Source organism: Pantoea sp. FN0305, assembly GCF_050113845.1.
Taxonomy (GTDB): domain Bacteria; phylum Pseudomonadota; class Gammaproteobacteria; order Enterobacterales; family Enterobacteriaceae; genus Mixta; species Mixta alhagi.
In genome coordinates, this window is sequence record NZ_JBNJSN010000003.1 from 287231 (window position 1) to 402573 (window position 115343).

At 52.4% G+C, this 115343-nt stretch carries 108 protein-coding genes and 1 pseudogene (2 of these 109 running past the window's edge); 42 read left to right on the plus strand and 67 right to left on the minus strand.

Annotated elements, in window-relative coordinates; all coding sequences use genetic code 11:
* On the minus strand, positions 1 to 1180 hold the 5' portion of the coding sequence (gene glyS / locus ACQE3Y_RS08320; protein WP_426973881.1) for a glycine--tRNA ligase subunit beta. 890 nt of this gene lie to the left of the window's left edge; the window shows 1180 of its 2070 coding nt (coding positions 1-1180); the start codon lies at positions 1178 to 1180; its stop codon lies off the left edge, out of view.
* A 9-nt stretch (positions 1181 to 1189) separates the two neighbouring features.
* Positions 1190 to 2101, minus strand: a complete 912-nt coding sequence (glyQ, locus tag ACQE3Y_RS08325) for a glycine--tRNA ligase subunit alpha (protein ID WP_085068944.1) — start codon at positions 2099 to 2101, stop codon at positions 1190 to 1192.
* A gap of 224 nt (positions 2102 to 2325) precedes the next feature.
* On the opposite strand from glyQ, the gene ACQE3Y_RS08330 reads away from it, so the two are divergent.
* Complete coding sequence (locus ACQE3Y_RS08330; RefSeq protein ID WP_426974073.1) at positions 2326 to 3321, plus strand: acyltransferase; 996 nt, start codon at positions 2326 to 2328, stop codon at positions 3319 to 3321.
* 3 nt (positions 3322 to 3324) lie between these two features.
* On the opposite strand, the gene xylB is transcribed toward ACQE3Y_RS08330, so the two are convergent.
* Positions 3325 to 4794, minus strand: coding sequence for a xylulokinase (gene xylB, locus ACQE3Y_RS08335; RefSeq protein WP_426981405.1), 1470 nt, complete (start codon positions 4792 to 4794; stop codon positions 3325 to 3327).
* Between the two features lie 21 nt (positions 4795 to 4815).
* Entirely contained in the window at positions 4816 to 6135 is a 1320-nt protein-coding gene (gene xylA, locus ACQE3Y_RS08340) for a xylose isomerase (protein WP_426981407.1), read from the minus strand.
* 362 nt (positions 6136 to 6497) lie between these two features.
* On the opposite strand from xylA, the gene xylF reads away from it, so the two are divergent.
* The 7 genes from xylF to ACQE3Y_RS08375 all read left to right on the plus strand — a co-directional run bounded on the left by xylF (position 6498) and on the right by ACQE3Y_RS08375 (position 17479).
* Positions 6498 to 7490 (plus strand): D-xylose ABC transporter substrate-binding protein, encoded by a 993-nt coding sequence (xylF, locus tag ACQE3Y_RS08345; protein WP_426981408.1) that lies wholly within the window; start codon positions 6498 to 6500, stop codon positions 7488 to 7490.
* Positions 7491 to 7535: 45 nt separating this feature from the next.
* A complete protein-coding gene (locus ACQE3Y_RS08350) occupies positions 7536 to 9068 on the plus strand; it encodes a xylose ABC transporter ATP-binding protein (RefSeq protein WP_426981409.1) in 1533 nt (510 codons plus the stop codon).
* Positions 9061 to 10236 carry a xylose ABC transporter permease XylH gene (gene xylH / locus ACQE3Y_RS08355; RefSeq protein WP_426981411.1) on the plus strand — a complete coding sequence of 392 codons (1176 nt, stop codon included), beginning with the start codon at positions 9061 to 9063 and terminating at the stop codon, positions 10234 to 10236. The genes ACQE3Y_RS08350 and xylH overlap by 8 nt, the downstream gene beginning before the upstream one ends.
* Positions 10237 to 10327: 91 nt before the next feature.
* Positions 10328 to 11506: a D-xylose utilization transcriptional activator XylR gene (gene xylR / locus ACQE3Y_RS08360; protein ID WP_426981413.1), complete on the plus strand. Its 1179-nt coding sequence runs from the start codon at positions 10328 to 10330 to the stop codon at positions 11504 to 11506.
* A gap of 170 nt (positions 11507 to 11676) precedes the next feature.
* Positions 11677 to 12759, plus strand: a complete 1083-nt coding sequence (locus ACQE3Y_RS08365) for a LacI family DNA-binding transcriptional regulator (RefSeq protein WP_426973856.1) — start codon at positions 11677 to 11679, stop codon at positions 12757 to 12759.
* A gap of 290 nt (positions 12760 to 13049) precedes the next feature.
* Positions 13050 to 16148: a beta-galactosidase gene (locus ACQE3Y_RS08370; RefSeq protein ID WP_426981415.1), complete on the plus strand. Its 3099-nt coding sequence runs from the start codon at positions 13050 to 13052 to the stop codon at positions 16146 to 16148.
* A 68-nt stretch (positions 16149 to 16216) separates the two neighbouring features.
* Positions 16217 to 17479, plus strand: coding sequence for an MFS transporter (locus tag ACQE3Y_RS08375; RefSeq protein WP_250651345.1), 1263 nt, complete (start codon positions 16217 to 16219; stop codon positions 17477 to 17479).
* Between the two features lie 64 nt (positions 17480 to 17543).
* Here ACQE3Y_RS08375 and fliR read toward each other — a convergent pair whose 3' ends face one another.
* From fliR to fliF, 13 genes are all read right to left on the minus strand, one after another.
* Complete coding sequence (fliR, locus tag ACQE3Y_RS08380) at positions 17544 to 18329, minus strand: flagellar biosynthetic protein FliR (RefSeq protein WP_426981417.1); 786 nt, start codon at positions 18327 to 18329, stop codon at positions 17544 to 17546.
* A 1-nt stretch (position 18330) separates the two neighbouring features.
* The gene (gene fliQ / locus ACQE3Y_RS08385; protein WP_426973853.1) at positions 18331 to 18600 is read right to left on the minus strand and encodes a flagellar biosynthesis protein FliQ; all 270 of its coding nucleotides are present in this window, start codon (positions 18598 to 18600) and stop codon (positions 18331 to 18333) included.
* An 11-nt stretch (positions 18601 to 18611) separates the two neighbouring features.
* Positions 18612 to 19370: a flagellar type III secretion system pore protein FliP gene (gene fliP, locus ACQE3Y_RS08390; RefSeq protein ID WP_426981419.1), complete on the minus strand. Its 759-nt coding sequence runs from the start codon at positions 19368 to 19370 to the stop codon at positions 18612 to 18614.
* On the minus strand, positions 19367 to 19723 hold the full coding sequence (fliO, locus tag ACQE3Y_RS08395) for a flagellar biosynthetic protein FliO (RefSeq protein WP_426981421.1): 357 nt from the start codon (positions 19721 to 19723) through the stop codon (positions 19367 to 19369). The genes fliP and fliO overlap by 4 nt, the downstream gene beginning before the upstream one ends.
* Before the next feature lie 25 nt (positions 19724 to 19748).
* The gene (gene fliN, locus ACQE3Y_RS08400; protein ID WP_426981423.1) at positions 19749 to 20153 is read right to left on the minus strand and encodes a flagellar motor switch protein FliN; all 405 of its coding nucleotides are present in this window, start codon (positions 20151 to 20153) and stop codon (positions 19749 to 19751) included.
* Positions 20146 to 21159 (minus strand): flagellar motor switch protein FliM, encoded by a 1014-nt coding sequence (fliM, locus tag ACQE3Y_RS08405; protein ID WP_426973849.1) that lies wholly within the window; start codon positions 21157 to 21159, stop codon positions 20146 to 20148. The genes fliN and fliM overlap by 8 nt, the downstream gene beginning before the upstream one ends.
* 5 nt (positions 21160 to 21164) lie before the next feature.
* Positions 21165 to 21674: a flagellar basal body-associated protein FliL gene (fliL, locus tag ACQE3Y_RS08410; RefSeq protein WP_426973848.1), complete on the minus strand. Its 510-nt coding sequence runs from the start codon at positions 21672 to 21674 to the stop codon at positions 21165 to 21167.
* Positions 21675 to 21813: 139 nt separating this feature from the next.
* Positions 21814 to 22962, minus strand: a complete 1149-nt coding sequence (locus ACQE3Y_RS08415) for a flagellar hook-length control protein FliK (RefSeq protein ID WP_426981425.1) — start codon at positions 22960 to 22962, stop codon at positions 21814 to 21816.
* Entirely contained in the window at positions 22959 to 23408 is a 450-nt protein-coding gene (gene fliJ, locus ACQE3Y_RS08420; protein ID WP_426973846.1) for a flagellar export protein FliJ, read from the minus strand. Before fliJ ends, ACQE3Y_RS08415 begins: the two co-directional genes overlap by 4 nt.
* On the minus strand, positions 23405 to 24793 hold the full coding sequence (fliI, locus tag ACQE3Y_RS08425; RefSeq protein WP_426981426.1) for a flagellar protein export ATPase FliI: 1389 nt from the start codon (positions 24791 to 24793) through the stop codon (positions 23405 to 23407). Before fliI ends, fliJ begins: the two co-directional genes overlap by 4 nt.
* Complete coding sequence (locus ACQE3Y_RS08430; protein ID WP_426981427.1) at positions 24790 to 25491, minus strand: flagellar assembly protein FliH; 702 nt, start codon at positions 25489 to 25491, stop codon at positions 24790 to 24792. The genes fliI and ACQE3Y_RS08430 overlap by 4 nt, the downstream gene beginning before the upstream one ends.
* Positions 25484 to 26470 (minus strand): flagellar motor switch protein FliG, encoded by a 987-nt coding sequence (gene fliG, locus ACQE3Y_RS08435; RefSeq protein WP_426973843.1) that lies wholly within the window; start codon positions 26468 to 26470, stop codon positions 25484 to 25486. The genes ACQE3Y_RS08430 and fliG overlap by 8 nt, the downstream gene beginning before the upstream one ends.
* Positions 26467 to 28131, minus strand: a complete 1665-nt coding sequence (gene fliF / locus ACQE3Y_RS08440; protein WP_426981428.1) for a flagellar basal-body MS-ring/collar protein FliF — start codon at positions 28129 to 28131, stop codon at positions 26467 to 26469. The genes fliG and fliF overlap by 4 nt, the downstream gene beginning before the upstream one ends.
* Positions 28132 to 28428: 297 nt before the next feature.
* Between fliF and fliE the strand changes: the two genes are divergently transcribed.
* The 8 genes from fliE to ACQE3Y_RS08480 all read left to right on the plus strand — a co-directional run bounded on the left by fliE (position 28429) and on the right by ACQE3Y_RS08480 (position 35613).
* Complete coding sequence (fliE, locus tag ACQE3Y_RS08445) at positions 28429 to 28758, plus strand: flagellar hook-basal body complex protein FliE (protein WP_426973841.1); 330 nt, start codon at positions 28429 to 28431, stop codon at positions 28756 to 28758.
* A gap of 132 nt (positions 28759 to 28890) precedes the next feature.
* Positions 28891 to 29796, plus strand: coding sequence for a CheR family methyltransferase (locus ACQE3Y_RS08450; RefSeq protein ID WP_426981429.1), 906 nt, complete (start codon positions 28891 to 28893; stop codon positions 29794 to 29796).
* The gene (locus ACQE3Y_RS08455) at positions 29793 to 30842 is read left to right on the plus strand and encodes a protein-glutamate methylesterase/protein-glutamine glutaminase (protein ID WP_426973840.1); all 1050 of its coding nucleotides are present in this window, start codon (positions 29793 to 29795) and stop codon (positions 30840 to 30842) included. The genes ACQE3Y_RS08450 and ACQE3Y_RS08455 overlap by 4 nt, the downstream gene beginning before the upstream one ends.
* A gap of 59 nt (positions 30843 to 30901) precedes the next feature.
* Positions 30902 to 31291: a chemotaxis response regulator CheY gene (cheY, locus tag ACQE3Y_RS08460; protein WP_426973839.1), complete on the plus strand. Its 390-nt coding sequence runs from the start codon at positions 30902 to 30904 to the stop codon at positions 31289 to 31291.
* Between the two features lie 5 nt (positions 31292 to 31296).
* The gene (gene cheZ, locus ACQE3Y_RS08465) at positions 31297 to 31944 is read left to right on the plus strand and encodes a protein phosphatase CheZ (protein ID WP_426973838.1); all 648 of its coding nucleotides are present in this window, start codon (positions 31297 to 31299) and stop codon (positions 31942 to 31944) included.
* Positions 31945 to 31946: 2 nt separating this feature from the next.
* On the plus strand, positions 31947 to 33092 hold the full coding sequence (gene flhB / locus ACQE3Y_RS08470; RefSeq protein ID WP_426981430.1) for a flagellar biosynthesis protein FlhB: 1146 nt from the start codon (positions 31947 to 31949) through the stop codon (positions 33090 to 33092).
* Positions 33092 to 35200, plus strand: coding sequence for a flagellar biosynthesis protein FlhA (gene flhA / locus ACQE3Y_RS08475; RefSeq protein WP_426973836.1), 2109 nt, complete (start codon positions 33092 to 33094; stop codon positions 35198 to 35200). Before flhB ends, flhA begins: the two co-directional genes overlap by 1 nt.
* Before the next feature lie 56 nt (positions 35201 to 35256).
* Positions 35257 to 35613 (plus strand): flagellar protein FlhE, encoded by a 357-nt coding sequence (locus ACQE3Y_RS08480; protein WP_426981431.1) that lies wholly within the window; start codon positions 35257 to 35259, stop codon positions 35611 to 35613.
* A 53-nt stretch (positions 35614 to 35666) separates the two neighbouring features.
* Here the strand turns inward: ACQE3Y_RS08480 and ACQE3Y_RS08485 are convergent, their stop codons facing one another.
* From ACQE3Y_RS08485 to fliD, 3 genes are read right to left on the minus strand one after another with little or no spacing between them, the layout of a single operon-like run.
* The gene (locus ACQE3Y_RS08485; protein WP_426973834.1) at positions 35667 to 36005 is read right to left on the minus strand and encodes a flagellar protein FliT; all 339 of its coding nucleotides are present in this window, start codon (positions 36003 to 36005) and stop codon (positions 35667 to 35669) included.
* A gap of 13 nt (positions 36006 to 36018) precedes the next feature.
* Positions 36019 to 36405 carry a flagellar export chaperone FliS gene (fliS, locus tag ACQE3Y_RS08490; protein WP_426981432.1) on the minus strand — a complete coding sequence of 129 codons (387 nt, stop codon included), beginning with the start codon at positions 36403 to 36405 and terminating at the stop codon, positions 36019 to 36021.
* A 58-nt stretch (positions 36406 to 36463) separates the two neighbouring features.
* Complete coding sequence (gene fliD / locus ACQE3Y_RS08495) at positions 36464 to 37933, minus strand: flagellar filament capping protein FliD (protein WP_426981433.1); 1470 nt, start codon at positions 37931 to 37933, stop codon at positions 36464 to 36466.
* Between the two features lie 441 nt (positions 37934 to 38374).
* On the opposite strand from fliD, the gene ACQE3Y_RS08500 reads away from it, so the two are divergent.
* Together ACQE3Y_RS08500 and ACQE3Y_RS08505 are read left to right on the plus strand one after the other, a co-directional pair.
* Entirely contained in the window at positions 38375 to 39466 is a 1092-nt protein-coding gene (locus tag ACQE3Y_RS08500; RefSeq protein WP_426981434.1) for a FliC/FljB family flagellin, read from the plus strand.
* A 74-nt stretch (positions 39467 to 39540) separates the two neighbouring features.
* Positions 39541 to 39783, plus strand: coding sequence for a hypothetical protein (locus ACQE3Y_RS08505; RefSeq protein ID WP_426981435.1), 243 nt, complete (start codon positions 39541 to 39543; stop codon positions 39781 to 39783).
* Positions 39784 to 39864: 81 nt separating this feature from the next.
* On the opposite strand, the gene cheW is transcribed toward ACQE3Y_RS08505, so the two are convergent.
* From cheW to flgB, 19 genes are all read right to left on the minus strand, one after another.
* Positions 39865 to 40368: a chemotaxis protein CheW gene (gene cheW, locus ACQE3Y_RS08510; protein WP_085069041.1), complete on the minus strand. Its 504-nt coding sequence runs from the start codon at positions 40366 to 40368 to the stop codon at positions 39865 to 39867.
* An 11-nt stretch (positions 40369 to 40379) separates the two neighbouring features.
* Positions 40380 to 42350 carry a chemotaxis protein CheA gene (gene cheA, locus ACQE3Y_RS08515; RefSeq protein ID WP_426981468.1) on the minus strand — a complete coding sequence of 657 codons (1971 nt, stop codon included), beginning with the start codon at positions 42348 to 42350 and terminating at the stop codon, positions 40380 to 40382.
* A 21-nt stretch (positions 42351 to 42371) separates the two neighbouring features.
* A complete protein-coding gene (motB, locus tag ACQE3Y_RS08520) occupies positions 42372 to 43295 on the minus strand; it encodes a flagellar motor protein MotB (RefSeq protein WP_426981436.1) in 924 nt (307 codons plus the stop codon).
* Positions 43292 to 44179 (minus strand): flagellar motor stator protein MotA, encoded by an 888-nt coding sequence (gene motA / locus ACQE3Y_RS08525; protein WP_426973828.1) that lies wholly within the window; start codon positions 44177 to 44179, stop codon positions 43292 to 43294. The genes motB and motA overlap by 4 nt, the downstream gene beginning before the upstream one ends.
* A gap of 142 nt (positions 44180 to 44321) precedes the next feature.
* Positions 44322 to 44858, minus strand: coding sequence for a flagellar transcriptional regulator FlhC (gene flhC / locus ACQE3Y_RS08530; protein WP_426973827.1), 537 nt, complete (start codon positions 44856 to 44858; stop codon positions 44322 to 44324).
* A gap of 14 nt (positions 44859 to 44872) precedes the next feature.
* Positions 44873 to 45220: a flagellar transcriptional regulator FlhD gene (gene flhD, locus ACQE3Y_RS08535; RefSeq protein ID WP_426973826.1), complete on the minus strand. Its 348-nt coding sequence runs from the start codon at positions 45218 to 45220 to the stop codon at positions 44873 to 44875.
* A gap of 487 nt (positions 45221 to 45707) precedes the next feature.
* Positions 45708 to 46421: an RNA polymerase sigma factor FliA gene (locus tag ACQE3Y_RS08540; RefSeq protein WP_426974071.1), complete on the minus strand. Its 714-nt coding sequence runs from the start codon at positions 46419 to 46421 to the stop codon at positions 45708 to 45710.
* Positions 46422 to 46587: 166 nt separating this feature from the next.
* Complete coding sequence (locus ACQE3Y_RS08545) at positions 46588 to 48249, minus strand: methyl-accepting chemotaxis protein (RefSeq protein ID WP_426981437.1); 1662 nt, start codon at positions 48247 to 48249, stop codon at positions 46588 to 46590.
* An 80-nt stretch (positions 48250 to 48329) separates the two neighbouring features.
* A complete protein-coding gene (gene flgL / locus ACQE3Y_RS08550; RefSeq protein ID WP_426973824.1) occupies positions 48330 to 49253 on the minus strand; it encodes a flagellar hook-associated protein FlgL in 924 nt (307 codons plus the stop codon).
* A gap of 45 nt (positions 49254 to 49298) precedes the next feature.
* Positions 49299 to 50942, minus strand: coding sequence for a flagellar hook-associated protein FlgK (gene flgK / locus ACQE3Y_RS08555; RefSeq protein ID WP_426981438.1), 1644 nt, complete (start codon positions 50940 to 50942; stop codon positions 49299 to 49301).
* A 102-nt stretch (positions 50943 to 51044) separates the two neighbouring features.
* Positions 51045 to 51971 (minus strand): flagellar assembly peptidoglycan hydrolase FlgJ, encoded by a 927-nt coding sequence (gene flgJ, locus ACQE3Y_RS08560; RefSeq protein WP_426973822.1) that lies wholly within the window; start codon positions 51969 to 51971, stop codon positions 51045 to 51047.
* Positions 51971 to 53092, minus strand: coding sequence for a flagellar basal body P-ring protein FlgI (locus ACQE3Y_RS08565; RefSeq protein WP_426973821.1), 1122 nt, complete (start codon positions 53090 to 53092; stop codon positions 51971 to 51973). Before ACQE3Y_RS08565 ends, flgJ begins: the two co-directional genes overlap by 1 nt.
* A gap of 10 nt (positions 53093 to 53102) precedes the next feature.
* Positions 53103 to 53858, minus strand: coding sequence for a flagellar basal body L-ring protein FlgH (locus tag ACQE3Y_RS08570; RefSeq protein WP_426973820.1), 756 nt, complete (start codon positions 53856 to 53858; stop codon positions 53103 to 53105).
* A gap of 69 nt (positions 53859 to 53927) precedes the next feature.
* Positions 53928 to 54710, minus strand: coding sequence for a flagellar basal-body rod protein FlgG (flgG, locus tag ACQE3Y_RS08575; RefSeq protein ID WP_426973819.1), 783 nt, complete (start codon positions 54708 to 54710; stop codon positions 53928 to 53930).
* Between the two features lie 22 nt (positions 54711 to 54732).
* Entirely contained in the window at positions 54733 to 55482 is a 750-nt protein-coding gene (locus ACQE3Y_RS08580; protein WP_426981439.1) for a flagellar basal body rod protein FlgF, read from the minus strand.
* A gap of 12 nt (positions 55483 to 55494) precedes the next feature.
* A complete protein-coding gene (gene flgE, locus ACQE3Y_RS08585) occupies positions 55495 to 56718 on the minus strand; it encodes a flagellar hook protein FlgE (RefSeq protein WP_426973817.1) in 1224 nt (407 codons plus the stop codon).
* A gap of 43 nt (positions 56719 to 56761) precedes the next feature.
* A complete protein-coding gene (locus tag ACQE3Y_RS08590; protein ID WP_426981440.1) occupies positions 56762 to 57421 on the minus strand; it encodes a flagellar hook assembly protein FlgD in 660 nt (219 codons plus the stop codon).
* 11 nt (positions 57422 to 57432) lie between these two features.
* On the minus strand, positions 57433 to 57837 hold the full coding sequence (flgC, locus tag ACQE3Y_RS08595) for a flagellar basal body rod protein FlgC (RefSeq protein ID WP_250651311.1): 405 nt from the start codon (positions 57835 to 57837) through the stop codon (positions 57433 to 57435).
* 5 nt (positions 57838 to 57842) lie between these two features.
* Entirely contained in the window at positions 57843 to 58256 is a 414-nt protein-coding gene (gene flgB, locus ACQE3Y_RS08600; RefSeq protein WP_426973815.1) for a flagellar basal body rod protein FlgB, read from the minus strand.
* 254 nt (positions 58257 to 58510) lie between these two features.
* Between flgB and flgA the strand changes: the two genes are divergently transcribed.
* The 6 genes from flgA to lldD all read left to right on the plus strand — a co-directional run bounded on the left by flgA (position 58511) and on the right by lldD (position 63977).
* On the plus strand, positions 58511 to 59200 hold the full coding sequence (gene flgA / locus ACQE3Y_RS08605; RefSeq protein WP_426973814.1) for a flagellar basal body P-ring formation chaperone FlgA: 690 nt from the start codon (positions 58511 to 58513) through the stop codon (positions 59198 to 59200).
* 79 nt (positions 59201 to 59279) lie between these two features.
* Positions 59280 to 59576 (plus strand): flagellar biosynthesis anti-sigma factor FlgM, encoded by a 297-nt coding sequence (gene flgM / locus ACQE3Y_RS08610; RefSeq protein WP_426981441.1) that lies wholly within the window; start codon positions 59280 to 59282, stop codon positions 59574 to 59576.
* Positions 59577 to 59587: 11 nt separating this feature from the next.
* On the plus strand, positions 59588 to 60031 hold the full coding sequence (locus tag ACQE3Y_RS08615; RefSeq protein ID WP_426973812.1) for a flagella synthesis protein FlgN: 444 nt from the start codon (positions 59588 to 59590) through the stop codon (positions 60029 to 60031).
* 343 nt (positions 60032 to 60374) lie between these two features.
* Positions 60375 to 62036 carry an L-lactate permease gene (gene lldP / locus ACQE3Y_RS08620; protein ID WP_426981442.1) on the plus strand — a complete coding sequence of 554 codons (1662 nt, stop codon included), beginning with the start codon at positions 60375 to 60377 and terminating at the stop codon, positions 62034 to 62036.
* Positions 62026 to 62796, plus strand: coding sequence for a transcriptional regulator LldR (gene lldR / locus ACQE3Y_RS08625; RefSeq protein WP_426973810.1), 771 nt, complete (start codon positions 62026 to 62028; stop codon positions 62794 to 62796). The genes lldP and lldR overlap by 11 nt, the downstream gene beginning before the upstream one ends.
* Complete coding sequence (gene lldD / locus ACQE3Y_RS08630; RefSeq protein ID WP_250651304.1) at positions 62793 to 63977, plus strand: FMN-dependent L-lactate dehydrogenase LldD; 1185 nt, start codon at positions 62793 to 62795, stop codon at positions 63975 to 63977. The genes lldR and lldD overlap by 4 nt, the downstream gene beginning before the upstream one ends.
* 63 nt (positions 63978 to 64040) lie before the next feature.
* Here lldD and ACQE3Y_RS08635 read toward each other — a convergent pair whose 3' ends face one another.
* From ACQE3Y_RS08635 to ACQE3Y_RS08655, 5 genes and pseudogenes are all read right to left on the minus strand, one after another.
* The gene (locus ACQE3Y_RS08635; protein ID WP_426981443.1) at positions 64041 to 65984 is read right to left on the minus strand and encodes a methyl-accepting chemotaxis protein; all 1944 of its coding nucleotides are present in this window, start codon (positions 65982 to 65984) and stop codon (positions 64041 to 64043) included.
* Positions 65985 to 66285: 301 nt separating this feature from the next.
* Positions 66286 to 66500: pseudogene (locus tag ACQE3Y_RS08640) on the minus strand (bestrophin family ion channel); the annotation flags it as partial.
* Between the two features lie 113 nt (positions 66501 to 66613).
* Positions 66614 to 67354 (minus strand): DNA replication protein DnaC, encoded by a 741-nt coding sequence (gene dnaC / locus ACQE3Y_RS08645; protein ID WP_085069096.1) that lies wholly within the window; start codon positions 67352 to 67354, stop codon positions 66614 to 66616.
* The gene (gene dnaT, locus ACQE3Y_RS08650; protein ID WP_426973808.1) at positions 67354 to 67896 is read right to left on the minus strand and encodes a primosomal protein DnaT; all 543 of its coding nucleotides are present in this window, start codon (positions 67894 to 67896) and stop codon (positions 67354 to 67356) included. The genes dnaC and dnaT overlap by 1 nt, the downstream gene beginning before the upstream one ends.
* A gap of 101 nt (positions 67897 to 67997) precedes the next feature.
* On the minus strand, positions 67998 to 68645 hold the full coding sequence (locus ACQE3Y_RS08655; RefSeq protein WP_426973807.1) for a hypothetical protein: 648 nt from the start codon (positions 68643 to 68645) through the stop codon (positions 67998 to 68000).
* Positions 68646 to 68785: 140 nt separating this feature from the next.
* On the opposite strand from ACQE3Y_RS08655, the gene ACQE3Y_RS08660 reads away from it, so the two are divergent.
* The 7 genes from ACQE3Y_RS08660 (at position 68786) to ghrB (ending at position 75603) form a co-directional block, all read left to right on the plus strand.
* Complete coding sequence (locus ACQE3Y_RS08660) at positions 68786 to 69352, plus strand: DNA-3-methyladenine glycosylase I (protein ID WP_426973806.1); 567 nt, start codon at positions 68786 to 68788, stop codon at positions 69350 to 69352.
* A gap of 106 nt (positions 69353 to 69458) precedes the next feature.
* Positions 69459 to 70121, plus strand: a complete 663-nt coding sequence (locus tag ACQE3Y_RS08665) for an OmpA family lipoprotein (protein ID WP_426973805.1) — start codon at positions 69459 to 69461, stop codon at positions 70119 to 70121.
* 138 nt (positions 70122 to 70259) lie between these two features.
* Positions 70260 to 71285 carry a LacI family DNA-binding transcriptional regulator gene (locus tag ACQE3Y_RS08670; protein ID WP_426981444.1) on the plus strand — a complete coding sequence of 342 codons (1026 nt, stop codon included), beginning with the start codon at positions 70260 to 70262 and terminating at the stop codon, positions 71283 to 71285.
* Positions 71286 to 71479: 194 nt separating this feature from the next.
* On the plus strand, positions 71480 to 72205 hold the full coding sequence (locus ACQE3Y_RS08675) for a sugar phosphate isomerase/epimerase family protein (protein WP_426973803.1): 726 nt from the start codon (positions 71480 to 71482) through the stop codon (positions 72203 to 72205).
* A gap of 3 nt (positions 72206 to 72208) precedes the next feature.
* Positions 72209 to 73168: a sugar kinase gene (locus ACQE3Y_RS08680; RefSeq protein WP_426981445.1), complete on the plus strand. Its 960-nt coding sequence runs from the start codon at positions 72209 to 72211 to the stop codon at positions 73166 to 73168.
* Positions 73169 to 73250: 82 nt separating this feature from the next.
* The gene (locus tag ACQE3Y_RS08685; protein ID WP_426973801.1) at positions 73251 to 74537 is read left to right on the plus strand and encodes an MFS transporter; all 1287 of its coding nucleotides are present in this window, start codon (positions 73251 to 73253) and stop codon (positions 74535 to 74537) included.
* A gap of 91 nt (positions 74538 to 74628) precedes the next feature.
* Positions 74629 to 75603 (plus strand): glyoxylate/hydroxypyruvate reductase GhrB, encoded by a 975-nt coding sequence (gene ghrB, locus ACQE3Y_RS08690; RefSeq protein WP_426981446.1) that lies wholly within the window; start codon positions 74629 to 74631, stop codon positions 75601 to 75603.
* Positions 75604 to 75654: 51 nt separating this feature from the next.
* Here ghrB and ACQE3Y_RS08695 read toward each other — a convergent pair whose 3' ends face one another.
* Positions 75655 to 76863, minus strand: coding sequence for an aldose 1-epimerase family protein (locus tag ACQE3Y_RS08695; RefSeq protein ID WP_426981447.1), 1209 nt, complete (start codon positions 76861 to 76863; stop codon positions 75655 to 75657).
* 314 nt (positions 76864 to 77177) lie between these two features.
* Here ACQE3Y_RS08695 and ACQE3Y_RS08700 point away from each other — a divergent pair, with 314 nt between their 5' ends.
* Positions 77178 to 78434 (plus strand): valine--pyruvate transaminase, encoded by a 1257-nt coding sequence (locus ACQE3Y_RS08700; protein ID WP_426973798.1) that lies wholly within the window; start codon positions 77178 to 77180, stop codon positions 78432 to 78434.
* Between the two features lie 128 nt (positions 78435 to 78562).
* Positions 78563 to 79477, plus strand: coding sequence for an EamA family transporter (locus tag ACQE3Y_RS08705; protein ID WP_426973797.1), 915 nt, complete (start codon positions 78563 to 78565; stop codon positions 79475 to 79477).
* Positions 79478 to 79534: 57 nt separating this feature from the next.
* Here the strand turns inward: ACQE3Y_RS08705 and ibpA are convergent, their stop codons facing one another.
* Positions 79535 to 79951: a small heat shock chaperone IbpA gene (ibpA, locus tag ACQE3Y_RS08710; RefSeq protein ID WP_085069121.1), complete on the minus strand. Its 417-nt coding sequence runs from the start codon at positions 79949 to 79951 to the stop codon at positions 79535 to 79537.
* A 308-nt stretch (positions 79952 to 80259) separates the two neighbouring features.
* On the opposite strand from ibpA, the gene ACQE3Y_RS08715 reads away from it, so the two are divergent.
* A complete protein-coding gene (locus ACQE3Y_RS08715; protein WP_426973796.1) occupies positions 80260 to 80628 on the plus strand; it encodes a YceK/YidQ family lipoprotein in 369 nt (122 codons plus the stop codon).
* On the opposite strand, the gene ACQE3Y_RS08720 is transcribed toward ACQE3Y_RS08715, so the two are convergent.
* The 6 genes from ACQE3Y_RS08720 to dnaA all read right to left on the minus strand — a co-directional run bounded on the left by ACQE3Y_RS08720 (position 80609) and on the right by dnaA (position 89098).
* Complete coding sequence (locus tag ACQE3Y_RS08720) at positions 80609 to 81874, minus strand: DUF3748 domain-containing protein (protein WP_426981448.1); 1266 nt, start codon at positions 81872 to 81874, stop codon at positions 80609 to 80611. The two genes, ACQE3Y_RS08715 and ACQE3Y_RS08720, sit on opposite strands and share 20 nt — an antisense overlap.
* Positions 81875 to 81877: 3 nt before the next feature.
* Entirely contained in the window at positions 81878 to 82687 is an 810-nt protein-coding gene (gene yidA, locus ACQE3Y_RS08725; protein WP_426973794.1) for a sugar-phosphatase, read from the minus strand.
* 145 nt (positions 82688 to 82832) lie between these two features.
* Positions 82833 to 85241: a DNA topoisomerase (ATP-hydrolyzing) subunit B gene (gene gyrB / locus ACQE3Y_RS08730; RefSeq protein ID WP_426973793.1), complete on the minus strand. Its 2409-nt coding sequence runs from the start codon at positions 85239 to 85241 to the stop codon at positions 82833 to 82835.
* Between the two features lie 17 nt (positions 85242 to 85258).
* The gene (gene recF / locus ACQE3Y_RS08735) at positions 85259 to 86344 is read right to left on the minus strand and encodes a DNA replication/repair protein RecF (protein ID WP_085069131.1); all 1086 of its coding nucleotides are present in this window, start codon (positions 86342 to 86344) and stop codon (positions 85259 to 85261) included.
* Between the two features lie 248 nt (positions 86345 to 86592).
* Positions 86593 to 87693 (minus strand): DNA polymerase III subunit beta, encoded by a 1101-nt coding sequence (gene dnaN, locus ACQE3Y_RS08740; protein ID WP_085069133.1) that lies wholly within the window; start codon positions 87691 to 87693, stop codon positions 86593 to 86595.
* Between the two features lie 4 nt (positions 87694 to 87697).
* Positions 87698 to 89098, minus strand: coding sequence for a chromosomal replication initiator protein DnaA (dnaA, locus tag ACQE3Y_RS08745; RefSeq protein WP_249892761.1), 1401 nt, complete (start codon positions 89096 to 89098; stop codon positions 87698 to 87700).
* Positions 89099 to 89694: 596 nt separating this feature from the next.
* On the opposite strand from dnaA, the gene rpmH reads away from it, so the two are divergent.
* The 5 genes from rpmH (at position 89695) to mnmE (ending at position 93561) form a co-directional block, all read left to right on the plus strand.
* Positions 89695 to 89835 (plus strand): 50S ribosomal protein L34, encoded by a 141-nt coding sequence (rpmH, locus tag ACQE3Y_RS08750; RefSeq protein WP_003849659.1) that lies wholly within the window; start codon positions 89695 to 89697, stop codon positions 89833 to 89835.
* 16 nt (positions 89836 to 89851) lie between these two features.
* Positions 89852 to 90211, plus strand: coding sequence for a ribonuclease P protein component (gene rnpA / locus ACQE3Y_RS08755; protein WP_038629327.1), 360 nt, complete (start codon positions 89852 to 89854; stop codon positions 90209 to 90211).
* A complete protein-coding gene (yidD, locus tag ACQE3Y_RS08760) occupies positions 90175 to 90432 on the plus strand; it encodes a membrane protein insertion efficiency factor YidD (protein WP_085069137.1) in 258 nt (85 codons plus the stop codon). Before rnpA ends, yidD begins: the two co-directional genes overlap by 37 nt.
* Positions 90433 to 90434: 2 nt before the next feature.
* A complete protein-coding gene (gene yidC, locus ACQE3Y_RS08765) occupies positions 90435 to 92078 on the plus strand; it encodes a membrane protein insertase YidC (protein ID WP_426973791.1) in 1644 nt (547 codons plus the stop codon).
* A 118-nt stretch (positions 92079 to 92196) separates the two neighbouring features.
* Positions 92197 to 93561, plus strand: coding sequence for a tRNA uridine-5-carboxymethylaminomethyl(34) synthesis GTPase MnmE (mnmE, locus tag ACQE3Y_RS08770; protein ID WP_426981449.1), 1365 nt, complete (start codon positions 92197 to 92199; stop codon positions 93559 to 93561).
* A gap of 85 nt (positions 93562 to 93646) precedes the next feature.
* Here mnmE and ACQE3Y_RS08775 read toward each other — a convergent pair whose 3' ends face one another.
* The 10 genes from ACQE3Y_RS08775 to ACQE3Y_RS08820 form a co-directional block, all read right to left on the minus strand.
* Positions 93647 to 96757, minus strand: a complete 3111-nt coding sequence (locus ACQE3Y_RS08775; RefSeq protein WP_426981450.1) for an autotransporter outer membrane beta-barrel domain-containing protein — start codon at positions 96755 to 96757, stop codon at positions 93647 to 93649.
* A 115-nt stretch (positions 96758 to 96872) separates the two neighbouring features.
* Entirely contained in the window at positions 96873 to 97925 is a 1053-nt protein-coding gene (locus ACQE3Y_RS08780; protein WP_426981451.1) for a fimbrial protein, read from the minus strand.
* Positions 97926 to 97952: 27 nt separating this feature from the next.
* Positions 97953 to 100520: a fimbria/pilus outer membrane usher protein gene (locus tag ACQE3Y_RS08785; protein ID WP_426981452.1), complete on the minus strand. Its 2568-nt coding sequence runs from the start codon at positions 100518 to 100520 to the stop codon at positions 97953 to 97955.
* 32 nt (positions 100521 to 100552) lie between these two features.
* On the minus strand, positions 100553 to 101278 hold the full coding sequence (locus tag ACQE3Y_RS08790; RefSeq protein ID WP_426981453.1) for a fimbria/pilus periplasmic chaperone: 726 nt from the start codon (positions 101276 to 101278) through the stop codon (positions 100553 to 100555).
* Positions 101279 to 101367: 89 nt separating this feature from the next.
* Entirely contained in the window at positions 101368 to 101907 is a 540-nt protein-coding gene (locus ACQE3Y_RS08795; protein WP_426973785.1) for a fimbrial protein, read from the minus strand.
* Positions 101908 to 102280: 373 nt separating this feature from the next.
* Entirely contained in the window at positions 102281 to 102595 is a 315-nt protein-coding gene (locus ACQE3Y_RS08800; protein ID WP_426973784.1) for a hypothetical protein, read from the minus strand.
* A gap of 205 nt (positions 102596 to 102800) precedes the next feature.
* Positions 102801 to 104954, minus strand: a complete 2154-nt coding sequence (locus ACQE3Y_RS08805; RefSeq protein ID WP_426973783.1) for a peptidase domain-containing ABC transporter — start codon at positions 104952 to 104954, stop codon at positions 102801 to 102803.
* A gap of 41 nt (positions 104955 to 104995) precedes the next feature.
* Positions 104996 to 106255 (minus strand): HlyD family secretion protein, encoded by a 1260-nt coding sequence (locus ACQE3Y_RS08810; RefSeq protein WP_426973782.1) that lies wholly within the window; start codon positions 106253 to 106255, stop codon positions 104996 to 104998.
* Between the two features lie 17 nt (positions 106256 to 106272).
* Positions 106273 to 107604: a TolC family outer membrane protein gene (locus tag ACQE3Y_RS08815; RefSeq protein WP_426981469.1), complete on the minus strand. Its 1332-nt coding sequence runs from the start codon at positions 107602 to 107604 to the stop codon at positions 106273 to 106275.
* A gap of 71 nt (positions 107605 to 107675) precedes the next feature.
* On the minus strand, positions 107676 to 108317 hold the full coding sequence (locus ACQE3Y_RS08820) for a LuxR C-terminal-related transcriptional regulator (RefSeq protein ID WP_426973781.1): 642 nt from the start codon (positions 108315 to 108317) through the stop codon (positions 107676 to 107678).
* 568 nt (positions 108318 to 108885) lie between these two features.
* Here ACQE3Y_RS08820 and ACQE3Y_RS08825 point away from each other — a divergent pair.
* Complete coding sequence (locus tag ACQE3Y_RS08825) at positions 108886 to 109476, plus strand: malonic semialdehyde reductase (RefSeq protein ID WP_426973780.1); 591 nt, start codon at positions 108886 to 108888, stop codon at positions 109474 to 109476.
* A gap of 162 nt (positions 109477 to 109638) precedes the next feature.
* Positions 109639 to 110379, plus strand: a complete 741-nt coding sequence (locus ACQE3Y_RS08830; protein WP_426973779.1) for a 4'-phosphopantetheinyl transferase family protein — start codon at positions 109639 to 109641, stop codon at positions 110377 to 110379.
* 17 nt (positions 110380 to 110396) lie between these two features.
* On the opposite strand, the gene ACQE3Y_RS08835 is transcribed toward ACQE3Y_RS08830, so the two are convergent.
* On the minus strand, positions 110397 to 111710 hold the full coding sequence (locus tag ACQE3Y_RS08835) for an NCS2 family permease (RefSeq protein WP_426981454.1): 1314 nt from the start codon (positions 111708 to 111710) through the stop codon (positions 110397 to 110399).
* Between the two features lie 164 nt (positions 111711 to 111874).
* On the opposite strand from ACQE3Y_RS08835, the gene yieH reads away from it, so the two are divergent.
* Positions 111875 to 112537 (plus strand): 6-phosphogluconate phosphatase, encoded by a 663-nt coding sequence (gene yieH, locus ACQE3Y_RS08840; RefSeq protein ID WP_426981455.1) that lies wholly within the window; start codon positions 111875 to 111877, stop codon positions 112535 to 112537.
* A gap of 332 nt (positions 112538 to 112869) precedes the next feature.
* Here the strand turns inward: yieH and phoU are convergent, their stop codons facing one another.
* The 4 genes in view from phoU to pstC are tightly spaced (at most 46 nt apart) and all read right to left on the minus strand, a layout consistent with a single transcriptional unit that may run on beyond the window.
* Complete coding sequence (gene phoU, locus ACQE3Y_RS08845) at positions 112870 to 113604, minus strand: phosphate signaling complex protein PhoU (RefSeq protein ID WP_085069149.1); 735 nt, start codon at positions 113602 to 113604, stop codon at positions 112870 to 112872.
* Between the two features lie 12 nt (positions 113605 to 113616).
* Positions 113617 to 114384: a phosphate ABC transporter ATP-binding protein PstB gene (pstB, locus tag ACQE3Y_RS08850; RefSeq protein ID WP_250651272.1), complete on the minus strand. Its 768-nt coding sequence runs from the start codon at positions 114382 to 114384 to the stop codon at positions 113617 to 113619.
* Positions 114385 to 114430: 46 nt separating this feature from the next.
* Complete coding sequence (gene pstA / locus ACQE3Y_RS08855) at positions 114431 to 115318, minus strand: phosphate ABC transporter permease PstA (protein ID WP_426973776.1); 888 nt, start codon at positions 115316 to 115318, stop codon at positions 114431 to 114433.
* On the minus strand, positions 115315 to 115343 hold the end of the coding sequence (pstC, locus tag ACQE3Y_RS08860) for a phosphate ABC transporter permease PstC (RefSeq protein WP_085069155.1). 934 nt of this gene lie beyond the right edge of the window; only the last 29 of its 963 coding nucleotides appear in the window; its start codon lies off the right edge, out of view; it ends in the stop codon at positions 115315 to 115317. Before pstC ends, pstA begins: the two co-directional genes overlap by 4 nt.

Here is a 115343-nt window from a genome sequence, read left to right on the forward strand (position 1 = left end):
TGGAAAGCAGACCGGCGCGGGTCGCCATATTGACGTCCGCACCAGTCTGGGCGGCAATCCAGCCCGCCAGCGCCTGAATACGGTCAGTTTTGTCACGCAGCGTGCCCAGCTGCTGCTGGAACAGCACGGTCTCCAGACGCGGCAGATTATCTTCCAGGCGTTTTTTACGGTCGGTATTAAAGAAGAATTCGGCATCGGCCAGACGCGGACGCACCACTTTCTCGTTACCGGCGATAATCTGCTGCGGGTCGCTCGATTCAACGTTAGCGACAAAGATAAAGTGCGGCAGCAGTTTGCCGTCATTGCCGTAAACCGGGAAATATTTCTGGTCGCCTTTCATGGTGTAGACCAGCGCTTCCGCCGGCACCGCGAGGAATTTTTCCTCAAAGGTCGCCGTCAGTACGACTGGCCACTCAACCAGCGAAGCCACCTCTTCCAGCAGGCTGTCGCTCAGATCCGGGTTGCCGCCGATCCCACGCGCCGCCGCTTCGGCGTCCGCTTTGATTTTGGCTTTACGCGCTTCGTAATCCGCCATCACTTTACCGCGCGTTTCCAGAATCTCCGGATACTGGTCAGCGTGATCGATGGTGAACTCCGGCTCACCCATAAAGCGATGTCCGCGCAGCGTGCGGCCTGACTCAATGCCCAGAATGGTAGCCGGGATCAACTCGTCGCCCAGCAGCAGCGTAACGGTATGTACCGGACGCACAAACTGCACGTCGCTGTCGCCCCAACGCATCAGCTTCGGTACCGGCAGCTTCGCCAGCGCCGTGGCGATCATGCCCGGCAACAGCTTCTGTGCGCTCTCGCCCTGCACCTGGGCGCGATACATCAGCCACTCGCCCTTATCGGTTTTCAGACGCTCGGCCTGATCCACGGTAATGCCGCAGCCGCGTGCCCAGCCTTCAGCCGCTTTGGTCGGCGCACCGCTGGCGTCAAAGGCCGCAGCGATAGCCGGGCCGCGTTTTTCAATTTCGCGATCCGGTTGGGCCGCGCTCAGGTTGGCCACTTTCAGCGCCAGACGACGCGGTGCGGCATACCATTTCACCTCGCCGTGGGCGAGGCCCGCGCTATCCAGTTCGGCGGTTAGCTGAGCGGCAAAAGATTCCGCCAGGTTACGTAGCGCTTTTGGTGGCAGCTCTTCGGTGCCGATTTCCACCAGAAAAGTTTTGTCAGTCATGGCTGCCTCTTATTTGTTGTTATTGCACATCGGGAAGCCCAGCGCCTCACGGGAGGCGTAGTAGGCTTCAGCCACGGCTTTGGTCAGGGTGCGAATACGCAGAATATAGCGCTGACGCTCGGTAACCGAGATCGCTTTGCGGGCATCCAGCAGGTTAAAGCTGTGCGCCGCTTTCAGAATGCGCTCGTAGGCCGGTAACGGCAGCGGTTTTTCCAGCGCCAGCAGCATCTGCGCCTCTTTTTCATACTGCTCAAAGCAGGTGAAAAGGAAATCCACGTCGGCATATTCGAAGTTATAAGTGGACTGCTCAACTTCGTTCTGATGGAACACGTCGCCGTAGGTGGTTTTACCCAGCGGACCATCGCTCCAGACCAGATCGTAAACGCTGTCGACGCCCTGGATATACATCGCCAGGCGCTCCAGGCCGTAAGTGATTTCACCGGTAACCGGTTTGCACTCCAGGCCGCCAACCTGCTGGAAGTAAGTGAACTGCGTGACTTCCATGCCGTTCAGCCAGACTTCCCAACCGAGCCCCCAGGCGCCCAGCGTCGGGTTTTCCCAGTTGTCTTCCACAAAGCGGATGTCATGAACGCCAGGATCGATGCCCAGCTCTTTCAGCGAGCCAAGATAGAGTTCCTGGATGTTGTCTGGTGACGGCTTAATGATCACCTGGAACTGATAATAGTGTTGCAGACGGTTCGGGTTTTCCCCGTAGCGCCCGTCGGTAGGACGGCGAGAAGGCTGCACATAGGCAGCGGCGATAGGCTCCGGGCCCAGCGCTCGCAGGCAGGTCATCGGGTGAGAAGTGCCAGCGCCTACTTCCATGTCCAGCGGTTGAACAATGGTGCAGCCCTGACGCGCCCAGTAATCCTGCAAGGTCAGGATCAGGCCCTGAAAGGTCTTGGTATCAAACTTTTGCATGTTGAATTCGCACGCGATACGGGTGAGTTAAAAAAGTGTGCGTCAGTATACCCTTTGACCGGGCGTTATGCAGCCTGTGATCTCGTCTGGCCGCCGCTTTGTTTCATTAAGGTTCAACCGCAGGCGACGGCGGGATGGAATCTGATTCCTGCTGGCGGAAAGTTGTTGAAGCGCGGCGGCCTGGCTACGCTCATAAACGTAAGTGCTCGCTTTATGAGGAAAAAATGTCGGCGCAAAAGATCAGTTGGATAGATAATTTACGTGCGGTGGCCTGCCTGATGGTCATCATGATCCATACCACTACCTGGTATATCACCAACAGCGGCCAGGTGGCGGAATCTGCCTGGGATAGCGCAAATCTGCTGAACTCCGCTTCGCGCGTCTGCGTACCGCTGTTCTTTATGATTTCCGGCTACCTGTTTTTCGGCGAGCGCAGCGCGCAGCCGCGTCATTTTCTGCGCATTGTGCTCTGTTTGCTGTTTTACAGCGCCGTCGCGCTGATCTATATCAGCTGGCTGACGCCGATCAGCGAAAAGCTTTCACTGCTGCATCTGCTACAGAAACCGGTGTTTTATCACCTGTGGTTTTTCTTTGCGATTATCACTATCTACCTGTTTTCGCCGCTGATTCAGGTGAAACCGGCCACGGCGCGCTACGTTATCTTGATGGTTCTGGTGGTAGCAGTACTGGCGAATCCAAACACCGCCGAGCAGGCTGCAGGCCGCTTTCAGTGGCTGCCGGTAAACCTCTATATCAGCGGGGACAGCATCTACTATCTGCTCTATGCCCTACTGGGCCGTGCGCTTGGCACCATGCAGTGTGACAGGCGCGGCGTGAGTTGGCTGATGGCGCTGCTGTTTATCGTGTGCGTGGCGGGCATCTCGGTCGGCACCAAAAAAGAGCTGCATGTTAACGGCGCATTTTCCGATCTCTGGTATCTCTACTGCGGGCCGTTGGTATTTATCGGCGCGCTGAGCCTGTTTGTCCTGTTTAAAAACTGCCTTAACCGACCCCTGCCGGGACTGGCGCTGATTTCGCGCAATTCCCTGCCGATCTACGGCTTTCATGCGCTGTTCATCCACTTTATGCGTACGCACTATCTGGACCATAAACAGTGGCCGCTGTTGGATATTGCGCTGGTTTTCACCACTACGCTGGCGGGCAGCCTGCTGCTCGCGCTGGCGCTGCGTCGCCTCGACCGGCGTCACCTGGTGAGTTAAGCGCTAGCTGAACGACTCAGTCTCCATCAGCATGCTAAGCTGCTGATAAATTTTGGCAAAATGCGCACGCCGCGCCTGATAACGTTGATGGCGTTGCGCATCGGGCTGATGACGCTGCGCTAAAGGCAGCATGGGCAACAGCGTTTCTGGCGGCTGCTGCGGATGCAGCGCCAGCTGCGCCAGACGCGCGGCCCCCAGCGCCGGACCAACATCGCCGCCCTGGCAATAATCCAGCGTCTGTCCGCAGATATCCGCCAGCATCTGTCGCCAGTAAGCGCTGCGCGCGCCGCCACCGATCAGCATAATGCTGGATGGCTTGATGCCGCAGGCATGTACCGCATCCATCCCCTCCGCCAGCGCATAGCCCACGCCTTCCAGCACCGCCTGCGCCAGCTCCGGCCTGCCATGCTGATGGGTCATCCCAAAAAACACGCCTTTCGCCTGCGGATTATTGTGTGGCGTGCGCTCGCCTGAAAGATAAGGCAGGAAAAACAGCGGCGGCACATCGGATCGCGCCCGTTCGGCTTCCGCCAGCAATGTCGGCACATCGGCGCAGCCGGTCAGCGCGGCAGTCCACTCCAGACAGGCGGCGGCGCTGAGCATCACTGACATTAAATGCCAACGATCCGGCAGCGCATGACAGAAGCTGTGTACCGCGCTTTCCGGATTCGCCAGAAAACCCTCGCTTACCACAAAGTAAACGCCGGAGGTGCCCAGCGACAACATGCCCTGCCCGGCGTTAATCATCCCGCTACCGATGGCACCTGCGGCATTATCGCCGCCGCCCGCCACTACCGGTACGCTTTCCATTCCCCATTGCTGCGCCAGCTGCGCATGCAAATAGCCGGTGATCTGGTTGCCTTCAAACAGCGTCGGCATTTGCGTCAGGGTCAGCCCGCAGGCGTTAAGCAGCGTTTCGCTCCAGCAGCGCTGCGCCACATCCAGCCACATGGTGCCTGCCGCATCGGACATATCGCTGGCGAAAACACCGGTCAGCCGCCAGCGCAGATAATCTTTCGGCAGCAGTACCTTAGCGATACGCGTAAAAATCTCTGGCTCATGCTGCTTTATCCACAGCAGTTTGGGCGCGGTAAAGCCCGGCATCATCAGGTTACCGGTGATCCTGCGCGCTTCAGGCAGCGCCTCTTCCAGCTGCTGACACTGTGCCAGGCTGCGGCCATCGTTCCATAAAATCGCCGGACGCAGCGGTTGATGCTGCGCATCCAGCAACGTTGCGCCATGCATCTGCCCGCTCAGACCAATGGCCCGAACCTGGCTCAGCGGGTGCTGCTGAGCCAGTGCCCGCATCGCCTTATCGGTCGCCTTCCACCAGCTATCGGCATCCTGCTCGCTCCACAGCGGCTGCGGACGAGAAACCGTTAGCTTTTCCGTCTGGCTTGCAACCACCTCGCCCGCGTCGTTCAGCAATACTACCTTCACGCCGGAGGTGCCTAAATCGATGCCGATAACCATGCTGCGATTCCCTTTGATTGATTAACGATACAGCCAGCCGTTCACCAGGTTTTCCAGTTGCTCCTGGCGGCCGCTCTGATGCTGTGGATTAAACTGATGCGCTAACGCATGCGAGGCCAGCGCCGCCAGCGACATTTCGCCCTGCAAAATCTGCTGGCCCAGTTCGCCATTCCAGCCGCTGTAGCGCTGTGCCACACGGCGATCCAGCTCGCCCGCTTCAATCATGCGCACCGCCACTTTTAACGCCAGCGCCATGGTATCCATCGCACCAATATGACCATAGAAAAGATCGTACTTATCGGTGCTTTGACGTCGCACTTTGGCATCAAAGTTCAGCCCGCCAGTAGAGAAACCACCCGCCTTGATAATTTCATACATTACCAGCGCATTTTCTTCGACGCTGTTAGGGAACTGATCGGTATCCCAACCCAGCTGCGGATCGCCACGGTTGGCATCTACCGAACCGAAAATGCCCAGCGCAATCGCGGTGGCGATTTCATGATGAAAACTGTGCCCGGCCAGCGTGGCGTGGTTCGCTTCCACGTTGACTTTAATCTCTTTCTCCAGGCCAAACTGCTTCAGGAAACCATAAACCGTGCCTACATCGTAGTCATACTGGTGTTTGGTCGGCTCCTGCGGTTTCGGTTCGATCAGCAGCGTGCCCTGGAAGCCAGTTTTATGCTTGTGCTCTACCACCATCTGCATAAAGCGGCCCAGCTGTTCGCGCTCCTGACGCAAATCGGTATTCAGCAGGGTTTCATAACCTTCGCGTCCGCCCCACAGCACGTAGTTCTCTCCGCCGAGCTGGTGCGTCGCCTGCATGGCGCTGCACACCTGGCTGGCGGCCCAGGCGAACACTTCCGGGTCAGGATTTGATGCGGCGCCCGCACCGTAGCGCGGATGGGTAAAGCAGTTGGCGGTGCCCCACAGCAGCTTAACGCCGGTTTGCTGCTGTTTTTCCTGTAGCACGTCAGTCATCAGCGCCAGATTATGCTGATAGCTTTTCAGCGAATCGCCTTCCGGCGAGACATCCACATCGTGAAAACAGTAAAAAGGGACATTCAGCTTATAAAAAAACTCAAAGGCGACCTCTGCCTTACGCTTCGCCATCTCCAGCGCATCGCCCGATTTTTGCCATGGGCGATCGAACGCGCCGACGCCGAACATATCTACGCCTGTCCAGCAGAAGGTGTGCCAGTAGCAGGCGGCAAAGCGCAGATGTTCCGCCATGGTTTTACCCAGCAGGATCTCCCCAGGATTATAGTGACGAAACGCCAGCGGATCGCTGCTGTCCGGCCCCTGATAGCTAACGCGTTCAATCTGATCGAAATAAGCCTGCATCGTTTACTCCTTAACAAGTTGACCGGAAATGGTCAGCGAAGATGGCTCTATTCTGGTAAGCGTCAGCCTCTCTCTCAATTACGTTATTTCACACCGCAATTAAGATAATTATTAACTGTGCGTCACGTCGCAAAATAGGGCTGGCGGCGGCTTTTACTTCGCGTCAACGCGCAAAAAATAACGTCACCGAATCTCTTTCACGCTAAAACATCGATCGCCATCATAAAACCAGCAATAAACCAAAAAACGTAATGCCGGGATAAAAATCTGTAATTGAAGAAAGCATGCGGTCAGGTCAAGAATCCAACAGCCTGTTCAGGAACCTTCTGATAAAAAACACCTCAACCTACAGGGTAATGATGATGAAAATGAAACAGACTTTACTGGCCGTTTGCGCCGCGCTGGCTCTGTTTAGCCAGGCCGGCAACGCGAAAGAGGTCAAGATCGGCATGGCTATTGACGATCTGCGCCTTGAACGCTGGCAAAAAGATCGCGATATTTTCGTCAAAAAGGCTGAAGCGCTGGGCGCCAGCGTATTTGTCCAGTCAGCCAACGGCAATGAAGAAATCCAGATGGCGCAAATTGAAAATATGATTAATCGCGGCGTTGATGTGCTGGTGATTATTCCTTACAACGGCCAGGTATTAAGCAATGTGATTGCCGAAGCGAAGCAGGAAGGCATTAAAGTACTGGCTTACGATCGCATGATTAATAATGCCGATATCGATTTCTATATCTCTTTTGATAATGAAAAAGTAGGCGAACTTCAGGCGCAGAGTATTGTTAAGCAGGTGCCGCAGGGGAATTATTTCTTAATGGGCGGCTCGCCGGTGGATAATAATGCCCGTCTGTTCCGCGCAGGCCAAATGAAAGTGCTTAAGCCGCTGATTGATGAGGGCAAAATAAAAGTCGTCGGCGATCAGTGGGTGGACGCCTGGCTACCGGAAAATGCGCTGAAAATCATGGAGAACGCCCTAACCGCCAATAATAACCAGATCGATGCGGTGGTTGCCTCTAATGATGCTACCGCTGGCGGCGCAATTCAGGCGCTTTCCGCGCAGGGGCTGGCGGGGAAAGTGGCTATCTCCGGTCAGGATGCGGATTTGGCGGCGATCAAACGCATTATGAACGGCACGCAAACCATGACGGTATATAAACCGATCAGCAAACTGGCCGATGAAGCGGCAAAAATCGCCGTTGAGCTGGGGAATGATAAACAACCACAGTCCAACGCCACGCTCAATAACGGCAAGAAAGCGGTTCCCGCCTGGCTGTTAACGCCGATCCCGGTTGATAAAAGCAATATTGACAGCACCATCGTCGCTGACGGCTTCCATAAAAAGAGCGATCTCTAAGCCCGCTGCCGCCGCCCGGCGGCTATTCCATTGCTGGAGAAAGTCATGACCACGCTACTGGAAATGAAAAACATTACCAAGCGCTTCGGTGCCGTAAAGGCCGTGGACGATATTTCTTTGCGCCTTGAGCCGGGCGAAGTGGTGTCGCTGTGTGGCGAAAACGGCTCAGGTAAATCGACGCTGATGAAGGTGCTGTGCGGCCTCTATCCGGCGGGCGACTACGAAGGGGAGATCCTGTTTTCTGGCGAACCGCTGCGCCCTGCCAATATTCGCGATACCGAACGCAAGGGCATTGTGATTATTCATCAGGAGCTGGCGCTGGTCCGGCAGCTTACCGTGCTGGAAAACATCTTTCTCGGCAGCGAGATCGGCCGGGGCGGCGTGGTGGATGACGAAACCATGGCGCTACGCTGTCAGCGGCTGCTGAAGCAGGTAAAGCTGGATATCTCGCCGCATACGCGCGTCGGCGATTTGGGGATTGGTCAACAGCAGCTGGTGGAAATCGCCCGTGCGTTGAACAAACAGGTGCGCCTGCTGATTCTGGATGAGCCAACCTCTTCCCTTACCGAACAGGAGACCAGCGTACTGCTGGGGATCGTTAAGGATCTGCGCGATCACGGCATCGCCTGCGTTTATATCTCGCACAAGCTCAACGAGGTTAAGGCGATATCCGACACCATCTGCGTGATTCGCGACGGCAAGCATATCGCCACCTGTGCGGCAGAGGGCCTGAGCGAGGACGATATTATTACCATGATGGTCGGGCGCGAGCTGACGGCGCTCTATCCACGTGAGCCGCATGAACAGGGCGAGGCGATCCTGCGCGTGGAAAATCTTACCGCCTGGCATCCGGTTAACCGTCATCTGCGGCGGGTAAATAATGTCTCCTTTACGCTGCGACGCGGGGAGATCCTCGGTATCGCCGGGCTGGTCGGGGCCGGACGCACAGAGACCGTTCAGTGTCTGACCGGTCTCTGGCCTGGGCGCTGGGAAGGCCAGATCACCATCAAAGAACATCGGGTTAATCCGCGCCGCTGGGACTGCCAGCAGGCCATTCAGCACGGCATCGCCATGGTGCCGGAAGATCGTAAAAAAGATGGCATCGTGCCGCTGCTGGGCGTAGGGAAAAACATCACCCTGGCGGCGCTGGGGCAGTTCAGCAACACATTCTCTGTTCTGGATGAGGCGCGCGAGCAGGTTGCTATTAATACGTCTATTCGCCAGCTACGGGTGAAAACCTCTTCCGCAGAGTTGGCGGTAGGTCGCCTGAGCGGCGGCAATCAGCAGAAGGCGGTGATCGCGAAATGCCTGCTGCTTAACCCGCAAATTTTGATCCTCGACGAACCCACGCGCGGCATCGATATCGGTGCCCGCGTCGAAATTTACAAGCTGATCCATCAGCTGGTGCAACAGGGCATCGCCATTATTGTGATCTCATCCGAGCTGCCGGAAGTACTGGGATTAAGCGATCGCGTACTGGTAATGCACGAAGGACAAATCAAAGCTGACTTGCCGAACCATAACCTGACGCAGGAACAGGTGATGGAAGCGGCCCTGCGGAGTGAACATTATGCTTAAAACCAATACCGCTATGCTGCCCACCAGCGGCGGCGGCGCGCCAGGCAAGCTGCGCCTGCTTAATCTGCAGGTGCTGGTAATGCTGGCCGCGATTATTGTGATTATGCTGTTTTTTACCTGGATGACCGACGGCGCTTATCTCAGCGCGCGCAACGTCTCTAACCTGCTGCGCCAGACAGCGATCACCGGCATTCTCGCGGTGGGGATGGTGTTTGTGATTATCTCTGCGGAAATCGACCTGTCGGTTGGCTCAATGATGGGGCTGCTGGGCGGCGCGGCGGCGATTTTTGATGTCTGGCTGGGCTGGCCGCTGCCGTTGACCATTGTGGTTACGCTGGCGCTCGGCCTGCTGCTGGGCGCCTGGAACGGCTGGTGGGTCGCCTATCGTAAAGTCCCCTCGTTTATCGTCACGCTGGCCGGGATGCTGGCCTTTCGCGGCGTGCTGGTCGGGATCACTAACGGCACTACCGTCGCGCCCACCAGCCCGGCGATGTCGCAAATCGGGCAAAGCTATCTGCCGGACGGCATTGGCTTCGGTTTCGGCGTTATCGGCCTTGGTCTGTTTATCGCCTGGCAGTGGCGGCTGCGGCTGCGGCGTCAGCAGATGGGGCTGGAGCAATCGCCAGCCCGCAACGCAGTGACACGTCAGACGATGACCGCGCTGCTGGTGCTGGGCGCGATTTGGCTGCTGAACGACTATCGCGGCGTGCCTACGCCGGTGCTGATTCTGGCATTGCTGATGCTGGCCGGGATGTTTATGGCGACCCGCACCGCTTTTGGTCGCCGTATTTATGCGATTGGCGGCAACCTTGATGCGGCCCGCCTTTCTGGCATCAACGTTGCGCGCAACAAAATGGCGGTTTTCGCGATTAACGGCCTGCTGGTAGCCGTGGCGGGATTGATCCTGAGTTCACGTCTGGGCGCGGGTTCACCTTCCGCCGGTAATATTGCAGAACTGGATGCTATCGCCGCCTGCGTTATCGGCGGCACCAGCCTGGCGGGCGGCATCGGCTCGGTAGCGGGCGCGGTGATGGGCGCGTTTATTATGGCCTCGCTGGATAACGGCATGAGCATGATGGATGTGCCGGCGTTTTGGCAGTACATCGTTAAGGGCGCCATCCTGCTGTTAGCGGTATGGATGGACTCCGCCACCCGGCGGCGCGTGTAATCGTCGAAGCAGATCACAGGGCTCACCAATTTTTTTCTGCGGCTGGTTTCACTGTGGTAATCAAGATGCAGAATAAAAAACAGGAGTGATCATGTTTGAGAAACGTTTTCGCATCAGCCTGCTGTTTAATGCCAATAAAATCTATGACCGCCAGGTTGTGGAAGGTGTCGGTGAATATCTGCAAGCCTCGCAAACCGACTGGGATATTTTTATTGAAGAGGATTTTCGCTGCCGTATCGATAACATGCATGAGTGCCTCGGCGACGGCGTGATCGCGGACTATGACGATAAAGATATCGAGGCGCTGCTGCAGAATGTGGATGTGCCGATCGTGGGCGTGGGCGGCTCTTATCATCGGCCAGAAGATTATCCGCCCGTGCACTATATCGCGACCGATAACGCCGCGCTGGTAGAGAGCGCTTTTTTGCACCTGAAAGAGAAAGGCATTAACCGCTTTGCTTTTTATGGCCTGCCCGCCTCCTGTGGCAAACGCTGGGCGCAGGAGCGGGAATATGCCTTTCGGCGGCTGGTAGCGAAAGAGCGCTACCAGGGCGTGGTTTACCAGGGCATGGCGACCGCGCCCGCCTACTGGCAGCACGCGCAAAACCGGCTTGCCGACTGGCTGCAAACGCTGCCGCAGCAAACCGGTATTATCGCCGTTACCGATGCGCGTGCCCGCCATCTGTTGCAGGTATGCGAGCATCTGAAAATTCCGGTTCCGGAAAAGCTGTGCGTGATTGGCATTGATAACGAAGAGCTGACGCGCTATCTGTCGCGCGTGGCGCTCTCCTCAGTGGCGCAGGGTACCCGACAGATGGGCTATCAGGCGGCCAAGCTGTTGCATCGGCTGCTGGATCGGCAAACCTTGCCGTTACAACGCATTCTGGTGCCGCCGGTGAAGGTTATCGCCCGGCGCTCAACAGATTTTCGCTCGCTGCACGATCCGGCAGTGATTCAGGCGATGCACTATATCCGCTTTAACGCCTGTAAAGGGATCAAGGTTGAGCAGGTGCTGGATGCAGTAGGCATGTCGCGTTCCAACCTTGAAAAACGCTTTAAAGATGAAACCGGCGAGACCATTCACACCATCATCCACAGCGAGAAGCTGGAACGGGCACGGGCGCTGCTGGTCTCCTCTTCCGTGCCGATTAATGAGATTTCACAGATGTGCGGCTACCCTTCACTGCAATATTTCTATTCGGTGTTTAAGAAAAGCTACGCCAGCACGCCGAAAGAGTACCGGCAGCAAAATGCGGAGGTGATAACCTGATGCAGTCAGTACGTTTTCACGGATAAAACCTTTCTCTGCCGCCATTCAGGCAACACGGCCAGGTGTTGCCTCTGTTTTCTTTTCCCCTGTTTTTACTTTATTCGCCGCCCGGCATACTATTCCGCTATTAGCGACCAACTGGTCCGCGCGGATAGCCTAAGGAAGCTGGGATGAAAGCGAAGTCGACAACCCTTTATGATGTGGCACAGTATGCCGGCGTCTCTTACCAGACCGTTTCGCGGGTAATAAACCAGGCGGAAAACGTATCAGAGAAGACCCGACAAAAAGTTGAAGCAGCGATGCTGGCGCTGAACTATGTGCCTAACCGCGTGGCACAGCAGCTGGCGGGCAAAATTGGTCACACTATCGGGCTTGCGACCTCTGATCTTTCACTGCACGCGCCTTCGCAAATTGCCGCCGCCATTAAATCCCGGGCTGGGGAAAAACGTTTTAACGTCGTGATTTCAATGACCGAGCAGAGCGGCGCGGCAGCGGCCAGAGCGGCAATTAATAATCTGCTGGCACAGCGCGTGGACGGCCTGATCGTGAATATTCCGCTACAGGATGAAGAGGCGCAAAGCCTGGTGGCGCTATGTCGGGAGGTGCCGGTGCTGTTTCTGGATGTCTCGCCGCAGCTGGACGCCAACAGCGTCATTTTCGATCCTGACCAGGGCGCACGTTTGGGCGTGGCGCATCTGCTGGAACTGGGTCATCGGGAAATTGCGCTGTTAGCCGGGCCGCAAAGTTCAGTTTCGGCGCGTCTACGCTTTGAAGGCTGGCAGCAGACGCTGGCGCAGCATCAGCTACAGGCAACGGCGATCATGGAAGGTGACTGGAGCGCGCTTTCCGGCTATCAGCAGGTGACGCGGCTGTTGAATGAAGGCCCACAGCCTGGTGCGATTCTGGTAGCGAACGATCAGATGGCATTAGGCGCGCTACGGGCCATTACTGAAGCGGGCCTGAAAGTGCCCGGTGACATCTCGGTTATCGGTTATGACGATACCGCTGACAGCGCCTGCTTTATTCCACCGCTGACCACCATCAAGCAGGATTTCAGAATGTTAGGGAAAAACAGCGTGGAGCGGCTGGTGGAGATGATCTGTCAGCCCGATGCGCCGACGCGTTCTGAGCTGCTGCCGGTTAGCCTGGTAATACGTAAAACCACCGCAGCGCCGGGAAGTGAGACGCTTTCTCCGCAGGCGCTGTCAGATGCGCTGATGCAGCTGGCGCGTCAGGCGGCACGTCTGAAATAGTCGCCCCGAGGCGTTGCTTTCCCGACGAATCAGAAGCGTATCATTAAATATTTCAGAAGGTTAGACAAGCCGTCCCCATTATACATTTACTTGCGGGTCAGGCCACGGCCTCGCCCGTTTGCGGCAGGCTGATGCCAGCAAAGCCGCCCACTACCCCCTTTTCGGCTACTCCTTCCCAGATTATTTGTGAATCCCATCACCGATTCCGGCTACGCGCCTTTACATCCCTGTGAGTCAAAACCATATTGCTATTAAATGTGAGCGCATCACAAAAGCATAAGGAAAAGCACATGACTGTAACAGCAGGCACATCAGCCGCCACGCTAAGCGCCATCCTGGCACGTCGCGACTGGGAAAATCCGGCGGTAACCCAACTCAATCAGCTCCCTGCCCATCCGCCCTTCTGCAGCTGGCGATCGCCGGAGGCGGCGCGAAATGATACGCCTTCCACCAGCCTGCAGAGCCTGAACGGGCACTGGGCATTCAGCTATTTTTCCCGACCGGAAGCGGTGCCGGAAAGCTGGCTGCAACAGGATCTGACTGACGCGGATGATATCAAGGTGCCCTCAAACTGGCAGATGCTGGGTTACGATGCGCCAGTTTATACCAATGTGACCTACCCGATTCCGGTTAACCCACCTTTTGTTCCGGCAGATAACCCAACAGGTTGTTACTCGCTCACATTTCATGTGGATGAAAGCTGGCTCGCCTCTGGTCAGACACGTATTGTTTTTGACGGCGTGAATTCCGCCTTTCATTTATGGTGCAACGGCCACTGGATCGGCTATGCCCAGGATAGTCGTCTGCCCTCCGAGTTTGATCTGAGCGCAGTGCTGCAGCCGGGCGCTAATCGTCTGGCAGTTATGGTGCTGCGCTGGAGCGACGGCAGCTATCTGGAAGATCAGGATATGTGGCGCATGAGCGGCATCTTCCGCGATGTCTCACTGCTGCATAAGCCCCACACCCGCATTAGCGATCTGCAGGTGGTCACCCAGCTTAATGAAAGTTTTAGCCATGCCGAGCTTAAGGCGCAGGTAGTGGTTAACGGCGCGTCGCTGTCGGACGTGCAGGTTACGATGCAGCTCTGGTTCGGCGAAGAGATGCTGGGCGAGCGTCAGCAACCGCTCGGCAGCGAGATCGTTGATGAGCGCGGCGCCTGGAAAGATCGCACCACGCTGCGCCTGCCGGTTGCCGCGCCGCAGCTCTGGAGCGCCGAAACGCCCACGCTTTATCGTCTGGTGGTGCTGCTGCATGACCGTAGCGGTATGTTACTGGAGGCGGAGGCCTGTGATGTTGGCTTCCGTAAGGTAGAAATCTCGCAGGGTCTGCTGAAGCTGAACGGCAAACCCCTGCTGATCCGCGGCACCAACCGCCATGAGCATCATCCAGAGAACGGTCAGGTGATGGATGAAGAGACCATGCGCCGCGATATTCTGTTGATGAAACAGCATAATTTTAATGCGGTGCGCTGCTCGCATTATCCGAATCATCCGCTCTGGTACCGACTGTGCGATCGCTACGGACTGTATGTGGTAGACGAAGCCAATATCGAAACGCACGGCATGGAGCCGATGAACCGCCTCTCCAGCGATCCCGTCTGGCTGCCCGCGATGAGCGAGCGCGTGACGCGCATGGTGCAACGCGACCGCAATCATCCCTCAATCATCATCTGGTCGCTGGGCAATGAGTCGGGACACGGCGACAATCATGACGCGCTTTACCGCTGGATTAAATCTAACGACCCGACGCGACCGGTGCAGTACGAAGGCGGCGGCGCTAACAGCGCGGCCACCGATATTATTTGCCCGATGTATGCGCGCGTCGATCAGGATCAGCCTTTCCCGCAGGTGCCGAAGTGGTCGATAAAAAAATGGATCGGCATGCCGGATGAGCATCGTCCGCTGATTCTGTGCGAATACGCACACGCCATGGGCAACAGCTTTGGCGGCTTTCATAAATACTGGCAGGCGTTTCGTCAGTATCCGCGTTTGCAGGGCGGTTTTGTCTGGGACTGGGTCGATCAATCGCTGACCCGCTATGACGATAACGGCAAACCCTATGCCGCTTACGGCGGCGACTTCGGCGATAAGCCGAACGATCGTCAGTTTTGTATGAATGGCCTGGTCTTTGCCGATCGCACGCCGCACCCGGCGCTATTTGAAGCGCAGCAGGCGCAGCAATTTTTCCGCTTTACGCTGAACAGCACGCAGCCGGTTGAGCTGGAGATCGCCAGCGAATATCTGTTCCGCCGCTGCGATAACGAACAGCTGATCTGGACGCTGGCGCAGGAAGGCTGCACTCTGGCCAGCGGCACGGTTCATCTGGATATCGCGCCTGAAGGCACGCAGCTGATTACCCTCAGCGATCTGCCTGCGATTACCGCCAGCGGTCAGGTATGGCTGACGGTGCAGGTGCAGCAAATTGCCGCCACCGCCTGGTCTGAGGCAGGACATATCTGCGCCTGGCAGCAGTGGCCGTTGGCCTCGCCATTAACATTGCCCGCCGCGCCGCACGGTACAGGCGAAGCTCCTGAGCTTCGCGTCAGCGAGCACGCCTTTGATATTCAGCTTGGTGCACAGCGCTGGCAGTTCAGCAGGAAAAGTGGCCTGCTGACTCAGTGGTGGAAAGGCGGGGAAGCGGCGTTGCTACAGCCATTACAGGATCAGTTTACGCGTGCGCCACTGGATAATGATATCGGCGTTAGCGAAGCCGCACGCATCGATCCCAACGCCTGGGTAGAGCGCTGGAAAGCGGCAGGCTTCTATGAGATGGAGCCGCAGCTGGAACGGTGCGAAGCAGAGCGTCTTAGCCGTGAAGTACAACTGCATACGGTGCACAGCTGGCGCTATCAGAACCAAATTCTGTTTATCAGCCGTAAAACGTATCGCATCGACCACACCGGTGAACTGCATATCAGCGTGGATGTGGATGTCGCGCCAGGCATCCCGGCGCCGGCACGTATTGGACTCACCTGCCAGCTGGCGCAGGTGCAGCCGCAGGTAAGTTGGCTCGGCCTCGGCCCGCATGAAAACTATCCGGATCGCAAACAGTCTGCCCGCTACGATCGCTGGCAGCTGCCGCTGGCGGCGCTCTATACCCCATATGTTTTCCCCAGCGAAAACGGCCTGCGCTGCGACAGCGAATGGTTGCAGTATGGCGACAACGAATGGCGCGGTCGCTTCCACTTTAATCTCAGCCGCTACAGCCAGGCGCAGTTGCGCGACGTTACGCACCGCCATCTGTTACAGGAGGAGCCGGGAAGCTGGCTGAATCTGGATGGGTTCCATATGGGCGTAGGCGGCGATGACTCCTGGAGTCCCAGCGTCTCGCCGGAATATCTGCTACAGGACAACCATTATCACTATGAAGTGAGCTGGGTGCGTGTTTAACACGCGCTGAGCGTTAGCCGGGGCAGGTTTGGCCTCTCTGCCCCGCGATAACCTTAAGGAAAAACGTTATGTATTACCTGAAAAATACCAACTTCTGGATGTTCGGGCTGTTCTTCTTCTTTTACTTTTTCATCATGGGAGCCTATTTTCCGTTTTTCCCGATCTGGTTGCATGACATCAACCACCTCAGTAAAAGCGATACCGGTATTGTTTTCGCCTGCATCTCGCTGTTCTCCCTGCTGTTTCAACCTGTGTTCGGCCTGCTTTCCGATAAGCTGGGATTAAGAAAACATCTGCTGTGGATTATTACCGGCATGCTGGTGATGTTTGCGCCCTTCTTTATCTACGTGCTTGGCCCGCTATTGCAGACCCACATTCTGCTCGGCGCGATTGTCGGCGGCATCTACCTTGGCTTTATTTACAACGGCGGCGCGCCCGCTATTGAAGCCTATATTGAAAAAGTCAGCCGCCGTAGCCAGTTTGAATTTGGTCGCGCGCGTATGTTCGGCTGCGTGGGCTGGGCGCTGTGCGCCTCGATTGTCGGCATTATGTTCACCATCAATAACCAGTTTGTGTTCTGGCTCGGATCGGGCTGTGCGGTGATTCTGGCGATCCTGCTGTTTATCGCTAAACCGCAGGCGCAGCCTTCCGCCACGGTTGCCGACTCGCTGGGCGCTAACCCCTCGCCCTTTAATCTGCGTCTGGCGCTGGAGCTGTTTAAAAATCCTAAGCTCTGGTACCTGTCGCTGTATGTTGTCGGCGTTTCCTGTACCTATGATGTGTTCGACCAGCAGTTCGCCAATTTCTTTACTTCGTTTTTTGCTTCCGGCGAACAGGGCACGCGCGTCTTCGGCTACGTCACCACGATGGGCGAGCTGCTGAATGCCAGCATCATGTTCTTTGCGCCGTTGATTGTGAACCGCATTGGCGGGAAGAATGCGCTGCTGCTGGCGGGCACCATTATGTCAGTACGCATTATCGGCTCCTCTTTTGCCACTTCAGCGCTGGAGGTGGTGATCCTGAAAACCCTGCATATGTTTGAGGTGCCGTTCCTGATTGTCGGCTGCTTTAAATATATTACCAGCCAGTTTGAGGTGCGTTTCTCTGCCACTATCTATCTGGTCTGCTTCTGCTTCTTTAAGCAGCTGTCGATGATTTTTATGTCGCTGTTTGCGGGCTATATGTACGACAGCCTGGGCTTCCACGGCGCTTATCTGGTGCTGGGTCTGGTGGCGCTCACCTTTACCCTGATCTCTGTTTTCACCCTGAGTGGAGAAGGCCCGCTCACGGCGCTACGCGCACGTGGCAAAAAAGAGGCGAAACCCGCCTGATGGCACTGGCTGAAGGTGAGTAAATGCATTATCAGTGCCGCAGCGATCGGGCTGCGGCCTTTTTTTAGCCCAATCTGAACAGCAGCATAATCTGCGAGAGCCGGGTAAACACCACTTCCATTAGATGATAAAAGTAAGGTGCGAAATGATTCATTAACGGCAACATCACCAGCATTCCTATGCCGAGCGTCAGCGGAAACCCCACCACAAAAATGGATAGCTGCGGCGTCAGGCGGTTCAGTAAGCCAAGCGTCAGGTTGATTGCCAGCAACAGCGTGATCACCGGCAGTCCCAGCGCAATGCCGAACTGAAAAATCAGGCTGCCGGAAGACGCGATGGCACTAAATGCGTCGCGGTTCAGCGGCGCGGTGCTTACCGGCAGCAACTGAAAACTTTCCGCCAGCACTTCCAGCATCAGCAAATGACCGTTAAACAGCAGAAACAGCAGGATGGCCAGCAGATTCAGCAGGCGGGAAACCACCGGCATATTATCGCCGCCGTTAGGATCGTAAAACATGGCGAAAGAGAGGCCCATTTGCAGCCCGATGATTTCACCGGCATAGCGTACGGCAACAAACAGTAACTGGATAGTCAGGCCCATCGCCGCCCCGATCAGCAACTGCTGGCAGCCGACCCAAAGCCCCATAATGGAGATCAGTGGAATGGCATTATCAGGCAGATTTTGCCCCAGCAGCAGGGCGATAATCGCCGCCAGCCCCACCTTAACCCGAGCGCTGATCGACTTGTCATTAAATACCGGCGCGGTGCTAAACAGCGCCAGCACACGCATCAGCGGCCAAAAGTAGTGGCTCACCAGCAGTGGCAGCGCATCCAGCGACAGACTCTGCATATCAGCCAATCATCTGAGGAAGAGTAGTATAGAGCGCCCGCATATAATCCAGCATCGTTGAGAGCATGCTCGGTCCAAGCGCGACCACCACCGCGACAATCATCAGAATTTTGGGAATAAAACTCAGCGTCATTTCATTGATTTGCGTGGAAGCCTGTAAAATACTGACGATCAGGCCGGTGACCAGTGCCGCCAGCAGCAGCGGCGCGGCCAGCATGAGTCCTACCCGGATGGCTTGAAACCCCATCGCCATTACGCTTTCTGGCGTCATCTGTTATCCCGTCAGTTGATAAAAGTCTGAGCCAGCGAGCCCATAATGAGCTGCCAGCCATCCACCAGCACAAACAGAATCAGCTTGAACGGCAGAGAAATGGTGGCGGGCGGCAACATCATCATCCCCAGCGCCATCAGCACGCTGGCGATCACCAGATCGATAATCAGAAATGGAATGAATACCGCGAAGCCGATTTGGAAACCGGTTTTTAGTTCGCTGGTAACAAAAGCGGGCAGCAAAATACGCAGCGGCACCTCATCCTGACTGGCGTAGTTATCTACCTTCGCCATGCGGGTATAAAGCGCCAGATCGGCTTCGCGCGTATGGCTCAGCATAAATTCACGCATCGGCTTCGCCGCGCGCGGCAGCGCCTCTTCCATGGTGATCTTATCCTGCGACAGCGGCAGCCAGGCATTCTCATACACCTGATTAAACACCGGCGACATCACAAAAAAGGTAATAAACAACGCCAGCCCCAGCAACACCTGATTAGGCGGCGTGGAGGGCGTACCCAACGCATTACGCAGCAGGCCCAGCACAATAATGATGCGGGTAAACCCCGTCATCATCAGCAGAATGGCAGGTAAAAACGTCAGAGAAGTGAGCAGAACCAGCGTCTGGATCGGCAAAGACCAGCTTTCGCCGCCGCCGCCCCGCGTCAGCAGAATATCGCCGTTGGCGGCCAGGGCCGCATGCGGCAGCAGCAGTAAAGACAACAACGCCAGCGCCAGCCGGCAACGCGTTACGGTAGAGATTAAAGAACTCATTGTTCAGGTTCCGCTTTGCCGCGTTTCAGCAAGCGCCTCAGGGTAAGCTGAAAATCTGCCGCCGCCGCAGTCTGTGCCTCAGCAGGGTGAGCAAGGCGGCTAAGGCGGGTAATCGCGCCCGGCGTAACGCCCAGCAGCAATCGTTGACCATCCACCTCTACCACCACCAGACGCTCGCGCTGGCCGAGCGAATGGCTGCTTTTCACCACGATCGCCGTCCCCTGCGCGCGGCCATGGCTGACAAAGCCACAGCGACGTGCCAGCCAGGCACAAAAAATAATCAGCAGGACGACAATCGCCAACGCGCCGCTCACCTGAGTGATCAGCGAGAGGGTGGTAGAAGCATCATTCATAACAGATCTGCATTCTGGTTAACCGTCACCTGCTTAAACGCTGCATACGTTCAGAAGGCGTAATAATATCGGTGATACGAATACCGAATTTATCGGAAACCACGACCACTTCGCCCTGGGCGATAAGATAGCCGTTAATCAGAATATCCAGCGGTTCACCAGCCAACCCATCGAGTGTGACCACTGAGCCCTGGCTCAGACGCAACAACTCTTTGATTGTCATTTTGGTACGGCCCAGTTCCACGGTCATTTTTACCGGGATATCAAGGATAAGCTTGAGATCTTCGCTAAATGCAGCAACCTGTGTGTCTTTCGTTATAACCGGTGCGTTAGCCTGACTTTCCGTAGTCTGCTGCTCGGCTAACGCTTCCCCCCAAAGGCTGTCTGTAGACTGATCCTCAGTCTCAGACGGTTGTTTTGCGTCACTCATGGGGATATTGCTCCTTATTTAATGACGGTAAATTAGGCTTTAATAATTTCTCGATTTTGAGAGCATATTGACCGTTAACACAGCCATAGCTGCCCGAAAGAACCGGGAAACCATCAACACATGCTTCAATGTATTCCGGCTTGTCCAACGGAATAACATCGCCCTTTTGCAGCGCGAGAATTTTTGACAGGCGTGTTTGCATGTCGGTGAAGTTCGCCACCAGCTCCAGTTCGGTATCTTTTACCTGCGAAGCCAGTACTGTGCGCCACTGAGCATCTTCCTGTTGCGAATTTTCCAGTGGCGGATTACTTAACAGCTCACGTAGCGGTTCAATGATGCTGAAGGGAATACAGATATCAAATTCGCCGCTTTGCGAACCTATTTCCACATAGAAGGGCGTGGTCACCACAATATCGTTAGGCGACGAGGTGATATTAGTGAATTTAACCTGGATCTCAGCGCGCACATATTCAGTTTCTAATTTGAAAATAGAGCTCCAGGCGTAATCATACGCCTCCAGCGCCATCGACAGCATACGCTTGATAATACGCTGCTCGGTTGGCGTGAATTCACGTCCTTCCGCTTTGGTGAGAAAACGCCCGTCGCCGCCAAACAGGTTATCAACCGCCATAAAAACCAGGCTGGGCGAGAAAACAAACAGTGCCGTTCCGCGTAGCGGATTCATATGCACTAAATTGAGGTTGGTCGGCACCGGGAGATTACGGGCAAAGTCATGGTAGGGCTGGATTTTTATATTGCCAGCGGTGATATCCGGACTGCGTCGTAACAGATTAAACAGCCCCATCCGAAACTGCCGGGCAAAGCGTTCATTAATAATCTCAAGCGAGTGCAGCCGTTCACGTACCACGCGGCGCTGAGTGTTGGGATCGTAAGGCTTGATGTTTTCATCGCCAATCAGCTCTTTCTCAACCTGTTCAGGTTCACTGCTGCCGCCGCCGTTGAGCAAGCGATCAATTTCAGCCTGCGATAATATGCTGTCAGACATAAGCGTTACCGTAATATAAAGGCGTTAAACAAAACATCCGTAACAGTCACTCCTGGGGTTTCATCAAGAGGCATGTTTAATATTTTTTTAATATCCTGGATTAATTGCGACTTGCCTTCGTTAACCGATAACTCTTCCGCGCTGCGTCCGGAAAATAGCACTAATAAACGGCTGCGTACTTCCGGCAAATATTTTTCTATCTTGGTTTTATCTTCTTCATTACTTACGCGCAGCGTTAAGCCAATATAAAGAACGCGATCGTACTCTTCACCGCCAGGCTTCAGGCTAACGGTAAAGGTATCCAGCGGGACATAAATGGGCGCTATCGGCTCGACAACTTCAATGACCTCAGGAGGTGTATCATCTGACAGCAGGCGCGCCTGCATGTTTTTCATTTCGTACATAGTCCAGGCGGCAATGGCGCAGGCAGCTATCGCCAAAAGTAAAATGACAAAAATAAATAACGATCTTGCTTTACTTTTCCCTGTCTTCGTCGACTTTTTTTTATTTGACATCGAATTAACAATTCCTGTTATAAACTACCTGACGTTCAATTATACAGATCCATTGAATAGCCAATTCTATTACAAGCAAGCCCCTGAACAATTCGTCAAAAAGAAGAAATTACTGATGGTAAATCATTGACTCTATTCTTCATGCAAAAATGCTTATGCCCGTGGGAGAATAAATTCGCTGAGGCGTAATTTCCTCTTCCACATCAATTAGCGGTTCTGCACCGGTCTCTTTTTGAGAAAGCGAAGATTGCCCTGAATCAGCATCAGCTGAAGAACCCCATGCTGCAGCGCCATCATGGCCAACGCTACCCTGACCCAGCTGAATTCCCGCTTCGGCCAGCGAGGTACGCAGATGAGACATAGCGGCCTCCAGCGCAGCGCGCACCGGCTGATGATCGGTAACGAAGTGCAACTGAACCTGATCCTGATCCAGACGCAGCTTGATCTGTAACGGCCCTAAATGTTCCGGATGTAAACGCAGCTCGGCATGATGAACGCCATTACGGGTAAAGGCGCTAAGTTTCTGGCTAAGCGCCTGCTGCCAGGCTGGCGATCCTACTTCCGGTTCCAGCACGCCATACGCGACCGGTAGCAGGGTGCTGGACGTTGAGGATGTAGCAGCGGGTGTCGCCAGCGATGCCGGGGAGGTAGCGGGTGCGGCGGTAAGAGGCATTGTCTGCGCGCGATTATCAACGGACAGAACAGCCTTGTCACCTTCACCTTCCAGACCCTGCGCTACGCCGATAGCTTGCTTAATTAAGGCGTCAGGAGCGGGGCTTTGCTGCGTGTTCGGCTCGGCAGGCTTTCCGCTGTGATGAGCGGCCCGCGGGCTGGCGATCATGCGCAGCATCTCATCGGCGGAATTTTGATGTGCCGTTTGCAACGTGCCTTTTTCTGTTGTGGCCTGAAGCGCATCGGTGTCATTGATTAATGCATGTAGCGCATTGCCAGGCTGCCCGATTTGCGGCGCAGCGACAGCTTTAGCCAGGCTGGCCATAGCGGGTTGCGCAGCGGCAGTGGTTTCTGCCACGGCCGCAGACGGCAGCGAGGCACATATGGCATCAGGCAGAACAGCCGGCAGCAGCCAGGCCGCAACCGCATCAAGATCCTCTTCGTTCAGTTTGTCGCTGGCTGGTCGTTGCTCTTTTCCCTGTATAAGAGGCATACGCCTGTCCGTAACAGCGGCGAGTTCACTATCCAGCACACTGGCGAAACCGGTATCGATACTATTGCCTGCCGCCGCTGCGGGGGCCACGCCCGGCAGGGAGGCGATGGTATTAATCATCATAAACCGCTGTTCCTTAAGCTTGCGCGCTGCGCGAATTCATCCATTAACTTCTGATCCAGGCGATTTTCTTTCGCCTGCTTTACACTATCGGCCCGGCTAACCAGGGTTTCAAAAGCGTTCAACCGTCGCTTGTCTTTTTTCCAGCGATCCAGTGCCTGATCGACCGACTGCTGGCAAGCAGCAACATGACCGGCATGCTGTTTAACAACCCGACCAAGCGACGAGATAAAAAATTGATGGCTGAGCAGGTTGATCACCGGCATGCCGGTAGCTGACATCGTCGTCTGTAACTGTTGTCCATATTCCTGCTCATAGCGGGTTAGCTGCTCAAGCTGTGCGGCGGCATTGGCGTGAACCTGGCGCACCTTGCCAAGCTGGCTCGTGGTATCGCTTAAAGTCTGTTCCGCCAGCTCGCACAACACCTTCATTGGGGAACGCTGTGTCATTCGCTACTCTCCTTGTGGTGATCAGGTAAATCGGGAAACAGCGCAGAGAGCGCGGCGAACGAGGCTTCATATTCGCTGCGGTCATAGATTCCCTGCTGCAAAAAACGCTCCATTTGTGGATAGAGCTCAATCGCCCGATCCAGCAAGGGGTCGCTGCCGGCAGCGTAGGCGCCGACGCTAATCAAATCGCGGTTACGCTGCCAGGCAGAAAGCAGCTGTTTGAAACGTTGTACTTTTTTGTAGTGTTGGGGTGGGATCAGCTCGGTCATGGCGCGGCTGATAGAGGCTTCAATATCGATGGCGGGATAGTGTCCCGCCTCCGCCAGTCGACGCGACAGCACCACGTGACCATCCAGAATCGCACGCGCCGAGTCGGCAATCGGGTCCTGCTGATCGTCCCCTTCGGTAAGTACGGTATAAAATGCGGTAATCGAGCCGCCTCCCTGCACGCCATTGCCGGCGCGCTCCACCAGCGCAGGCAAACGAGCAAAAACCGAAGGCGGATAGCCTTTGGTGGCCGGAGGTTCGCCAATTGCCAGCGCAATTTCACGCTGCGCCATCGCATAGCGGGTTAACGAGTCCATAATCAGCAAGACGTTTAACCCCTGGTCACGGAAGTCTTCTGCGATGCGCGTCGCGTAGTCGGCGCCCTGCATCCGCAAGATAGGTGAAACGTCGGCCGGTGCGGCGATCACGACAGCGCGGCTTAGCCCTTCTTTTCCCAGGATATTCTCAATAAAATCTTTAACTTCGCGGCCACGCTCGCCAATCAGCCCAACCACAATAACATCCGCTTTGGTATAGCGCGCCATCATGCCGAGCAGCACCGATTTCCCCACGCCGGAGCCGGCAAAAAGCCCCATTCGCTGCCCACGCCCGACGGTTAACAGGCCATTAATAGCGCATACGCCCACGTCCAGCACAGACTTGATCGGCTCACGCAGCAAAGGGTTAAAAGGCGTGGAAAAAAGCGCGCCGCGCTGGCGCGTTTCGGGGGCAGACAGGTTGTCCAGCGGTCGGGCGCGCGCATCCAGCACCCGACCCAGTAATGCCTGTCCCAGCGGTAACATTTTGCCTTTAGTCGTACCGGTATCCGGGGCATAAATTCGCGCGCCCGGCAGAATGCCATCCGTATTCTCCAGCGGCATCAGATAAAGCAACTGTCCGTTAAAGCCGACAACTTCGCTTTCCATGCTGTCGCCGCCGTGCGCGCTGTCACGCTCTACCCGACACAATGTGCCGATCGGCAGCGTTAAGCCCACGGCTTCTAATATCAGGCCGGTAGCTCGCGTTAATCTGCCGTAGCGGCGTATGCCGGATAAGCTCACCATCCGCTGTTCTTTGTCATCAATGGCTTGCAGCCATCGTGCAAGTCGCTGACTCATGCGCCATAATCCTCACGGCTGAGCTGACACAGCGCCTGCCAGCTGCTGGAAACGGTGGCATCCAGTTCGCATTCTGCCGAGGTGATGCGGCAGCCGCCGGGCAACATAGCGTCATCGGCGCGCAGCTCCCAGCCCTGTTGCGCCAGTACAGTACCCAGCTGCTCCTGCACCGTGGAAAACTCGTCGGCATTTACCCAGAGCTGAACAGGCCCCTGGAACAGCGGCTCCTGCTGCAACAGCGACTGGATTTTCTCCAGCAGCAAATTGTTGTCGAAAGCCAGGTTTTTACCCAGGGTGGCACGGGCTGCTGTCAGCGCCAGCTGCACCAGACGCGACGGAATGACCTTCTCAAGGTTATCAATCGCCGCCTGGAACGAGTGCAACAGCTCGGTAAATTGCGCCGTGGTTTGTTGCTGGCGTTCTCTGGCTTCTGCCAGGCCCTGCTCAATACCGGCCTGATGCCCCTGTTGAAAACCCTCCTGGTGCCCCTGTTTACGACCTTCTTCAAGGCCCTGCGCCAGCCCCTGCGCCAGACCTTTTTGTTCTGCCTGGCGTCGCAGCCGTTGCAGCTCTGCCTGCTGCTGCTCTGGCGTCGATTCGCTGTTCATGATCTGCACATCGTCAGACAGCATATCTGCTTTACAAAGATCTTCCGGCTGCCAGATCTGCCAGCCGGTTAACTGCTGAAGATCAGACATAGACATCCTCACTGCCGCCAATGTTAATTTCACCGCTTTCCGCTAAGCGGCGCACAATCTGCAGAATGGTTTTCTGTTCGGCTTCCACCTGCGACATACGTACCGGCCCGCGTGCACTGAGATCCTCGCGCATAATATCGGCCTGACGCTTCGACATATTGCGGAAGAACTTATCGCGCAGCGGCGCCTCTGCGCCTTTCAGGGCAATAATCAACGTTTCGTTATCCACATCCTGCAGGATGCGCTGGATACTGCGATCGTCGGTATCCAGCAGATTTTCGAACAGGAACATCTCGTCGATAATTTTCTGTGCCAGCTCATGGTCAAATTCACGTACCGCCTCAATCGCTGCCTCTTCCTGCTGCGATTTCATCAGGTTAAGAATTTCGGCAGCCGGACGAATACCACCCATTTTGCTGCGTTTGAGGTTCTGGCCATGTAGCAAATTATTCAGTACTTCTGTCAGTTCCTGCAGCGCCGCAGGCTGTACGCCGCCGAAGGTGGCAATACGCAGCATGATGTCGTTACGATCGCGCTCATCAAAGCGCGTCAGCACGTCCGCCGCCTGGGCACGTTTCAGATGCACAAGAATGGTGGCGATGATTTGCGGATGTTCTTCATGAATCAGTTCAAATACCGCCAGCGGCTCCATGAAGTTCAGCGTTTCAATGCCGCTATTATTGCCCTGGGTATCCAGCAGATCTTCCAGCAGGCTGGAAGCGCGCTCTTCACCCAGCGCCTGTATCAGCACATTGCGCAGATAATCATTGGTATTAACGGTAAGCGCGGCGAAATCGCCCGCATCTTGCTGGAACTCTTTTAGCACTTCAGCCAGTTGCTCATGGGTAAAGCCACTCATGCTGACCATCGCGCTACTGATTTGCGTTACTTCATGGGTATTGAGATGACGAAAGACCTCCGCAGCACGCTCTTCGCCGAGCGTTAGCATGATGATCGCGCTTTTGTCGCATGCATTCATGATGACTGTTCCTTATTCATCCACTGACGGAGTACCAGAGCGATAACCTGCGGGTCCTGCTCAGCCATACTGCGCAACTGCTGCACGTTGACTTCAGTTTCCACACGCTGCTGCGCTTTCGCCTGCTCACGCATTTCTGCTTTACGTAGCTGTGCATCCAGCTTGGCCTGACGCGCTTCCTTTTCCAGTTCGAGACGCTGTAGCGCCAGCTCCTGATGCTTAATCCAGAAAGGCTGCAGCATCTTGCGCCATAGCACCAATGCCACCAGCAGCACCAGCAAATAGCGACCCGCCATCAACATCGAATCGATAAAGACAGGACGCAGCCAGAACGGCGTTTCAGGCTCGGCCGGCTCATCAGTAAACAGGGAGTTGACTACGTTTAAGCTATCGCCGCGCTCGCTGGAGTAGCCCATCGCCTCTTTAACCAGCGCCTGGATCTTCTCCATTTGTTCTTTATCCAACGCGACCGGCTTGCCTTCCTTATCCAGCTGATAGTTCACCACGACCGCCACCGAGAGGCGTTCGATCGTGCCGGGGCTGCGTTTGGTATGGGTAAGCGTACGGTTCAGTTCGTAGTTGGTGGTTTCATCTTTTTGGCGGCTATAAGGCTGAGTTGATACGGCCTCGCTATTAGCGCCCTTCTGTGAATTATTTGCCGTAGCGGGTTGCTCAATCGGCGCGGTGGTGGGAGCGGAGGGCTGATTGCTTAGCGCGCCCGGCACGCCGCCCGGCCCTGCTTTATTCCCCTGCTCGCTGCTGTTGATTTGGCGGCTACGTACGGCCATGTTTTCCGGCGCGCTGTTCGGCTGATATTGCTCTGCCGTTTGCTCATGCGTAGTGAAATCGATCTGCGCGGTGACCTGTGTTTTGACGTTGGCCGCGCCTACCACCGGAGCCAAAATAGCCTGAATACGTTGGCGATAATCCGCTTCGATCTCATTGATATATTTAAGCTGATTGGTCTGGAGCGCCTGATCGCCGCGCTGAGTCAGCAAATTACCACGCTGATCGACCAGCGTGACATTATCGACATTCAGGCCGGGCACCGCACTGGAGATAAGCCAGCTAATCGCATTAACCTGCCCTGCACCCAGTGAGCGGCCCGCATTTAAATCCAGCGTTACCGAGGCGGAAGGTAACTTTTGCTCGCGTACAAACAGCGTTTGCTTAGGGATCGCCAGGTGCACGCGCGCGCTGCGTACCGGGCCCAGTTTCTCAATAGTGCGCGCCAGTTCGCCTTCAAGCGCGCGCTGGTAGTTAATCTGCTCGTTAAACTGGCTAAGACCAAATTTTTCCTGGTCGAGCAGCTCGAAACCCACCTGTCCGCCTTTTGGCAATCCCTGCTGGGCCAGTCTCAGGCGGGCCTCATATACCCGATCGGCGGGCACCATAATGGCACCGCCATGCTCCTGAAAACGGTAGGGCACGTTCATCTGTGTCAGCTGCGTGACAATGGCTCCGCCATCTTCATCGCTGATATTGCTATACAGAACACGGTAATCGGGAGATTTCGCCCAAAATAACAGCGCAATAATCACTGATATAAATGCAGCGGCAAGAATAATAAACAGAAAGCGAGGATTCGCACGAAATCGCTCTACCATCGAGGTAAAGTTTAATTGGGTGTTAGGTTTACTACTGTTATCACTGGCATCCATGCGGTCATCCTACCTGAATAAAAGATGATGCAATCTGCACCATAAGCCATTAGTCTGCGCGCCAGCTCCGATACCAATATTAACAGGCGGAATGCCTTTTACCGGCAACGCGCCTTTAAGGATTATCCTCCATTTGATAAAAATATTAAGCGCTAATAAATGCGAGCTTATGTCGGCTATTTGCATTATCTACCACATTCAGAAACATGTTATTCTCACTATTAATCAGAAGTTAATAAAAGGAAAAAAGCTGGCATGACGTTTGCGTCTGTCAGCGTTTATTTATAAGGGAATGCTATGTCAATCCAATCTACAGGTGTGCTGGAACAGATTCAATTTCTGGCGAATAAGATTTCAATGTCAGGAAATAGCCTGTCTGTTCATGATACAAAAAATAGCGAACCAGTATCTTTTTCCGGCCTTTTACTTAACAGCCTTAACAATATTAGCCAGTTACAAAACCATTCCAAAAGCCTGTCAGAGAATTACATGACTGGCACCCCGGGCATTGGTCTCAATGACGTCATGGTTTCCATGCAAAAATCTTCTATTGCGCTCAACCTGGGCATCCAGGTTCGTAACAAATTAGTCAGTGCTTATCAGGAAATAATGAACATGTCCGTGTAACGAGAAAGGTTCATTATTTATTTCAGGTATTTCTTATCTAACTGACATCGCAATCGGCAGCCTTCCCTGCGGTATTTATTATCTGTCATCAGAAGGTTACTTGCTGCCACAGGCTACGCGTTGGTTTCGGATATGGCTGCTCTTTATAGAAATCAGTGCGGTAAGAAAAGTGAAATCATCCCATTGAATAATACAACTGTGAATATCCAGAGCGACTTTGTTTTAACCGGAGCGGAACTGCAAAAAATCACTGCGCTGATTTATCAGCGTGCGGGCATCGTATTGACGCATCAAAAACATGACATGGTTTATAACCGCCTTACGCGCCGCTTACGTCAGCTGGGCATGAAAACCTTTACCGCTTACTTAAATTCACTGGAGTCAGATCCATTCAGCGATGAATGGCAACAGTTTATTAATGCCCTGACAACCAATCTGACCTCCTTTTTCCGGGAGGCCTACCATTTTCCCATTCTGGCTGAACATGCTCGCTCAAGGCAAAGCAACTATAGCGTTTGGTGTACCGCCGCTGCGACAGGCGAAGAGCCCTGCTCTATCGCTATGACGCTGCATGAAGCGCTGGGTCCCCATCTCAATGGTCCGCGTATCTGGGCAACGGATATTGATACCGAAGTGCTGGCAAAGGCTGAAACCGGCGTTTACCGACATGCGGATATTCAAAATCTGACGCCGGAACAAAAGCGCACCTGGTTTTTACGCGGTACCGGCGCGCAGCGGGAGCAGGTTAAAGTGAAGCCCGCGCTGCTCTCTAACATTCATTATCAGCAGCTCAATTTATTGTCGCCTGAGTGGCGGGTCCCCGCCCCCTTTGATACCCGCTTCGACGCCATATTTTGCCGTAATGTCATGATCTATTTTGATAAACCAACCCAACTTCGCATTCTGCAACGCTTTGAGAACATGCTAAAGCCGGGCGGCCTGCTGTTTGTCGGACATTCAGAAAACTTCAGCAATATAAACGGGCCGTTTCGTCTGCGCGGACAGTCGGTTTACTGCCTGGCTCAGGAGCGAACATGAATAAAATCAAGGTACTTTGCGTTGATGACTCGGCGCTAATACGCAGCATTATGAGCAAAATCGTCAACGAACAGCCCGATATGGAAATGGTGGCAACGGCCCCCGACCCGCTTATCGCCCGCGATCTGATCAAGCGCCATTCGCCTGACGTCCTCACGCTGGATGTAGAGATGCCGCGCATGGATGGCCTGGACTTTCTGGAACGCCTGATGCGCCTGCGTCCGATGCCGGTGATCATGGTCTCATCCCTGACGCAGAAAGGGTCAGAAATTACCCTCAATGCGCTGGAGCTGGGCGCCATTGATTTTGTTACCAAGCCTCAGATGGGGCTGCAGGACGGTATGCTGAAATATAGCGAACTGATCGCCGATAAAATTCGCGTGGCTGCCCGGGTACGTAATTTTCAGCGCTATAGCGAAACTTCTGCGCCGGCACGCCTGCCAACCGGCCCCTTAATCGGCAGTGAGAAAATCATTGCGATCGGCTCATCGACCGGCGGTACGGAAGCATTGCGCCAGGTATTAACCGCCATGCCGCTTAACTGCCCCGGGATCATGATCACTCAGCATATGCCTGCCGGTTTTACCCGCTCCTTTGCTGAACGGCTAAATAAGTTATGCCGTATTACGGTGAAAGAGGCGGAAAACGGTGACCGGATTTTGCCCGGTCATGCTTATCTGGCTCCTGGCGGCATTCATCTTGGACTGACCCGTAGCGGGGCGAACTATCACGCCCAACTGCAGGATCTCCCGCCGGTAAACCGCCACTGTCCTTCCGTGGATCTGCTTTTTCATTCTGTCGCGAAATATGCCGGGAAGAATGCGGTCGGCGCGATTTTAACCGGTATGGGTCATGACGGTGCGCAGGGAATGCAGGCGATGCACCAGGCAGGCGCCCGTACCCTGGCGCAAAGCGAGAGAACCTGCGTGGTGTACGGCATGCCGCGCGAAGCCGTCGCGCTCGGCTGTGTGGATGAGATTGTCGATATCGATCAGATGTGTCAGCACATCCTGAGCAATGTGGTCGGGCAGGCGCGCCGTATATAGCGGTTTATCAGCATGACCAACCCCTGTTATTTCACTTTCACTATGGACAGATAATAAAAATGGCAGACAAGAATTTACGTTTTTTAGTGGTAGACGATTTCGCAACCATGCGTCGTATTGTGCGTAATCTTCTAAAAGATTTGGGCTACCACAACGTAGAAGAAGCAGAAGACGGCAACGATGCGATGGGCAAGCTACAGCTTTCGCCGTTCGATTTTGTCATCAGCGACTGGAATATGCCCAATATGGATGGCCTGGAACTGCTCAATGAAATCCGCAAAGACGAACGCCTCAAAACCTTACCGGTGCTGATGGTGACGGCGGAAGCCAAAAAAGAAAACATCATTGCGGCGGCGCAGGCGGGTGCCAGCGGTTACGTGGTTAAGCCTTTTACCGCCGCCATACTGGAAGAAAAACTGACGAAAATCTTCGAAAAACTGGGATGGTAGGAAGCATGGAAGCAGAGCAGAATGCGCAATCCGCTGAAAATCTAAGGATTATTTTTTCACAAATTGGACATCTGACGCGTCAGCTACGTGACAGCCTGAATAATTTGAGCCTCGATCGCGCCATTATGGATGTGGCAGAGGTCATGCCAGACGCCCGTGATCGCCTGAATTATGTGGTCAATAAAACCTCTCAGGCCGCCGATCGCGTACTCACCTGCGTGGAAATCGCCCGTCCTTTACAGGACAACCTTAACAGCACGGCGGACAGCCTGGCGGCGCGCTGGGATGAGTGGTTTGAAAATCCGATTGAGTTGACCACCGCTCGTGCGCTGGTGATCGACACACGGCAGTTTTTAAAACAGACGCCGGACGTTGCTCAGCAGACCAATCAGCAGCTAATGGAAATCATGATGGCGCAGGATTTTCAGGATCTTACCGGTCAGGTGATCAAGAAAATGATGGATATGATCGCCCATATTGAGCAGGGTCTGATACAGATGCTGGTGGACAATATGCCGGAGAAACCACAGGCCGCCGTCGCCGCCGACCACCCGGGTAACCTGAAAAATGGCCCGCAGCTTGATCATACCAAAGCAGGCGTCGTCGCCTCGCAGGATCAGGTTGATGATCTGCTGGAAAGCCTTGGCTTTTAGCGATGTCTGAAGAAAGTGATGTAGAAAAAACGGAAGACCCCACGCCCCACAGACGACAAAAGGCACGGGAAGAGGGACAGATCCCACGATCCAAAGAGCTGACCTCTTTGATGATGCTACTGGTGGGATGGTCGCTGATGCTGGCAGGCGGTGAGAATGTGGTCGGCCACCTTACCCATCTGTTAAAAGGCGGGCTGACATTCGACGCGCTGCTGGCACGCGATCCGGCACAACTCTGGCTTCATCTGCGCAATCTGGGCGATCTCGCCATAAGTGCGCTGCTGCTGCTGCTGCCGGGGCTGTTCCTGACCGGGTTAATGACGCCCATGCTGCTGGGTGGTCTGCAGCTCGGCGGTAAATCTTTTAAGCTGGATCTGAAGCGGCTTTCACTGCTCTCCGGTCTTAAGCGCATGCTTTCCGCGCAGTTCGTCTCTGAACTGTTAAAGGGTTTGCTGAAGGTCACGCTGGTCGGCTGCGTTTGCGGTTTTTACCTGTTTATGCATAAGCAGCAACTGATTCACCTGATGAATCAGCCGCTGAACGATGCGCTGCGTCATTTTAGCCAGTTGATTATGGACTGTCTGCTGATGGTGATCCTGGCGCTGATCCCAATGGTGGGTTATGACGTTTTCTACCAGCTCTTCAGCAATATGAAAAAGCTGCGTATGAGCCGACAGGAAATACGTGACGAGCATAAGCAGCATGAAGGCGATCCCCATATTAAAGCGCGTATCAAGCAGCTACAGCGTGCTGCGGCAACGCGCCGCATGATGGCGGAGCTGCCAACGGCCGACGTGGTCATCAATAACCCCACGCACTACTCCGTTGCGTTGCGTTACAAAGAGGGCGCGATGGCTGCGCCTGTTTTAATCGCTAAAGGCGCAGGTGAAACGGCAATGCGTATTCGCGCCGTGGCTGAAGAGCACAATATTCCAATGCTGCAGGCAGCGCCGCTGGCGCGTGCGCTGTATCGCCACTGCGAACTGAATGCGCCGATTCCCACCACCCTGTATAGCGCAGTGGCGGAAGTTCTCGCCTGGGTTTATGGCCTGCGCCGCTGGCGTAACGCAGGCGGCATACGTCCGAAAAAACCCGTCAATCTTCCGGTGCCTGAAGCGCTGGATTTCAAACCTAAGAGCCAAGAGTGATGTCAAATTTAGCGAGCAAACTACGCTTGCCGCAGTTTAAACAGACGCAGTGGCAAATTCTGGCCGGCCCGGTATTGATCATGCTGATTCTGGCTATGATGATTTTGCCGCTGCCGGCGTTCTTACTGGATATGTTGTTCACCTTCAATATCGTGCTGTCGCTGATGATATTGCTGGTGGCGATGTTTACACAGAAAACACTGGAATTTTCCGCCTTCCCTACCGTGCTGCTGTTTTCAACGCTGCTGCGGCTGGCACTGAATATTGCCTCCACGCGTGTGATCCTGCTGGAGGGTCATACCGGCGGAGCGGCGGCTGGCCGGGTGGTCGAAGCTTTTGGTCACTTTCTGGTTGGCGGTAATTTCGCTATCGGCATAATCGTGTTCGCCATTCTGATCATTATTAACTTTATGGTCATCACCAAGGGTGCCGGACGTATTGCGGAAGTCGGCGCGCGCTTTGTGCTGGACGGCATGCCAGGCAAACAGATGGCGATTGATGCCGATTTGAATGCCGGGTTAATTGGCGAAGATGAAGCAAAACGCCGTCGTAACGAAGTGACCCAGGAATCTGACTTTTATGGTTCCATGGATGGTGCCAGTAAGTTTGTGCGCGGTGATGCGATTGCCGGTCTGCTGATTATGGCCATCAATATCATTGGCGGCCTGACGATCGGCATGCTGCAACACGATATGTCATTTGCCCAGGCTGGTGAGACCTACACGCTGCTGACTATTGGCGACGGGCTGGTCGGTCAGATCCCCGCGTTGATTATCTCTACCGCTGCTGGCGTCATCGTGACGCGGGTTGCCACCGAGCAGGACGTAGGCGAACAGATGGTCAGTCAGCTGATGACGAATCCACGCGTCATGCTGCTCTCCGCCGGCGTAATCGGCCTGCTGGGTATTATTCCGGGCATGCCTAATCTGGTGTTTTTACTTTTTACCTCTGCTCTACTCGGCACCGCCTGGTGGCTGCGCGGGCGTGAACAACAGGCCGCGCTCAGCGGTACGCCTTTGCAGGGCAACAAGGATCGTGAAACGGCAAAAGGCAAAGCGGAAGCGGCCCAGGTGGCAGAGGCTTCCTGGGAGGACGTACAGCTGGAAGATGTACTCTGTCTGGAGGTAGGCTATCGTCTGATTCCGCTGGTGGATACTGCGCAAAGCGGGCAGTTGCTGGCACGCATTCGTGGTATCCGCAAGAAATTTGCGCAGGATATGGGCTTTCTGCCGCCGCCGGTTCACATTCGCGATAATCTTGATTTAGCGCCCGGCGACTACCGCATTCTGTTAAAAGGCGTTGAAATTGGCCGTGGCACCATTCAACCTGAACGCTCAATGGCGATCGACCCAGGCTGTGCGGAAGGCGAGCTGCCGGGCGTAGCTTGCCAGGAACCCGCGTTTGGTCTGCCTGCGGTATGGATTGATGAGATATTGCGCGAGCAGGCAACGATTCAGGGCTATACCGTGGTTGATCCCAGCTCGGTGGTCGCCACGCACCTTAATCACCTGATTGGTCTGCATACCGATGAGCTGTTCAGCCGCCAGGAAACGCAGCTGCTGTTGGATCAGGTCGGTAAAGAGATGCCTAAGCTGGTGGAAGATTTCATTCCAGCCGTGCTGCCGCTGAACACCTTTCATAAAGTACTGCAGAACCTGCTGGCGGAGCGCGTCTCTATCCGTGATATGCGAACCATCATCGATACACTGGCCGAGTTCGCCCCAGGGCAAAATGATGCCGACGAGCTGACGGCGCAGGTACGAATTCGACTTGGCCGTGCCATTACCCAGCAATGGTTCCAGAATAATCAGGAGATTCAGGTTATTGGGCTGGATACCGAGCTGGAGCGCTTACTGACGCAGGCGATTCAGAACGGCAGCGCCATTGAGCCCGGCATTGCGGAAAACCTGATTGCACAAACCGAACGCGCCATTCAGCAGCAGGAAGCGATCGATGCGCCGCTGGTCCTGCTGGTTAATCAGCCACTCAGGCTGATGCTATCTCGCTTTCTGCGGCGCGTTTTTCCACAGCTGGCCGTGCTTTCTAACCTTGAGCTGACCCATAACTGTACGGTACGCATGACCTGGGTGATTGGTGGCAAAAAGTGAGGACAAGATCTGTCTTAACCCTTCTGCTGGCGGTTGCATCGCTGCCAGCTTTGGCTATGCATGGTTCGTGGAGCGGCGCGGCGGCCGGACCTTTGCTCAGCGTGGGTAAGCAGACCTATGTGGGAGAGCCGCTGCGTCCGGCTGTGCCGATACCCGCTAATGCGGCGCTGCGTCGCATTAGCTGGCGCATAAGTTTGCTTTCGCCATCGCCGACAGGGCTGGAGATCAAGCTTTGTAGCGTGACGGCCTGTATCCTGCTGGATCGGTTAACAGGCCAGAAAGCGACGCCGTTACCCTTTTCGCCGGGAGAGGCGTTACGTTTTATCTATGTGATTAACACGAACGGGCAGCTGAAGCCGCCCGTTCGTGTGGTCAGTCATCAGGTAACCATCAATTATCAGGCGGGTCGTTAGTCAGATAGTAAGCGCGCGGAGACGGCAAAATTATCAATAATGATGTGCTGGCATTACCGGAAGGGCGAGATAACTTGTGCAAGATATGCCTTGTTACCCTTTTTACTTTGATGCAATGAAGACATCTCTTTTTTTAATAGCGCCATGCGACCTTCCAGTGCCCGGTTTATCTCTTCTTCATTACTTTGTAGCGTTATTAAAAAATTATAAAATTGTTCTTTTTCATCGCTGGACAGCGTATCGGGAACCTGTTCCAGCACAGCACGCAGGGTAATAATATAGCGCTCCGCCATTGTGACGAAATTACCCCATTCTCCCTGTTGCGCCATAACCAGCATAGCCTGATTCATTTTATAAATATTATTGTGTTCTTCAATAAGGAATGTAGCCATAGCCTGCCTGTTTTCAACGTGGTTCGATTTCTTTCCATGCCTCAGCGATATTGGTTAATATCTCATCAACATGTGCTAACTGAGAAGGATCGTTATTTAAATTAGCCTGTAATAGCGTGCGCGACATATAGTGATAAAGTGCATCCAGATCGCCTGCGATCTGTTTTCCCTTTTCATGATCGAGGGCGGATCGTAATCCATTATCAATAATGTTAATTGCTTTTGAAATCATTTCACCGCGTTTAGCGATGTTGCCGTTTTCAAAATAAAGGCGCGCGCGCATAATGGCGCTGTGCGCGCCATCGAACAGCATAGTAATCAACTGATGCGGCGTCGCACCTGCCACCTTGCTGTGAAGATCGACCTGCGCGTAGGCCTGGGTTCCTTGCTTTGCGTACATGTTAGTCTCCATAAAAATAAGCAGGTATACGCCTGCTTATTTTGGCGGTTTGCGCACATTATTTATTAAGGCTGGATAACATTGAGATCAGCTGGTTACTCAGGCTAGTTAACTGCGACATGGTCGAGTCCAGATTCTGGAACTGAACGCGATAGCGCTCTACCTGCGCATCGATCAGCTTTTGGGTTTTATCTATCTGCTCTTTTACCAGCTTGACCTGCTCATCAAGGCTATCGGTGGTGTTTTTGATGATGCCGTCGGTTTTGCTCTCTTCGTCACCGGCATATTTGGTAATAATATCAGTCAGCGTGGAGGCCAGGCCCTGATTTCCGGCATGGTCTTTAAACATCTGGCCAATTTGATCGGGATTATCGGCAATCGCTTCGTCCAGCGTTTTCTCACTTAGCGTCATCTGACCTGTGCCGGCATCGAAGGTGATGCCCAGCGAAGCCAGGGCGTTATAGTCGCTGTTTTTATCGCCATAGACACCGTTAACCGCAGCGCGCAGTTCACCCACCATACTGCGCAACGTACCATCGCCCATCAGCGCGCCGTTCTCCTTGTTGGGTTTGGCCACCTCGTCGTCTTTCAGGCCAGAGGCGTCGTTCGGCACATATTTACTGGAAGCGGTGGTTTGCTTTAGCAATGCATTGTAGTTTTTGACAAAATCCTGCAGCGTACTTTTGATGGCGGAGTTATCTATGCTGAGTGTGAGCTGCTCCGACATAAGCTGCCCCGATGCTCCCTTTTCAGAGGTGGCTTTCAGATTTAGGGTAACGCCTTCGATGATGTCGGTAATATTATTACTGGATCGCGTGTACGTGATGCCATCAACCTTCAGTTGTGCATCCTGTGCTTTGGAAACGGCAATCATGCCATTCGTCCCGTCCTCAGCCTCTCGTCCGCCCCCCTGGGTATTCAACAGCGCGCCCAGCGTATCGTCACCCTCGACGCTTACCGACATTTCGCCGTCGGTACCGGCGGTGCGTGAACTGAGCACCAGCTGATAACCATCATCGGTACGCTGCACCGAGGCGCGTACATCGCCCTCTTGCTTATTGATCGCTTTCGCCATCTGGTTAAGAGAGGTTTCATCATCTGCCAGTTTGACTTTCAGCTCTTTGCCATTTTTTTGCGTAATGGTAATAGTACGGGTTGTTCCGGTGGTTTCACCCAGGTTTTCAGCGGCGTCTTCGTAACCCGTGGTGCGCAGCTTATGGGAAACCGCCAGCTGCATTACGGTGACATCATGCGCATCGGCGTTGGCCTCCACCGTGGCGGTAGCCGTAAAGGCCTTGTTGTCACTGACCTTCAGCGTATTAAACGCTTCACCGCTGAGCTTCTTAACGCTGCCATGCAAGGCATCGAGCGCGCTGGAGATTTTCCCCCATGCGGAAATTTTGTTTTCGTAACCGCTTTTTAAATTGGTGTAGGGCGTCAGACGGGTTTGCTCTGCAACTTTCATCTGCGCCAGCATGGCGGCCGTATCAAGGCCGGAACCAATACCGAGGGAAGACATGGTTGGCATTATCTACTCCTTTAGGGATTATTATTTAAACCTGGTCTCTTTTAGCTATCGGTTTAAACGGCGCGAAGATAAGTTTTTATTTTCAAACCCCATCATTATAAGCGTAACGCTTTCATTATTATGCAACGGACATTCTATTATTAACGCCGTGTAAAAGCCTTAATTATTACATCTTCCCTTAAAATTTTAAACGTCTATAACCCGCCAGAATTGCTGGCTTTTATACGCTTTGATGTTTATTTAAAAAATAACCCAGGGATTTAAATATTCCTCTTACCAAATCTTTATCTTTGCCTGAAATTTGCGCAAAAGGCATTTTTTTTGAATTTATTTTTTAGAGAATTTATCTGAGGCCGATATTTTTAATATGCGCTTGTTAACGCATCAACAAATTGCAGAGAACTGCAATAAAAGAACTCAACCTATATATAAGGGAACAATATGTCACAGGTGATTAATACTAACGCCCTGAGTTTGATGGCTCAAAATAACCTGAATAAATCACAGAACTCTCTGGGTTCTGCTATTCAGCGCCTTTCTTCCGGCCTGCGCATTAACAGCGCAAAAGATGACGCGGCAGGTCAGGCAATCAGTAACCGTTTCACCTCTAACATTACCGGCCTGACTCAGGCTTCACGTAATGCGAACGACGGTATTTCTCTGGCTCAGACCACAGAAGGCGCGCTGAACGAAATCAATGACAACCTGCAGAACATTCGTCGTTTGACCGTACAGGCTTCCAACGGCACCAATTCCGCTTCTGACCGCCAGTCAATTCAGGACGAAATCACCCAGCGCCTGTCTGAGATCGACCGTATCTCTGAACAAACTGACTTCAACGGCGTAAAAGTGCTGAAGACCGATCAGAGCCTGACGATTCAGGTTGGCGCGAATGACAGCGAAACCATTAGCCTGAACCTGAAGCAGATCAACTCCGAGACGCTGAACATGGCGAAATTCGATGTCAACGCCTATGCCACCCGTCCTGATTTAGGTACCAAAGCTGCCAAAGATATGACTATTACCATCGGTACTGGCGCATCCGCCAAGTCGCATAAGCTGACTGATGCTGACTTGCAGAAAATGAAAGAGGTGGCCTTCGAGGCGAACGGTACCGGTGATATCTATATTGGTGGTGATGGCACAATCAGGGCGATAGGCACTAAAGCCGACAAGACTGAAGTCGCTGTAGAACTCACCCCATCACTGAACGGTAACAATGTGACTTTTGCCAAAGGCAATGCAGTCGAAGATCCGAGCGCCAAGCTGATGGAAACGGTGGATGCGGCCCTGAAACAGGTCGACAGCCTGCGCTCAAGCCTGGGTGCCGCGCAGAACCGTTTTGCTTCAGTGATCAGCAACCTGGACAGCGCAGTAAACAACCTGTCTGAGTCACGCTCGCGTATCCTGGATGCGGACTTCGCTTCTGAAGTTTCCAACATGAGCCGTGCTAACATCCTGCAGTCTGCCGGTACCACCGTGCTGGCCCAGGCTAACCAGGTTCCGCAGAACGTGCTGTCCCTGCTGCGCTAAGTTTAACGCGGCGAGCGTAACGCTCCTTTAGCTTAATAAGCTGACGCCCTGCTTTTATCGGTAGGGCGTTTTTTATGTCTGTGACTTACCGCCTGACTGCAGCCGGCCATCACGTCGGCAATAGAAACGACACCGCGTCGGCTGTAGGTAAGCAACATCACGCAGCAGCAGACGGCATCACGTCAGCAGCAGATAAGCAACATCACGCAGCAGCAGACAACATCGCGTCAGCAGCAGATAAGCAACATCATGACAGGCTAAGCGGGCTGGCAAAGAGCCAGAGCCAGAGCCAGAGCCAGAGCCGGAAAAAAATATAAAGGAGGACAACAGAAGGATAAAACGCGGAAATAAAAAAGGGCAGCCGCGGCGCATCTGTTGCCGCTGCTGCCCAGAAAAAATTACAGCGTCTCGTTGACGCTCTTCTCAACCAGTTCCATCTCTTCGCTGGTGAGTAATTTCTCGATATCTACCAGGATAATCATTCTTTCATCCACTGAGCCCAGGCCCAGCAGATAATCCGTGGAGAGCGTAACGGAAAAGTCCGGCGCCGGCTTGATCTCTTCAGCATTCAGCGATAGCACATCAGAAACGCCATCCACGACAATGCCCACTACCCGCTGCGCCAGGCTCAATACAATCACCACTGTTTTTTCATTAATCTCTGTGCCAGCCAAATCGAATTTAATACGCAAATCAACGATCGGTACAATCACGCCGCGCAGGTTGGTGACGCCGGTAATAAATTCCGGCGTATTGGCGAGGCGGGTTACCCGTTCGCAGCCACGTATCTCCTGCACCTTTAATATTTCGATGCCGTATTCTTCATTACCCAGCGTAAAGACCAGGTATTCGTTGCCGTGATTGTCGGTTGCTGTTTTCTTTTCAGTTGCGGAAGCTGTCATTTTGTTTGTCCTTAAACAGGGAGCGCTTGCCCGGCTTTCGTCGCGACGCGCTTGGATTTACACAGTTTCGCCAGCGCAGCGACGTCAAGAATCAACGCCACGCTGCCATCGCCTAAAATGGTTGCGGCAGAGATACCGGGCACTTTGCGATAGTTAAGCTCAAGATTTTTTACCACTACCTGATGCTGGCCAATGAGCTGATCGACCATCAGGGCGTAACGCACGCCAGCACTTTGTAAAATCACCGCAACGCTGTCATTAATCGCGGCAGGCTCCTCTGTCATATCAAATATGTAGTGCAGCGTAATGAGTGGAATATATTCGCCCCGCACCTGCAGCATCAGCTCATCGCCTGCCATACGATAGAGAGAATCTTCGGTGAGTTTCAGCGACTCCATAACGGCGCCAAGCGGCAGTACATAGGTTTCATCGGCAACGCGGACCGACATACCATCAAGTATCGCCAGGGTTAACGGCAGAATAATGCGGATCGTCGAGCCTTTATTTTGCTCAGAGGTAATCTCTACATGGCCGCCCATTTCCTGAATATTGCGTCTCACCACATCCATGCCGACGCCGCGCCCGGAGACATCGGTTACCTTTTCCGCAGTGGAGAAGCCAGCCGCAAAAATCAGCATCCAGACATCTTCATTACTGATATTTTCGTTAATTGCCATCCCCTGAGCGTGCGCACGCGCAAGGATCTTTTCACGGTTCAGGCCTGCGCCATCATCACTGACTTCAATAACAATATTTCCGCCCTGATGCTCCGCTGACAGCGTCAGGTTGCCCATCGGGGATTTGCCTTTCGCGATGCGTTCCTCACGGCTTTCAATACCGTGATCGAGGCTGTTACGAACCAAATGCGTCAGGGGATCGATGATACGTTCAATCAGGCTTTTATCCAGTTCGGCGGACCCGCCTACCAGCGTCAATTCAACCTCTTTGCCCAACTTGCCGGCTAAGTCATGTACCAGCCGTGGGAAGCGGCTAAATACATACTCCATCGGCATCATGCGAATGGACATCACCGATTCCTGTAGATCGCGCGCGTTGCGCTCCAGCTGAACGATGCTGTTTAACAGCACGTCATTTGCTGATGGCTCCAGAGTGGCGGAAAGCTGTGACAGCATCGACTGGGTGATAATAAGTTCGCCGACCAGGTTAATGATCTGATCAACCTTTTCTACCGCAACGCGAATGCTATTGGACTCGGCGGCCTGCGCACGAGCGGCGGGCCTGACGGGCGCGCTTTTCGCCGCTGCCGGAGGGCTTTCAACAGCTGCGACTGACGTTACGCAGCTGTCTGTTTCTGCCGGCGCGCTGCCCGCTGTAATAGCTACCTGTTCCGCTTCAACGATAAAGCAGAGCACAGCTTCGATTTCATCGGCGCTGGACGTGGTTTCTAACTGAACCTGTAGCCGATCTTCTTGCTGTTGCTGGCTAAGCACTTTCCCCAGATTAGAGAGCTCATCAACCAGCAGACGCCCCTCATCTTGTTTCACATTTAACAGGGTAATATTCAGGAAAGCGCGTTCTGCTGGTGCATTTACCGGCGCTGCTGCGGCCGTGGTTGCCTGATCTGCCGAGCCATCTTTACTTTGTTGCGCAATTTGCCGTAGCGCCTCGCAAATATAGTTAAATGTTTCTTGGTCTGGTTCCTGAGAAGATTTATAGGCATCAAGCTGATCTTGCATAATATCCTTGCTCTCCAGAAACAGATTAATGATTTCGCCGGTTAGCCGCAGGACACCGCAGCGCGCATCATCCAGAAGGTTTTCCATTAAATGGGTGGTTTCTTGCAATATTTTAAAACCGAACGTTCCAGCACCGCCTTTAATGGAATGCGCTGCGCGGAAAATAGCATCTAACATTTCCTTGTCGGGCGAAATGACATCAAGCTGTAGCAGATATTTTTCCATATCAGCTAACAGCTCATCGGCTTCATCAAAAAAAGTCTGATAAAAATCGCTTACATCCATATTGTTCAACCCTATCCTGATTTAATTCGCAAGCGCGGCGGCATCTTCATTGGTTTGCGGCGTAATTTTTAACTCATCTTTTATCGCATCAATATTTTCATGGCCGGTAACACTCTGGATTAAGCTATCGTCCCTGATCAGCGATTTTTCTTTATCCTGGCTTAAAACCAGAATACTAATACGGCGGTTGATGGGGTTGTGTGGCTGCGTGTTGTCCAGCACCATTGAATCTGCCGTTCCCACTACCCGCAGAAATTTATTGGCCGCCAGGCCGGCGGCTATCAATGCGCGGCGCGAAGCGTTTGCGCGATCGGCGGAAAGTTCCCAGTTGCTGTAGCCAGTATCGCCATGCGCATAAGGAAGCGAGTCAGTATGTCCCGTCAGGCTAATACGATTGGGTAGCTGGTTGATAACCGGTACCAGCGTTTCGAAAATGCCCCTTAAATATCCCTCCAGTTCTTTGCTGCCCAACTTAAACATCGGGCGGTCCTGGCTATCAATAATTTGAATGAGCAATCCATTTTCGGTGAGCTGCATGCGCAGGTTTGATTGAAAGTTGTTGAGCCGGGGATCGGTTTTAATCATGTTTTGCAGCCGATCGCGGGCTCTTTTTAACCGTTGCAGATCGGCGTTATCGCGTGGTGTGGATCGGTTAACTTCACCCGTCTTATGCACCACATCGCTACCGCCGCCCGGTATAACGCTTTCACTCAGGCTGGGCTGGTTACCCTGTGAGAGCGCAACCTTTAAGGGCATTTGAAAATATTCTGCAATTTGGTGTCTCTGCTGCGGAGAAGTACTGGTGATCAGCCACATCACAAGGAAAAAAGCCATCATCGCCGTCATAAAATCGGCGTAGGCAATTTTCCATGAGCCTCCATGATGACCGTGGCCCTGCTTTTTCCGCTTGCGGACGATAATCACAGGATGCTTATTTTTACTCATGGTACGCTTCCCGAATCACTGCTTGTATTCGATTTCACCTGGCGCACATGCTCTTCAAGCTCAATAAAGGTAGGACGTTCAGTGGAATAGAGAATTTTACGTCCGAACTCGATCGCTATCTGTGGCGCATAACCGCTCATGCTGGAAAGCAACGTTACTTTGATGCATTGCAGCATCTTCACTTTCTCGCTGCTTTTTTGACGCAGCAGCGCTGCCAGCGGCAGGATAAACCCATACGCCAGCAGAATCCCCAGGAAGGTACCTACCATGGCGTGCGCGATCAGTTCGCCCAGCTCAGCGGCGGGTCGATCGGCCGCAGCCAGCGCGTTAACTACCCCCATTACGGCCGCCACGATGCCGAAAGCAGGAAAAGCGTCACCCACCGAGTTCAGGCTGCCAGCAGGTACCTCAAGCTCATGCTCACAGGTCTCAATTTCTTCATCCATCAATGCTTCAACTTCATGCGGACTCATATTGCCGCTGATCATCAAACGCAAATAATCCACCAGAAAATTCATTAGTAATTTATCGGCGATAAGACGCGGATAGTTGGAAAAAAGCGTGCTGTTCTGCGGATCTTCTATATCATTTTCCAGCGCCATCATTCCGTTTTGCCTTGCTTTTGACAGCAATAAAAACATCAGCGCCATTAATTCCATATAAATGGCTTTATTATATTGAGATCCTTTAAACAACAGAGGAAAGGACCTCATGGTGGCAGAAATGGCTTTACCATTGTTACCCACAATAAAGGCACCGACGCCTGCTCCACCGATAATGAGCAGTTCAGTGGGTTGATAAAGCGCACCAAGATGTCCGCCAGATAAAACAAAGCCACCAAAAACAGTGGCAAAAACAACTACATAACCAATAATAACCAGCATGCTGTCTCCTTATTATAAACACGCCTGTTTTTTATATTTATTAATGGTGACTAACGTTTCAGGCGTTAACGTACCTGGATATACAGATACGTTATTCACGATCCTGGTTTCTTACCATCAACGTTATAGTGCAGCGCGCTGGTTAACCGGCAATATCATAAGCTTCACATTTTTTCGCCGCACGTGAAGGCGGACTGCATAAGCTACAGGTAAAAGGATCTTTTGCATGCTCATGGGTAATCACAAAAGCGCCGTGACAGGCAATACATTCCGTACGTCCTATCATGCCACACTCAATAAAACGTAATAATGTCCATGCCCGGGTTAATCCCAGTACCGGTTTTTCCGGGGCTTTAACCGGACACTGTTCCAGATATAAACGGTATGCTTTGATTAATGCTTCAATAGGGCGACAATTTTCAATTTTTTTTATAAAGAGGTAAATATTATAAAACATCGATGAGTGGATATTCTGCTCCCACGACATGAACCACTCCGCAGAAAAAGGCAACATGCCTTTCGGCGGAGGACATCCGCGCAGTTCCTTGTAAAGCCTTAAAAGCCTTCTGCGGCTTAGGCTGATCTCACTTTCCAGCACCTGCATTCTGGCACCGAAAGTAATAAGCTCCATTGCCATCTGAACTTCTTTAATTTCGTCCAGGATACTTTTTTCACTCATGATTGCTAGCTCCGTCAGCAAGTAGAATGGTTTTGCTCGGGAAGTGAGTTGAGCAACTCCGTTGATAAAATAATTCCAGTATGAATTTGTTGTAGCGCATCAATACGCGATGCTTTCGTCAGGCAGTCAATCATCTCTTTATCATCCACGCGCAAACGGCATATCAGTTGGCTGGTTGAAGCCATCTTGATAAGTTGCGGCAGGGTAAGTTCGCTTAGCGTATCAAGAATGGTACTGTCTAATCCCAGACGAAATCCTGCAGCGAACTTATCTTCGCGTATAAGCCTTTGCGCCAAGACTAAATAAGTAAGGTTCAAATCATGTATAGATTGAAGCAGATCGTTAGTATCGGAGCTATGCATATTTATATTCCACATTGGTTTCGTGTTAAATAATCCTGCCAATATTTCAAATATCGGCATTAGAGGAAGGCCAAACAATATGGAATGTCCACTTACTATTTTGCGCAAATCTCAGTGTAAATAAATGGTCTACGCAGCAGGCTAAGTCAAACCAATATCACTAATAAAATTAAAATTATAACTATAAAAGCGTCACTGCTTCTTTAGCATCCGGCAGGCTATTTCCCTGATATTAGCACTTTCAAGACAATTCCTATTTGGATCCCGATTATCATATAATAAATCAACCTTTTTCAAGAACTTTTTAATGTATATTTATTTATAGTGACAATGTTAAACGCAATCAATGCGATAAAGATATCTGCCTCTCGTATTAACGAATCAGTCTAAACCAATCAGCAACAATGAGAGATTTGAATGTTATCACTCGCTTAAAGAAGATAATTAAAATCACTAAAATACTTATCTAATTTAACAATCAAAGCCATCATTGCAAGCGTGCACGTATTCTTTTTATTGCCTGGCTGTGCAACTGGCTTACCCGTGTTTCCGTTATTTCAAGTATTTTCCCGATTTCTTTCATATTTAACTCTTGTTGGTAGTAGAGATTCAACAATACCTGCTCCCTTTCGGGTAGTTTCTTAATCTCATCAGCAATCTTTTTAAGTAGTTTTTGCTGAGTGATTTTATTGAGCGGATTAAACTTTTCATGTTGTATATCAGGTTGTTCGAACCTGTCCGCCAGCTCTTCTTGCAGCTCATCAAGTGAACAGATTTGGCTGACATTAGTATCTGCCAGCATCTGCCTGTAATCACTAAGGGTTATATTCATCTCAGCCGCAATATCCGCTTCTTTAGCGGCTTTGCCAGTGGCTTGCTCAATGCGATGAATCACCCCGGCAATTTCTCTGGCGTTAGTGCGAATACGGCGCGGTACCCAATCACGTTCGCGCAGTTCATCTATTAAAGCCCAACGTATACGCTGTGTAATGTAAGTGCTAAAAACAATGCCTTTTTTAGGATCAAAATGATCGATGGCGTTGAGAAGAGCGATTGCGCCCACCTGAATCAAATCATCCAGTTCCACGGAGGTAGGTAAACGCACCTGCAACCTTAGCGCTTCATGGCGCACCAGGAAAGCATACTTTTTCCATAATGCATTTTTGTCTACCATACCTTCAGGGGTATATAATTCATTCACAATGACATTGTCCATCCTGCCACGGGTATAGTTTAATTATCTTTCATTGGCCAGGGTATATATAGTTCAATAAGGCCGCACAAATTCCACTAATTCCCTACATAAAAACGATTTCCGCACGGCTTATTGGAAAATTATATTACCCTTAACGTTAAAAGTAATTAATTCAAAAGCTTTCCCATTCCTCTACAGGATTAATGTGATCCAGCTCGTTTTTTTTGCGCTGTGTTTCAGGTAAAAGCACAGTGGGTGTTAATAATGGCTGATAGTCTATAGCCGTATAACTTGTTTCATCTTTTAACTTGATATGCGCAACCATACTGCCCAACTGCCCCGCATGCTCTTCCATACTGATTGCCGCCGCTGCCGCCTGCTCGACCATCGTGGCATTTTGTTGGGTAACCGAATCGAGTTCGTTCACCGCCTGAGCAATTTGATTAATGCCAGAACTCTGTTCGTCGGAAGCGGAAGCAATCTCCGCCATAATATCCGCCACCTGCGAAACTGACTGAATAATATGCTGTATTGCCTTTCCCGCCTGCTCAACTTCCTGCGACCCGGAATGCATATCCGCCACACAGGTATTAATCAGCGAGCGAATCTCCTTCGCCGCATCGGCGCTGCGCTTCGCCAGGTTACGTACTTCCCCTGCCACTACAGCAAATCCACGCCCCTGCTCGCCAGCTCGTGCCGCTTCCACCGCCGCATTCAGCGCCAGGATATTCGTTTGATTGGCGATGCTGTCAATCACGCTATTGATATCGTCAATTTGACGTGAGCTGATAATGATCCGATGCATAATGGCATCAAGGCTCTCCATGACCTCACCGCCGTTACGTGCACTGCCGCTGGCACTTTCAGCTAATTGACGCGCCGTATGCGCATTATCCGCATTCTGTCGCACCGTAATTTTCAGCTCTTCCATACTGGCTGCGGTCTGCTGCAAAGAAGATGCCTGTTGTTCCGTTCGCGAGGAGAGCTCGTTATTGCCGCTAACAATTTCCTGCGCTGAAGCGTTAATGCGGCTTACACCATTTCGAATAGACGAGACGGTCATCGTCACCCACTGACGCAATTTCTCCAGTTCAATAAACATCAAGCCGATTTCATTCATCTTACCCGCAGGGATCTCTTCGTCCAGCTTACCGGTCGCCATAGACTGAAAGGTTTTTACTGTCTCATCCAGACGTCGAAACAGCTCGCGTTTAAGCCACAGGCGCATGCCAATCACCAACCCCAACGCAATAATCCCGGCGCTAATCGCCAGCGTATTGAAGCGGCTGTTGTTGGCGTTCGCTTCCACTTCTATCGTAGTGATTAATGCTTCGAAGCGGGCCCTGTACTGCTTCACTTCGTTTTCAAAAAGGTTGCGAGCGGCGGAAATTTTATTCATTTCGCGAACAGCATTATCGGCCTGGTTGATATTTTCCAGTCGCGATATAAGCAGCGCCATTAACGTATCTGCCTGCAGTTTAATTTTATCAACAATTACAAGAGCATCTTGTTGATACGGCTGTGAATAGAAACGCTTTAATTGCTCCTGAGCCAAAGCAAGCGACCGTCGGGCTTCACTAAGCTGCTGTGTCGTTGCCTTTTCTCCTTTGCTGGTGGTCAGACTTAACGCGTAAATTTTCTCTAGCAGTCTATTTATTGCCTCATCCGCATCATTCAGAACCGATGCGTTTTCACTGACCTCCATAAAATGTGAAAATTGTTGGCCTGATGTATTGGCGCTGTAATAACCTAAACCCACTATGCCTAATAATAAAAATATCAGGCTAAAGATAGCAATATGAATTCCGGTGGCGATTTTTAAATTATTTAGCATTGATTATCCTTAACCATTCTGCCTGAATTTGTCGTTTTACAGAAAAAAGCCATTATTCCATTAATTTTTCTGTTAAGAGATCACCTTATCATGTTGAATATCGACATTTGTTGCATCGTCTGAAATACCATATATGAGGAGTTTAAGGCGAATTCGGCCATTTTTGATTGACCAATCAGAGTGGTAAAAGTATCGACATCTGCGCCTAACGTTTCCTGCAGAGTGCTTTCAACTTCTATTTTATGCGTGTCAGCGCTGGATCCCAGTATATCTAACTGCTGAAGATTAGTGCCGACCGTAGCCTGTATTTTACCCAGGTTATCGATGTTCTTTTTAATCGAAACGTTAACCTTATCCAGCGTAAGCTGTAATGTTTCACGTCCTGTATCATCTGTTATCGGGGCTTTTAACGCTTCGATCGCGCTGTCCAGGGCGACGAAAAGGTCATCCGACGTGCCGGAGAGAAAAAGATCCTTACCGGTATGGCTAACCTGCATTTCCGTACTGTCGGCCACCACCTGTACAATCGGCGTTGTGCCGCCAACATAGGTGCCATCTTTTGCGAAGGGTTCACTACCGGTGTTATAACCCGCGAAGATATAACGCCCGTTGCTGCTGCGGCTATTGGCCAGGCCCATCAGGTTATTACGAATACCTTCCAGTTCTTTTGCCAGCGCGGCCCGATCTTCCGCTGAATACGTTCCGTTACCACCAGCAACGATTTTCTCTGACAAATTTTTCGTCAACAGCGAGCCAATCGAATTCAGTACTGTGTCCTGTTGCCCCAGCGTATCCTGTGCGTACTGACGCGCGGTTTCATAGTGTTCGATTTTTGCCAGTGTGTTTTGATAAATCACCGCCTGTGATGCGCCGGCAGGATCGTCCGAAGGTTTGAGTAAGGTTTGTCCATATGCCAGCCTGGTAGCAATATTATTAAATTTCGTATTGCTTGTAGACATATTATTTATCTGTTGTTGAAACATATAGAGTGAGCTAATTCGCATCTTTTTCCCTTTTTTCTCGCGGCTTCTGGTGGCCAGAAAAATGTTTTATCGGATATTTAAAATCGTATCAAAGATAGTGGTTGCAGTTTGTAACACCTGAGCATTGGCCTGGTAATACTGGGTATACATCTGCATATAAATAACTTCGTCTGTGGAATTAACGCCCGATATGTCCTGACGCTGCAGAGCAAGCTGATCTTGAACATATCCCGCAACTTGCTGATCGCCTTTCAGGGAATTAACTGAAGAACCCACTGAACTCACCAGGCTGGCATACGCTTCAATTAACGTTGCCTTGCCAATCAGCGCCTCATTTTTAATAGCGATCATATCTTTGATATTTTCGTTATTGCTCTCTGCTTCAGTTTCATCGGAGCTGGAGGCAGCAATTTTATCGCCAGCACCGATCGCTACCGCAATATTTCCAGCTACGCCGCCTGCGGAATTAAAAATAAAGCTGTCGCCTGCCTCAGGCGAGCCCTGTGGCTGAATAGTCATGCCATCAAAAGAGAGTTCGCCCTGCTCGCCGATTTCTGGTGTAATTTTCATGCCGCTGCTGTCGGTGATTAACCAGTCGCTGGCACCCGGCCCTTCATATACCAGAGTGTAATCCTGTACCTTAACCTGTGAAATTTCGTTGAAGCTGATATCAAGCGTGGCATCACCCTGGTTATTACGATTTACCAGGGCTGTTGGATCGACAATAGTGAAAATATCTGTACCAGCTTCGCCATTACTGTCAAAACCGGCTTTATTCACTTCGTTAAAACGATTCGCCATCTGCAACGCCAGCTGATTAAGCTGATCGCGAGCATCAACCAGATCCTCGTTGCGGAATTTGAACAGGCCGCCCAGCTTTCCGCTGCTGATCTTCTCTTCATCCAGCTTGATAGTATTGCCCGACGCGTCGATATAAGACACTTCCAGCTGCGCAGGATTGGCTGCGGAAGGCGCAGCTTCAAACAGGCAGGTACGATCGCCGCTTACCAATGGCAGCCCATTGGAAAGCGCAACATTGACTTCGCCGGTCAGCTGATTTTCATCTACTTTGACGCCGACCAGTTTGCTTAACTCACTCAGCAGCACATCGCGCTTATCAAGCAGGTCTGCGGGCTGTCCGCCGGTTTGAGCATGAGATTTATAGAGCGCCTCATTAACCGTCGCCAGTGCTTTGGCACAGGAGTTAATATCGGTCACGGTCTGGTTAATTTGGGTGTTAGTACTTTTTTCCAGCCCGTTAAGCGTGCGCGAGTTGCTTTGAAACTGATAGGCAGTTGATTTGAATTGCGACATGGCTTCCTGACGCGCGGCCATACTTACCGGGTCGCTACTTATTTTTTCCAGTGCGCCAAAGATATTATTAAGAGAAACGGAAACATTGTTGCTTTTGTCGCCCAGCATATTATCTATTTGACTAAGCTGTTCATAACGGCTGGATAAAGTGCTATACGATGTTTGCGCGCCGCGCAACTGATTATTAATAAAACCATCATAAGCACGTTTCACACCGTTAACCTGAACGCCATAGCCAAAGAAGCCGTTTGCTGTTGTTTTCCCCCCTGCCTCGCCCAGAATGATATTCCGACGGCTATATCCCTCTGTAGAAACATTATTCATGTTACTACCCACAACGTTTAATGCTGCCTGGGCGGCACTCAGGCCGCTTTGTGCCAGATACAAGAGATTCATAAATTACCCGCATTCCATGTGTGAGAAATTTCTGAGAAAATCAGAATAAATAGAGCCTATTATATTTATCGGCGTAAATTAAAATCTCTAAAATTTCCACTACTAAAATATCGAGGTCAGATCGACTTTATAAGCATTTGCCGCCTGCGTTAGGTTACTTTTAATTTGTTGAATGATGTCGATCAATTTTTTCGCATATTGTGGATCGGTTGCATATCCGCCATCCTGTAGCGCTTGCGCTGCCTGTTCCGGCGTTTTAGCCAGCGTAACATTTTGGTAGCGTGAATTATTGATGAGCAATTTGCTATAATCGTGCAACGCATCGGTATAAGAATGGTAAACACGAAATGCCGCCTTCACTTTTTTCGCCACGCCATTGATATATTCTGTTGTGGTTATTTCCGTGGTTTCACCTTTCCAGCCCGGTGTCGCTTTTATCCCAAACAAGTTATAGCTTGGCTGACCATTCTCCCGGGGTATTTCCTTATTTCCCCAGCCCGATTCAAGCGCAGCCTGCGCAAGGATTAATTGATGCGGAATACCCGTCTGACGAGAAACTTCTACCGCAGGCGCTAACAGGCGTGAAATAAATCCGCCGCCTGGCGCGGTCAGCTTCGCTTGCCCGACAGGAACTGCCATGCTGGCGGCAGGCGGTGGGAAGAATATCCGCCCGGCAGGAAGCTGGCGTGAGGAAAATTCAGCTGGCGTACCGCCTGTGGTTGCCGTTGGAACGCCGCCAAGCTGTTGCACCATGACCTCAGCCAGTCCAATTTTCCCGAGAGCCGCCATATCCTGGGACAGCTGCTGATCGTACATAGCGGTAAACATTTCTGACTGCTGCGAGTTAAACAAGCCATCTTTGAAGCTGGCCGCCCGCATGCTCTTCAGCATCATTTGAACAAACAGTCCTTCCATTTGCTGCGCTGCGGCCTGTAAGCCGCGTTGCGCATCCTGTTTGGCCAGATGCTTTAGTGAATCCAGAGATGCGGTGTCAAAAGCGGCACCCTGCATGAAAGCGGTACTTTTCATTAGTTCATCTCCAACTGCGCACGCAAGCAACCCGCGCTTTTCATTGATTGCAGGATCGACATCAGGTCGTTTGGCGTGGCGCCCAGGCCGTTCAGCGCCCTGATAACCGCGTTCAAATCGGCACTGGTATTCACTTTCTGCAAAGCGCCATTCTGCTCACGTAATGAGATTTGCGTATCCGGTACCACAGCCGTTTCGCCTCCGGCCAGCGGCGTATCCGGCTGGCTGACCTGATTGCTGCGGGAAATCTCTACCGTAAGATCGCCCTGCGCTACAGCGCATGCTTCCAGCGTAACGTGGCGGTTGATCACCACAGAACCGGTGCGTGAGTTAACCACCACGCGCGCTTCCCGGGGGCCGGTTTTGACGGAAAGGTTCTGAATACGCGCGATAAAGCGCACTTTTTCCGTATTGTCGCTGGGAGCGAATAACTTGATGACGCGGGCGTTTTCCGCCATTGCGGTGCCTGCGCCGTAGCGATGGTTGATTTCATCACTGATGCGCTGGGCCAGCGCAAAGTCCTCTTCTTTTAGCTGCAGCCTCAGCACATTTTCCAGACCAAACTGCGTCGGCACTTCGCGCTCAACGGTAGCGCCGCCGCTAATGCGCGCGCCGTTGAGCTGGTTAACCTGCACCCGACTGCCGCCGCTTTGCGCGCCTGCGCCGGAAACTAACAGATTGCCCTGAGCAAGTGCATAAATCTGGTTATCCACGCCCTTAAGCGGCGTCATTAACAGCGTGCCGCCGCGTAGACTTTTCGCATTACCCATCGAGGAAACCACCACGTCGATTTTTTCACCGGCGCGGGCAAATGGTGGCAGATCGGCGGTTACCATCACCGCCGCCACGTTTTTTAGCTGCATATTGGTGCCGCTCGGCACGGTAATCCCCAGCTGCGACAACATATTGTTCAAACTTTGCGTGGTAAACGGCGTTTGCATGGTCTGATCGCCGGTGCCATCCAGCCCTACCACCAGCCCATAGCCGAGCAGTGAGTTACTGCGTACGCCCTGTAGCGTCGTCAAATCCTGAATTCGCTCGGCGTAGCCTGGCGGTATCAGCAGCAGGGCCAGGCTAAGACAGAGCCCATGCAGACAAAAGAGGGAAAATGAAATTCTCATAGTCAGCCTGCTAAAAAGGAGAGAAGTTAAGGAACAGGCGCTGCAACCAGCCCATTTGTTGAGCCTCGTTGATGTAGCCGCTGCCGACATATTCAATCCGCGCATCAGCAACCTGCGAAGAGACCACCGTATTGCTGCCGCTGATAGTGCGGGGGTTCACTACGCCTGAAAAACGAATGAATTCAGTACCCTGATTAATGGCGATCTGTTTTTCGCCCACCACTCTCAGGTTGCCGTTTTCCAGCACCTGCTGCACGGTAACGGTAATGGTGCCGCTAAAGGTGTTTCTGGCGGCGGCTCCGCCTTTGCCTTTGAATTCGTTGCTGCCTTTAATAGCCGTTTCTGCACGGTCGCCGCCAAACAGGCCGCTCATAAAGCGCGGCATGGCGCTAAAGCCCAGTCCGGTAGAGCCATCTTTTGAGGCATTAGCAGAAGAGCTTTTGCTGGCACTCACGTTTTCTTTCAGCAAGATGGTTAGGGTATCGCCGATGTTACGCGGTCGACGATCTTCAAACAGGGGCTGGTAGCCGTAATTCATCGCCTGCCCAGCCTGAAATATCGATCCATTGACCGGTCCCGGCATCGTCTGCATCGGGCTGGCGCTGGTTATCCCATCAACCAAAGGTTTATGTGTTATATCCGCGCAGCCTGCCAGCAACGCGCCGGCGATAAACAGCGTTGGCAAGCGAGCTAAGCAGAGAAAGGCAGCACGGTGAGCGGCATCTTGCTGCGCCCCGGACGGCGAAAAGTCAGGCGGATTTATCATGATATTCACTACGTAAGAGCAGATAAAAAGGGCAGCGGCGGTAATGGCTGCAGCCCTGGTCCTTTATCGTCAGAGCTGCGCCAGGCGCTGTAGCATTTGATCGGAAGTGGTCACCGCCTTGCTGTTGATTTCATACGCGCGCTGCGTCTGGATCATATTGACCAGCTCTTCCGCTACGTTGACGTTTGAGGTTTCCACATAGCCCTGTTTCAGTGCGCCCGCACCGTTCATGCCCGGTGTGGTTTCATTCGGCGCGCCGGAAGACTGGGTTTCGCGATACAGATTTTCACCAATGCTCTCCAGTCCGGAATCATTGATAAAAGTTGCCAGCGTCAGCTGACCTACCTGCTGCGGCGCCGTTTGTCCTGCCTGGGTTACGCTGACCAGGCCATCACTGCCTATGGTTAGCGTGCCTGCATCCTGCGGCAAGGTAATCGCTGGCTGAATGGGGTAACCATTTGAGGTGACCAGTTGCCCGTTCTGATCGATCTGAAACGCACCGTCGCGGGTATAAGCCGTGGTGCCATCTGGCATCAACACCTGAAAGAAACCCTGTCCGCTGATAGCGACATCTTTCGCATTACTGGTTTGCGTCATTCCGCCCTGGCTATGAATTCGTTCCGTCGCCACCGGGCGTACGCCGGTGCCAATTTGCAAACCAGAAGGGATGGTAGTCTGCTCTGAAGACTGAGCACCCGGCTGACGCAGGGTCTGATAAAGTAAATCTTCAAATACCGCACGCTGGCGTTTAAAGCCGTTGGTGCTCACGTTGGCCAGGTTGTTGGTAATCACATCCATATTGGTCTGCTGCGCTTCCAGACCGGTTTTGGCAATCCATAAGGCGTGCATCATGACGGGCTTCTCCTTGCCTTTATTAACTTACACTAAGCAGTTGGTTGGCATTTTTTTCGTTATCGTCGACGGCTGAGATCACTTTCATCTGCATATCAAAACCGCGTGCCGTGGCGATCATATCCACCATCGCTTTTACCGGGCTGACATTGCTGCTCTCAAGCGCGCCGGGCATCAGCCTCAGCGCCGGGTCGGCAGGCAATATCGGGTTTTCATCCACGGTGGGATCGACATGAAACAGGCTGTCATCGCCGTGGCGTAGCAGATAAGGCTGCGCCGTAACCATTTTCAGACGCCCAATCTGGGCCAGTGCGGTTGGCTCATCACCTGCCCCTAAGGCGGTGACAGAACCGTCCGGCGCAATAGTGACCTGTGCCTGCGGCGGAATTTCGAGCGGCCCGCCGTCGCCCATCAACGGGTAGCCTTTAACGCGCAGCTGCCCTTCGCTGTCGACTTCAATATTACCGTCGCGCGTATAGGCTTCGCTGCCGTCCGGAAGCTGAACCGCCAGCCAGCCGTTTTGCGGCATCGCTACGTCCAGGCTGCGACCGGTCTGATTAATCGATCCCATGGTGTAGTCGTTATAGGGCGTGGATTCAGTGGAGAGTACGCGCGTCGCATCCCCAGGACCGTTAACCGGTACCGCACGATAAGCCGTTAGCTGAGCACGAAAGCCGTTAGTAGAGACATTCGCCAGGTTATTGGCCGTTACCGCCTGACGATTTAACGCGGCGTTCGCCGCGCCCATTGCGGTGTAAATTGCACGATCCATGTCAGTCCGCCATTAGCCAAGATTAACCAACGTCTGTAACAATTCAGACTGCGTTTTAATCGTCTGCGAGTTAGACTGATAGTTGCGCTGGAAAATGATCATATTGACCATCTCCTGGCTCAGATCGACATTGGATGCCTCGACCTTATTGCCATACAGGTTGCCCAGGTTGCCGCTTCCGGCGATGCCCACAACCGGCTGGCCTGAGGCCGGCGTTTCGGTCCAGGCGTTATTGCCGCTTGAGGCCAGGCCTCCAGCATTGGTAAAGTTCGCCAGCACTACCTGTCCTAACAGCTGCTGTTGACCATTGCTGTAAGAGGCGATGATTTGACCGCTGTCGCCCACGATAAAGCCATTCATCATGCCCGGCGCATAGCCGGTGGTGCTCGGACTTTCCATGGCCGTCTCGGTGGCCTGCTGGGTCATGCCGGTCATATCCAGCTCGAATTCCAGGGCTTCCGCACCGTTATAGGCTGCACCGGCAATCGGTACCCTCGCCGGATTGGTCGTCAGCTGGCCGGCACTGTCAAAGGCGATATCCATCTGCTGATACTGTGCTTTGCCCGCTTCATCAACCACCGGCGCGGTGGTATCACTGGTATAAATTTTCCATTGATTATTAGCTGTTTTAACGAAGTAAACGTTAATGGTATGGCGGTTACCCAGGCTGTCGTAGGCGTCAACCTGACTGACTGAGTTGTAACTGTTGCTGTCTTTTGGATCGAACGCGATTTCCGGGTCGATAATTTTCGCGCCAGAATCAAGATTCCCTTTCATCGCGCCGCTGTCAGAGGCGCGCGCTGGCATCTGACCGGTTGGGATCTGGATCGGGCCAATCGCCGCGCCCGGCTGGATGGTCGGCGGCGTTCCGCTGGCCTGATAACCGGTTAACTGCATGCCCGTATCATTGACGATGTAACCATTTTCATTGGTTTTGAACTGGCCGTTGCGGCTATAAAACACCTGACCGGCCTCGCTCACCAAACGAAAGAAACCGTTTCCCTGAATACCCATATCCAGACTGCCGGTGCCCTGTCCCAGCACACCGTCGCTAAAATTCTGCCTGACGCCGGAAACCTGCACGCCCATACCGATTTGCGAACCGGCAAAAACATCGGCAAATGAGATAGAACCCGATTTAAAGCCGATGGTCTGGGAGTTGGCAATATTATTACCAACAACATCTAAAGCTTGTGAAGCCGCATTCAGTCCGCTAAGACCCTGTGAAAAACTCATACTTAACCTTCCTGGTCGCTAACATTCAACGCTGAAATAGTCATTACTCAATCAAATAAACTTCGCCCAAAGTGGCGCTGCCGCCCAGTCCCAGCTGCAATACCGCACCGGACAAGGTAAAGGAGACGCTTTCTACTTTGGCGTGTTTTAATGAGATAATTTTTGGAGTAGAACCATCCTGATTGGCGGCGGTATAGGAGACTTTATAGATCTCTTTGCCATCAAATCCCGGCTCAGACGGCTGGAAACCGCTTAAATCTTCAAGGGTAAATTTATGCACACCCGCTTCGACATCTTTTAAGTCGGCGGTGTAGACGTTGCCGGACTGGTCGGTTAAGACCACGCTAACTTTATCGACATCATTGTTGACGGAAAAAGCAAAAGTATCGTCCTTAGAGGCAACGCTACTGTCCCCTTCAACATAGATGCCGCGTCCTACCCACTGAGCCGCGTTCATCTGCTGCATACTGTTTACCAGCGTACCGACATTACCGAGCGTACTGTTCAACTGTTGAACGCCTGCAGCGGTATTAAACTGCGCCATCAGCGAAGTAAGCTGATTGTTATCCATCGGATTGGTAGGATCCTGGTTCTGCATCTGCGCAACGAGAAGATTCATAAAATTATTAGTAATATCCTCGATGCTTGAACCATTGCTACTGCTGGGGGCGTCATAGGTACTGGTTACCGGCGAAACGGCCATTTCAACTCTCCTTATTGACCTAACGTCAGCGTTTTAAGCATCATCGCCTTGGCCGTATTCATGACTTCCACGTTGGCCTGATAACTGCGCGAAGCAGAAATGGTATTCACCATTTCGCCCACTACGTTGACATTCGGCATATGCACATAGCCTTTGGCATCTGCCAGCGGATTGCCCGGCTCATAGACCAGACGATCCGGCGCATCGCTTTCAATCACGTCGCTCACCTTTACACCGCCAATTTCCTGGCCTGGCGCCTGATTAACGTGAAAAACAACCTGACGCGCGCGATAAGGCTGACCATCCGGGCCGGCCAGACTATCGGCATTCGCCATATTACTGGCACTGACATTTAGCCTTTTTGACTGTGCCGTCATTGCAGAACCTGAAATATCAAATATGCTGAATAAAGACATAACAATTACCCCTGTGAGATAACACTCATCATCCCTTTAATTTGAGATCCGAGAAGGGTTAAACTGGTTTGATATTTGATGTTGTTATCCACGAAGTTAACGCGTTCACGATCCATATCAACGGTATTGCCATCGGCGCCAGGCTGATCGGGAATGCGATATAATAATTCGTTCCGATTATGCACAGGCGCAGCTGCTGGAATATGTCCTTTTTCCGTCAGGCTAAGGGTTAAAGCGTGCGCCTGATGGCGTTCTTGTACCACAGCCTTTTTAAGCTGCTGAGAAAAATCGATATCCCTGGCTAAATAACCCGGCGTATCGGCGTTAGCGATATTTGATGCTAAAATATCCTGCCTGCGGGTCAGTAAATTCAATGCTTCCTGCTGAAAATATAATGCCTTATCGAGTTTATCCATCATGGAAAGAGTGCCCTTATTTGCTACATAGGGATTAACGCAGAGACTATAAGGTGAATCAGAAATAATCTATACTGCGAAAACAAGACAAATCTCTATCCATTTTATGAAATGATATAAATATCGCCTCAATATTTTTAATAAGCCACAAAAGCGACATTATTTAGCGCATTAACTTACTTCAGGATAGCGTTACACTGCCTTTCCGTAAAACAAGTAAATCACTTTAATCTGATTTCTTTCCCTGCTGGTTGCGTATGAAAAAAACACGTCATATTTGGCGAAGCATAGTATTAACTTTATTTTGTATATTATTTACGTTTGCAGCACAGGCTGATAATAATACGCTAACAGAGAAAATTAATGCATTAGTGAATGACGCATCAAAAAATATAGCAGCCAATGTCACGCGCCATGTAATTTTATTAACCTCTTCTGAAAAATTAGCTGCGCTGTGTGCCGATCCATATCTTTCTTTGAGCGGTAATCAGCGTCTGACCGGCCAGAGAACGGTCATTGCCCGCTGCGGCAATAAAAAGCATTTTCTTCAGGTGCGGATAGAAGCAGAAGGCAGCTGGTGGGTTGCGGCAAGGGATTTAAAAAAAGGCAGTATGCTTGGCCCTGAAGATATCATTCAGCGCAGCGGATCGTTGACGAATTTACCCGCAGATCTCGTTATGCAGCCCAGCGCTCTTCAGGGCGCGGTCTTAACCCGCCCTGTGCGTACCGGCCAGCCGTTAACGAAAAATCAGCTGCGTAAAAGCTGGCGTATCAATCGCGGCGAAGAAACAGACGTGATCGCTTATGGCAACGGCTTTCATATTATGGCCAGAGGAAAAGCGCTGGATAATGCCGCAGTTAACGATCCTGTGCGGGTGCGTATGAAAAGTGGTCAACTGGTAACGGGTAGCGTTAATCACGACGGTAGCGTACGGATAAATTTGTAATTTCATCTTTAGGTATCCGTAAAAACACCGATATTATTAGTAACGCAAAAGGTAAACATCCAGGTTTCGGAGAAAAAATATGAGCATTAACCATACGCTGAAAACGCAACCTGTTACGCCAACCCATGTTCAGCAGGAAGTAAAGCTCGCTCAACGGAATCCGGCTAACAGCGCACCAAAAGAAAATGTCCCGTCTGAAAAAGGCACTGATGTCAAACTCAGCGCCTTAACACAGCAGATCAAAGTCGATGACTCGCGCGATATCAATCTGGATCGCGTCGAAAAAATTAAAGATGCGATTCGTAACGGCGAACTAAAAATGGATTACGAAAAAATTGCTCAGGCGCTGATGCAAAATATTCTCGACGATCGATAAAAGAAACAACGATGCAAACCTTACAGACGACGCTGATTAAACTGCAGGATACGCTTAATGAACTGGACGCAGTGCTGACCGAGGAAATTAAGCAGTTAAGCCACGCTCAGGTTAATGCTGTTGCGCTGCAACAGCTCTCTGATATCAAAAGCAGCCTGTTGGCTACGCTGGCGTGGCATGATGAACAAAGAAAGCAGACAGAAAAAGATCTACAGCTGCAGGCGCCCTATGAGCAACAGCCGACGCTGATGGGCCACTGGAACAGGATATTGCAGTCAACCCAAAAAGCACGAGACATGAATCTGCAAGCCAGCCATTTGCTTGATATTCACATGAAGAAAGTGCAAAGCGTCAGCAAAATTTTGAATAAATCCGCCGCGTCGCCCGGGCTGTATACCGCAGGTGGACAGTCCGAAAATAACGGAAAAGCGCGCGCTTACAATATTACTATATAAAAACAATATGACTCTCTTGTGTGACTTGCCAGCTTTCTGACCAGAAAGCTTTTTTTTTTGCTATCAAAAATTCAGCGGATCCTAACGGCGGCAGGAAAACTTTCCTTGCCGCTTTTTTATGCCTGCAAATTGGTCCTACCAAAACCAGCTGTTTGTGACTTTTCTTCCATCATTAAATTAAAGCGTTAAGCAAAGATTGCATTCTGTTCACCGCGAGATAAACAATAATTTAACATCTCTATCCCTTTTGGTCAGACCAGCAGCGGGTTATGCCCTGTCTGACGGCGGTATCGCTTTCCGCCGTATCGGATAACAAGGCGTAACGCTCAGGAGAACCGTAAGCATGCAAACATGGCAGCAACTTTACGATCCGCTGGATAATATTTGGCTATCAAGCCTGATTGCCGCGCTTCCCATTCTGTTTTTCTTTTTCGCCCTAACGCAGCTGCGGCTAAAAGGCTATATCGCCGGCACCATTACCGTATTGATCGCGCTGGCTGTTGCCCTGCTGTTTTATCGTATGCCGCTCGATCGGGCGCTGGCTTCCGCCGTTTACGGCTTTCTCTACGGTCTCTGGCCTATCGCCTGGATTATTGTTGCTGCCGTTTTTGTTTATAAAATCACGGTGAAAACCGGCCAATTTGAAGTTATTCGTAACTCCATTCTTTCTATTACCGAAGATCAACGGTTGCAGATGCTGATCGTCGGCTTTGCTTTTGGATCTTTTCTGGAAGGGGCCGCAGGCTTCGGCGCGCCGGTGGCGATTACCGCCGCGCTGCTGGTCGGGCTGGGTTTTAAACCGGTTTATGCCGCCGGGCTGTGCCTGATTGTCAATACGGCACCGGTTGCCTTTGGCGCGATGGGTATTCCGATTATTGTCGCCGGGCAGGTCACTGGCATAGATGCGATGGCCATCAGCCAAATGGCCGGACGCCAGCTGCCGCTCCTGACGATGATTGTGCTGTTTTGGGTGATGGCAATTATGGATGGCTGGCGCGGCGTAAAAGAGACCTGGCCTGCGGTAATGGTCTCCGGCGGTTCTTTTGCTATCGCCCAGTATCTGACCTCTAACTTTCTGGGGCCGGAGCTGCCGGATGTGATTTCCGCTCTGGTCTCCCTGCTCTGTTTGACGCTGTTTTTGCGCGTCTGGAAGCCGGTACGCATTTTCCGCTTCGATAATCAGGAAAACGCGGCCGCTTCCGCACGCAGCGCTACCCGATACAGCGCGGCGCAGATTACCCGTGCCTGGATGCCGTTCCTGTTTTTAACCATTACCGTCACGTTGTGGAGTATCCCGCCGTTTAAGGCATTGTTTGCCTCCGGCGGTGCGTTTTACCACTGGGTTTTTACCTTCGCCGTGCCGTTCCTGGATCAACTGGTAATTAAGGTGCCGCCGGTGGTCGACGCCGCCACGCCTTATGCCGCCATCTACAAATTCGACTGGTTCTCCGCTACCGGCACCGCAATCTTTATCGCTGCGCTGCTGTCGATTATCTGGTTAAAAATGCGTCCCGCTCAGGCGGTGAGCGCCTTTACCGAGACGCTGCGCGAGCTGGCATTGCCAATTTATTCTATCGGCGCGGTGCTGGCCTTTGCTTTTGTCTCCAACTATTCGGGCCTCTCCACCACCCTGGCGCTGGCGCTGGCGCATACCGGCAACGCGTTTACCTTTTTTTCACCTTTCCTTGGCTGGCTGGGGGTTTTTCTTACCGGTTCTGATACCTCTTCCAATGCACTGTTTGCCGCGCTACAGGCCACGACCGCCCAACAAATTGGCGTGCCTGAAGTGCTGCTGGTCGCTGCCAATACCACCGGCGGCGTTACCGGCAAAATGATTTCGCCGCAGTCGATCGCTATCGCCTGCGCGGCGGTTGGGCTGGTTGGTAAGGAGGCCGATCTCTTCCGCTTTACCGTCAAACACAGCCTGATTTTCACCTGTATTATCGGGGTGATAACTTCGCTACAGGCCTGGGTTTTCCCGTGGATGATCCCCGATGCCGGATGAAATAAGACTGGCCGATCGGCTGGCAGAGCAGCTGCGTCAGTTTATCGCCGAGCAGGGTTTACAGCCCGGTGCGAGACTGCCTGCAGAGCGGCAGCTGGCGCAGCAGCTGGCGGTTTCGCGCTCTTCGCTGCGTGAAGGGCTACAAAAGTTGATCAGCGAAGGTGTGCTGATGAGCCGACGCGGCGGCGGCAATTTTGTGGCGGCTCAGCGCGACGACTGGCCCTCTGTCCGGCTGGTGATGCCGCTCAGTACGTTGTTGGCTGACGATCCAGGTTATCGCTACGACGTACTGGAAGCGCGGATTGCGATTGAGTCCAGCACCGCCTGGCATGCGGCACGGCGCGCCACACCGGAAGATAAGGCGCATATTCAGCGCTGCTGCCAAATGATGCTGCAGGTCAGCGACCGTGACGATCCTGACCTGGCTGCCCATTCCGACGTACGTTTTCATCTGGCGATCGCTGAAGCATCGCATAACCTGGTGCTGTTGCAGGCGATGCGCGGCCTGTTTGATCTGCTGCAGTCATCAGTCATGCAGAGCCGCCAGCGGATGTATACCGCGCCGGAGATTTTCCGTCAGCTGGCAGTGCAGCATGAAGCGATCTGTCAGGCCATCGTGACAGGCGACGCCGACCGCGCGCGCAGCGTCACTATCCACCATCTTGAATTTGTCGACGCCACCATGCGTAACCTGCATGAAGAAGAGGCGCGACGGGCACGCAGTATGCGCATTCCGGACAGTAAGCGAGGACAACCGTGATTATCTCATCAGCAAAAGATTACCGTGCCGCCGCCAGGGCTAAAGTACCGCCCTTTCTGTTTCATTACGCTGACGGCGGCGCCTATGACGAATATACCATGCGCCGCAACAGCGAAGATCTGGCGCAAATTGCGCTGCGCCAGCGGATTTTACGCAATATGTCTTCGCTGAGCCTGGAGACCCAGCTTTTTGGCGAAACCCTGTCGATGCCGGTGGCGCTGGCACCGGTAGGGTTGTGCGGCATGTATGCGCGACGGGGTGAAGTACAGGCCGCCAGGGCAGCCGATAAAAAAGGCATTCCCTTTACGCTTTCCACCGTATCTCTCTGCCCGATAGAGGAGGTTGCCCCGGCTATCCAGCGTCCGATGTGGTTCCAGCTTTATGTGCTGCGCGATCGCGGTTTTATGCGCAATGCGCTGGAACGGGCGCAGGCGGCGGGCTGCTCGACGCTGGTATTTACCGTGGATATGCCGGTGCCAGGCGCACGCTATCGCGATGCTCATTCCGGCATGAGCGGTCCAAATGCGGCCATACGTCGCTATATTCAGTCGGCGCTCTATCCGCAATGGGCATGGGATGTCGGGCTGCATGGTCGCCCGCACGATCTGGGCAATATCTCCGCCTATCGCGGCGAACCGACCAAACTGGAAGATTATATTGGCTGGCTGGGCAACAATTTTGACCCGTCGATCTCCTGGCGCGACCTGGAATGGATCCGTGATTTCTGGAAAGGCCCAATGGTGATTAAAGGCATTCTCGATCCGGAAGATGCGCGTGATGCGGTGCGCTTCGGCGCGGATGGCATTGTGGTTTCTAACCACGGCGGACGCCAGCTGGACGGGGTGCTCTCTTCCGCACGAGCGTTGCCAGCCATAGCGGATGCGGTGAAGGGCGAGCTGGCGATTCTGGCCGATGGCGGCGTGCGCAGCGGACTGGATGTGGTACGCATGATCGCGCTGGGCGCGGATACGGTTCTGCTGGGCAGAGCCTTTCTCTATGCGCTGGCGGCAGCGGGCGAAGCAGGCGTGACTAACCTGCTGAATCTGGTTGAAAAAGAGATGCGTGTGGCAATGACCTTAACCGGCGCGCGCTCAATTGCAGAAATCACGCGCGAATCGCTGGTGCAGGCAGTCTCGCCGATGCAGCCGGATGCGCTGGCAAAAGCGGTGGCCAACGGCTAAAGGCGTGATGCCGGAGCCGCCAGCCACAAACGTAAAAGCTCCGCCCTCGGGCGGAGCCTGCAATCAGAACTGCTCCCAACCGCCTGCGGCAGCGGGCGCGGCCTGCTTTTTCGCAGCGACAACGTAGCGTGATTCCTGGACTACAGCACTACGTGCGGCAACACTCTGCGGGGCCGTTTTGAACACGGCCACCGTCTGTTCCAGCTGCCTCGCCTGTTCTTCCAGCGAAGAGGCCGCAGCGGAAGACTCTTCCACCAGTGCGGCGTTCTGCTGCGTTGTGGTATCCATTTCCGTCATCGCCTGACCGATCTGCGTAATCCCCCGGTTCTGTTCTTCAGAAGCGTGGGCGATTTCATGCATGATGCTGCTCACCTGTGAGACCGAACGGACAATATCTTCCATTGCCTGACCAGCGCTGCTCACCAGACGTGAACCGTTATTCACCTTTTCACCCGCCTGGTTAATCAACGCTTCGATTTCACGAGCCGCCGTTGCACTGCGCTGAGCCAGGCTGCGTACTTCGCCCGCCACCACGGCAAAGCCGCGTCCCTGTTCACCGGCGCGCGCGGCTTCTACCGCTGCGTTCAGCGCCAGGATGTTGGTCTGGAAAGCGATTCCATTAATCACATTGATGATGTCGGCAATTTTGCGCGAGCTGGTGCTGATCTCATCCATCGTGATCACCACATCCTGCACGATTTTACCGCCACGTCCGGCATTCAGCGTAGCTTCCTGCGCCAGACTGCTGGCCTGATGCGCATTTTCCGCGTTCTGTTTCACGGTAGAAGTAAGCTGTTCCATACTGGCAGCCGTTTCTACCACCGCCGCCGACTGCTGCTCGGTACGTGAAGAGAGATCGATATTCCCGGCGGCGATTTCCGCCGAGGCGCGCGCCACGTTATCTACACCCTGACGCACCTGAACGATAATCTCTTTCAGGTTCTGGTTCATGCGGCCTACCGCCTGCATTAACTGGCCTGGCTCATCGCCTCGCTGCGTATCGATATGGGCAGTCAGATCGCCTGCGGCAATTTGGTTGGCTACCTGCAAGGTTTCACGTAACGGCTGGGTAATATTGCGCGTAATTCGCCAGGCGATAATTAACCCTGCGAGCACGCCCAGTATCGCCGCGCCATACATAATGGCATTGGCTTGCGTAATGGTGTTCGTCACATTCGCCATCTGTCCCTCGTAGAGATCGTTGACCGCAGCATTCAGTTTTCCTGCCGTGGCGGTCAACCCTGCGGACTCACTCTCCTGATGAGAAAAAGCAGTCTGATAACTATCCAGCGTTGCGCTCAGGCGCGCCGTATCCAGTATTAACCCGGCAACCCAGCTGGTTTCACCGCTGGTGAGATGGCTTTTCAGCAGCTCGGCACGCTGGGTTACCGCACTGAGCTTATTCACGATATTGGCCTTTTGCGCCTCATCAGGCTTAGCAATGAAGTCAGGCCAGGCTTTTAACGCATGCTGAATAGCACTTTCCAGACGAGAAGCCGCCAGTACGATGCCCGCATCGGTAGCCACCTGGCCAGATAGCGCTTCACTGCTGCGACCATAATCAGCCAGCGTATGAATGTTCATCTCTTTTAACAGCGCGCTACGCTGATTAACGGCGCTGACAAAACTGTCACGCTGCGTAAGGTAGTTTTCTATTACCTGTTTCATCATATCCAGCTTCGCTTTCCCTTCAGGGTGCCAGCTAAACTGGTAAAGCGACTGCCCCAGCTGTTTTACCTGCTGTAAAGCCTGAGTATTCTCAGTACTGTAGCGGCTTTCGCCGGTATATTGATAAAGCGTGCGGTTAAGGCGAGCCACATTAAGCTGCTGCACCATGTTTACGATAATTTGCTGTTTTTGCGCATCCGTCTGGATATTGTCAAAGCCTTTAATACCGGCTCCCGCAATCCCAACCATGATCAATAGCACCAGAATAAAACCAGATGTGAGTTTCTTACCCACGCTCACATTATTAAAACCTGCCACCAACGCCGCCAAACCGCTCATAGCTCACCTTTATGTTAAAAACTGGGACGATGTAGGGTTATCGACTTGGTTAAGCCACGCTTTAGGAAATTTACCAATATAAAGTGAGGTTTTGAGCAAAGAGAGGCCATCAACAGGAGATGAAGCGTTTAATTTCACTTATTGCCGCCAGAAAAGGGCCGTCAGGATAAAGAAGTAAAGTCACTGAATTGTTAAATATAAATAATAAATTTTATAAATAAATATCTTCTGGCATCCCACTGACCTGGCTGTAATGGTGGTCGTCGGGCTGCCAGCAGAGAAGGCGGACAGCCAGATAAAGTTATGTCAGTACACAGTTTGCATCCGGGCGTATCTTTCTGGTCCAGGCCGATCGAGCATTTCACACAGAATAATTTCAATGCCGTTACACAGCGCGCTAAGCGGCAAATCATTAGCCGAAGTGCCAAAGGGATCCTCCAGCTCCTCCGCCAGGGACTCCAGCGACAAAAAGGTAGAGGAGATAAATACCGATATCAGCGGCGTCAGATAATGCACCAGCACAAACGAGCGGTCGCCTGACAGGTGAGCGTCCGGTTTACAATAATTGACGAAGTTGGGGCAGCGCAGAAGAGGAAAAACGCCCGCGCCGGTGCGCGCAGACGTAAAGCTTAATATTCGTTGCCGGTAATACGCCCGCGATGACTATCCCAGTTGAAGTTCACCCACAGGCTTTGCCCCAGACGCATGCGGTCCATCACGCGCTCGCCCAGCAGCTTAACCATATTGCTGTGATCGAGGTTGGTCAGCATGCCGGTCGGCCGTTTGGAAGAGGAGCGACGATCAACGATCTGGTTGATAATGACCTTTTCATAGCGTGATTCCGTCTGCATCCCGATTTCATCAATCACCAGCAGATCCACGGTGCTGAAATCGTGCAGCAGATGTTCTTCGGTGCGGTCGCTGTCGCCGTTGAAGGTGCCTTTAATGATCGACATCAGGTCGGCGACCGTCACGATCAGCACGCTTTTACCGCGCAAAATCAGGTGGTTGCCAATCGCCGCGGCCAGATGGTTTTTCCCGGTGCCGGGACGGCCAGAAAACACAAAGCTGGCGATACTGTGATCAAACTCATCAGCATAACGGCGTGCCTGTTCCAGCGCTTTACGTTGCCCTTCGTTTTCTACCCGATAGTTATCGAACGAGCAGTTCATATGCAACTCGCGGATGCCGGATCGACCCAGAATACGCTGCATTTTCATCGCCCGATTTTCACGCGCAATCGCCTCCGAACGCTGGCGACCCTGCTCCTGATTCCAGGCCAACAGCTCTTCGCCGTTCTGGAATTTAGGCTTGATATGGGCCGGCATCATCCGTTGCAGACGGTTAAATAACTCAGCGGGCGTTTTCATTATTCACCTCGGAAACCATCAGGGATTGTGTGATCGGGTTCAGGCAGCTGATTAACATCGCGCTGCGCTCTGCTTCCGTTAACTGCCCGGCTCTGCTGGACGCTACGCGCCAGTTTTTGCTGCCACTGCATATGATGGAAAGGACGTCCGTCAGCCTGCCACCAGGTGATAAAGGCGGCCAGCTCGGCGGGCGTAACCGGCTCGCTTAGCGCAATGCCCCAGATGGCGGCCTGGCGCTGAAAATCGGCGTCCGGTCGCCAGCCCGGGTACATCATAAACTTGCCGACCGGCACTGAAACCGGGTGCGTCAGCGTATCATTATAGAGCTGTTCATCCAGCGTCACATCACTTTGCGGCTGGCGTACCGCCGCTTCCAGCTCCAGAAGCTGTGCCAGCCGGTCAGGAGTTACCGCATACAGCACCGGCGCATTATTATCGAACACGGCAACCGCTCCCGCACCTGCAGCAGAAAGCGCGCCGATCGGATCCTGGCGAAACGCGTCGAGGCCAATGACAGTTGAGGTTAAAATCTTGACAGACATGGTGATTTCCGGATTCTGTTGCAGGCAAAACGTAACTGGCTGCCGTAGCCGCCAAAACAGGCGCTATTCTATCAAGTTTAGCGCCTGGAATCGCCTGTTGCTTAATACTGAGACTGCCAGGCGATGCCGATTTTTTCCTGTTTCACGTAGCGTAAATCCCAAAGGTAACGCAGGCTGGCAAGCAGACAAAAACTGTATCCCAGCAGTTCCGTACCCTCCTCCGCCATATTTTTTACCGTGCGGTTATAGCCGTCGAGCATCAGCGTTTCCCACAGTTCATGCATGCCAAACAAACGTGAAAAAATTAAAATTGTCAGCAGGCCCGCAGCCATCATATTCCAGCTGGGATGGTGGAGAAAATGAACCAGCCCTGAGAGCGTAGCGGAGGGATGCAGCACCGCTCGCCAGATGCAGATAAGCGCCACGGATAGCGCCGGCCAGATCCAGGTACCGTGGTGGATGCGATCAAACAGGAAATCCATTTCGCGGATCAGCATACAGGTAAAGAAGCCGCCAATCAGCAACAGGCTGTAGCGCAGATTTTTCTGCCTGAATGCCTGACCAAAGAACATCAGGGCAATCACCGCCAGCTGAATTTCCTGAAAAATTTCGGTAAACGACGTCTCATGCAACGCGTCGTTCATCCAGTTTACATCAATAAAAACCAACCCCATCATCAACGCAAGAAAGATCGCACAGCCAAAAAAGCCAGCAAATTTTACAGCAATGATTTTTATATCGTCGGACATGAAATCTCCCTGGTAAAGATTAGCGCGCTGATTATATGCGTGCTAAATAACCATATTTCTCATTTCATGCGTTAAAATCGCCGGGCGGCAGCATGATAAGCTGCCAGTCTCGATCAGACTGACCAGACAGGAAGGGACAGATGCAACGATGTGGCTGGGTTTCAACCGATCCGCTTTATCAAACCTATCACGACCGCGAATGGGGCATTGCGCAAACCCAAAGCAGAATACTGTTTGAAATGCTCTGTCTGGAGGGTCAGCAGGCGGGGCTGTCATGGATTACGGTGCTGAAAAAACGAGAAAACTACCGCGCCGCCTTTTATCAGTTCGATCCGCATGCCGTGGCGTTAATGAACGAAAGCGATATCGATCGCCTGATGCAAAACAGCGGGCTGATTCGCCATCGCGCCAAGCTCAATGCCATCGTCACCAACGCGCGCGCTTATCTGGCAATGCAGGAAAACGGCGATGATTTCTCGCGTTTTATCTGGTCGTTTGTTGATGGGCAACCGCAAATCAACCATTTTGCCGATGGCGCCGCCGTTCCCGCCCAGACGCCGGTTTCGCTCGCCCTGTCGAAAGCGCTGAAAAAGCGCGGCTTTAAATTTGTCGGCTCCACCATCTGTTACGCCTTTATGCAGGCCTGCGGACTGGTTAATGACCATATAACGACCTGTTTCCGCCATCCTGATAACCAGCCGCGCTGAATCTTTACAAATCTGAGGAAATTCCTGGATATTTCCTGAAGCACTACGCGGCATAATGACCGCTTTAAGCGGGTGCGCTTGTTAGTTGGTTTTTACAGGATAGAAGATGAAAAAAAATATTATTGCCTTGTCACTGTTATTGAGCGGGGCCGTTGCCCTTTCCGGCTGTACCACTAACCCATACACCGGGGAGTCGCAGGCAGGGAAATCGGGTATCGGCGCAAGTATGGGGGCGCTGGTTGGCGCAGGCGTTGGCGTGCTCTCTTCGTCGAAAAAAGATCGCGGCAAAGGCGCGCTGATTGGCGCAGCTTCCGGCGCAGCGCTGGGTGGCGGCCTGGGTTACTATATGGATGTGCAGGAAGCCAAGCTGCGTGACAAAATGCGCGGCACCGGCGTTAGCGTAACGCGCAGCGGAGATACCATTATTCTGAATATGCCGAATAATGTCACCTTCGACAGCAGCAGCAGCACGCTGAAACCTGCGGGCGCGGAGACGCTGACCGGTGTTGCGATGGTACTGAAAGAGTATCCGAAAACCGCCGTTAACGTGGTTGGCTATACCGATAGCACCGGTACGCGCGCGCTGAATATGCGTCTGTCGCAGCAGCGTGCCGATAGCGTTGCCAGCGCGCTGATCCTGCAGGGCGTTGCCAGCAATCGTCTACGCACCGGCGGCATGGGCCCGGATAACCCAATCGCGTCCAACAGCACGGAAGAAGGCAAAGCGCAAAACCGTCGCGTTGAAATTACGCTTAGCCCGCTGTCATAACACAACTTCAGGGGGCAGGCAGGCCGCAGCCCCCTTTTATCCGTACGCTTTTTCCCTTTTTACCGTTCCTGTCCTGATGCTAACTCCCAACAGTAAGCTGTGTTAGTCTCTCATCGAATTCGCGGAGTGAAGAAAGAGATGAAGCAAAAGGCTATACGCGCCACCATTAGTGATGTTGCCCGGGTGGCAAAAACCGGCAAAACCAGCGTTTCCCGTTACCTCAACGGCGAGCAGCATGCGCTTTCGCCAGATCTGAAACAACGGATTGAGCAGGCGATCGCCGCGCTTAATTATCGCCCTAATCAAATGGCGCGCGGCCTGAAACGAGGGCGCACCCGTCTTATCGGGCTGATTATCGCCGATATTACCAATCCCTATTCAGTGGATGTGCTGTGCGGTATTGAGGCGGCCTGCCGCGCTCATGGCTTTACGCTGCTGGTTTGTAATACCAATAACGAAATCGATCAGGAACAACACTATTTGCAGCTGCTCAGCAGCTATCAGGTGGAAGGTATTGTGGTGAACGCCGTCGGGATGCGCGAAGATGCGCTGAATCGCCTACAGCAGTCGCTGCTGCCGATGGTGCTGATCGATCGCAAAATCCCTGATTTTTCCTGTGACGTGGTCGGGCTGGATAATGCCCAGGCGGCGACCGTTGCAACCGAGCATTTAGTGAAGAACGGCTACCGGGCGTTGCTGTTTCTCAGTGAGCCGCTTGGTCTGGTGAATACCCGTCTGGAGCGCCTGCAGGCGTTCCGCCAGGTTTGTGCGCGCCATACAACCATCATTAGTGAAAATGCAGAGGCAGCGCTCAGCGACGCCAGCGCCATGGATCGTATTATCAATGACTTTTACCAGCGCCATGCTCAACAGCCTGCGGCATTGCTGGTGGCTAACGGCGCGTTGACGCTGCAGGTAGCGCGCTCATTGCGACGGCTGGGCCTGAACTGGGGCCAGCAAATCGGCTTGCTGGGCTTTGACGAACTGGAGTGGGCTGAGCTGGCAGGCGACGGCATCACCACATTGAAACAGCCAACCTGGCAGATCGGCTATGCGGCGCTGGAGCGGGTGATCCAGCGTATTGAAGGCGAAGCCACAACTATTGAAGAGAAGACATTCAGCGGCGAGTTAGTGATTCGCGGCTCCAGCCGTGCTTTAGGTTAATTCATTTTTTACCCCGGCCAGCACAGCTTGTTGCGTCGGGAGCCCCCTTCTGTGACGAATCAGATGATTCGTGGAACAAAATAGCTTACATCGTGAGCGCGATCATAATTCCATACTTTCCAACTTTGCTTTGGAACCGGTTCCAATTAGCTTTTCTTTAGGCGGGTTCACATGCTGTAGCCCCGGAGGAAAAGATGAAACCAGAAATTATTGTCGTGACCGCTGCGTACGGTCATCAAAAAGTTACCGCGCTGGGTGGACAACTGGCGTTATTATCCATCATCGCTGAAGCGGGTGCTGACGGCGTAGAGATCCGGCGTGAACTTTTGGCGGAATCTGAGCTGCAAAGCCTGCCACAGCTGGCTGAAGCCGTTGCTGAACATCGGCTGAAAGCCTCTTATTCTGTTCCCGATGCGCTATTTGTCGAAGGTGGCAAGGTGAATCCACTGCTGGAACGCTATCTGCATGAGGCAGAGCAACTGCGCGCGCAGCGGCTGAAAGTGTCGCTGGGCCCTTATCAGCCGGGCACAGAGATTACGTTGCCTGTCAGCAATGTCAGCCTGGTGGTGGAAAACGATCAGACTGAATACGGTACGCTTGCGGCCATCGCGCCTTTCTTTGAGCAGCCGCATACCCATTTTGAGATGACTTTTGATATGGCCAACTGGCAGTGGACCGGTGATGATGCCATGGCCGCAGCGCGTCGGCTGGCACATTACGTCAGCTATATTCATGTGAAAGCGGCTGTACCTCATAACTGCAGCTGGCGTGCTATTGCACTCGACGATGCCGATAACAGCTGGCGAGAGTTGTTAAACCTGCTGCCCGGTAACGTACCGCGCGGTATTGAGTTTCCGCTCCAGGGTGACGATCTGGTGGCCGTGACGCGCCATTATGTTGACCTGCTGCGTGGGGAGTAAATCATGATTAACCAAAACCAACCGCAGGGCGCGCTGGATGTGGTGACCATCGGTGAAGCGATGGCGATGTTCGTGGCCAGAGAGGCAGGCGATCTGGCTGCAGCAGAAACCTTTACCAAACGCATTGCCGGCGCGGAGCTTAACGTCGCTATCGGCCTGGCGCGTCTCGGTCTGAAAGTGGGCTGGGTAAGCCGGGTTGGCGATGATGCCTTTGGCCGCTTTGTTCATCAGCAGCTGGAAAAAGAGGGCATTGACCATCAGCGCGTTACCACGGATAAGCGCTATCCCACCGGCTTTCAACTGAAATCGAAAGTTGAGGATGGCTCCGACCCAATGGTGGAATATTTCCGTAAAGGCTCCGCCGCCAGCCATCTCTCTGTAGACGATTTCGACCGCGACTATTTTGGCGCAGCTCGTCATCTGCATTTAAGCGGCGTGGCGGCAGCCCTTTCCGCCAGCTCGCTGGCGCTGTTAAACCATACGGCGCAGGAGATGCGCGCCATGGGTAAAACCCTTTCTTTCGATCCTAACCTGCGTCCAGTGCTGTGGCCGAGCGAACAGGAGATGGTGAAACAGCTTAATCAGCTGGCCAGCTATGCCGACTGGGTATTGCCGGGCGAAAAAGAGGGCCTGATCCTCACTGGTTACCGCCAGCCAGAGGCGATCGCTGACTTTTATCTCGATAAAGGCGTCAAAGCGGTGATTATTAAAACCGGCGGCGACGGCGCCTGGTATAAAACCGCCTCGGGTGATAAAGCACAGGTTGCAGCCATTCGCGTCGAGAAAGTAGTGGATACGGTGGGCGCAGGCGACGGGTTTGCCGTTGGCGTGATCAGCGCGCTGCTGGAAGGCAAGCCGCTGCCGCAGGCTATCCGTCGCGGCAACAAGATTGGCTCGCTGGCTATCCAGGCGATCGGCGATAGCGAAGGTTTACCGACGCGTGCCGAGCTGGGCGACTACTGAGCGACAAACCCTACGACTCGTTATAACGATGCATGTCGATGACGCCGTCATCAGAATATGCGCCTCAACAGAGGATAAGCTCATGACCAAGCATACAATCGCGCCGAAACGCTGGTGGTATATCATCCCCATCATTTTTATCACCTACAGCCTGGCGTACCTCGATCGTGCAAACTTTAGCTTCGCCTCGGCAGCCGGTATTAATGAAGATTTAGGCATTACCAAGGGGATGTCCTCCCTGTTGGGCGCGCTGTTCTTCCTGGGCTACTTTTTCTTCCAGATCCCCGGCGCCGTGTACGCTGAACGTCGCAGCGTGAAAAAGCTGGTGTTCTGGTGCCTGATTCTGTGGGGGCTTTGTGCCTCGCTGACCGGTGTGGTGAGCAATATCCCGATGCTGGCGGCAATCCGCTTTACGCTGGGCGTGGTGGAAGCAGCAGTAATGCCAGCAATGCTGATTTATATCAGCAACTGGTTTACCAAGTCGGAGCGCTCGCGTGCTAACACCTTTTTGATCCTGGGTAATCCGGTGACCGTGCTGTGGATGTCGGTGGTCTCTGGCTATCTGATCAACGCCTTCGGCTGGCGCGAGATGTTTATTATTGAAGGGCTGCCGGCGGTGCTGTGGGCGGTGTGCTGGTGGTTTTTGGTGCAGGATAAACCCTCTCAGGCAAGCTGGCTGAGCGAAGAGGAAAAAGCTGCGCTACAGGAGCAACTGCGTAAAGAGCAGGAAGGGATCAAAGCGGTACGCAACTATCGTGAAGCGTTTAAATCGCGCAATGTGATTATCCTTTGTATGCAATATTTCGCCTGGAGCATCGGCGTGTATGGCTTTGTGCTGTGGCTGCCGTCAATTTTACGCAACGGTACCGAAATGGGCATGGTTGAAGCGGGCTGGCTCTCTGCCGTGCCATACCTGGCGGCGACGATTGCGATGATTGTGGTGTCGTGGGCTTCTGACCGGATGCAAAACCGTAAACTGTTCGTTTGGCCTTTGCTGCTGATCGGCGCGCTGGCATTCCTTGGCTCATGGCTGGTCGGCTCCAGTAACTTCTGGCTCTCTTACAGCCTGCTGGTGATTGCCGGTGCGGCAATGTATGCGCCTTACGGCCCCTTCTTCGCCATTATTCCTGAAATGCTGCCGCGTAACGTGGCGGGCGGCGCGATGGCGCTAATCAACAGCATGGGCGCGCTCGGTTCGTTTTTGGGTTCATGGATCGTCGGCTACCTTAACGGTGCAACCGGTAGCCCGGCGGCATCCTATATCTTCATGGGCGTGGCGCTGCTGGTGGCGGTATTCCTGACGTTGATCGTTAAACCGGCGGAGAACAAACGCTCCCCCTCGCCCGGGCGCACGGCCAGGCACGCCTGATTAGCCCGTGCGTAAAGGCCGGGCTCGCCCGGCCTCAAACCACCAATCAATCCTTTTCGTTTTACCGCCTGACCGGCGGATGGAGTCTGATATGAAGCCTGAAGTGGTGTTGTACAAAACGTTGCCTGATGATTTACGTGCCCGTCTTGATGCGCACTTTACCGTAACCACCATTAAAGGCCTGACGCCGGAAATCGTAGATGAACATGCGGATCTGTTTGCCCGTGCGGAGGGCATTATCGGTTCCAGTTGTAAAGTGGATGACGCGCTGCTGCAGAAAATGCCGAAGCTGCGCGCCGCCTCGACGATTTCCGTAGGCTATGACAATTTCGACGTTGATGCGTTGAACCAGCGCGGCATTGTGCTGATGCATACGCCAACCGTGCTGACGGAGACCGTCGCCGACACCATAATGGCATTAGTGTTAAGCAGCGCCCGTCGTGTGGTGGAAGTCGCCGGGCGGGTTAAGGCCGGTGAGTGGCAACGCAGCATCGGGCCGGACTGGTTTGGCATCGATGTGCACCACAAAAAGATGGGTATTCTGGGCATGGGCCGCATTGGCCTGGCGCTGGCGCAGCGCGCGCATCATGGCTTCGGCATGCCGATTCTGTATAACGCCCGCAGACATCATGAAGACGCTGAAACGCGCTTTAACGCGCAATATTGCGATCTTGATACACTGCTGCAGGAGTGCGATTTTCTGTGTATTAGCCTGCCGTTGACCGAACAAACGCACCATATGATTGGCCGGGAACAGTTGGCAAAAATGAAGCCGAGCGCCATTTTAATTAATGCGGGCCGTGGACCGGTAGTGGATGAGCAGGCGTTGATTGCGGCCCTGAAAGATAAAACCATTCATGCTGCCGGACTGGATGTGTTTGAACAGGAACCGCTGCCAGCCGATTCAGAACTGCTGAAACTGCCCAACGTCGTGGCGCTACCACATATTGGCTCTGCAACGCATGAAACCCGCTACGGCATGGCACGTGATGCGGTAGAAAACCTGATCGCCGCGCTGGCGGGCAAGGTGGAAAAGAACTGCGTTAATCCGCAGGTGCTGCGCTAAGCGAGCCGCTCCAGTAAAAGCGATCGCCCCATGCGATCGCTTGCAACATATTTATTCCACTGCCAGCGGTTTCTCTTCCAGCTGCGGTGCGTTATCGCCCTGTAACGTTTTAACCCGCTGCTCTACTTTTTGCACCGCCTGCGCATCTTTCAGCAGCGTATAGGTCAGGGTGAAGGCCTGAGTTTGCCCCGGCTGAAGCTGTTTTACCCGTCCCTGCTCTTTCTCAATGGTGACCGGATAGGCATAGTTGGTGCCGGGTTCAATACCGGTAACGTAACCCTGTTTCAGGGTATCGGTGTTTTTCCACAACGTCAGCAACGGCAGTTGATGGGTATCAAACTCAATGGCCGCGCCCTTATCGCCTTTACTGTTGATAACCGCCGCCACCGTTTTGCCTTGCGCATCTGCCAGCGGCATCAGGTTGAATACCATCTCATCAAATCCCCTGGTCGGCGCGTCGTAGGTGTTCCAGTTTTTCAGCCCCTGCTTCGCATAATCATTAAAGGGAGAGACACTTTTCACTGGCGCAATAAAGCGGGCATCTTTTTCCAGAATTGGCGTGCCGAAGTTGCTGTGATAGATGATTTGGTAATCCTGCGGATAGTCGCTTTGATTGGTCAACTCATCATGAATGGTAAAGCTGTCGCTGCCAGGGATATAGCGCAGCTCTGTCCAGGTGCTGAAGTTCGCTTTTTTAAAGGTGTGCTCTTTTAGCAGGCCGCGAATACGGATTTCATGTGGCGCATGATCATCAACAACGATCTCAACTCGTGATGCAGGCGTATTTCCCGCTTTGCCGTGCAGCGTATAGAGCATGCCGTCCTTGCTTACCGGATGACCGGTCCATTCAAAGCCGCAGCGCACCATCATTTCGTTAAAGCCATCAAGCCAGCCCAGGCCATTGCGGCTTTCCAGGTTAATATAAGCGGGATTGACCACCTCATCTACCGGCGAATCCCAGCCCATACGCACGCCGTGTCCGTTAACATGTAGCAGATCCATCCCGCGGCTGGGGCTAAGGGCGATAGTCAGCCCATTATCGCTGCGCAGGGTAATCACTTTTGTACCCTCCTGCTTGCCGCCATGCAGAACTTTTTGCTCAATGCTGAAGGGTTGCCCTTCCAGCTTCAGCTGTTGACTGCTGATAGACCAGTTGCCTTTATCCATGCCGCTTTCAGCATCCGTCAGCAACCATGACTGGGCCAGAACAGGTGTGGAAAACAGCATTGATACCGTCATTGCCGCCAGAGTTTTTTTCATTTCTTCATCCTTTAGCTGAATTGATTTAGCCAAACAGCCAGCAGGTTACAAACGGAAGATATGAAAAACAGTGATGACAGTCACCGACAGCGTTTTATCCGCTGTATCAGTCAAAAAATGAGATTGTTAACGCATGTTTAGTGATTTTGTTGCAGTTAAGAGAATAAAAAATGTGATCTGTGCATGAAGCAACCTGATACGTTTCAGCTAACACCATCGGCTTCGTTGCTGTATCGGTCAGGTAAGCCGTTTGCATCGGCATTCACCTGACGGTAAGGTAGACCCACACTGCCTATCACAATTGATTTACAGCTATGAGCTTCTCTCTCTTCGGTGACAAATTTACCCGCCATACCGGCATTGCACGTTTAATGGAAGACATGGATGAAGGGTTGCGCACGCCTGGCGCGGTAATGCTTGGCGGCGGTAATCCGGCGCAGATCCCGGCAATGGATGATTATTTTCATCAGCTGCTGCTGCAGATGCACCAGGAGGGAAAACTCACCGAGGCGCTATGCAATTATGATGGCCCGCGCGGCAAAACGCTGCTGCTGGAGGCGCTGGCAGCGTTGCTGCGCGAAGAGCTGGGCTGGCAAATTTCACCCAAAAATATCGCCCTGACTAACGGCAGCCAGAGCGCCTTCTTCTATCTGTTTAATCTGTACGCCGGACGCCGTGCTGACGGCATCAAAAAGCGCGTTCTGTTTCCGCTGACGCCAGAATACCTGGGTTATGCCGACGCGGGACTGGATGAAGATCTGTTTATGGCCGCCCGGCCTAATATTGAACTGCTTCCGGAAGGCCAGTTTAAATATCACGTCGATTTCGACCATTTGTCAATTACCGATGAAGTGGGTCTGATTTGCGTTTCGCGCCCTACCAACCCTACCGGCAATGTCATTACCGATGAGGAGTTGCTGCATCTGGATATGCTGGCGCAGCAGCATGATATTCCCCTGTTGATTGATAACGCCTACGGTCTGCCTTTTCCCGGCATTATTTTCAGCGAGGCGCGTCCGCTGTGGAACCCCAATATTATTCTCTGCATGAGCCTGTCGAAACTGGGCCTGCCGGGCGCACGCTGCGGGATTATCGTGGCGGATGAAAAGGTAATTGACGCCATCAGTAATATGAACGGCATTATCAGCCTGGCACCGGGCAGCGTTGGCCCCGCCATCGCCACAGAAATGATCCAGCGCGGCGATCTGCTGCGGCTGTCGGAAACGGTTATCAAACCCTTCTACCAGCAACGGGTGCGGGAAACCATCAGCATCATTCGTCGCTATCTGCCGGAAGATCGCTGCCTGATCCATAAGCCGGAAGGCGCTATCTTCCTCTGGCTGTGGTTTAAGGACCTGCCCATCACCACCGAGCTGCTCTATCAGCGCCTGAAACAGCGGGGCGTGCTAATGGTGCCCGGCCACTTCTTTTTCCCTGGCCTGGCGCATGACTGGCCGCATATGCACCAGTGTATGCGCATGAACTATGTTCCGGATGGTGAGAAAATTGAGCGGGCCGTAAAAATTCTTGCTGAAGAGATGGATCGCGCCTGGAGTGAGCGGGCGCTGTAATAGCGGCCACCGCGCTCTACCTTATCAGCCATACCTCTCCCTTATGGCTACAAACTCTGTATAGCAAACAGTCAGCTATACGAGTAAGTTAATTAACAATTTATTAACTATGGATAGTGGGAGAGGCAATGTCCGTAAAAGATCTGTTGCTGGCACTTTGTGTTGTTGTCGCCTGGGGCGTTAACTTTGTAGTCATCAAAGTCGGGCTGCATGATATGCCGCCGTTTCTGCTGGCAGCCCTGCGCTTCGCGCTGGTCGCGCTGCCCGCTATCTTTTTTGTGCGTCCCCCTAAAGTTCCGCTGCGCTGGCTGGCACTCTACGGAATTACCATCAGCTTCGGACAGTTCGCCTTTCTGTTTTTAGCTATCAAGCTTGGCATGCCTGCCGGACTGGCTTCACTGGTGCTTCAGGCTCAGGCCTTTTTCACTCTACTGCTTGGCGCGCTGCTGCTGGCGGATAAACTGCGCTGGCATCATATTGCCGGCATGGTTATCGCTTCAGGCGGCATATTTTTGTTAGCCACGACCGCGCATGGCGTTCAGGCCGCCACCGGCGTGACGGTAACCACGATGTTACTGACGCTGGCCGCCGCGCTCTGTTGGGGCATGGGCAATATCACCAATAAGGTCATTATGCGTAACGGTAACGTACCCATTATGTCACTGGTGGTCTGGAGCGCCCTGATCCCCGTGGGGCCTTTTCTGCTTTGCTCATGGCTGTTCGAAGGTCAGGCTGCGATTATGCACAGCCTGGTGCATATCCAGCTACAAACGGTGCTGGCGTTGGTTTATCTGGCATTTATCGCCACTATTATAGGCTACGGCATTTGGGGCACGCTGCTGAGCCGTTATGAAACCTGGCGCGTAGCGCCGCTCTCGCTACTGGTGCCGGTGGTAGGCATTCTTAGCGCGGCGCTGCTGCTGGGAGAGACGCTCTCTATGCGTCAGATTGCTGGAGCCATGATCATTGTGGTCGGTCTGGTGGTTAATATTTTCGGCGGGCGCTTAACGCCGCTGCGTACGGTGCATGCGCAGCGTGATTAATGTTTTGCAGTGTGCAAATACAACAACGCCGCGTTTCCGCGGCGTCAGGTTTGCTTATTAGCTCAGGATTTCGATACGGCGTGGTTTCATCTCTTCCGGCACGATGCGTTCCAGATCGATGTACAACAAGCCGTTTTCCAGGCGGGCGTCGCGTACCACAATGTGATCAGCCAGCTGGAATTTACGTTCGAAATTACGTTCAGCAATCCCCTGATAGAGATATTTACGCTCGTTTTGATCTTCAGGATGTGCGCCACGCACAATCAACATATTGTCATGTGCGGTAATATCCAGTTCGTTCTGTGCGAAACCCGCTACGGCAATCGTGATGCGGTAATGGTTTTCCGCCACCAGCTCTACGTTGTACGGAGGGTAACCGCCGTTGCTTTGGTTCTGGTTAGACTCCAGCAGATTGAACAGGCGATCAAAACCAATAGATGAACGATAGAGCGGAGAAAGGTCAAAGTTACGCATAATACAAAGCTCCTGATTTTCAGCGAGTAGGTTAAACGTAGCCTTCCACGATGGACAGGCTATCTGGTCACGCTGGCAAACCCATTCGGCGAATGCCGCGCTGACCGTAATAAAAAAATGGGGATAGCTAACTATCTTTCAAGGGGGGTTTTGCGATTTTTTTAAGCAAACACCAGAGAATGTCATACACTCAGGGGAAAATGTCGTCATACATCCAGACGAGAGTCACCACAGAGTGACCGGGATTTTCCTCGTCGCAGATAATGAAACTCAGTCAGGCAATCTGCTATGGCTGAAGGGATAAAAAGATGAAAGCGATAATGAAATACCGTTTAGCAGGGCTTCTGGCCTGTAGCCTATTGGTCGGCACCTCCGGCTGCTCCAGCATGATGTCACACACCGGCGCCAGTCAGGGCTATTATCCCGGCACCCGCGCCAGCGCGGAAATGTTGACCGACGATCAAAGCAGCTGGGCGCTGAAGCCGCTGGCACTGGTGGATCTCCCTTTCTCAGCCGTGCTGGATACCCTCCTGCTGCCCTGGGACTATATGCACGCTGACGATAGTCCATCCATCGATTCACCGCGCGCGCGCGTTATAGAAGCAGAGAAGCTGGCGCATACCCAGGAACATCTGGCAGCAGCCGCGCCGTTGGCAATTAACTCAACGCAACCGTAAAAATTTGCCGGTAGCCGTCCAGGTCACGCATAAAGGCGACCTGGCGGCCATCGGGCGAAAACACCACCGCATCGCCTGAAGGCGGCGTTTCACTTCGTGGCGTCAGACGCCGCATCTTTCCGCTGTTGCGCTCGCACACCATTACGCTGTTATCGCAGATAAAAGCCAGCCGATCGCCATCGGGATGCCAGCTAAACGCTGACTGAATATCATGCTCACCGTGCGTGATCTGGCGCGGTTCGCCGTGGCTGGTCGGGATGCCCCATAGCTGTACCACGCCCTGGTCATCACGCATTAAACAGGCAATTTCACTGCCATCCGGCGCGCTACGTAGCCAGTGACGCGGGGTTATCGCCAGCCCAGGGAAACGGCGCTGATGCGTAAAGGTTAAGCGGCGTTGAACGACACCGCGTGGCGGCGCGGGCAAGCTGGTTTCGGTGCCTTCCAGCGGTGCATCGCCCGGCTGAGCGTAATCATTCAGCTTCTCCGGCAGATCGACAATAAATACTTCCGGCACCGTGCTGCCATCGATGGCCCGCGTATCGCCAATAAAAGCAAGCGCCCAGCGCTGACGACAGCCATCCGCCCGCAGATAGCCCTGCTGGCCGATCCAGCCTTCTTCATAAGCGCGATTGATCTCATCGCTGCCGGGCTTTGGCGTGGAGGTGGTTTTGCTGACCAGCACGCAAAAGTGGCTGCCATCATACTCACGCGGATGCTGTTTCACAGGACAAACCGCATGCAGCGGTACGGCAATCCCGACGTTACGCAAATCCTCTTTGCTGTCCCATTCGTGCATCACATGATCGTTATAGGTAAAGCTGATCCGGCTGCCGTCCGGGCTAAAAACGTGAACATGCGAGCCGCCGCGCAGCGCGCCGGGCGTGAAGGGCGGCGTAATATCACAGGCGTCCAGATTTTCCGCCTTGCCGTTTTGAATAATCACGCCACGGCGGTGATGAAAATCATAGCGCCAGCCTGCGTCCGGATGCTCCGGCCCATGAATGCAGGCATAGCGCGGCGGCATATCGGGGCTAACGGTAACCACGCCAACGTGAGCGCCGTCCCGAGCCTGATAGAGGATTTCCGTCGCCCCGCTGACTACATTCACGCGCTCAATGGTTAAGCCGGTAAAAGAGGCACCGGAAGGGCGCACATCATAGGCCAGCCATTGACTGTCGGCGGTCCAGACGTTGGTATTGGTCAACTGATGATTACGTGCCGCATGAGTTATCTGTTTTTCCATGGCTTACAGCACAAATTTTTCGATAGCGTGCGCCACGCCATCTTCCGCATTGGTTTTAGTGACAAACTGGCTAATAGCAATCACCGAGTCGATCGCATTGCCCATCGCCACGCCGGTACCTGCATATTCAATCATTGCCAGGTCGTTTTCCTGATCGCCAATAGCCATTACTTCATGCTGCGCCAGATGTAGCTGCTGCGCCAGCGCATGAACGCCGGTGCCTTTATTGACCTTCGGATGGAGGATTTCAAGATAATAAGGCGCGCTTTTCATGATGGTGTAATTCTGCTGCGCTTCTTGCGGCAGGCGAGCAATCGCCGCATCCAACAGTTCGGGATGATCGATCATCATCAGTTTCGGGAAGGTAAGCGAACGCGCCATCTCCTCTACCGCGCGATAGCGCACCGGAATCCCGGTTAAATACGCTTCATGAATGGTGTATTCGCTGATGTCTTTGTTCGGGGTATACAGCGAGGATTTATCCAGCGCCTGAAAATGCACGCCCAGCTCACGCGCCAGCTGTTCAAACTTCAGATAATCGTCAAACGAGAGGGTGGTTTCTGCGACGCAATCGCCATTTACCGCCCGCTGGACCAGCGCGCCGTTATTGGTGATGCAATACTGGCCTTCCTGCTGCAAATCCAGCTCCATCAGGTAGCGTTCCACGCCGATATAAGGACGTCCGGTGGTCAGCACGATATGCACGCCTTTATCACGCGCCTGCCCGATAGCCTGCTTAACGCGCGGCGTAATCTGGTGTTGGGGATTAAGCAGCGTGCCGTCCATATCAATTGCAATCAGTTTTATCGCCATAACGTCCTCGTTCGTTTTTCGGTTTGGTTTAATGCTAGCGCGATCCAGTTCACAATGACCAGTATGACGCAAACTTAGGACGCGCCAGATAAAAAAAACGCCAGTCACAAGGACTGGCGTCAGGCTGCTGAAAACGCTGAACCGGTTAAATGTCGATATTGGCCGCTTTCAAGGCGTTTTCTTCAATAAAGGCGCGGCGCGGCTCAACCGCATCGCCCATCAGCGTGGTAAACAGCTGATCGGCGGCAATCGCGTCTTTAATGGTTACGCGCAGCATGCGACGGCTATCCGGATCCATAGTGGTTTCCCACAACTGCTCCGGGTTCATCTCGCCCAGACCTTTATAACGCTGTACTGACAGGCCGCGACGCGACTCTTTTACCAGCCACTCCAGCGCCTGTTCGAAGCTCTCTACCGGCTGACGACGTTCGCCGCGTTCGATATAGGCATCTTCTTCCAACAGACCGCGCAGTTTCATGCCCAGCGTACAGATTTTGCGATATTCCGGGCCCTGAATAAATTCGCTATCCAGCGGATAGTCAGTATCCACGCCATGCGTACGCACACGCAGTACCGGCTCAAAAATATTCAGTTCGCGGTTTTCGCGTACGCTGGCAACATAGGTGCTGCCGTGCGTCTCTGTTTCATTCAGCCGGGCAACCAGCGTATCGATCCACTCGGTGACCGTCTGTTGGTTATCCAGGCTTTCCAGCGTCGGATGGTAAACCAGCGATTTAAGCAGCGCCATCGGGAAACGACGCTCCATACGCTTGATCATGCGCTGCGTGCTGTTGTACTCGGAAACCAGACTTTCCAGCGGCTCGCCACCCAGCGCAGGGGCGCTGGCATTGGTATGAAGCGTTGCGCCATCCAGCGCAATGGCGATCTGATACTGATCCATCGCCTCATCATCTTTGATGTACTGCTCCTGCTTGCCTTTTTTCACCTTGTACAGCGGCGGCTGCGCAATATAAACGTGGCCGCGCTCAATGATTTCCGGCATCTGACGATAGAAGAAGGTCAACAGCAGCGTACGAATGTGCGAGCCGTCGACGTCCGCATCGGTCATGATAATGATGCTGTGATAACGCAGCTTGTCCGGGTTATATTCGTCACGGCCAATGCCGCAGCCCAGCGCAGTGATCAGCGTTGCCACTTCCTGCGAAGCGAGCATCTTATCGAAGCGCGCTTTCTCTACGTTCAGGATTTTACCCTTCAGCGGCAGAATCGCCTGGTTCTTACGGTTACGACCCTGCTTGGCTGAACCGCCTGCGGAGTCACCCTCTACCAGGTAAATTTCTGAGTGCGCCGGATCGCGCTCCTGACAGTCGGCCAGTTTGCCCGGCAGACCGGCCAGATCCAGCGCGCCTTTACGACGGGTCATTTCACGTGCACGACGTGCCGCTTCGCGCGCGCGCGCCGCATCGATAATTTTGCCAACGACGATTTTCGCATCGGAGGGGTTTTCCAGCAGGTATTCCGCCAGCAGCTCGTTCATCTGCGATTCAACTGCCGATTTCACCTCGGAAGAGACCAGTTTATCTTTGGTCTGAGAGGAGAATTTCGGATCCGGCACCTTCACGGAGACTACCGCAATCAGGCCTTCACGTGCATCGTCGCCGGTGGCGCTGACTTTCGCTTTCTTGCTGTAGCCTTCTTTATCCATATAGGCATTCAGCGTACGCGTCATCGCCGCACGGAAGCCCGCCAGGTGCGTACCGCCGTCGCGCTGCGGAATGTTGTTGGTGAAGCAGTAGATGTTTTCCTGGAAACCGTCGTTCCACTGCAGCGCCACTTCCACGCCGATGCCATCCTTCTCGGTAGAGAAGTAGAACACGTTGGGATGGATAGGCGTTTTGTTTTTGTTCAGGTATTCAACAAAGGCCTTGATACCGCCTTCGTAATGATAGTGATCGCTTTTATCCGTGCGTTTGTCTTCCAGACGGATAGACACGCCGGAGTTCAGGAACGACAGCTCGCGCAGACGCTTGGCCAGGATTTCATATTCGAATTCCACAACGTTGGTAAAGGTCTGATGGCTTGGCCAGAAACGCACGCGCGTACCGGTCAAATCGGTTTCGCCTGTGACCGCCAGCGGTGCCTGCGGCACGCCGTGCACATAGGTCTGCTGATGCACTTTACCTTCGCGACGAATGGTCAGTTCCAGCTTTTCAGAAAGCGCGTTAACTACCGAAACGCCCACGCCATGCAGGCCGCCGGAGACTTTGTAGGAGTTGTCATCAAACTTACCGCCCGCGTGCAGGACGGTCATGATCACTTCCGCTGCCGAAACGCCTTCCTCCGGGTGGATCCCGGTAGGAATGCCACGGCCATCATCCTGCACCGATACGGAATTATCAGCATGGATAGTAACGGTGATCTCTTTACAGTGGCCTGCGAGCGCTTCGTCGATGGCGTTATCCACGACCTCGAATACCATGTGATGCAGACCGGTGCCGTCATCCGTATCGCCGATATACATTCCCGGGCGTTTGCGTACCGCATCAAGTCCTTTCAGGACTTTGATACTTGAGGAGTCATAAGAATTCGACATCAACGTTTCTCGCTCATTTAATCTTCAGGTTGAACCGCTATTTTACCCTGTTCTACGCGGAACATCTTGCCCTTTTCGTCAGTCATATCGATGACATGATCGGCACCAATAGCACTAACAAAAACCTGGGCATGCGTGGCTTTAAGCCGGTCCGCCAGCAGGCGGCGACGGCTCTCATCCAGCTCGGAGGCAAAATCATCGATCAGGTAGAGGCAGCGGCGTCCGTTTTGCCGGGTAAGAAACTCACCCTGGGCCAAACGCAGCGCGCACATCAGTAATTTCAGCTGTCCGCGAGACAGTAAATCTTCAACCGGCGTCCCCTCGGCGCGAATACGAAAATCGGCCTTATGGGGACCGCTGGCGGTATAGGTCAGCGCCCGGTCGCGCTCAAACTGCCGCTCCAGCAGTTCGGCGTAGTCGCTCTCTTTGTCCCAGCCGCGCTGAAAAGAGAAATCCAGCGCAAACTCCGGTAAAAACTGGCTGCAGGTGGCAGTAATATCCGCCGCTATCGCCGTGCTGTACTCCGCGCGCCAGCGGCTGATCTGTTCCGCCAGCGGCGCCAGTTCACGATCCCAGGGTTCAATTTGCTGGTAGCGCGACACCTGACGCAGCGCGGCATTACGCTGCTTGAGCAAGCGCTTCAGATTGCTCCACGCCAGAAAAAAGCCGGGCGTGTTGTGAAAACAGCCCCAGTCAACGTAGGCGCGACGGTATTTCGGCCCGCCGTTCAGCAGCGTAAAGCCCTCCGGCGTAATCAACTGCATCGGCAGCAGCTGCGCCAGCTCGGCAACTTTATGACCATCGCTGCCGTCAATACGCACCTTGCTGTCGCCGGCACGGTTTTTTGTCAGGCCCACCGCCGTTTCCCGCTCGGTGCCGTCAATCCGACCATGCAGAACAAACGCGTCCTGCTCATGGCGAATAATGCGGCCCGCCTGCAGACTGCGAAACGCGCGCCCGTGCCCCAGCGTGTAGATGGCCTCCAGCACGCTGGTTTTACCGCTGCCGTTTGCGCCAATCAAAAAATTGAAGCCCGGCGCCAGCGCCAGGTCGGCTTGCTCGATATTACGGAAGTCTTTAATCAGCAGGCGGGTTAAAGCCATGAAATAATCCAAAGAGATGGAGTGACAGCAGGCAGCCTTATCTCAAGGCTGACTTTGCTTAGCGCACAGGCAATAAGCAAAGGCTTACTTATCTACAGAATATGGGGATGATCCGGCATTTTACAAGGGCTGGAGCCGCTTTGGCAGCGGGAAAAACACGCTCTGAGCGAATTATTCCAGCCTCTGTTTCCTTGTGCCTGAACGGTTAATCTGGCCGCTGGATAACCTGCTCCAGCGCGCCGGGTTAACTAGAGACGCATCGGCATCACAACATACGCAGCGCTCTGGCTGGCCTCATCCTCAATCTGTACGCTGGAGACGGAGTCTGTCAGCAGCAGACGCACATTTTCGCATTTCAACGCGTTAAGCACGTCCAGCACATAGCTAACGTTAAAACCGATTTCCAGATCGCTGCCGCCGTAGGTAACGTCCAGAATCTCTTCCGCTTCTTCCTGCTCCGGATTGTTCGCCGTAATTTTCAGCTGGTTCTGGCTGATATAGAGTCGCACACCGCGGAATTTTTCATTGGATAAGATAGCGGCGCGCGCAAACGCCTGCTTCAGCAGATCGCAGCCCGCTTCCAGCGTTTTATCCGGGTTTTTCGGCAACACGCGACGATAGTCCGGGAAACGGCCATCAACCAGCTTGGAGGTAAAGATAAAATCGCCGACGTGCGCGCGAATATTGCTGCTGCCGATCTGGATTTGCAGCGGCGTATCGCCACCGTCCAGCAGGCGTACCAGCTCGGAAACCCCTTTACGCGGCACAATCACCGAATGATTCGGCAGCGACTGGCCGACCGGCATAGAGCAGACCGCCAGGCGATGGCCATCAGTCGCCACGGTGCGCAGCTCTTCCCCTTCGGTTTCAAACAGCATGCCGTTAAGGTAATAACGCACATCCTGATGCGCCATGGAGAACTGCGTCGCCTCAATCAGACGTTTCAGCGTCGCCTGCGGCAGGGTAAATTCAACATCGCTCTGCCAGTCATCAAGATTCGGGAAGTCGCTGGCAGGCAGCGTAGAGAGCGAAAAGCGGCTGCGCCCGGAGCGCACCAGCATTCTGTCGCCTTCCAGCACTACGCTGATCTCCGCGCCTTCCGGCAGGCCACGGCAAATATCTAAAAATTTACGCGCCGGTACGGTAGTAGCGCCCGGTTCGTGCGGCTGCGTTAATGCTACGCGCGCCACCATTTCCATTTCTAAATCAGTACCGGTCAGCAACAGACTGCCATCATTCACCTGCAGCAGCAGGTTGCCAAGGATGGGCAGCGTCGGACGGCCACCTAACGGACCGCTCACCTGCTGTAGCGGTTTAAGTAATTGCTCGCGTTCTACAATAAATTTCATAGCGTCAGGAAGATAATGTTCTGATTAAATTTGAAAAATCTTCTTTAATGTCGTGACTTTCTTCACGTAGCTGCTCGATTTTACGGCAGGCATGCAGCACGGTAGTATGGTCGCGACCCCCGAAAGCATCACCGATTTCCGGCAGGCTGTGGTTGGTAAGCTCTTTTGCCATCGCCATCGCCATCTGACGCGGACGCGCAACCGAGCGCGAACGACGTTTAGAGAGCAGATCGGCCACTTTGATTTTGTAATATTCCGCCACCGTTTTTTGGATATTGTCGATGGTGACCAGCTTTTCCTGCAGCGCCAGCAGATCGCGCAGCGCTTCGCGCACAAAATCAATGGTAATGGCGCGGCCGGTAAAGTTGGCGTTGGCAATCACACGGTTCAGCGCCCCTTCCAGCTCACGCACGTTAGAGCGCAGGCGCTTGGCAATAAAGAAGGCGACCTCGCCCGGCAGACGAATATCGTTTTCATCCGCCTTTTTCATCAGGATCGCGACGCGCGTTTCCAGTTCCGGCGGTTCGATGGCAACCGTCAGGCCCCAGCCAAAGCGTGATTTCAGGCGATCTTCCACACCATTGATCTCTTTGGGATAGCGGTCTGAGGTTAAAATAATTTGCTGATTGCCTTCCAGCAGCGCATTGAAGGTATGAAAAAACTCTTCCTGCGAACGCTCTTTATTGGCAAAGAACTGAATATCATCGATAAGCAGCGCATCCACCGAACGGTAATAGCGTTTGAACTCTTCGATCGCGTTATTCTGCAACGCTTTTACCATGTCCTGCACAAAACGCTCTGAATGCATGTAAACCACTTTTGCATTGGGTTTACGGGCAATGATGCCGTTGCCGACCGCATGTAACAGGTGGGTTTTACCAAGGCCGGTGCCGCCATACAGAAAGAGCGGGTTATAGGCGCCGCCGGGGTTATCGGCAACCTGACGCGCCGCCGCGCGCGCCAACTGGTTCGACTTACCTTCGACGAAGTTATCAAAGTTATGTTTGGCGTTAACGTTTGAGCGCCAGGAGCGCTCAGCGGGCGCAGGCACGCTGTCCCAACTGGGACGTGCCGCTGGCGCCGTTGGCGGTATGCTTGCCATCACTGGCGCCGCCACGCTGGCGCTGGTCATGCTCGCCTGCGGCATCGTCTGCACCACCGGCTTGCTGCCCACCTCAAAACGCAGCTGCGGCGCTTCGGTGCCGCAGAAGTCATTAAGCAGGGCATTGATATTATGGAGATATTTATCTCTTACCCAGTCGAGTACGAACCGATTCGGGGCATATAAGGCCAGCGTATTGTCGTTCAGTTCAGCCTGTAGCGGACGGATCCACATGCTGAATTCAGTGGCAGGTAGCTCATCCTGCAAACGGGCAAGACACTGTTGCCAAAGCGAAAGTGACACGGCGGACTCCACTCGAACAAAATCGATAAGAAAATAGGCGCTGAAACAGATCAATCATCATTGTTGACGTATGCCAGTGACAGACATACGAACCGCTGTCCGCGGTTGCTCCGATCCCGATCGCAGAGAGGATCGTTAGCGGAAGGGCGGATCATAGCGCAAAGCGAGACAGAGATCTTCACTTTCTACACAGTTTTGATCCATTTTATCCACAGGCATTAAACGAGGCTAAGTTTACTCCAGGCTGAGTGAAACACATGCCGGGATCGCGCTCCTTAATGCAAATTTCTGGCAACCGTCACGTTATTATCGCAACGTTACTGCAAACGATCGGCAGAAGATCCCGTGCGATCCTTGCGCTTTATTATGGACTCCGTATAATTCTCGTCCCGGCGTGATGCGCCTTGTCGATTTCGACAGGATTTGCAGGTCGATTCGGGCAGCAGGCGCGCGCAATAAGCGAAGTAAATTGACTCGGGACTGTACAATTATTACAATCCCGCCTCTTTATTAAAGATACACTGAGGCGTCGGTCGTTTTACTGAAACGGGTACGCGTCACCACGTGAAATTTTTCAAGTTTAGGTAGAAATCGCCATGAAACGCACTTTTCAACCGTCCGTACTGAAGCGCAACCGTTCTCACGGCTTCCGTGCTCGTATGGCAACTAAAAATGGTCGTCAGGTTCTGGCACGTCGTCGTGCTAAAGGCCGTTCTCGTCTGACCGTTTCCAAGTAATAAAGCTAACCCATAAGTGGTTAAGCTCGCATTTCCCAGGGAGTTACGTTTGCTAACTCCCACTCATTTCACTTTCGTCTTCCAGCAGCCACAACGGGCTGGCACGCCGCAAATTACCATACTCGGCCGCCTTAATTCGCTGGGGCATCCCCGTATCGGTCTTACCGTCGCGAAAAAAAATGTTAAGCGTGCGCATGAGCGTAACCGGATCAAGCGATTGACCCGCGAAAGCTTTCGCCTACGCCAACACGAACTCCCTGCAATGGATTTTGTGGTCGTGGCCAAGAAAGGGGTCGCTGACCTCGATAACCGTGCGCTAATGGAAGCGTTGGAGAAATTATGGCGTCGTCACTGTCGCCTGGCGCGCGGCTCCTGATTGGGCTGATCCGCGTTTATCAACGCGTCATTAGCCCTCTTTTGGGACCACACTGCCGTTTTAACCCGACCTGCTCGCAATATGGAGTTGAAGCATTGCGCAGGTTCGGAATGATAAAAGGCAGTTGGTTGACGGTTAAACGCGTATTAAAATGCCACCCTTTAAACCCGGGTGGTGACGATCCGGTGCCGCCAAAAACCGACGATAACAGAGAACATTAACGATGGATTCGCAACGCAATCTTTTTCTCATCGCTTTTCTGTTCGTGTCTTTCATGATCTGGCAAGCCTGGCAAACGGACCACGCTCCGCAGCCGCAGCAGACTCAGACCACGCAAAACACGACAGTAGCCGGTGATGCCGCTAACCAGGGTGTGCCTGCCAGCGGTCAGGGCAAAACGATCACCGTTAAGACTGATGTCCTGTCTTTGCACATCAACACCCGTGGTGGCGATGTGGAACAGGCGCAGCTGCTGACTTACCCGGATAAACTGGGCTCTTCTCAGCCTTTCCAACTGCTGGAAACCACTCCTGCCTTCCTGTACCAGGCGCAGAGTGGCCTGACCGGCAGAAACGGGCCGGATAATCCAAATAACGGCGCGCGTCCGCTGTATAACACCACTCAGGATAGCTTCCAGCTCACTGACGGTCAGAGCGAACTGCGTATCCCGATGACCTTCACCGCAGAGAACGGCGTTGTTTATACCAAGACGTTTGTGCTGAAGCGCGGCGAGTATGCCATCAACGTTGAGTATCAGATCAACAACACCTCACAGCAGCCGCTGGAAGTGGCGATGTTTGGTCAGCTGAAGCAGACGATTGAACTGCCGAAGCATCGTGATACCGGCAGCAATAACTTTGCTTTGCATACTTTCCGTGGCGCGGCGTACTCCACCAGCGACAGTAAATATGAGAAGTACAATTTCGACACTATCGCGGACAACGAAAACCTGAGCGCTACTACCACCAACGGCTGGGTTGCCATGCTGCAGCAATATTTTGCGACCGCATGGGTACCGCGTACCGCCGGTGCGAATACGCTCTATACCAGCAACCTGGGCAATGGCCTGGCGGCAGTAGGCTATAAATCCGCGCCAGTAGCGGTTGCGCCAGGCAGCCAGCAGACGCTGGCCGCTACGCTGTGGGTTGGCCCGGAAATTCAGGACAAAATGGCGGCGATTGCTCCCCATCTTGACCTGACCGTTGACTACGGCTGGCTGTGGTTTATCTCTCAGCCGCTGTTTAAGCTGCTGAAGTTCCTGCACAGCTTTATCGGTAACTGGGGCTTCTCGATTATCGTTATCACCTTTATCGTACGCGGCATCATGTACCCGCTGACCAAAGCGCAGTACACCTCGATGGCGAAGATGCGCATGCTGCAGCCGAAAATTCAGGCGATGCGTGAGCGTTTAGGTGACGACAAGCAGCGTATGAGTCAGGAAATGATGGCGCTGTATAAGTCAGAGAAGGTTAACCCGCTGGGCGGCTGTCTGCCTCTGGTTATCCAGATGCCGATCTTCCTTGCGCTTTATTACATGCTGATGGGCTCGGTAGAGCTGCGTCATGCGCCGTTCGCATTGTGGATCCATGACCTCTCTGCACAGGACCCGTACTATATTCTGCCGATCCTGATGGGCGTAACGATGTTCTTCATTCAGAAGATGTCGCCAACCACCGTCACCGATCCGATGCAGCAGAAGATCATGACCTTTATGCCGGTCATCTTTACGGTGTTCTTCCTGTGGTTCCCGTCAGGTCTGGTGCTGTACTACATCGTCAGCAACCTGGTAACCATTATCCAGCAGCAGGTGATTTACCGCGGGCTGGAAAAACGTGGTCTGCACAGCCGCGACAAGACGAAAGCGTAACGGCCTGAATTAATTCAGTTTCAGGCAGTACCTAACAGGGGCGGATTTTACCGCCCCTGTTTATTTGTTGCCGTCCGGTCATCATAATGAATGTTATTACCGTATTGAGAGAGTTTCCATGAGCCACAGCGATACCATTGTCGCCCAGGCCACACCGCCAGGACGTGGCGGCGTGGGTATTCTGCGTATTTCCGGCAGCAAAGCGGCAGAGGTTGCCCAACAGCTGTTGGGTAAACTGCCGAAACCGCGCTACGCTGATTATCTGCCGTTTAAGGCCGCAGATGGCAGCACGCTCGATCAGGGCATTGCGCTCTGGTTCCCCGGCCCCCACTCCTTTACCGGTGAAGATGTACTGGAGCTACAGGGGCATGGCGGCCCGGTTATCCTCGATCTGCTGTTAAAACGCATTGCTGCGTTGCCCGGCGTGCGCATCGCCAATCCTGGCGAATTCTCTGAACGCGCGTTTCTGAACGACAAGCTGGACCTGGCGCAGGCCGAGGCAATAGCCGACCTGATTGATGCCAGTTCAGAACAGGCTGCCCGCTCGGCGTTGAATTCCTTACAGGGCGCTTTTTCCACGCGTGTTAATCATCTTGTGGAAGCACTTACTCACCTGCGAATCTATGTAGAAGCGGCTATCGACTTCCCGGACGAAGAGATTGATTTCCTTTCCGATGGAAAAATTGAAGCGCAGCTAAACGCCGTGATGCAGGACCTGAACGCGGTACGTGCGGAAGCGCGCCAGGGCAGCCTGCTGCGTGAAGGGATGAAGGTGGTGATTGCCGGGCGTCCTAATGCCGGTAAATCGAGCCTGTTAAATGCGCTGGCCGGACGCGAAGCCGCTATCGTGACCGATATTGCCGGCACCACGCGTGACGTGCTGCGCGAACATATTCATATCGATGGGATGCCGCTGCACATCATTGATACCGCCGGTTTACGCGATGCCAGCGATGAAGTGGAACGTATCGGTATTGAGCGGGCATGGCAGGAGATTGAACAGGCGGATCGCGTTTTGTTTATGGTAGATGGCACAACCACCGAGGCTACCGAGCCTGCGGCGATCTGGCCCGATTTTATTGCCCGTCTGCCATCGTCGCTACCGATTACCATAGTACGCAATAAGGCTGATGTAACCGGCGAAACCCTGGGCCTGACAGAAGTAAATGGTCACTCACTTATTCGCCTTTCCGCCCGTACCGGTGAAGGGGTTGATGTGCTGCGCGATCACCTGAAACAGAGCATGGGCTTTAACGATAATATGGAAGGTGGTTTCCTGGCACGCCGCCGTCATCTCCAGGCTCTGGAGATAGCGGATACTCACTTACAGCAGGGCAAAGCACAGCTGCTGGGTGCCTGGGCGGGCGAGCTGCTGGCGGAGGAGCTGCGTCTGGCACAACAGGCGCTGAGTGAAATCACCGGCGAGTTTACCTCTGACGATCTGCTGGGCCGCATCTTCTCCAGCTTCTGTATAGGTAAATAAGCGCGCCGCTGAAGGTAGCCAGAACTCAGTAACCAAAAAGAGGCCGACGCAGTAACCTGCCCGGCCTCTTGTTATGGCAACATCATCAGAAGCTATACTTTGCGCCCAGCATCAGGCTGGCGTCCTGATAGTGATAACGCCCCTGCTGCAAGGCAATGCTGCCGTTAAGCTGTAAGTTATCACTCACTTTCCCTTCTACGCCGGTTTTAAGCTCCGCCACATTGCGCCCGCTGTTTTGCTGTACCTTGAGCTGATTCAGCCTCACCTGATAAGGATCGCTGTTACGCAGCCAGTTAAGCTCAACATAGGGCCTCAGATCGCTTTCGCCGGGCTGTTTTGATTCCGTTATCCAGCCACGCATCCCAATGCGGCTGATAAAATTATTATTTTTATTGGTGATGCGGGTACCGTTCTGCTCCGTTAAACGTACGGATTTCAGGCCGTTGAAAATAAGCTGCGCATGCGGTTGCAAGTAAAAAGCGTAGCGACGTTGGTTATCGCCCTGCCGCTCCAGCGCCTTCCATGCATACCCACCTTCCAGCGAAGCGCTAATACCCTGCATATGGTAGTTTTCAGTTCGCAGCCCTTCTCCCGCCACATTGCCGGTAAACCAGTTATATTGCAGCCAGCTATCCAGCCACAGTCCGCTATCGCTGTTCTGGTCAGCAAACCAGGTGGCATATGCGCCCAGACTGTAGCCGGAAATAGCGCTATTCGCGGTGTAGCCGCTCAGGGTTGAACGGATATTGGTCGCCTGACGGCCATAGCCCAGCATCGGCCCAATATGCAGTCGTCCCGTATCTGCCGTCATCTGCCAGAGATCGCCGCCTAACTGTACGCTATAGCGATTGCCCTGCGCTTCCAGCGTATCCGCGCTGTAAGCACGATTGTGGCCTGCGGTCTGACGTAGCCACAGGCTGCTGCCGCGTTGCTGGTCGCTCTCGCTCAGGCTGCGGTTACCCAGACGATCGTAAAGACTAAGATTAAATAAGGTGGCGGCGGCTGCGCTGTTAGCGATATAACCGCCTACTTCAGGGCGAAACACCGGCGCTTTATCAGCAGCATGGTTCATGAGATACCAGTTACCGGCACTGGCACCTGTGCCCCGCCCCAGCTGATACTCGTAAGCACCGGCAACAACTCTTCCCTGTTGTACAAACTCACCGGCAGACAAACCGTTAACCTCAATCAGCTTAATTCCATGAAGTGTTTTAGCGCCGACGCCGCCCGCGTTAAGCACCCTGACCTGGGTTGATCCCGAGGTATTACCCTGGACGATCAGCCTGTTGGTCGCTGAGCTATCGTTCCCCAGACGCGTATTAAAAATCAGCGCGCCGTTATTACCAGCATAGTTACCGGCGACAACCAGATCATGGTTAACAACGCCCTGTTTAAAGGCCACGGTGCCCTGATTGATAATATTCTGTACTGAAGAGGCGCGCGGTATGCGCCAGAGGCTCTGAGAATAAACGGCGATATCCGCATTATTAACCGCGCCGGTAAGCTGTGATTGATCCCGTAATATCAGCGAGGCGGTGCTGCCGGGATCGACCTTTACATCACCATTCAGCAGGGTTCTGTTGCTTGCTTCCAGTTCAACATGGGAAGCGGTAACGGTGCCTTTTTTGGCGTCGTTAACCGTAACCACCTTTAACAACTGTTGGTTGCCGCCCTGCAAATAAGCGCCATTGCTGGCCTGCATGTGAAGACGGGCCGCCTTGACGTTGATCGCTTCCTGCTTCACGCCGATCAGCCTGACGTTATCCAGCCGAACCTGACTAAGCTGCGTTGAAGAACCACTGCTGGCGGTAGCCTCGCTTTTCACTGTCAGCACTGGCGCATTTCCTGCGCTGATTAGGGTACTATTATCAATGTTAAGGCTGGCTGCCTGCGTGAACAAAGCGCTGGCATCCTTGCCGTGCGTCATCACCTTTATTCTGCTGCCCTGTACCCTCGCCTGGCTAAAAGCCCCAATACCGAAAGCGGAAGCGCCCTGAGTAGTAATTGTACTGTTGGCGATATCAAGCTGACCGCCCCTGGCGCTGATAGCGCCCCAGCCACGTTCGCCGCTGGTTTTAATAGAGAGATTTTTACCGGCCACCTGGTTTGTTGTATAGATAGCGTAGCTTCCGACGCCGGAGGTGGTTAACGTCACGTTCTTCGCCTTCGCTGTTCCCGCCAGCGCATTCAACGCAATAGAGGCATCGCCAGAAGTTTTCAGCGAAGCATTACTGATCGTTAACTGCGTGTCCTGATTCGGTAGCCAGACGGCATCAGCGTATTTACCAAAAGTGGTATAGCTGCCGCCGTCAGCAATCACGCTGGCGTTCTGATTAATATCTAATGCCCGAACATTATCGCCGGTGGCAATCACATCAACGTTATTCAGCGTCGACAGAGAATTACGAATCAGCAGAGCGTACTCATTTTCAACCTGGATATAACTGTTTGCCAGTGTTGTGCGGGTCAAAGGCCCCCAGTCGCCAATACGTACGCCGCCGCTTTGGCCTTTGGCGATGATGGTTACCCCGTCGGCAATCAATTCGCCAAGATTTTGTTGGATGCCGTAGCTCACCGAACCACCGTCAAGATTAAACTGACTATTGGTAATTCTGGCCGTCGCGTCCGCGCCGTTTAACGTCACGCCTGCCGAAACGGATTTGCCCTTCACATTGACATTTAATCCATCGGCGATCAGAGAGGAGTTATCACGTACCTCGACGCCGTAACCGTTGGTTCCGGACAGCGTAATATCGGTATTCCTGATATTCACTACCGAGCGACCATTGGCAACCACACCATGGGAGCCGCTTTGCCAGGTGCGAATACTGCTGTTAGCCATATCAAGATAACCTGATGAGACATTAAGCGCGGGATAAGCTGCGGCGTTATTTTCAAAGCTGGCCCCGTTGATGGTCAGCGTGCCCTTGTTTTCCACCAGAGCCGCTGAGGTGGCTTCGCTATAAAAGCGCAAAGCAGGGTTAACGACCAGTTCGCTGCCGGCACCAGAGACATGCAGCGGATATGTTCCCGGCTCATACGTGGCGTAACCTGAGGTGACATCTGTGCGGTGCCCGCTGTTTTCATGCCAGGGTGAAACGCTACTGGCTGAAAAAGGCAGTAGTGTGAGCAGCAGGCAAACATTGCCAGTGCCATCACCGATAAAAGGAAAGCAACGCAAATAATTTCTGCTCATAGTCATTCCTTTGTGTTTTTCCATATATTAAAAAGCAATTAAAAATGCGTCTTTTTCAAACGATAGCGATCTTCGCGCCTGGCAATAATAAAAGTCAAGCCACTATTTCTTACCATTACATATAATTGATAGTGTAAGTTACCGTTCCTGTTAATTCTCCCGGCGTCACTTTTTCCTTTGTTCGGTAATAGGCAGCTCTTAAAGGAACTGTTAATACATGAGAGCTTGATGAAAAGCTGCCTATTTTAAACCACGCATTATTTTCACTTTCAACAAAAGCGCCTGTACTATCCTGATGCAGGATCTGAAATCCAATACCTTCCGCCATGCTTCCGGCACGATTAAAAAAGGGATAAACGCCATTTCTTTCTAACCCTGCCACCGGCGTACCGCTGAAAGCCATATTAATGGAAAGCGTACTCCATATATTTCCGTTACATTGCAGTGAAACTGAAAAATCGGTGACATGATTATCTGCCCGGCCACTTTGCGGTAGCTCAGCAACATTCAGACCCGGCAACGTTTGATAGATATTTGGTGTGGTTGTATTGCAGGTATATTCAGAGAAAGAGAGCTTTCTGACATTGGTGGCCCAATAATGTATATAACCATAACCCGCATCGCCAATAGAAAACAGGCTTACATCATTGCGAAACGGAGAGATAGCCATGCTCTCACCTGTTTTTACCAGCTCAACACGCACCGGAACGCTGATTTTTGTATAGTTTGAGGTGGAAATGCCCGGCACAAAAACTTTATCGGTAGAGTAGCCACTGTCATAACTTTTACTGACGGCATCCCTTTCGCCATTAATCGTGACAAAGAATGTTAATCCGCTTTTGTTTCCTAACGCATTTGTGGTATTTCCCCGATTGATATATATTTTTGCTTTTTCTGGCCCTGCGATTATGGTGCCCGTATTAAGCTCTTTGGCACACCACAAATCCAGGTTCATAGTGACATCATAAATCGTTGCCCCTATGGGCACCTTATTAGGTATCTGGTTGGGGAGCTTATTAAAATCAAAGGCGAAAACATTATTAGAGGTATTAGAGTCAGGCGCGCAGCGCACGGTTGTGGCATAGCTTGTATGGCAAATAAAACCGGAGGCCGCCAGTAAAATTACATATCCAGTATTGCGCGAGCCTTTTTTTATCAGGTCATTCATGATTTTCTCCCAATTTCAGCGCCAGATTTATCGTACCGCTTTGGCTAACGCTTCTTGTCTGGCAACCGGTGTAGGGTAACGACATGTTGTATTGAACCGCTGGAATTGACGTTGTCTTTTATCTGTTTTTTCCGGCAGGTTAACATCGAATAAACAGGTATAGCGGCTGTGCGGCCCCCAGCTAACCTGTAAACGATTCATGGTCTCCTCAAGGCGGATATACATTTGGCCCCCCTGGGCCACGACACCCACATCGCGTCCATCTTCGGTTTTTACGCTGGCACCAAAAGGCAGGGCTTCGCCGTTTGGCAACTGCGCCTGGATCAATACTGCATTGCCCTGTTTGGTTGGATAATTAACTTTTACTATCGCCCCGGCGCGCGGCACCACCTGCTTAACAGTGGATTCCAGTTCAACATCCAGCGGCATGCCAGTGGGATTAATAGCGATTTTATTGATGCGATAAGGGGTGAGCCAGGGAACCAGCGCATAGCCGGCATCGTTAACGATGACGCCCGGATAACCTTCAATTGATGCGCCCGCCGCGCCTTTGGCCTGAACCACAGCCTGCGTATCACCGGTGTAAGGGCTGGCGACCAGCGCATCCGGTAACAGCACGAAACTGCCATTCATTCCGGCCGTATAAGAGCGATAGCTTTTGCCTTTCGCGTAGCTGGCTTTCAGCTGTGTATTTCTGAAACGATAAGAACCCGATATATTTCCTGAGCTGTCGCCATTATTTTCACGCGCTACGCCAACATTATAATCTAACTGATCTTTTTCACCCAGGACGCCGCTTAACGCCAGCTGCGTTGTGATACCGTCATCACTACGCGTGGTATAGCTGTTAACATATGGTATATGGGATCCCCGCCCCAGCGGCAGCGAGAAAGAGAGAAGATATTGCGTTTCGCTGTAGGAAGCGTTTCTGGCGCGATTAAGGCTGATGCCATAATTAACTAACTTAAAACGATTGGTATAACCCAGCTGGTACTGCACATCGCTGCCCTGCCTGCCCCAGTAATTTTCTACATAACCGCTGGTGTAAATATTGCCGCCGTTCTCGCCCAATTGCTGATTTAACGTAAGAGATAAACGATTCTGAGGACGGTTTAATTGCAGCCCTTGCGCCTGATTCTCTTTCTGGTGGAAATCCACAAGCTGCGTAGCGTTATTCAAGTCCAGATAACCTGAAGAAGAAAACCGGTAGGCAGCCACGGAAATCGTGCTGTTAGTGGTCGAAATGAACTTGCTATAGCTGGCACGAACGCTAATGCCGTTTTGCGCGCTGGTGCCATCATCAAAGCTGGCCCCGGTAGCATCCAGAGCAAAAGCGCCCGCAGGCGTGCTGATGGCTCCGCCGACCAAACCGGCAAGGTAGTCACCGGAGCCCAACAGGCCGCTGTAACCAGTAAGCCAGTTGTTTATCCCGTACTGAAAGGTTGCCTGAAATACTTTAGGCGTATAGCTGAGATTTTGATTGCGCAGGGTTCCCATCAGCAGGCTGTAACGATAGCTGCCAGGGCGGATCATTTCCGAAACGGCCGCATAAGGCACGACAAACTCCGCTTCCCGGCCATCAGATTCCGTTACCGTCACGCGAAGATCGCCGCCATAGCCAGAGGGATAGATATCATTGATAGCAAACTCGCCCGGCGGCACCGTAGTTTCATAAATCAGGGCATTATTTTGCCGAATCTGTACGCGTGCGTTGGTTTGAGCAATACCGCGTACCACGGGAGCATAGCCACGTTGTGAGTCAGGCAACATCTGTTCAGAGGTTGCAAGCCTGACTCCCCGGAACATAAAAGAGTTAAACAGGGCGCCCGAGCTGTTTGCATCGCCGATTAAAATCCGCGCACGTAGTGATGTAATATCCCGCTGCAGGTTATTGCTCAGAACAGAGTAGCTGTTGCCGTTATTTTTACTCCACCTCCACGCGCCAGAATGCCGAAACATCCAGCCATGAATATTAAGGCTACCACCCAACTTGCTGTAAAAAGATTCCGAGCCGAACCTGCCCGAATCCTGTTTAAAGTAGCTGTTATCATAACTGGCATAGAGCGCATTGCTGCCCTCTTCCCATAGCTCAGGATCAACATAGCCGCGTGCGGTTCGGTTAAGCCATGCCTGTGGGATTTGAAGATTAAGGCGCATATCGGCAAGCACCATCTGCGCTTTAGAGGAAGGCTGGAGCGATTCCAGCGCCGTACAGTTACTTTCCTGACGCAGGGCATTCTGCAGCTCTGATGAGAGCTGGCCTGTGCGAAAACCGGTCAGGTTAGCCAGCGCCGGGCTAAAGCAAATCACAGACTCCCCCCTTTTCTCACGGACGGTCACGTTTTCGCGTCCCAACAGTTGATCATTTAAATAGATATCGCTGGCATAGATGCCTGGCGGGATCCTGAACTTGCCGTTAAACCGGGAAATATCGATATAATCCCCGGCAGTCTGATCAAGAAAGATAGGATCAAAAGAAACCTCCGCGCGGGTTGATGTCGAAAGCATACAGAAAATAAGCGCGGTAAAATGCCATGAAATGACGTAATTTCTTTGGTGATGGCAATAATGGTGAAAGAAAGAAAAAAATGACATAAACATACCCTTCATTATGTGAGTTATTTAAGTTAATAAATCTCTCTTTCTATCGTAACGCTGGCCCCGTAATCGTTAATATAAATGTATTTAAACTTACTCAAAGCAAACTTATTACCTTTGAAGGCATAAGTCACTCTGGAGAAAGGGGCGATCATCTTCCCCTCAGCATTAAACGTTTTATTCCCTGATTTAGCCTCAACTGAAGTAATTGAAACATGGAAAGGGGAACGATTTTCTGCCTCAAGTATGGCTTTTTTATTATCCTTCACTACTCGCCAGATAACCTTTTCTGCAGCCTCAGCCGGAGAGATATCCTGAAGCGATTTCGGCCTGAAAAACAGTTTAATACGAGTACGGATTGCCATTTGCAATAAATTTTCCATCTTACCCGACGGTTTAGGTGGAATATCCAGCACGTTTAACCAAAAAACAGATTCTCTGTCTGCAGGCACATCAAAACCTTCGCCAAGATAATTAATTCGCAGCGTTTGCCCCTGGTGTGGCTCGATGCGAGTTACAGGAGGAAGAAGAATAAAGGGCACCTTAATGTTTTTTATCGCTTGATTCTTATCCCCGCTATCAATCCATGACTGAATCAAAGAAGAATAATCGTTCTGACTCTCCAGACGTACGGTAACCTCACTTTTTTCTTCAGGGTAAATGACGCGCGTACTATTAATTACAATACCGGCCAAAGCAGAGGTTATATTTAACAACAGACCGCAAAAAAGCAGTAAGAGAGATTTTATATTCATTCCTGATGCTATTCCTGAGGGTAAATATCCAAAATGAATAAATGCAAGAGCATAACTCCTGCATTTTTATCAAAGGGCAGGAATAGGCGTTACTGGTAGTCGATAGAATAGGTCACTGACGTTGCCAGTTCACCAGCGGTCGCCTTGCCGGTCGCATAGTAGTAAGCGCTGTAAAGCAGATTGGCTGTACCGGCTGCCGACAACGCAGTCGCGGGATTATTACGCTGGCTGGTGTTACCGACATACACATCATTTTCATCGTTGTCTCGCAGCTGAACCTGAACCTGCTGAGCACCAGAACTGATGGTGTTATTCAGACGTCCTGTTGCAGCATCAACCGTTGGGCCGTGTTCAAAATAGGCACGTACGCTGCCGGTGGCGGGCGTACAACCGGTCAGGTTCATGGTAAAAGCCGTGCGACCTGCCATCTTGCCAGCTTCATTCAGAGCAGAAGTGGAGAGTGAAGGCAGGTTAATAACGGCGTCAGCAGCGCCGCCATTAACTTTTACAGTACAGGTCTGCTGTGTCAGTTTGCCATTGATAGTGATTGTTCCATCCGCCGCACCGGCCGGAAGCACCATGACAGAAACTGTTAACGCAATCGCTGTACCTAATATTGTTTTTTGCATCTTAAACTCCATTTTATTTTTTAATGAAAAATGAATGCCGAGTAAAAAACCGTACAAGTTACTCGCGTGATCAATTAAGCCGAAAAAATAAAAGCCATCCCATGAAATTTTATTTAATGACTTATAAATATTTATATCTTTACTGCAGAGGGCATTAACAACTAATGAATAATCGCATTAACAATGCCCAGTACAGCAACGACGACTAAACATTAAATGAAAACGTTCATTTTCACATTAAAATTTATTTCACTAACTTTTTTCCATGCTAACGTGTGAGGTAAACCAGCATCCGAACCATTAACGCATTTATTATTTCACTTTCAGAAAGAGTATAAATAAACAATTAACACCCCGAGAGGATAGTTTCATGTTATTTTGGAAGCGGCAAAATAAGATTAAACCATTGCTCTGCGGTGGCGTTAAACCATTCGCACGTTTTATCCCAGCCATTTACCATACCGTACATGGTACCGAGCATACTGCCAGCGACGCTGCCGACAATCACGCCGCCAAGATTGCCTATGATTCCTATGCCCAAAATTCCTCCACTATTACCGCCCACCGTAGCCGCTTTTAACAGGCCGGAAGACGCGCCGGTAAAACTGCCAATCACCATAGAGCCTATCGTTTCGAAGAATTCACCGCCTGACACCTGGCTAATTTCATTTAATTCTAAATATCGCACAATCGCTCCTTATTAGCTGTTTCAATTACTGAATTATAAAATCTCAATGACAACGCATTAATAGCATTTATATGCTATTTACTGTAAGGGCATGCAACAATAGTAAACAATCCATTATTGACAGCGCCCTATATTGATGATTTTTACGCGGGCAAACCTATTATTTCCATGAACGATAAATAATTAAATCATTTCCACCACTTATCTACTGACTATTGTTTTTATGTAACAGCGCATACTGGCTTTTATCAACTTCGACTACGCTACCCTGATTTAAAAGAATAATTCTATCCGCGCTACAGATAGTTTCAGGCCGGTGGGCGATGATAATTCGGGTAACAGGCATATTTTTTATTGCCTCATTAATGCTGCGTTCACGATCAACATCAAGATGACTGGAGGCTTCATCAAGAATAAGCAGAGAAGGTTGACGATAAAGCGCCCTTGCCAATAACACGCGTTGAATCTGACCACCGGACAGGGAGGAGCCCATATCCCCTACCAGACTATGATAGCCCATCGGCATGGCCGCGATATCTTCATGTATTTGTGCCAGTTTTGCGGCAGCCTCTATGTTTTCCTGTGCGGGAGAAGCATCAAAAAAGCTGATATTGTCGGCAATGGAACCGGCGAACAGGATATCGTCCTGCATGACGCAGCCAAGACGATCGCGGTAGTTACGCATACCCAGTTTTTTAATGTCGATGCCATTTATTTCTATGCTGCCTGACTCCGGTTTCAACAGTCCCATAATCAGCTTGGCCAGAGTGGTTTTGCCCTGTCCGGATGGGCCGATAATCGCTACTGATTCGCCAGCCGCTACGGAAATAGAGCAATGATGGATAACGTACGGCTCTGTTATCGCATAACGAAAACAGAGATCGTTAATGGTTAACGAAGGTGGCGCACCATCCGCTTTAGTGATGGCTGGTAACCGTGTTTCCATATCAGCCTCCGGCTCGGTTAACACGATATCTGCCAGACGTTCGCCATGCAGACGCAACATAGTGAAATCGATAACAGCATCAACCAGCCCTGAAGCACGCCCAATAAACTGGTCGGAAAAGCTGATAAAAGCGACCAGCATCCCGCTGGTAAAATTGCCTTCCAGTACCTGTAAAGCCGCCATCCATATCAGGACAATCCGCCCGACGCCTGAAATCAAGCTTTGCAAGGTACTAAAACCGATCGACAAGCGCTGTATCGCCACGCCTTTATTCGTGCTTTCAACCAGCGCATTAGCATACGCCGCGACGCGAATTTCCTGTTTGTTATTAAGCTTAACCGCCTTTACGCCGCGAATAGATTCAAGCAGTTGGGATTGTGCCCGCGCCGAAGCGGTAATTTGATCTTCATTGGCCTGACGGAAAGGACGAAATGAAACCCAGCGAATAAGCGTATACGCCACTAACAGCGCGATAACCAGCCACGCCAGCTTGATATTGTAAATAAACAGCATGCCTAACGTGACAATCGCCATTACGCCATCAAGGATCGAACTGATAAAACGTCCGGTTAGCGTGCTTTGTATGGTGCCAATAGAGCCGAATCGTGACAGCACATCGCCCACATGCCGTGATTCAAAATAGGTCATCGGCAGGCCGAGCAAATGCGCACAAACGTTCGCGGTCCATTGCACGCTAAGCAGGCTTGAAAACCAGGTAGTGACCCAGGATCGCAGCGCAGAAACAGAGACGCTTAACAGCGTAACGGCAATAAAGCCGCAGCCCAACAGGGTAAGCAGATCATAGTCCGCCGAGACTAAAACCTGATCCATGACCCATTGCATATAAAAAGGCATCAGAATGCCAAAGAGTTCCAGCGCTACCGACAGAATCAAAATCTGCGCAAAAGCCGAGCGAATACCGGTTACATCACCGATCAGCTTTAGCATGGAGATGGATTGTTTTTCCTGCACGCGGGTAAAGGTGGCACCCGGCAACAGCTCCAGCGCAATGCCGGTGAAGCAGCGGGAAACGTCTTCCATTGGGACATCCCGTCGGCCGATGGCGGGATCGTGAATGGTTATTTTATCTTTCGAGACGCTTTTCAACACCACGAAATGGTTCATTTCCCAGTGCAGGATGCAGGGACGCCGCAGCTTCACCAGCTCATCCAGCTCAAGCCTTAATGCCCGGCCAGCCATTCCCAGCTGATGCGCAATCAACATGACATCGGCCAGCGTTGCGCCCTTAAGCGAAGTGGGAAACCGCTTACGTAACGTGACCATATCAATGCCGTGACCAAAATAGTTGGCAATCATCCCAACACAGGTCAGGCCGCATTCCGTTGCCTGTGTTTGCTGCATAACCGGTAATTTACGGCGCCAGCCAAAGTTAAGTGCTTCTAAAAACTTCATGAATAATACAACTCCCTGTTGTAGTCCCACGGCGGGTTAAATTAATTTCCTGAACGACGACCAAGTGCAAAAAGCGGCTCCAGCACCCATTCATAGAGGCGTCGTTTATCAATCAGGAAATCCGCCTCAAGCGCACTGCCAGGGCGAAGCTTTTCCTTGCGTCCATAAACATTGATGTCTTGCTTATCCAGCTGTACCACCACACGATAATGTTGTTCCTGCACATTGTTATGGCCGGTAAGCGTGGCAACCTCCTGAGGCGACAGCGCAACGCGGGAAACATCAATCACTTTGCCGTACTGCTGACCAAATTTCTGGAAAGGAAACGCCTGATAACGCAGCACCACTTTCTGACCGGGTTGAATGAAACCGATCGCCCGGCTGCTGACCATAATGCGCGCCTGAAGCTCACCCTCGTCCGGCAGCAGTGCAAACAGTGTTTGACCGGCATTCACCATTTGGCCGGTTTTAACCATGACCGATCCCACAATGCCCTGCGCTGGCGCACGTAGCACCACCGATCGCCGGGATTCATTTTCCGCTAACGACTGATCGATTTCTGACAGGCGTCGTTCAATCTCGTTTTGTTTATTACGCACATTCATCGGCAGCTCGCGCAGCTGCTGGCGCGTTTGGGCAAGCTGCTGCTGAATATCAAGCTGCTGACGAGCAATATCCTGTAAGCGCGTTTCGGCATCGATCACCACAGCTTCCTGCTGTTCAACCTGGCTGTTTGAGGCGTAACCCTGTTTGCGCATCAGATTGATTTTTTCCTGTTGCCTGCGCGCCAGCCTGACCTGACGGGAACGCTGACGTTGCTGAACGCTAAGCTGCTCCATCTGGGCGCTTAACAGCCGCTCGCGCTCTTTAAGCCCTTTCATCTCTTCAGCGGCCAGCTTTTCCTGATTGTCTAAATCTGCTTTCAAACGGGTCCGCTGAATATTCAGCTGCTGCGCGACTTTTTCACGTGTAAGACCCAGCGCGGTGTAGACTTCTGAAGAAATGGTGGCGATGGCGTCGCCCTTTTTTACCCGCTGACCTTCTTCTACGGTAATATCGACCACGGTGCCGGTGGTAATTGCCGCAATATTCATAATGCCTTTGGCGGGCAGTAGCTGCCCCGATGCGGTTTCCCGCTTGGTATAACTGCCAAAAACAAACAGCACGGCTATCGCCAGAGTTATCGCTCCTACTAAAGAAACAATTAGCCAGCGATATGGCGGACAATATAAAGCCACGGTGCCGATCATGGTGGTTTTATTCGCCTCTAATGCTTCCTGACGAAATAACGATTCACTCATTCAATTAACGTCCTTGTTTAATTAACGGAGGTTTTTTTATTATCCGCAGCGCAACGGTATTGATCCAACGTTGAATAATCCAGCTCGCCTAACTCCACAGATAGTTTCAGTCTGGCGTTTAAATATTCATATCGCAGTTTTGCCAGTGCCTGTAGTGATTTATAATATTCCTGCTCTGCGTTTAACTCGTCGATGATAGTTCGCAAACCTACTTTTCTGCCATATGCCGTAGAGTTCACTTTGTTTTTTGCCGAAGCTAACGCTTTCTTTTCCGCCAGATACTGATTTTGTCCATTTTTTAATTTAAGCCAGGCGGATTGCGTTTCCTGACGCGCCTTACGACGCGCATTCTCCAGGAGATCCTTTCCCTGTTCGCGACGTCTGACCGCTTCTACAGACTGAGAAATTTGTGACCCGCCAGCAAATAAAGGAATAGAAACATTGATGCCGATGTTACTGGAATGTGTTTTTGACGTGGTGCCGAAAACATAATCAAAAAAATTAAAATCCTCCGCCTTACTCTTACTCCAGTTGGTGCCATAGCCCGCCTGTAATGTCACTACCGGCAGATGCGCGCCATGCGCGGCGATCAGATCGGCTTTGGTTTGTTCCAGTTGAAAAAGCGCGGCGCGGACCTGAAGATTATTTTGTCCGGCCTGCTGCTCCAGGGCTTTAAAATCATCAGAAACCGGAAAGCGCATCACGCATGACAGAACAACCGGCTGAATTTCATCAGGATTACGCCCGGTCAGGCGGGAAAAAATTATTCTGGCCTCCTGCAGATCGTTTTTAGCAGCGATCTCATCCGCTATCGCCCGGTCATAGTTGGCCTGCGCCTCGTCTCGTTCAAGACGTGTGCCTTCACCCACCTTTAACGCAACCTCAGTTTGACTCAGCTGTTTACCATAGGCAGCTTTTGCATTGATGGCGCTCTTTAGTACATCCCTCTGATAAATAACCCGAAAGTAAGCCTCTGCAACGCCGGTAATAAGTTTTTGCTCTGCCAGCATCAGCACAACATCGGCATAGTTAGCTATGGCGTCGCCGCGTTTCCATGCCGCATATTTTGCGATATCAAACAGCGGCTGCGTAAGGCTAAAGCTGTAACTATGACGTGTGACGCCTGCAGCATAGGTGGCTTTAGGCTGATCCTGTTTGGCATAAGAGCCATTCAAACTGATGACCGGCAACAGACTGGCAAAACCCTGCAGCCTTTTTTGGCTATCCGCCCGCTGTGCGTTGCGCGCCGCACTGATTTCACTGTCATAAATGCTGGCTGACAACACGGCTTCCTGCAGTGTCAGGCTATGCCCGCTCCCAGGCAGGATAATCAACGCCGAAAAAAACAAAGCTATTAAGACGTTAACTCTTCTGATGTGCATTATCAAAATCCTTTTCAATAAACAGAAAAAACAAAAGGCTAAATAATATTATTTATGCAGGCGTATTGAATAAGCTCGCTATTAGTATGCACATTAAGTTTTTTCATGGCGTTATACTTTTGCGTAGCAACGGTGCTTACCGCACGGTTTTGTTTTTTAGCGATATTGGATAATGACAGCCCCATAGAATAAAGCTGAATGATCTCCCATTCTTTTGCCGTTAACCGGCTCGATTTTTCAATATCGCTTTCAATAATCGATTTTATATTTTTCGAAACCCAGGCTGTGCTGTGTTTTTTGGTAAACACCTCGCATAGCGCTTTTTTTATTTCGCTAACCGCATCATATTTACTGACAATTGCATCAACACCATAGTTAAGCGTTTTTTTCAGAATTGATAGGTTATTAAACTCCGTATAGAGAATAATTTTAGCCGCTGGAAAACGTTTTTTTATCGCTCTGATTTTTGAAACACCATAGAACTGGCGGCCATCGCTATCGTAAGAGAGGTCGGTGATAATAGCATCTACTCTATGCTGTTCTGTATGTTTAATCGCATGATCTTCGTTTAAAGAGATGCCCGGCAATATATTACAACCTAATTCTTGCTTAAGGTAATTACAAAGAAAATACTGAACAGCAGGGTACTTATCTGATATAGCCAAGTTAATTTTCAACATAGTGATATATCCCGTATCTGTTTACCCGGCAACAGCGGGCTCCATGCGTTTACTCTAATACATAGTGTAAGCACTGGCACCATATGGATTTATTAATGTCTTTTTGCTTAATTATTTGAGGGATTCTAATAACTTTCCTGGTTATTCACAAGGCGCACTTAAGGTAAAGATAAAAGTGAAAATAAGTAAATGGCATATTCAGAATCAATTGATGATGATTGATATTATAAAATATTTAGAAAAATCAATATTCGAACAAATATAATCCGGCTTATTACTGTTGCAGTCTTGTTTAATCTTTAATAATGAAAACAGATTAAATGCGATTACAAGACAATTCTCAATTATCTTTAAAGACCATTCTCAATCAATGCATTTTAATTCGCTTTTTGCGACGCTTACTTATTTACAGGCGTAACTCCCGAAGGCGGTTCCATCTTCCTGGTTGCGCTCGGGGCTAACGCCGTAACATGAGGGTGCATTTCTGCCATACAAAAATCATCTTGGTCAATGAGTGAGCCAGTCGCTAACGTTTTCTGTACCGTTAACTCACAGTAAGGAAGCCAGCATGGCCGTTTCTCTTGATCTTCAGGCGTTAAGCACCCTGTTTACCGAGGCCAGAACCCATAGCCACTGGCAGGATAAAGCGGTCGATTCAGCATTATTGCATCGGCTTTATGAACTGGTTAGTCTGGCCCCTACCTCAGCTAATGCTTCTCCGGGACGCTTTGTTTTTATTACCAGCGCATCGGGTAAGGAGAAACTGAAGCCTACGCTCTCGAGCGGCAATGTGGAGAAAACGCTGTCAGCGCCAGTCACAGTAATTGTGGCTTCCGACGGTAAATTTTATGATCGGTTGCCAGAACTCTTTCCCTGGGCTGATGCCCGCAGCTGGTTTACCAGCAGCCCGGAGCTGGCTACTGAGACCGCTTTTCGCAACAGCAGTCTACAGGCAGGCTATTTGATTTTGGCGGCTCGCGCGCTGGGCCTGGATGCCGGTCCCATGTCGGGATTCGATGCGGAGAAGGTTAACGCATTGTTTTTTGCACAGACCCACTGGAAAGCCAATATGCTAATCAATCTGGGTTATGGCGAAGCGAGTAAGCTGCACCCGCGTCTGCCTCGTCTGCCGTTTACTGAAGCCTGCCGTTTCGCCTGAAGCCTTATCCGGCACGTTTTAACGCGTCTCCGTGCTTTTTTACCGCACTTATTTAAACCTATTCCGAAAAGCACCCTGTACAAAGTAAAGCCGGGTGCAAAAGCATCGGAAAATTCTTACAATGCAATTGATGATTATCCGACCATTTTCACGGAGCGACAGATGGCAAGTCATTTTGTACGCTGGACGCTTGCCCAAAATCGGGCAGACGTACAGCGTATCCCGGCAGATATAGTGGAACAAGCGCGATTTCTGAACGATAAACGCCGCAGCCGTTATCTTGCAGCGCGTATGCTGCTGGCCGAACTTATGTTGCGTATTTATGGTATGTCCCAGCTTCCCGCCCTTACCACCACCAGCAGCGGCCGTCCTTGTTTTACCGATCCCGACCTGCCCGATTTTAGCATTGCCTACGCTGGTAATATGGTTGGTGTGCTGCTGGCGGAAGAACAGAGTCGTGCCGGACTGGATATGGAAATTGTGCGGGCACATAGCCGTCAGACGCTGGAACATCATCTGCAGTATCTCTCTTCCGGTGAAAAAGCCTGGATTAATGCCCAGCAGGATCCACTGGAAGCCATTACGCAAATCTGGACGCTGCGACAAAGCGTGCTCAAGCTAACCGGGGAGAACAACGCCTGTGATAGTACTTTGCGTCTGCATCCCGCTTCAGGCCGTTTGCGCTCGCATACATTTCCCGACATACAGGCGGTATGTGATGTCGAGCCGCTGCTTATTTGGTCCTGCGCCCTGTCTCCTGCAACCAGCCGTTTACGATTGTGGGAAATTGATGAACAGCAGAACTGGAACGCGTTAAGGGATATTGAGATGAATAAAGCGAATATGGGACCGCAGACTTTAAGACTGACCAGTATGCCAACAGAAAGGCAGCTGCAGCCTTAAGCCGCAGCGCCATCTGATTAATGTGAATCAATAAAAGCGATTTTCAGCACGAACAACAGCGCGACTACCACAACACAGGGATTGATTTCACGCCAGCGTCCGGTTCCTGCTTTCATCACACACCAGGAAATGAAACCCAGCGCGATGCCTTCGGTGATTGAAAAGCTGAACGGCATCATGGCTGCAGTTACAAAAGCCGGGACCGCCTCGGTCAGGTCGTCCCACTTTACGCGCGCCAGGCTTGAGGTCATTAATACCCCAACGTAAATCAACGCACCTGCGGCAGCGTAGCCCGGCACCATTGATGCCAGCGGCGACAAGAACATTACCAGTAGAAATAAAATGCCGGTAACCACCGCCATCAGCCCGGTACGCCCACCAACGGAGACGCCTGACGAGCTTTCAATATAGGCCGTTACGGAAGAGGTGCCGATTGCCGCACCGGCAACTGAGCTAACGCTATCCACCAGCAGCGCCTGCTTCATGCGCGGGAATTTACCATCTTTATCGGCCAGCCCCGCTTTATCCGTTACGCCAATCAGAGTGCCGGATGAATCAAATAGGTTAACCAGCATAAAAGAAAAAATCACGCCGGCCATATTGAGCGTAAAGGCACCGCTCAGATCCACCTGTCCGATAACTGAGCTAATCGCTGGGGGTGCAGAAAAAATCCCGTTGTATTTAACGTCGCCCAGCAGCAGGCCAGCCAGCGTGGTAATAACAATGGAAATAAGCACCGCTGCGTGGATATTACGTGATGCCAGCACGGCGATAATAAAGAAGCCCAGCGCGCCCAGCAGAACACTGTGCGAGGATAAGTCGCCTACCGTTACCAGCGTGGCTTCATTCCCCACGATAATACCGGCGTTTTTCAGCCCCATCATGGCAATAAACAGACCGATACCTGCGGTAATGCCGGTGCGCAAAGCAAGGGGAATATTGGCAATCATCCAGTACCGCACGCGGAAGAGCGTCAGCAGCAGCAGACCCGTCGCGCCCCAGAAGATCGCGCCCATGCCTACCTGCCACGAATAACCCATTGCGCCCACTACCACAAAAGCAAAAAAGGCGTTCAGACCCATCGCTGGCGCCAGCGCGACGGGCAGGTTAGCAATAATCCCCATGAGTATGCTGCCCAGCGCGGCGATCAAACAGGTAGTGACGAATACCGCCTGGGTATCCATGCCTGCCGCGCCGAGAATTTGCGGGTTTACAAAGACGATATAGACCATCGTCAGAAAAGTTGTAAAACCGGCAATCAACTCGGTACGCACCGTAGTGCCATGTTCCTGCAGCCGGAACAGACGCTGTAGTAAGCCTTGTTTAGTCATTTGTTACATCCGAACGGGAAAAGAGGTCGCCGCGTATGCTAGCGATTTTGACGCAACAGTACACTGATTTTTCGCAAACGGTTGCGGTTTCCGGCGGGCGGCTGGGTCGCATTTTACGCTCAGTCGGGTAAAGTGGTCTTTTCCCCTGGTAAGGATGAGGCAGAATGACGATTGAATGTCTGTTTTTCGACTGTGACGGAACGCTGGTGGACAGCGAATTGCTCTGTACCCAGGCGTATGTTTCCACCTTTTCCCGCTACGGCGTGCATCTGCCATTACAGCAGATGTTTGAAAAATATAAGGGCGTCAAACTCTACGATATTATCGCTGACGTTAACCAGCAACATCCGCTTGATGTCGCAGTAGAGACGTTTGAACAAGAATATCGTGCAGAGGTGGCTCGCCTGTTCGACGCACAGCTGCAGCCGATCCCTGGCGCCAAAGCTTTAATGGAGCAGATTAACGTACCGGCGTGCGTGGTCTCTAACGGCACGGTAAAAAAGATGCAGCACTCTCTTGGGCTGACCGGCCTGCTTCCTTTTTTTGGCGATCGCCTGTACAGCGGCTACGATATCGGCCACTGGAAGCCGGATCCACAGCTGATGTTTCATGCTGCTGAGCAAATGCAGGTGCCGATTGAACGCTGCCTGCTGATCGATGATTCAGAGGCAGGGGCGCATGCCGGTATCGCGGCGGGCATCCCGGTTTTCTATTATTGCGCCGATGCGCATAACGCGCCGCTCGATCACCCGCTGGTTACCCCGTTTGACGATCTGACGCGGCTGCCAGCGCTGTGGAGCGCGCGGGGCTGGCATCTTACTCGTTGATTTCCCCGTCCATAAAAAAAGCCTCAACCCTGTAGCCAGGGCTGAGGCTTCATTTATTAGCCGTGGCCTTTTCATTAATTACCGTTGCTAACGCCTTTGACCAGCGGTTTTTATCGGTAAGCTCGTCAGTAATGGTCAGCGTGGTGGCAAAAGTTTCAATACAAGGCTGGGAAGTAATTACCAGAAGAAGAGATGGCAGCGTTTGAGGCGTGATTTTTTTATTTACACTCTTAAGTCTGCGCTTTATATCTTAAATATCGCCGAACGGTTTTACACGCTGGTATGAAGAAAAGTTTACCCGCATGCCAGACGCGCACTGCGGGTAATCTCAATCAGGCGGGGCTGCTGCCGTTATCATCTCCAGCTAACAGCTTGTCGAGACGGTCGCCGCCGACGTGGCGGAAATCCTGTCCCTTCACAAAATAGAAAATAATTTCGCAAATATTCTGACAGCGATCGCCAATGCGCTCGATCGCGCGGGCGCAGAACAGAGCGGTCAGTACGCTGGGGATCGTACGTGGGTCTTCCATCATGTAGGTCATCAGCTGACGCACAATGCCTTCATATTCCTGGTCGACTTTTTTATCTTCACGATAGATTTCCACAGCCGCACTCAGATCCATACGCGCGAAAGCATCCAGCACATCGTGCAGCATCTGAATAGTATGCCGTCCCAGTGACTCCAGGCTGACCAGTAACGGCTGATGCTGCTGGCTAAACTTTTCCAGCGCCGTGCGGCTGATTTTTTCCGCTACGTCACCAATACGCTCCAGCTCAGAAATGGTTTTGATTATCGCCATTACCAGACGCAAATCGCTGGCCGTAGGCTGCCGCTTGGCAATAATCCGCACGCAGGCCTCATCAATATCCACTTCCATCATGTTGACCTTCTGGTCACCATCAATAACCTGCTTCGCCAGCTCTGCGTCCTGGTTATGCATCGCGGTGATTGCATCGGTGAGCTGCTGCTCAACCATGCCGCCCATTATCATGACTTGGGTGCGGATATGCTCAAGCTCAGCGTTAAACTGGCCGGAGATATGCTTGTTCAGGTTTAAATTGTCCACATCGATCTCCAGTTAACCATAACGGCCAGTAATGTAGTCTTCAGTTTGTTTCTGATGCGGTTTGGTAAACAGCGTGTCGGTATCGCTGAACTCAATCAATTCGCCCAGATACATAAATGCGGTGTGGTCGGAACAGCGTGCTGCCTGCTGCATATTATGCGTAACGATTACCACGGTGTAATCCTGCTTCAGCTCAGTAATCAGCTCTTCGATACGACCCGTTGAGATAGGATCCAACGCCGAGCAAGGCTCATCCAGCAATAGCACTTCCGGACGAATAGCGATACCGCGCGCAATGCACAGACGCTGCTGTTGACCACCGGAGAGGCTATAGCCACTCTGATGCAGCTTGTCTTTGGTTTCATTCCACAGCGCCGCTTTACTCAGCGCCCACTGAACACGTTCATCCATATCGGCACGCGGCAGCTTTTCAAACAGGCGGACGCCAAAGGCGATGTTGTCATAAATCGACATCGGGAAGGGCGTTGGCTTTTGAAACACCATACCAACCCGTGCGCGCAACAGCGCGATATCCTGCGCGTCGGCCAGAATGTTTTCACCGTCCAGCAGAATTTCGCCTTCGGCGCGCTGCTCGGGATAAAGCGCAAACATTTTATTAAAGGTGCGCAACAGAGTCGATTTGCCGCAGCCGGAAGGACCGATAAACGCGGTGACCTGATTACGGGCAATATCCAGATTGATGTTTTTCAATGCATGGAATTTTCCATAATAGAAGTTCAGATCGCGAACCTGAATTTTGCCGGATGTCTGATTAACCATAGTCTTCTCTTTCTCTTAACGCCGCGCCGTTATCACAACGCGGTAATTAATGTTTTGATTTGGCAAAAATCACGCGCGCCAGGATATTCAGCAGCAGAACGCACAGCGTGATCAGCAGAACGCCAGCCCAGGCCAGGCTTTGCCACTCGGCAAACGGACTCATGGCGAACTTAAAGATGGTAACCGGCAGGTTGGCCAGCGGCTGCATCATGTCGGTGCTCCAGAACTGGTTCGACAATGAAGTAAACAGCAACGGAGCGGTCTCCCCGGCAATACGTGCAATGGCCAGCAGCACACCGGTAATGATGCCGGAAACTGAAGCCTTCAGCGTAATGGAGGAGATCATCTTCCATTTTGGCGTACCCAGCGCATATGCCGCTTCACGCAGGCTATCGGGCACCAGTTTCATCATGTTTTCCGTGGTGCGGATAACAATCGGAATTTGCAGCAGCGCCAGCGCTATCACCCCAGCCCAGCCGGAGAAATGCTGCATCTGCGCCACCACGATGGTGTAAACAAACAGGCCAACCACGATAGATGGGGCGGACAGCAAAATATCATTAATAAAGCGGATCACTTCCGCCAGCCAGGATTTACGACCATATTCCGCCAGATAAATCCCCGCCAGAATGCCCAAAGGCGTGCCAAACAGGGTCGCCCACAGGATCAGCAGGCCACTACCGGCGATGGCGTTAGCCAGCCCGCCGCCAGCCGTATTGGGCGGCGGCGTCATTTCAGTAAACAGCGCCAGCGAAAAGCCATCGAAGCCGCGCGTAATGGTGGTGAAGAGGATCCACACCAGCCAGAACAAGCCAAACGCCATGGTTAATAATGACAGCGTCAGAGCAACTTTATTCCGCAGGCTACGGCGCGCCTGCATTTTACGGCGTGAAGCCGCCAGCTCTGTTCGGGCGTGCATATCCATTGTCGTCATGAACGCGCCCCTTCATTTTTCGTCA

Bases quoted from the DNA above. Each gene is read 5' to 3' on its own strand.
- glyQ (WP_085068944.1), bottom strand. From the start codon at position 2,101: ATGCAAAAGTTTGATACCAAGACCTTTCAGGGCCTGATCCTGACCTTG.
- ACQE3Y_RS08330 (WP_426974073.1), top strand. From the start codon at position 2,326: ATGTCGGCGCAAAAGATCAGTTGGATAGATAATTTACGTGCGGTGGCC.
- xylB (WP_426981405.1), bottom strand. From the start codon at position 4,794: ATGGTTATCGGCATCGATTTAGGCACCTCCGGCGTGAAGGTAGTATTG.
- xylA (WP_426981407.1), bottom strand. From the start codon at position 6,135: ATGCAGGCTTATTTCGATCAGATTGAACGCGTTAGCTATCAGGGGCCG.
- xylF (WP_426981408.1), top strand. From the start codon at position 6,498: ATGAAAATGAAACAGACTTTACTGGCCGTTTGCGCCGCGCTGGCTCTG.
- ACQE3Y_RS08350 (WP_426981409.1), top strand. From the start codon at position 7,536: ATGACCACGCTACTGGAAATGAAAAACATTACCAAGCGCTTCGGTGCC.
- xylH (WP_426981411.1), top strand. From the start codon at position 9,061: ATGCTTAAAACCAATACCGCTATGCTGCCCACCAGCGGCGGCGGCGCG.
- xylR (WP_426981413.1), top strand. From the start codon at position 10,328: ATGTTTGAGAAACGTTTTCGCATCAGCCTGCTGTTTAATGCCAATAAA.
- ACQE3Y_RS08365 (WP_426973856.1), top strand. From the start codon at position 11,677: ATGAAAGCGAAGTCGACAACCCTTTATGATGTGGCACAGTATGCCGGC.
- ACQE3Y_RS08370 (WP_426981415.1), top strand. From the start codon at position 13,050: ATGACTGTAACAGCAGGCACATCAGCCGCCACGCTAAGCGCCATCCTG.
- ACQE3Y_RS08375 (WP_250651345.1), top strand. From the start codon at position 16,217: ATGTATTACCTGAAAAATACCAACTTCTGGATGTTCGGGCTGTTCTTC.
- fliR (WP_426981417.1), bottom strand. From the start codon at position 18,329: ATGCAGAGTCTGTCGCTGGATGCGCTGCCACTGCTGGTGAGCCACTAC.
- fliQ (WP_426973853.1), bottom strand. From the start codon at position 18,600: ATGACGCCAGAAAGCGTAATGGCGATGGGGTTTCAAGCCATCCGGGTA.
- fliP (WP_426981419.1), bottom strand. From the start codon at position 19,370: ATGAGTTCTTTAATCTCTACCGTAACGCGTTGCCGGCTGGCGCTGGCG.
- fliO (WP_426981421.1), bottom strand. From the start codon at position 19,723: ATGAATGATGCTTCTACCACCCTCTCGCTGATCACTCAGGTGAGCGGC.
- fliN (WP_426981423.1), bottom strand. From the start codon at position 20,153: ATGAGTGACGCAAAACAACCGTCTGAGACTGAGGATCAGTCTACAGAC.
- fliM (WP_426973849.1), bottom strand. From the start codon at position 21,159: ATGTCTGACAGCATATTATCGCAGGCTGAAATTGATCGCTTGCTCAAC.
- fliL (WP_426973848.1), bottom strand. From the start codon at position 21,674: ATGTCAAATAAAAAAAAGTCGACGAAGACAGGGAAAAGTAAAGCAAGA.
- ACQE3Y_RS08415 (WP_426981425.1), bottom strand. From the start codon at position 22,962: ATGATGATTAATACCATCGCCTCCCTGCCGGGCGTGGCCCCCGCAGCG.
- fliJ (WP_426973846.1), bottom strand. From the start codon at position 23,408: ATGACACAGCGTTCCCCAATGAAGGTGTTGTGCGAGCTGGCGGAACAG.
- fliI (WP_426981426.1), bottom strand. From the start codon at position 24,793: ATGAGTCAGCGACTTGCACGATGGCTGCAAGCCATTGATGACAAAGAA.
- ACQE3Y_RS08430 (WP_426981427.1), bottom strand. From the start codon at position 25,491: ATGTCTGATCTTCAGCAGTTAACCGGCTGGCAGATCTGGCAGCCGGAA.
- fliG (WP_426973843.1), bottom strand. From the start codon at position 26,470: ATGAATGCATGCGACAAAAGCGCGATCATCATGCTAACGCTCGGCGAA.
- fliF (WP_426981428.1), bottom strand. From the start codon at position 28,131: ATGGATGCCAGTGATAACAGTAGTAAACCTAACACCCAATTAAACTTT.
- fliE (WP_426973841.1), top strand. From the start codon at position 28,429: ATGTCAATCCAATCTACAGGTGTGCTGGAACAGATTCAATTTCTGGCG.
- ACQE3Y_RS08450 (WP_426981429.1), top strand. From the start codon at position 28,891: ATGGCTGCTCTTTATAGAAATCAGTGCGGTAAGAAAAGTGAAATCATC.
- ACQE3Y_RS08455 (WP_426973840.1), top strand. From the start codon at position 29,793: ATGAATAAAATCAAGGTACTTTGCGTTGATGACTCGGCGCTAATACGC.
- cheY (WP_426973839.1), top strand. From the start codon at position 30,902: ATGGCAGACAAGAATTTACGTTTTTTAGTGGTAGACGATTTCGCAACC.
- cheZ (WP_426973838.1), top strand. From the start codon at position 31,297: ATGGAAGCAGAGCAGAATGCGCAATCCGCTGAAAATCTAAGGATTATT.
- flhB (WP_426981430.1), top strand. From the start codon at position 31,947: ATGTCTGAAGAAAGTGATGTAGAAAAAACGGAAGACCCCACGCCCCAC.
- flhA (WP_426973836.1), top strand. From the start codon at position 33,092: ATGTCAAATTTAGCGAGCAAACTACGCTTGCCGCAGTTTAAACAGACG.
- ACQE3Y_RS08480 (WP_426981431.1), top strand. From the start codon at position 35,257: ATGCATGGTTCGTGGAGCGGCGCGGCGGCCGGACCTTTGCTCAGCGTG.
- ACQE3Y_RS08485 (WP_426973834.1), bottom strand. From the start codon at position 36,005: ATGGCTACATTCCTTATTGAAGAACACAATAATATTTATAAAATGAAT.
- fliS (WP_426981432.1), bottom strand. From the start codon at position 36,405: ATGTACGCAAAGCAAGGAACCCAGGCCTACGCGCAGGTCGATCTTCAC.
- fliD (WP_426981433.1), bottom strand. From the start codon at position 37,933: ATGCCAACCATGTCTTCCCTCGGTATTGGTTCCGGCCTTGATACGGCC.
- ACQE3Y_RS08500 (WP_426981434.1), top strand. From the start codon at position 38,375: ATGTCACAGGTGATTAATACTAACGCCCTGAGTTTGATGGCTCAAAAT.
- ACQE3Y_RS08505 (WP_426981435.1), top strand. From the start codon at position 39,541: ATGTCTGTGACTTACCGCCTGACTGCAGCCGGCCATCACGTCGGCAAT.
- cheW (WP_085069041.1), bottom strand. From the start codon at position 40,368: ATGACAGCTTCCGCAACTGAAAAGAAAACAGCAACCGACAATCACGGC.
- cheA (WP_426981468.1), bottom strand. From the start codon at position 42,350: ATGGATGTAAGCGATTTTTATCAGACTTTTTTTGATGAAGCCGATGAG.
- motB (WP_426981436.1), bottom strand. From the start codon at position 43,295: ATGAGTAAAAATAAGCATCCTGTGATTATCGTCCGCAAGCGGAAAAAG.
- motA (WP_426973828.1), bottom strand. From the start codon at position 44,179: ATGCTGGTTATTATTGGTTATGTAGTTGTTTTTGCCACTGTTTTTGGT.
- flhC (WP_426973827.1), bottom strand. From the start codon at position 44,858: ATGAGTGAAAAAAGTATCCTGGACGAAATTAAAGAAGTTCAGATGGCA.
- flhD (WP_426973826.1), bottom strand. From the start codon at position 45,220: ATGCATAGCTCCGATACTAACGATCTGCTTCAATCTATACATGATTTG.
- ACQE3Y_RS08545 (WP_426981437.1), bottom strand. From the start codon at position 48,249: ATGCTAAATAATTTAAAAATCGCCACCGGAATTCATATTGCTATCTTT.
- flgL (WP_426973824.1), bottom strand. From the start codon at position 49,253: ATGCGAATTAGCTCACTCTATATGTTTCAACAACAGATAAATAATATG.
- flgK (WP_426981438.1), bottom strand. From the start codon at position 50,942: ATGAATCTCTTGTATCTGGCACAAAGCGGCCTGAGTGCCGCCCAGGCA.
- flgJ (WP_426973822.1), bottom strand. From the start codon at position 51,971: ATGAAAAGTACCGCTTTCATGCAGGGTGCCGCTTTTGACACCGCATCT.
- ACQE3Y_RS08565 (WP_426973821.1), bottom strand. From the start codon at position 53,092: ATGAGAATTTCATTTTCCCTCTTTTGTCTGCATGGGCTCTGTCTTAGC.
- ACQE3Y_RS08570 (WP_426973820.1), bottom strand. From the start codon at position 53,858: ATGATAAATCCGCCTGACTTTTCGCCGTCCGGGGCGCAGCAAGATGCC.
- flgG (WP_426973819.1), bottom strand. From the start codon at position 54,710: ATGATGCACGCCTTATGGATTGCCAAAACCGGTCTGGAAGCGCAGCAG.
- ACQE3Y_RS08580 (WP_426981439.1), bottom strand. From the start codon at position 55,482: ATGGATCGTGCAATTTACACCGCAATGGGCGCGGCGAACGCCGCGTTA.
- flgE (WP_426973817.1), bottom strand. From the start codon at position 56,718: ATGAGTTTTTCACAGGGTCTTAGCGGACTGAATGCGGCTTCACAAGCT.
- ACQE3Y_RS08590 (WP_426981440.1), bottom strand. From the start codon at position 57,421: ATGGCCGTTTCGCCGGTAACCAGTACCTATGACGCCCCCAGCAGTAGC.
- flgC (WP_250651311.1), bottom strand. From the start codon at position 57,837: ATGTCTTTATTCAGCATATTTGATATTTCAGGTTCTGCAATGACGGCA.
- flgB (WP_426973815.1), bottom strand. From the start codon at position 58,256: ATGATGGATAAACTCGATAAGGCATTATATTTTCAGCAGGAAGCATTG.
- flgA (WP_426973814.1), top strand. From the start codon at position 58,511: ATGAAAAAAACACGTCATATTTGGCGAAGCATAGTATTAACTTTATTT.
- flgM (WP_426981441.1), top strand. From the start codon at position 59,280: ATGAGCATTAACCATACGCTGAAAACGCAACCTGTTACGCCAACCCAT.
- ACQE3Y_RS08615 (WP_426973812.1), top strand. From the start codon at position 59,588: ATGCAAACCTTACAGACGACGCTGATTAAACTGCAGGATACGCTTAAT.
- lldP (WP_426981442.1), top strand. From the start codon at position 60,375: ATGCAAACATGGCAGCAACTTTACGATCCGCTGGATAATATTTGGCTA.
- lldR (WP_426973810.1), top strand. From the start codon at position 62,026: ATGCCGGATGAAATAAGACTGGCCGATCGGCTGGCAGAGCAGCTGCGT.
- ACQE3Y_RS08635 (WP_426981443.1), bottom strand. From the start codon at position 65,984: ATGAGCGGTTTGGCGGCGTTGGTGGCAGGTTTTAATAATGTGAGCGTG.
- dnaC (WP_085069096.1), bottom strand. From the start codon at position 67,354: ATGAAAACGCCCGCTGAGTTATTTAACCGTCTGCAACGGATGATGCCG.
- dnaT (WP_426973808.1), bottom strand. From the start codon at position 67,896: ATGTCTGTCAAGATTTTAACCTCAACTGTCATTGGCCTCGACGCGTTT.
- ACQE3Y_RS08655 (WP_426973807.1), bottom strand. From the start codon at position 68,645: ATGTCCGACGATATAAAAATCATTGCTGTAAAATTTGCTGGCTTTTTT.
- ACQE3Y_RS08660 (WP_426973806.1), top strand. From the start codon at position 68,786: ATGCAACGATGTGGCTGGGTTTCAACCGATCCGCTTTATCAAACCTAT.
- ACQE3Y_RS08665 (WP_426973805.1), top strand. From the start codon at position 69,459: ATGAAAAAAAATATTATTGCCTTGTCACTGTTATTGAGCGGGGCCGTT.
- ACQE3Y_RS08670 (WP_426981444.1), top strand. From the start codon at position 70,260: ATGAAGCAAAAGGCTATACGCGCCACCATTAGTGATGTTGCCCGGGTG.
- ACQE3Y_RS08675 (WP_426973803.1), top strand. From the start codon at position 71,480: ATGAAACCAGAAATTATTGTCGTGACCGCTGCGTACGGTCATCAAAAA.
- ACQE3Y_RS08680 (WP_426981445.1), top strand. From the start codon at position 72,209: ATGATTAACCAAAACCAACCGCAGGGCGCGCTGGATGTGGTGACCATC.
- ACQE3Y_RS08685 (WP_426973801.1), top strand. From the start codon at position 73,251: ATGACCAAGCATACAATCGCGCCGAAACGCTGGTGGTATATCATCCCC.
- ghrB (WP_426981446.1), top strand. From the start codon at position 74,629: ATGAAGCCTGAAGTGGTGTTGTACAAAACGTTGCCTGATGATTTACGT.
- ACQE3Y_RS08695 (WP_426981447.1), bottom strand. From the start codon at position 76,863: ATGAAAAAAACTCTGGCGGCAATGACGGTATCAATGCTGTTTTCCACA.
- ACQE3Y_RS08700 (WP_426973798.1), top strand. From the start codon at position 77,178: ATGAGCTTCTCTCTCTTCGGTGACAAATTTACCCGCCATACCGGCATT.
- ACQE3Y_RS08705 (WP_426973797.1), top strand. From the start codon at position 78,563: ATGTCCGTAAAAGATCTGTTGCTGGCACTTTGTGTTGTTGTCGCCTGG.
- ibpA (WP_085069121.1), bottom strand. From the start codon at position 79,951: ATGCGTAACTTTGACCTTTCTCCGCTCTATCGTTCATCTATTGGTTTT.
- ACQE3Y_RS08715 (WP_426973796.1), top strand. From the start codon at position 80,260: ATGAAAGCGATAATGAAATACCGTTTAGCAGGGCTTCTGGCCTGTAGC.
- ACQE3Y_RS08720 (WP_426981448.1), bottom strand. From the start codon at position 81,874: ATGGAAAAACAGATAACTCATGCGGCACGTAATCATCAGTTGACCAAT.
- yidA (WP_426973794.1), bottom strand. From the start codon at position 82,687: ATGGCGATAAAACTGATTGCAATTGATATGGACGGCACGCTGCTTAAT.
- gyrB (WP_426973793.1), bottom strand. From the start codon at position 85,241: ATGTCGAATTCTTATGACTCCTCAAGTATCAAAGTCCTGAAAGGACTT.
- recF (WP_085069131.1), bottom strand. From the start codon at position 86,344: ATGGCTTTAACCCGCCTGCTGATTAAAGACTTCCGTAATATCGAGCAA.
- dnaN (WP_085069133.1), bottom strand. From the start codon at position 87,693: ATGAAATTTATTGTAGAACGCGAGCAATTACTTAAACCGCTACAGCAG.
- rpmH (WP_003849659.1), top strand. From the start codon at position 89,695: ATGAAACGCACTTTTCAACCGTCCGTACTGAAGCGCAACCGTTCTCAC.
- yidD (WP_085069137.1), top strand. From the start codon at position 90,175: ATGGCGTCGTCACTGTCGCCTGGCGCGCGGCTCCTGATTGGGCTGATC.
- yidC (WP_426973791.1), top strand. From the start codon at position 90,435: ATGGATTCGCAACGCAATCTTTTTCTCATCGCTTTTCTGTTCGTGTCT.
- mnmE (WP_426981449.1), top strand. From the start codon at position 92,197: ATGAGCCACAGCGATACCATTGTCGCCCAGGCCACACCGCCAGGACGT.
- ACQE3Y_RS08775 (WP_426981450.1), bottom strand. From the start codon at position 96,757: ATGAGCAGAAATTATTTGCGTTGCTTTCCTTTTATCGGTGATGGCACT.
- ACQE3Y_RS08780 (WP_426981451.1), bottom strand. From the start codon at position 97,925: ATGAATGACCTGATAAAAAAAGGCTCGCGCAATACTGGATATGTAATT.
- ACQE3Y_RS08785 (WP_426981452.1), bottom strand. From the start codon at position 100,520: ATGTCATTTTTTTCTTTCTTTCACCATTATTGCCATCACCAAAGAAAT.
- ACQE3Y_RS08790 (WP_426981453.1), bottom strand. From the start codon at position 101,278: ATGAATATAAAATCTCTCTTACTGCTTTTTTGCGGTCTGTTGTTAAAT.
- ACQE3Y_RS08795 (WP_426973785.1), bottom strand. From the start codon at position 101,907: ATGCAAAAAACAATATTAGGTACAGCGATTGCGTTAACAGTTTCTGTC.
- ACQE3Y_RS08805 (WP_426973783.1), bottom strand. From the start codon at position 104,954: ATGAAGTTTTTAGAAGCACTTAACTTTGGCTGGCGCCGTAAATTACCG.
- ACQE3Y_RS08810 (WP_426973782.1), bottom strand. From the start codon at position 106,255: ATGAGTGAATCGTTATTTCGTCAGGAAGCATTAGAGGCGAATAAAACC.
- ACQE3Y_RS08820 (WP_426973781.1), bottom strand. From the start codon at position 108,317: ATGTTGAAAATTAACTTGGCTATATCAGATAAGTACCCTGCTGTTCAG.
- ACQE3Y_RS08825 (WP_426973780.1), top strand. From the start codon at position 108,886: ATGGCCGTTTCTCTTGATCTTCAGGCGTTAAGCACCCTGTTTACCGAG.
- ACQE3Y_RS08830 (WP_426973779.1), top strand. From the start codon at position 109,639: ATGGCAAGTCATTTTGTACGCTGGACGCTTGCCCAAAATCGGGCAGAC.
- ACQE3Y_RS08835 (WP_426981454.1), bottom strand. From the start codon at position 111,710: ATGACTAAACAAGGCTTACTACAGCGTCTGTTCCGGCTGCAGGAACAT.
- yieH (WP_426981455.1), top strand. From the start codon at position 111,875: ATGACGATTGAATGTCTGTTTTTCGACTGTGACGGAACGCTGGTGGAC.
- pstB (WP_250651272.1), bottom strand. From the start codon at position 114,384: ATGGTTAATCAGACATCCGGCAAAATTCAGGTTCGCGATCTGAACTTC.
- pstA (WP_426973776.1), bottom strand. From the start codon at position 115,318: ATGACGACAATGGATATGCACGCCCGAACAGAGCTGGCGGCTTCACGC.